The organism is Kineosporia mesophila (assembly GCF_021129235.1).
Lineage (GTDB): Bacteria > Actinomycetota > Actinomycetes > Actinomycetales > Kineosporiaceae > Kineosporia > Kineosporia mesophila.
Genome location: NZ_JAJOMA010000023.1, coordinates 1 through 113,928, shown reverse-complemented (window position 1 = coordinate 113,928; position 113,928 = coordinate 1). Strand labels below are relative to the sequence as shown.

The following is a 113,928-nucleotide window of genomic DNA, read 5'->3' as shown; positions in this document are numbered from 1 at the left end:
CCGGCGGGCCTGCAGGACTATCAAAGTTGTTGTCGCGCCGGCCTGGATCACCTTCACCCAAGCGGCGCAGGTCCGCCGGACCGTGACCGGCCCCACCCGAAAAAGCCCGGCAAGAACAAGAAAAACATTGAAACCGTCTACGTGATCACGTCGGCTGACCACCACGCCGCACCCCCGCATGTCCTCGCCGGATGGCTCCAAAACCATTGGCGCAGCGAAAATCAAGCCCACTGGGTACGTGGTGTCGATTTCGACGAGGCCCGATCCCGCGTCCGTACCGGGGGCGGTCCTCAGACCATGGCCAGTCTCCGCAACACCGCCATCAGCCTCCTCGGGCTGACCGGCACCACCAACATTGCCGCTGGCCTACGCCACCACGCCAACGACCGGCAACGCCCACTCAACCTGGTCCTGACCTCATGAAACCGGACCTTGCCTCACCCCTGACCCGTAGACGGAGCCTGCACCATGGGCGTAGTTGCTCGCTTGGCCGTCAGACCGTCCTGATCGAGGCGGGCAAGGCGACGGGTAATAACGGCGCCCGTCGGCTCGCTTAAGCCGCGCACGAGAGCCTGGACCTGACCGGTCAGCGAACTTGAGCGCGCCGACCGCATTCTTGAGGCGTTGTGGTTAATGGTTGGTCAGGACTGAGCAGGCATACTCCTGTTATCTCAGCGCAAATGACTCCTCTGCCGTGTCCTCCGTGTAAGTCGCATTGGCCTTGATGTACGCATAGACGACATTCGAGAATATACCACTGGTGTCGTAGGTAAATTGGAACCCAGATGCCATGGTGACGGTAATGGTGGCTGTGTAGGGCACATCTGCTACCCCGTATTGGCAGGTTGCAGTGGCAGTAACCGTCTGGTCGTCAGTAAAAGATCCCGACAGGCCGTAATTCATGACGTATTGCTGATTTGTAGACTGTGAGTAAGTCTGGGTGTCAGTCAGCTGCCAGCTAAAGTTCGTGGTCACTTCAGCTATACCAAATATTCCTGCGGTGACCGAAAGGCCGACGCCGTACTGCTGACTGGTTGCCTCGCTCCAGTCCTGTGTCTCAGTGCGGGTAACCGATCCCGAGAAGTCAAAATTTAAGCCTGGTGAATTTTCCTGGTCGTACGTGGCCTGAGCAACGGCGACCGGAGTAATGGGAGCGCTAGGTGTTGTCGGGTAAACAACATCTTGCATGGTGACTGAGATGACATCATCCAGAAATACAAGTGACAGCATGTTGATCGTGTTGGTGCTTTGCCGTCCGGCGACCCCGACGAGGATCCCGGAGTTGACAGGTGCAGAGTAGGCCGTCTGGCCGTTGGTGTTCTTTCCCCAGTCAAGGGTCTGACCCAAATTGGTCTTGAGCTGAATGCGGCCTGTGTATTTTCCGTCACCGTTCCCCCAGAGGGTCAGTGCCGTCACTCTTTCGTTGGGAGCGAAAGTTATTTCCGTATAGTCTTCTTTCACTCCACCGGCCATCGTTTCTGAGCCGTCACTAAAGATAACTTTCATGCCATACAAATAGGTACCCTTGCCACCTCCGTTGTCGGCCCAGAAACCAATGGTTGTTACGACCCGACCGTCCGTCCCGCCACAGGCCAAGAAAGGATTACCATCTTGCCCTCCTACGAAAAACCCCGGTGAGTACGGCCCATCCGGGTACGGAGGAAACGTCGGTGCTGAGGCGTAGGACATATAATTCTCGATTCAGCGCGAAAGGCTATCGGATAGTTGCTGTAGCGGTTTCACGTTAATGGATAGGCATGCCGATCTACCATCGACACGCCCTCGACGGCGCTTCTGAAAAGATGCGAAAATTGTGGAACTCTGCCCGACCCAAACCTTTCGTGAAGACACGATCGTTCCTTACTGGTCAATGGGTCGTATGCCCGTGCTTCGCACTTACTGGATGGAGTGCGCATTTTAGACATGATAAGGCGATGAACATGACGCATTGCCGGTTATTGCATAATGAGAGCTAGCTCAGCACCCTCAGTGGACGCGTGCGCCAGCCACCTATAGGAGCTCATGGGGGCCGAGGCAGCCACGTCCCTATTTGAAGTGCGCGTTCCGAACATGCCGGTTAGTACTGAATGGCCGAGCCGCTGACATTACCCAAGCGCGCGTCCGCTCGCCTGTACGCTAGGTGTATGTCGAATTGGAAGTATTTCATTCAGTCCTGGGACGCCATGTCAATCGAGTTGGGAAGACTCTTGATATGTGCCTCACGAGCCGAAGCGGAATCCGTGTCATTGATCGGTCAGGTGTGCATTGTGTGCTTGCCGGTGAGCGAGGAAATCCCCGCAGTCTCCTCTTCCTTCAAGAGCTCATTTGTCTCGGACCTTTTGGGTAAGGACATCTTCTCCCATCTCGGAAAACTTCAATTTGACAATTCCAGTCAGCGGCTTGACTGTATTCAAAAAATTCTTCCGCTTGCGCCTTCGGAGGCAATTAGCGAGGAACGCAAGAGTGAGATCGTTGATCTTTATACAAAATTTTTGAATTTACAGGGAGAAAGAAACCGGCTCATACATGACCCGTGGGAAGATATTGAGACCGTCCATCGCCGAGGAGGAGAATTCAAACAACTCCGAGATTGGAATTTAGAGGTGAACGTCACCCCAGATTTTGTGCACGATTTGGCTCTTTCATATTACACCGCGACTTTGCCAATTTTCCCTATACTCAATGATCTAATGATTCGCTCTGTGCGTCGTACAATAAAACAAAACTAATGATTTAGAAGTGGGCGGTCGAGTACTAAGCGCCTTTCGCGGCCGACGCCAGCACAGAGAGGTTGCGAACAGGTCCAGAGGGCTGAGCATGTCACCGACGACACGACAACGCTAGGGGTATTGCCACCAAACCGCCCCACCGTGAAGCATAGGCTGGCACAGCACGCGCACCTCAAGATTCAAGTAACCCATCTACTACCGCCCATGCCAGAGGACCTATTGCCGGTGACCAGGTAGAGCCGCGCGTCGCATCTACCCTCTCACCTCATTGCGTCCGGGTCACAGATACTTCCTTGAGGATCAGGGTCCCGGCGGGAAGAGTGACAAGGCCAGGATAGTGTCGCTCTACCGCGGTTGAATTGTAGTTGGAAAATGCACCCTGTGCTTGTTTGTCAATGGCGACAATTTGCAGGGTGAACTTGCTGGCGAAGGGGTCATCTTTGCCTATGTAAACAACTGGGCAGTCGAGGCGTCCATTTTTACGAACAGTGCACAGCTTATCTGATGGGTTATATTTCTTGGACCCAGGGTCGTACACGCTGATGGTGGGCTCAAAACCCTCTGGGATGTTCTTGATGTATGCCTCCAGTCCAGCATATTTATTGCCTTTGATGTTCTCTCCGGCTGTAGGGGTGAGCACGCGTGCTTCGACGGGGCCCCTGTTCAGGGCCTGGTAGATCTGCCGGGCCGACAGGATGGCGATGAGAAGCGACATGAAGGCCACCAGGACCCACATCCGCCGTCCCAGCCGGGTGGATGACGGGCCGCCGGTTGGGGCTGCTGCTGTGAGCCGTCGCTGACGTTCAAGAGCTGGGGGCAGCACCGTGGCCAGGACAGCCCCCACTGCGCTGATAGCCGCCACGAGGACATCGCTGGTGGAGACGGGTCCGAACATGATCTACCTCCGCATGTCGGGAGGTGCCGCCTCACCCGCCCGACTTGTTAACGATTCACCCTCATACCAACCCTCCCAGCTCTCCCAGTTGGCTGGACGGGATAGGGCGCGGACGTGCACCGCGGGTACCGCCGCTCTGGTGGGCGGTGCCTGTGACTGCGGTGTGCAGTTCGCCGCGCAGCTGCAGCCGGGCCATCACGACTTCGTTCTCTTCTCGGATGTTGCGGTGCTGGTGCTGGTTCTCCTCACGGCGGGCTGCGATTGCGGGCGGGGTGCCTGGCTCTGGGTGTTGTGTCGTAGGTGCCCAGTACGGTGCCGCGCATGAGCGGGGACGTTGGCGGTGGGCGGGACAGGGCGTGGCAGCGGGTCTTAGTGCCTGATCTTGAGGGTGCGCCGTTGGTGACGTTAGGTGTGCTGAAGGCGGTGAGCGTCAAGGAGTTGAGGCCAGCTGGTGTTAGGCGGCTGGGGTTTGGGCCGGCTGTTCGGGTTGGTTGATCCAGACTTGGTCGGGCAGGCGGAGGGTTTTGGGCAGGGTCTGGGTGGTGGTGAAGCGTTCGGGGTGCTCGATTCGGGCTGCTTCCAGGACCTGACGGCGTCGTTCGGTGACGGCGTGGTGGCGGCCGTGGTGAACGTCGGCCGGGGTGTGCAGGCCGATGCCGCGGTGGTGGTGGCAGTGGTTGTACCAGTTCACGAAATCGGTCATGAACTGTTGCGCGGCAGCGAGATTGGGGAATTGCTCCGGGAAGAGAGGCGAGTACTTCGCGGTCTTGAACCAGGCCTCGCTGAACGGATTGTCGTTGCTGACCTTCGGGCGTGAATGCGACCGGATGGCGTCCAGGTCGTCCAGGAGCGCAGCAACGTCCTTGGAGGTCATGGAGGTGCCGCGGTCGGCGTGAACGACGTGCGGGATCCAGTGAGCGCCGAAGATCTCCCGCATCATTTCTGCTGCCAGGAAGCCACTCTCGCGGCGGTGAACGTGAACGCCGACGATGTAGCGGGAGTAGATGTCGATCATTACGTAGGCGTCGTAGTAGACGCCCTTGATTGGCCCTTTCAGCTTCGTGATATCCCACGTGTAGACCTGTCCGGGCTCGGTCGCGACCAGCTCAGGCCGCGCCCGCGGCTTGTGACGGGCCTGTCGGCGGCGTTCGCGGACCTGGTCATCGCAGCGCAGGACGCGGTAGAACGTGGAGACCGAGCCAAGGTAGCGGCCTTGTTCCAGGAGCACCGCGAACGCCGCGGCCGGGGCCAGATCGACCAGATCATCGCTGGTCAGGGCCACCCGGATGGCCTGACGCTCAGCCTCGCTCAGGGCGTTGACCGGCGACGGCTGCGCCGGTGCGGGAGTGGGCCGGGCCCGATCGCGGGCCTCGGCTGCGCGGGGCAGCCCGGTCAGTGCGGACGCGGCCCGGGTGCTGGTTCCGGTCGTGGTCAGCTGTCGGTAGGCGTTCATCAGAATCCGCCGCGCCTGCTCGGGCGCCGGAACGCGTCCGGAACCGGTGGCTGCTCGGCTTCGCTCTCGGAGATGGCTTCCAAGAGCTTGTGCGCTTTTCCCATGATCTCCAGCGCTGCCTCGGTCGTGGCGAGCTTGCGGTCTTTCACCGCCAGTTCGCGCTTGAGGCGGGCAATCTCGGCCTGTTCCGGCGTGGGTCGTCCGACTGATTCGCCGGCGTCCTTGCCTTGCAGCAGGCCTCCGTCACGGGCCTTGCGCCACTCGGTGATCAGCGATGAGTACAGGCCCTCGCGCCGCAGGAACGCGCCACCTTCACCGACCGCAGCGGCTTGTTCGTATCCGGCCAGCAACTCCAGCTTCTGGGCCGGGGTGAACGACCGGCGCGGCCTCGGGCCCTGGCCACCCTCGCGGGGCTTCCTGCGACTCATGGAACCATCCTGGGCCACCGGCCCAGCCACGGTCATACTCACGGATTCGTCGTCCAGTTCTCGCCCTGTCAAAGGGAGGGGTTGCTCTGAGCTGCTGGCCTCAACTCATCCTGACCGACAGGGAGGAGATGCTGATGATGCTGGATGCCTGGGAGGTCGATCCGGACGGTTCGATCGAGTTGCCGCCGGTTCTGGCCGGTGGTGCCGGTATCGAGGTAGCGCACCGCCTGCAGGATGTTCTGGGCCCGACACAGCACCAGACCTCGAGCACGTACGGGCGGCCAATGGCATCGGCGGGTGAGCTCTAGACGAACTTGACACTCACGGCTTCACGCGTGAAGACGGCAGGCGCTGGATTGGCTATCGCCGAGGACCGGTCCGCTCCGTGTACACCCGGCAGCAGCACAGGGCCGTCCAGACGCACTGGATCGTGAGCTGCGCGTTGCTTGCCCAGTCACCGATATCTCCTCCACTGAGCGTGTCAGATAGTCGGCTCTGGCGCACAAACGGTGGTCGACTGGGATCAGTTGAGTAGGATCCGTCGTCGCAGCAGGGGAAAGCCTGCGCGTCCGTACATTTGGCGTTTGAGGATTTTGACCTTGGTATTGGCGCCTTCCATGGGGCCGTTGCTGTAGGGCAAGGTCAGTCCGGCAGTGACAGCTTTCAGGTCCAGGCGCAGACCGTTGACGAAGCTGCGGACCGCGGGAAACCCACTGGTGTGCGCTGATTCCATCCATGCTGGTAGGTCCTTGGCGTCTCGTGTGGTGATCATGCGGGCGAAGCCATGGACGAGGTCGGTGAGCCGGAGCAGGTCGGGGCAGAGGTTCTGCAGGTCGTTCAGGCCGGCCTGATCCTCGATGGCGAGGTTTTCGGGGCGGGTCATGATCCAGCCCTTGACCTTTTTTGGCGCTGGTAGTTGCTGATCGAGGTTCAGTCGGCCGTCGTGGATGTAACGGTTCAGGAGATGGGCGCTGCCGAGGTAGCCGCGGTCGCGGATCTCGGCCAGCAGGTGCTTGACAGGGAACTGGGGGTCCTCGATTAGTCTGCGGCGCAGGTAGTCCCGGTGTGGATCCACCGGGTCGCCCGGAAACGTGGTGGCAGCTGAAGCTGGGCGGCGGTCTCGGCGCGAGCGTAGCGTTTGACCGTGTTCAGGGCCCAGCCCAGGCGACGGGAGCATTCCAGCAGTCCGTGCCCCTTGGCCAGGAGATCATGAACGGCCTTGTGCCGGTCAGCTGTTCGCTGGTCGAGAGACCGGTTCGTGCGGGCCGCTGCAGCCGCGGGCGGAACCGGCTTCATAGCGGCGCCGGGCGGTGGTCTCCAGCAGCCGGCGTGAGCGATGACGGTCTTTTCCACGGCGCCGCCGAGGCCGTGCCACAGGTGCCATCGGTCGCTGACCTGGACAGCCTGGGGTGCGCCGTCCCGGATGGCCTCTGCATAGGCGGATGATCCGTCACGGCAGACAATCTCAGCCCCGGGGTGAGTTTTCAGCCAAGCTGCCAGTGTCCCCGAGAGCCGATCAGGAAGGACATCCAGGCGCTGGTGGGTCACCGCGTCCAGGATCATCGTCGCGTAACGCTGGCCCCGGCGGATCGCGACGTCGTCGACGCTGAGAACTTTCGGGATCGGATCCCGGTCCAGATCCAAGGGCAAGCGCTGGCGCATGACCGTGCGCAGGATCGTGTCTCGCGAGACCCTCACACCCGATGCCTGCAGGAGCCGGACCCCAGCGCGGCCAGCGACCTCGATACCGATCGTGACAATCAGCGCGCTCAGCCGATCTGTGCGACGCGCCCCGCGCCTGGTCAGGCCCAGGACCTGCTCCCGGAACCTCTTCCTGTGACAGCCGTTCTCACCACAACACAAACCGCCGCACGTGGAGGACCAGGACGACTTGCCGGCCGCCCATCGCGACGTCCGCCAGCGTCCGGGCGCACCAGGCGTGGACGCGGCCCGACACACTCCCGCACCCCGGACAGGCCGCTTCCTCGACGATCGAACGGCATTCCAAACGCACGAGCGCAGCCTGATCGACGACACTCTCCACGGCGACCGAAGGAACACCAGGAAACAGCAGGCCAGCAAGATCATCAAGACACGAACGCCAAAATCGCATAGAACGCAATTCAGCCCCGATACGAACCTGGCCCACCGTTTGTGCTCCAGAGCCCCAAATGGGACACGCTCTAAGGCAACCAAATTCTCTTCCACCACGGTTTTGGATGATGATCAGTGACTCGAACTCTATAGAGAGGGCTACTGCGCCAAAGTCTACCTTCGAGCGCGCTTTCACACTGGACGTCCATCCAGGAGTCTTCGGGAATATTGACGTCTTCAGAGATGGAGCTAAGAATTTCTTCCTTGCATCTAAAGACAAAGTCGAATCGATGCGAGCCTGGAGAGAGAGATATTTTCACGGGTTGGTTTTGCGAACCAAACATCACGGCAAGCATTTTCTCTCCCTCCGACAATTCGAGACGCAGATAGTCGAGCCTTCCATCCCTGCGGTGGCGCGACAGTCCGCTATACACCCGGATTCCGGGAGGGCTCTTCCTGCGAAACACTCATGACCTCCTATCGGCTGCACTGTCGACTACAATGATATCGACATGCGAGTCCTCCCGCATCGGTACGCAATGCCAACCGCTGGCATCTCCGTCCCTGTCGCTGCCAGTGATTACCAAGGCCGCTGGAGTAACGCCCGCAGCGACCCGTATCCGAGAAAGATCGAGGCCTGTTTCAGCACTGCGCCGAACTGCAACCGCTGTTGGTCGCCAGCAGCACTGCACATTACATGTGATTCAGCTACTGCTGGCAGCTAAAAGGGATTGACTGCAGATTAGCCGAAATCTGAGAAGTCAATGGGTTTCGTCGGACTCCGACAACTTCACTCCTTGGATTCTATTGATTCCATCCAATGCTATCGTGAAGAATCCCCACGCAACAAGGGCAATCATGAGGATGCCCAGGAATCGCGGCGACACGTTTGGCCATGTGAAGAGTGCTGCTATCGAGACGAACCACCGCATGAAGTAGGAGTCCGCAATGCGATACTCAGCCAATTTTTTCATCGATACCCATATTTCCTCTCGACTGCATCACGGCCGGTGATCGTGCCCTGCCGTCGCCACTCCTGACCATATTTCATTGATTTTCGGTATGACTTCCAGGAGCTCTTCAAGCCTCCAGCGCCAAAAACCGACGATGCACATCCGAAACTGGCGCCACCCTTGCATGTTTTCTTGCCCCACGAAAGAAGTTCCTTCGGGTGGCGAAGATTTTTGACAATGCCCTTCTTGAATGGGTCGATGACACTGTAGACACCCCAACCCACCTGAGCGCTTGTCTTGACGTTGACGTAATTCGGATGCCGCTTCATGTCATTGTATCGCCGACAGGCGTTTTTGGCCCAAGACCAGCACATTCCTGTGATGTCGAACTTGTTGACGGGATCGTTTGGGTAGACGTAAGCATTTTCGTTGCCTCCGAGAACAGGGTCGATGCTGAGGAAGCGTGCAGTCCTTGGCACGTAGAGCCGCACGCCCATGAGAACAAAGCCGCCCATGGCATCGACCGACCGAAGTTTCCCACCCAGCCATCCATATCTGGTCGGGCTGCTGGGGTTGTCGACACGGGGTGCACCCAGGGTGCCGTCAAAGTCGGCTGATGCGGGCTTGAACTGGGGTTTTGGACGGCGACACGGCCTGCCCGATAGGTGACGGATGAGACCTGGGTGGCTTTGATGGAGGTTCCTACACCTTGATCCGTCCAAGCCGAGGCCTCACCCGTCGATGTCATCCTCTCGTACCGCGGCTGTTGCTGCTGCCACGACCGTTCCGATTCCTGCCCCTCAGACTTTGATGGAGGTGTTCGCGCAGGTCAGCGACCCGAGAGCGTGTCGTGGAGTTCGGCATTCAGTCGCCGGAGTCCTGGCCGCCGGTCTGTCGGCGACGCTGGCCGGGGCCCGCTCGTTCGACGCGATCGCGCAGTGGTCCGCCGAGACCGATCCCGATCTCCTCGGGCAGCTGGGCCTGAACCGGTCGCCGTCGGAGGCCACGTTCCGCCGGGTCATCACCGCCGCTGACGGCGATGAACTGGATGCGCTACTGGGCGCGTTTTTTCACACGCGTATCGCGGCCTCGGGCGGGCGCCGGGTGATCGCGATCGACGGCAAGACCGTCCGTGGCGCTCGAACCCGCACCAGCACTGGCGCGAGGGCCCCGCATCTGGTCTCCGCGCTCGAGCACCAGGCCGGAGCCGTGCTGGGACAGGTCAGCGTCGAGGCACGCAGCAACGAAATCCCCGCGGCCCGAACACTCCTGAGCACACTCGAGAACGCCGGGATGCTGACCGGAGCAGTCGTCACTCTCGATGCGATGCACACCCAGACCGAGACCGCCGCCCAGATCGTCGCGGGCGGCGCCGACTATGTCCTCACCGTGAAGGCAAACCAGAAGAACCTCTTTCAGGCCTGCAAACGACTGCCCTGGAAACACATTCCCACCCAGGAGCAGGTTCAGACCGGTCACGGTCGACGCGCTCACCGGGCCATCAAGGTCACGACCGTCCCAGCCTGGATCGAGTTCTCCGGCGCGACCCAGATCGCCAAGATCCGTCGCACGACCACCCGACCGAACTCGAAAAGGTCTGGCCGGATGGAGAAGACCGTGGAGATCGTCTACGTGATCACCTCTGCCGGTCACCGCGAAGCACCCGCCGATGTTCTGGCCAGCTGGGTCCAGCATCATTGGTGCATCGAGAACCGTCTTCACTGGGTGAGGGACGTGACTTTCGACGAGGACCGCAGCCAGATCCGCACCGGATCAGCGCCCCGAGTCATGGCCACCCTGCGCTCAGCCGCCATCAGCCTGCACCGACTGCATGACCCCGCCATCAACATCGCCGCAGCCCTACGGCACCACGGCCGTCATCCAGGCAAGGCCATCATGCTCCTGACCAGCGAAAAGGGACTTTGACGGAGCCCTGGACTACGAAACGCTCATACTGCCGGATGACGACCTCGCTCAGCTCCCGCCGAGAGCTGCGGCGATCCGCTCGTACCGTTCCCTCGGGTCGAGCGTGAGCCCGGACTTCACGAACTTCACCCAGTCGTCGGCCAGCACCTCCTGCACAGCCGACTCGATCGCGTCCTCAGCCGAACCCAGCAGATCGGCCGAGGAGATCTTCGGCGCTTCCAAGTGCCTGTGCAGGTGGCACGTACGCGAACCAGCTGAGGCTCTGCCCAGGCGCTGTCACCACCACGAGCGGCGGTCTCTCCTCCTCAGCGCAGCAAGGAGATGACTTTCGCAAAAGCCTCCAAGGCAGCCTCCTGAACCGTGACGTAGGTGATGCCGAACCGTTCGCGACGGGCGAGCACCTGGTCGGCCATCTTTTCGGGACTGCCTATCAGGACGGCGGGCAATTCACCGACCTGGCGCGGGGTAAAGCTGCCGCCCAGGAACGCCGCGTATTCCTCCAACGCAGTTTGCCGGTCGTCGACCACCTGAGTGCGGAGCACTATGACGTTGTACTCCGGACGTTCCCGTTGAGCCGCGGACACGGCCGCGTCGACCAGGGCTACCCGTTCATCGAGCCGCTCCGCGGTCTGGTAGATCATTCCGCGCCCCGCCGGATCGAACCGGGTGCCGGCGAACGACACGATGGCCGCGTGGCCGGCGGCCAGGCGCAGCACCCGATCGCCGTTGCCGCCCACCATGAGCGGACCCACCGGATCCGGCTGCCCGGCCGTTACCGCCGTTGTCCGCGCTCGGTCCAGTTCCTGCAAGGTCATCTCGAGGCGGTCGACGCGACGGTCGGCCGATTCGAAGAGCACTCCGGCCTCGTCAAAATCCCGTTTCTTCCAGCCCGCTCCGAGCCCGGTCTCGAGCCGGCCGCCGGTGAAAGCCTGGGTCGAGACCACGTCCCGGGCGAACAGGGCCGGAGGGTAGAAGGCTGTGTTGCTGACGAAGGTGCCGACCTGCACGTGTGTGGTCACCTCGGCCGTCAGCAGACAGGCCGGGAACGGCGAGGGCATGCCCAGGTGATCGGGCACTGTGATCACGTCATAGCCCAGGTCCTCAGCCCGTCGGCACTTGCCGATCCACGCCAGACGGTCCTCGAGCCTGGTCAGGTTGAGCCCGAACCGCAGATCCGCCAGCATCTCAGGACACCTCGGCCAGGCCGGCCGACAGAGCCCGGATCTCGAATTCAGTGGCCTCCACGCCGTCCAGCCGCTTCCGGTCCCACGTGGGCAGCACCTCCGGCTCGAGGTATCCGCTCAGCACCCGAGCGGCGTCGGGCGGCAGGCCGTCCGCGAAGCGAGCGGCCAGGATCTGGGGCAGACGATTGCGGTAGTGCAGGGCCGCCGCAATGGCCAGCGCCTTCCCCGCTTGCGTGATCAGCCCCTGAGCGGAGAGCCGGGACAGCAGCCAGCGCACGTTCACCAGCGGGATCGTCAGTGCCTCGGAGGTGTCCGGCGCCATCAGCAGGGCCACGTCGGAGTCGGCGTCGATCCGTCCCTTGCGGTATTGCTGAACTACCCAGCCGTGGCCGACCATGCCCAGCGGGTAACACTCGACGGCCCGCAGCGCTCCCATCGAGGAGGCACCGGCCAGGTACGCGCCCCAGTTCAGGTAGGCCCGCACCTCGGCCACCGAGACCGCCATGTCCTGTCCGAAGTGGCCGTCCAGGATCAGCACGCGGTCCTGCCAGCCGGTTGCCATGGGTGCGTGCAGCAGGTCGCCTCGTTTGATGGCCGGCCGGAACCGCAGTTCGACGCCCGACCCGGCGGCTGTGGTGGCCAGGCGCTCGCAGTCTGCTCCGGTGAGTGAGCTTCCGGCATAGACAGTCAGAACCGGGGTCACGACGTGATCCAGTCGCTGCCGCCGTGGTCTCGGGCCGCCACCAGCCGGGCCCCAATGCGCAGCTTGTCGACGTGCGCGAACTCGCTGCCGGGGACGATGACCTTGACCACGGTGAACGGCAGGCCGGCCGGCGCGAGTTCGGTGCGCAGTACCAGCCCGAGCCCGTTCTCGGCGAGGATGTCGAGCAGCAGGGCCAGGTCCTTCGCGTTGTCGCCGCTGCTGCGGTCGGGAATCGCGTCGAACGAGCGCTCCGGGCGGCCGGCGCTCCACTCGTGCAGGTAGTCGCGCAGCTCATCGTAGGAGGAATGCCGCCGGTAGGCCTGCTCATCGAGATCTTCGCGGGCCCCCGCAATCACGGCCAGGCGCGATTGGGCGGCCTCGGTCAGTGCCCGCAGCAGAGCGATCTCGGGATTTAGGTGACAACCGGCGCCACCGTTGAACAGCATGCCGTCGCGGGCGTGCGTGTCCTCCGTGGTGACGAAGAACGCAGGCACCGGCAGTCCCCCGGTGTAGGCATGCACCGTCACCCTGATCGAGGCTCGCTCGAAACGCTCGATCAGCTCCCGGGCCGGGCCCGGCACCGTTTCGGGCCGGATCCGGTAACCGAGGCGCAACTTCTCACCGAACGCGGTGCAGTCGTGCTCGATCACCTCGTAGAGGGCCTGCACCGTGGCATCGACCGGGTCATTACCGGCCGCGAGCCCGATGGTGTTCGACTGCATCAGCCCCGCCTCGCCCGGGAACGGGGTGAAGACGGCGAGGGCCGGGACGGCGACTTCGGCGTCACTGCGCAGGCAGCGCATCGGCCACCAGGAGAGCGGCGTCTGCGGGGTCCAGGTGTTCGTGCGGCGCGGGATCAGCCGACGTGGGTCTAGCGTGAGCATCTCGTTGCGCTGGACCGACAGGGGAACCGGGAGAGCGGTCCGGCCGGCTGGCTCGCAGTGGAAACGCTCGATGGCCTCCATCTTCGCGCCGACCCGAGCACCCTGGGCGGTCACGCCCTTGCCGCTGGTCACGGTGTTGAGCCCGGCCGCGGCCCGTGGCCGGACCGACTGGTAGACCGGGATACCGAGGACGTCCAGGCCGGTGACGTCGCTGACCCGGCTGATACCGGTGCGCTCGAGCAGAGCGTCGGCCAGTGCCTCGACCTCGTCCAGGCTCCGGCTGCGCAGAGCAAGCCCGCTGACCACAGATCGGGTGGTGCTCGCCGTCACGACGCCCGAACCAGCGACCGGAGCAGGTCGGCCGCGTCGAGGTCGGCGTAAAATCGGTTCAGCTCGGTCCGGACCCACTCGGCCTTCTCACTGGCCGGCATCAGGTGATGAGTGGCCGAGGGGCCAAGCCCGGCAACGTACGCGAGCGCGGCGTCCTGGAGCGCGGTCACAAGTTCGCGAGCGCTGGGGACGCGACGGGCGAAGGTGAGGAACAGGCAGTCGTCCGAGCCGATCACCTGAACCGCCCCCGGGCCAGCCGGCACCTTCAGGGCCTGGCCGGGGACGAGTTCGGCGGCCCGGCCGGTCGGCGGCAGGCTCCAGCGCAGATTGCCCGAGCAGACCAGCACCACGGTTTCCCCGTGGTCCGAGGGAAGCACCGGGTCGGCGCCGTTGGCCGTGAGCCAGGCCGTGACCTCCACTCCAGACTCCAGCGCCCGCTGCGCGGCCTGCACCACCGGCCGGATCTCGGGGCGCCAGTCGCTCACGGACGGGAACCGCAGGGTGGCTCCGTCCCGGAGAAGTGCCAGCACGTTACTGCGGTGCACGTAACCGGGCACCGCATGGTTCTGCACCGTGCGGGTGGTGAAGACGGTTTCGTGCTGGAGCGGCCCGTCCAGACCCAGCACCTGCACGTACGGCCAGGCCAGCAGGCCACAGTCGATCGCCGCCTGAAGGTCGCCCGCATTCGGAAGATCCAGCCCGGATGGCACCGCCACAGCGGTGGTCTCCGCCTCGGCGAGCTCGGAGAGCCATGAATCTAAGCTACCCGTAACGTTTTTCATAGTATCCCCCTTCACGATGCATCCCTGGTGCGAGCAGCCTGCAGTGCGTGCTGCAGCAGCGTTTCCGCGTCGGTCCGGCCGGAGTCGCCGAGGTCACCCAGCAATGCCTTGACCGAAGCGAGCGAGGAATGTGGGTCCTGCCCCGCAAGCGCTCGCTCCGGGCCGCCCGAGTCCACCCACTGGGCGACATAGGCGCGCACCAGCATGTCGGGTGCCGGCTCGGCCAGAGTGAAAGTTATGTGCAGAGAAGGGCCGTCCACCGCGGTCGCCGCGTGAGCGTAACCGTGCGGTAGGTACAGCACGTCGCCCGGGCCGCGCAGGACGACCTGTTCCTGCGAGGTGTCGACGTCCAGACCGGCTCGGGCCCCGGCCTGTTCGGGCTCGGCGTAGAGGTGCCACTCCTTGACCCCGGCGAGCTGGATGGCGACCACCCGCGAGCCGTCACGATGCGGCCTCATGCCACGCTTCCCAGCGGGCGTGTAGAAAAGGTAGGCCTTCGACTCGGCCGGAAAGATCGCATTCATCTCGTCGTTCATCGCGCGGATGAGCGGGTGCCAGTCCTCGATCTGATTCAGTTTGATCGTGGCTCCCGAATCCAGCTGCCGACGCACTCCGGCCGGGTCCACGAACCCTTTAATCGTGGTCCCGTCGATGGTCCGGGAGGCCAGCACCTCGCTGTCGGGCGGCCGCACCCCGTCGTGCAGAACCGAGAAGTACGGGCGGCGCAGGAGACTGCCGTCGATCCACTCGAAGACATCGTCGACGGAGGGCAGGCCCCCCACGTCGACCGCGTCCTCCAGCAGGACGGCCTTCGAACCGTAGTAGGCCGAATTGAGGACCCCGCCGGCGGCGACGAGTGGGGACAGCACATTGGAGGTCATTACGGCTCCCGATCCGTTGGAAGGAGGAACGGAGCCGGCGGCAGGCGGACGATCACCTGCCGCCGGCGATGTCATCCGGTCGGACGACTCAGGCCACTCAGGCGAAGTCGATGTTCTCGATCACCATGGGCGCGTCGCCGTCGAAGTCACTCACGTCGTCGATCGCAGCCGCCCGGAGTTCAGCTTCCGACGGACTGAGCAGGGACTCGTTCATGATGTCCTCCAATGGTTTACGGATGGGCATCAACACGTTCGCACGGCCCGGAGGAGTCACGCAAGACAAAATGACACCGATCGCCTCCCACCCGACAGAACGGGTACCTGACCTGCAGCAATCAGAAAAACATTGCAAATAGGGCACATTCATGATTGGTTGTTGGGGGTAATCAATGATCGATCCCTGGGGGAGTCTTGGGTTTGCGTGATCTCGGCTTTTGCGTGGACGCCTTCGCTCACGGGTGGCCCACGGCTCCGCTGACCGGCACCGCATCGCCCACCGTCCTGCAGGTTCTCTCACCCGGCGACGTCGATGAACTCATGGCTACGCGAGGCCTGCGGGTGCCGTCCTTCCGAATGGCCCGCGACGGCGCATTGATCCCGGTGTCCCGTTACACAGTCGCCCCGCAGAAGGATGCTCGCAATCCGCGCAACCAGTTGGTCGACGCCGCAGGCGTTCTCAAAGAGATGGCTGACGGCTCCACGCTCATCCTGCAGGGCCTGCAGCTGTTCCATCCCCCGGCCGGGCAGCTGATGCGCGAGCTGGCGGACTCCCTCGGCACCCGGGTGTTCATCAACGCGTTCCTGACCCCGCCCGGGGCCAAAGGTTTCGGGGATCACTCGGATCCGTACGGCGCTTTCCTGGTCCAGCTGGCCGGCAAAAAAATCTGGAAACTCAGATCTTTCGCCGACGAAGAGCCCACGACCGTCACCCTCGGGCCGCGGGACGTGCTGTGGATCCCTCGCGGATGGCGACACGATGGCCAAGCCGCCCCTGACCGGGCGAGCATTCACTTGACCCTGGCCGTTCGTCCTCTGGAAGCCATCGACATCCTCAACGACATTGCCGGGACGGTCGGCCGGTTACTGGCCGACGAGATGCTTCCGCCGCTGGCCGGAGCCGACCCGGACGACCTTCGGCACCAGGTCGAGACACTGGTCACGAAACTGGCGAAGGCCGTGGGCGAGACGGATGTGGATGCGCTCGTCGCGCACGCCCGGGCCCAGTCCGCCACCGCCCTCCCCGCCCAGGTCACCACCGCACTAGGCGACGACTTCGGAGGACCGTCATGACTACCGCGACCGACCCGGCGACCGGGTTCCCCGCTCTGAAAGCCCTGATGGCACGCATGATCGGCGATGAGAAGCACACGGGCGCCGCCACTTCCACCCTGGAGACGCTGTGGGTTCTCTATGAAAAAGTGCTTCGGGTCGACCCGAGCTGGGTAGAAGAACGGGACCGCTTCTTCCTGTCCAAGGGTCACGGCCCGATGGCCTACTACGCGGTGCTCGCGGCCAAGGGTTTCTTCCCGGCCGACGAACTGGACCGCTTCGGCCGCTTCCGCTCACCCCTGGGACTGCATCCGGACCGTCTGCTCGTGCCTGGTGTGGAGATCTCCAGCGGCTCCCTCGGCCACGGTCTGCCCCTCGCGGTCGGTACGGCGCTGGGCCTGCGCATCCGTGGCCTCAGCGGCCCGGGCGACCCATCGGTGTGGGTCCTCCTCGGCGACGCCGAGCTCGACGAGGGCTCCAACCACGAGGCGATCGCCTTCGCCGGCCGCGCCGGGTTCGGGCAGCTGAACGTCGTGGTCATCGACAACGCCTCCGCCAGTCACGGCTGGCCGGGCGGCATCGAGAAACGATTCGCGGTGGAGGGCTGGGCCACTGCCCGGGCTGACGGCCGCGACCTCGCCGCCCTCGGTGCCGCTTTCACCGAAGATCATCCGGACCGGCCGCGGGTCGTGGTGGCCGAGGTCGAGCAACAGCTGCCCACCCACTGATCCAGCCCACCGATCGGAGGAGGAGAAAGCAGATGCCGGGCCTCATGCGAAAGCGCTTCGTCGACGTCACCGCCGAGCTGATCGATGCTCACCCGCGCCTGGCGGTTCTCACCGCCGATCTCACCGCCAAGGCCTTCGACGGCGTTCGCGCCCGTCACCCCGACCGGGTGGTCAATGTCGGGATCCGCGAGCAGCTCCTGATCAGCATGGCCGGCGGTCTCGCCCTGGCCGGGGTGCGGCCGATCGCCCACAGTTTCGCCCCGTTCCTGGTGGAGCGGCCCTTCGAGCAGATCAAACTGGACCTCAACCATCAGGGTGTCGGAGCCGTCCTGGTCAGCGCCGGAGGCTCGTACGACATCGCCAACAGCGGCCGCAGCCACCAATCCCCCGGCGACGTCGCGCTCCTGGCCACGCTGCCCGACTGGACCATCCAGGTCCCCGGTCACACCGACGAGGCGGAGGCTCAGCTCCGGGCGGCGGCGGTCACCGACGATCTGGTCTACCTGCGGCTGTCGAACCGCTCGAACACCCGCGCCTACGTCGGCGCTGAGGAGGGCTTCACAACGTTACGGACCGGGAAACGCGGCGTCGTGCTGGTGGTCGGCCCGCTGGCCGACAACGTCCTCGCCGCGACCGACGGCCTCGACGTCACCGTTCTCTACGCCACCCGGATCCGCCCTTTCGACAACCGGACGCTGCGGGCCGCGGCGAGCGGACAGGACGACCTGGCGATCGTGCTGGTCGAGCCCTACCTGGCCGGTACGTCGGTGGCCGAGGTCACGACGGCCTTGCGCGGCCTGCGGCATCGGGTGCTCGGGCTGGGCGTGGGCCGGGAGGAACTCCGGCACTACGGGAGCACTCGTCAGCACGACATCGCCCACGGCCTGGACGCGGCCGGACTGCGCCGCAGCATCGCCAACTTCCTCGAAGAGTAGGGAAACGCCATGGTCAGCACTCTGTCCCCCGATGAGCTCCAGCGGTATTCACGGCACATCTCGATCGATTCGGTCGGTGTCGAGGGGCAGAGCCGCCTCAAGTCCGCCCGGGTCCTCGTCGTCGGGGCCGGCGGCCTGGGATCACCCACCCTCATGTACCTGGCGGCCGCCGGGGTCGGGGTCGTCGGGGTGATCGACGACGACGTCGTCGAACGGTCGAACCTCCAGCGTCAGGTCATCCATGGGGAGTCCACGCTCGGCGTGCCCAAAGTGGACTCGGCCCACCGGCGGATGACCGACATCAACCCGCTAATCGAGGTCCGCCCCGTTACCGAGAGGCTGACCGCCGCCAACTGCTTCGACATCCTGCGGGACTACGACGTCGTGATCGATGGTTCCGATAACTTCCCCACACGCTACCTGGTGAACGACGCCTGTCATTTCCTCGGCATACCGTGCGTCTGGGGATCGGTGTTCCAGTTCACCGGTCAGGCCAGCGTCTTCAACGTGGAAGGCGGCCCGTGCTACCGCTGTCTTTACCCCCAGGCGCCGCCGCCGGAACTGGCACCCAGCTGCGCGGAGGGCGGTGTCTTCGGCGCCCTGTGCGCCTCGGTCGCAGCGGTGCAGGCCACGGAGGCGATCAAGCTGATTCTGAGCCACGGGCGCCCGCTGGTGGGGCGGCTCTGGCTTTATGACGGGACCGAGGTCGAGACCCAGGTCCTGAAGGTGAACAAGGACCCGCTGTGCCCACTGTGCGGCCCAGAAGCCACAATCACCGACCTGACCGATCTCAGTTACGTGTGCGCTTCCCCGGCCGCGGCGCCCCCGCCGGTCGCGACCATCTCCCCCGAGACGCTGGCCGATCGCCTGGAGCGGCGCGGCCGGGCCGAGGACGACTTTCTCTTGGTCGACGTACGCGAGCAGTTCGAGTGGGACATCGTCCGCATCGAAGGGGCCCGGCTCGTCCCGCAGGGGCAAATGGCCGCTCAGGCCGCGGCCTTCCCGCCGGACCGGGACATCATCGTCTACTGCAAGAGCGGTGGGAGGTCGGAGAAGGTGGCCCGCGTCCTGAGTACCGACTTCCCGCGGGTTCTCAATCTGGACGGCGGAGTGCTGGCCTGGGCGGCACGCGTCGATCCCTCACTCCCCGTGTACTGACAGGAGAAGGACTCCATGGATACGACCAGCATCGGCCACGACGTCCCCGTCGGCCTGCCCCTTGTCATGCAGCCTGCGGCCGGAGGAAGCAGCACCGTGCAGGTACGGGCCCGAACGGTCGGCGAGGCCGTGGACGCCCTGATCGCCCAGTACCCGGGACTCGGCTCCCTCCTGCTGACTCCGGAGCACGACGTCCGCCGGTTCGTGAACATCTACGTCGACGCCGAGGACGTCCGCTTCCTGAAAGGTCTCGACACGATCATCGCTGCGGGGCAGCGCATCACGCTCCTCAGCGCGGTCGCCGGCGGCTGAGAAGCCTCGGCCCGGTTCGTCCCCGGATTCAGTCGCCGAGGGTCAGTTCCCAGAGCAGACCGTCCCGCCAGGCACCGTTGACGAAGATGTGGTCGTGCGCGATCCCGTACGGGGAGAATCCGACGGCCTTCAGCACTCTTTGCGAGGGGAGATTCTCCAGTTGCGTGCTCGCCTCGGCCCGGTGCAGTCCCAGGTCACCAGCCATCCGTTCGAGGAGCAGGGTGCTGGCCCGTCGGGCGTGACCCCGGTTCTGGTGCGGGCTTCCGATCCAGTAGCCCAGCGACGCCTTCCGGAACGGCCCGGCAATGATCGTCCCCGCGGTGACCTGGCCGATCACCACACCGTCGGCCACGACGACGCCGGGCCACGAGCGACCCTGCCCGTGCTGGTCGAGGAGACGCTCGATCCGAGCGGATTGCCCTGCAACAGTGTAATATTCATCCGGTTGAGCCGGTTCCCAACGGGCGAATGCCGCTCGATCGCGCGCCAGATGGGCGGCCAAAGCCTCGGCATCCGAGAGGTCGACCAACCGGATATCCGTCTTGTCTTCGCCCATAGCGAGCATCATAACGGTCGCGTGACGAGGGGGCCGGCCAGGTTCGGACAGCGCCTGGCCTGGCAGGCAGCCTTCGCCACAACCGGAGATGACCAGGCACTTCTCCTTCAGAACACGTTGAGAGGTCAAGACATCCCGATGGTGCAACAGTGAACTGGGTGCGTGAAGTAATCAGCGATTCGCGCCTACGGCGCCTGGCCGCCATCCAGCTCATCGATGCGGTCGGCAGCGGCATCTTCCTGGCCGGCAGCTCGGTGCTCTACGTGAGGATCTTCGGTTTCTCCGCCGGTCAGGTCGCAACCGGGCTATCACTGGCCGGTTTCGCCGGCCTGATCGCCACGTCGGTGATGGGCCAGGTAGCCGACCGTCTCGGCCACAAGCGCGTGCTGCTGGTTCTGACCGCCCTGCAGTGCGCGAGTTACCTGGCTTTCTTCCTGGTGACCGCGTTCTGGCAGTTCGCGGCCATCGTGGCGGCCATCTCGTTCCTCGATTTCGGCCGGGCCAGCGCTTTCAACGCCGTCATCGCGGAGGCCACCTCCACCGGCGGAAGCATGGTGCGCAACAAGGCCATCCTCAGGTCGATCTTCAATGCCGGGTTCTTCGGCGGTTCATCTCTCGCCGCGGCCACCGTCGGCCTGCGGTCGGGTCATCTACTGGCCATCTTCGTCGGGACCAACGCGTTCTCCTACCTGGCCTGCGTCATCCTGATCGCAACCCTGCCCCGACCGCGCAACGTCGCCCGGGCTCTGGGCAGTCGTCGGTTCGCCGCGCTGCGCAACCCCCGGTTCCTTTACGTGGTGGGGCTCACCACCCTCCTCGGGCTGCACGGCTCGATCATGACGGTGGCGATGCCACTGTGGGTGCTCGGGCACACCGATATCGACCCGTCCATCATCGGCGCGCTGTTCGCGCTGAACACGGTGCTGTCGGTGACCATGCAGGTGTACGCCGCGCGGGGCACCGACCAGGTACGGGGGTCGGCCCGGGCGGCCCGGCAGTCGAGCTGGCTGGTCGCGGTCGGCTGTCTGGGCATCGCCGGGACCGCCGCCCTGAGCCGGCTCGGTGGCGCTCTCTGCCTGGCCGTGGCCGTCCTCGTGCTGACGGCCGGCGAGCTGCGTCAGGCGGCCAGCCGGTGGGGCATGTCGTTCGCGCTCGCCCCCGAGTCGGCCCGAGCCGAATACCTTGGCGCCTTCAATATTTGCGTCGCGGCGGGGAGTATCGTGGGCCCGGCGATGACCGTGTTCCTGACGGTGCACCTCGGGCCGGTGGGCTGGATTGTTCTGGCAGCCATCGTCCTCCTGGCCGGGATCGCCGTCGGTCCCGCCGCCCTGGCCACCGCGACCCGAGGCGTGGACGTCGGCCTGCTCGAGCCTTCCGTCGTCGGGATGCCGACGAAGCCAGCTCACCTCGAACCCGGCCTCGCGAAGGGCATCTTGTGACCTTGAACGCGATGGTCCAGGTCCGAAGGTTTCCGATCTTGGCCGGAGCGTACGCCGTCAGTTCGTTCGGAAGCCAGCTGAACATGGTTGCGCTCAACCTGTTTGCCTATCAATGGACCGGCAGCCCGATCGGGCTGGGAGCCGTCATGGTCCTGCGACTGGCCGCCGGAAGCCTGTCCGGTCCCCTCGCCCCTCGGCTCATCGCCCGCTTCTCGTACAAGAACGTACTCCTGTGGACGAACGCCGCCCAGGCCGCGGCGATGACGCTGCTGGCCAGCACTCCTAGCACGGCGCTGTGGCCTGTGCTCGTCGCCGTAGCCGTGATCGGCGGTTCCGCCAACACCATCTTCCTGGTCGCGCTGCGAAGCGTTGTACCGGACCTGGTCGGGCAGGAGCGCCGCACCTGGGCCAACTCCCTGCTCGTCACCGGCCGCTCGCTGGCCATGGTCGCCGGGTTCGCCTCCGCCAGCATCGTCGTCTCGTTCGCCGGATACAAGACGGCGTTTCTCCTCGATGCGCTGACCTTCGCCCTTTGTCTGCTGGCGGTGGCCTCGCTGCGCTTCCCGGACCGCGACAGCAAACCGGTACGACCGCAGGCTCGGCCGACGGCGAGCGCAAACAGTGGCCGACTGCTCAGCGGGATTCTGCTGTCTATGATCGCGCTGCGCGGAGTGGACGCGTTCGGGTCGGCCTCGCACAACGTGGCTCTTCCGGTTTATTCGACCTCGCTGGACGGGTCCCATCCGGCCGTATTCGTCAGCGCCTTCCTCACTTCCTGGGCAATCGGCAACATCGCCATCCAGCAGGTGATCCGGCGCCTGGACCGGCGAGGCGCAGGAATCGCGGGCCTGAACGCCTTCGCCACCGGTACCGTGCTGATGTCCAGCGCCTTCATTCTCGGTTTCGCCGGGCTCCCGGCTCTTCCGACCATGGCCATTGCTTTCGTGGCCGGATGTGCTGACGGGTTCACCGAAGTGTCGTACACCAGTCATCTTCAGGCACTGCCGAGTCAGGTCCGCGACCGCGCATTCGGATTCTCGGCATCGTTGGAGTACCTCGGGTTCGGCATCGGAATGGCTCTGAGCGCAGTGCTCCTGGAGGCGTTCACTCCCTTCTCAGTTGTCGCCATGTCGCACGGCGTGGCCATTCTTTTCGTCGTGCTTCAGGTCACGGTCATAGCAGTCCGGAGTCGAAAAGTCAGACTTGCCAGCGACAGTGGGGATGCAGACGGAAATGTGGCCCCAGCGCATCGCAATCATCGGGATCGCTCTACGTTTCCCGGGAGCTGACACGCCCGAGGCCCTGTGGGCAGAAACGCGAGCCGGCCGTTCACGCATTCATCACTTCAGCGAAACCGAGCTTGCGGCAGCCGGAATGGATAAGGCAACTTACCGTAAACCCGGTTTCGTGGCCGCCAGCGGCATGTTGTCGGGCATTGACCGGTTCGATGCCGAATTCTTCGGGATGAGCGCCCGCGAGGCGGCGACGACCGATCCGCAGCAACGACTTCTTCTCCAGACGTGTTACCACGCACTGGAAGACGGCGGATATTCCTCGCCCCGCGAGAGTACCGGGTCGGGGTCTACGCCAGCACCGGATACCGCCTCCACTCCCTGCACAGCTACTTGGCGGCCAACCTTGAGCCGGCCGGTTGGGAGCGGGGATGGATGTCCGACAAGCAGGTCCAGGTCGGTAACTACGCCGACTTCGCCGCCACCAGGGTTGCCTTCAAGCTCGGGCTCACCGGCCCGGCGATCAATGTCGCCACCGCATGCTCCAGTTCGCTCGTGAGCCTGCACCTGGCCTGCCAGGCACTTCTCCTCGGTGAGACGGACCTGGCCCTGGTCGCCTCCGCCGCCCTCCATTTCCCCCAGGTCACCGGATTTCCCCAGGTCAAGGGGTCCACCCTTTCCCGCTCCGGCGTCATCCGGCCGTTCGACGCCGCAGCCGACGGCACGGTCGGGGGCAATGGCGTCGCCGCGATCCTGCTGAAACCGCTGGAGCGGGCCCGGGCCGACCACGACCACGTTCATGCCGTCATTCTCGGCTCAGGGATCAGCAACGACGGCGACACGAAGCCGGGTTTCGCAGCGCCCAGCGCCGCCGGTCAGCGCGCCGCTGTGCTCAGCGCTTTCCGTGCAGCGGGTGTCCCGGCCGGATCGGTGGGCTATCTCGAGGCGCACGGGACAGGGACCCTGAAGGGTGACCCGATTGAGTTCGAGGGCCTGACCTCGGCCTTCCGCGATCTCACGGAAGACACTGGGTTTTGCGCCCTGGGAACGCTCAAGTCCCGGATCGGCCATTTGGACAGTGCCTCCGGCCTGGCCGGGGTGATCGGTGCGGTCCTGGCCCTCCGCCACGGCACCGTCCCCCCGCTCGTCGGTTTCCAGCGGCCCAACCCGGCCCTGACGCTGGCCGGCAGCCCGTTCACCCTGTCCGGAAGTGGCCACGCATGGCCGCTTCCGGGACTACGTCGAGCGGGGGTGCATTCGGTCGGCCTCGGGGGCACCAATGCGCACGTGGTCCTGGAACAGGCCGGCGGATCATCGCCGGAGGGCCAGGACCGGGCGCCGGGTGTCCTGCCGCTGTCGGCACGTGACGCCGATGCGCTCACCGCCACCGTCACCGCGTTCCGGGACCGGCTACGCGCCGATCCCTCGATCCCCTTGACCGACCTGATCACGACCTCGGCGCTGGGCCGCGCTCATTTTTCCCATCGGATCGCGGTGACCGGGCGAACCACGCGCGAGATGCTCGCGGCGCTGACCGCCCACCTGTCCGGTTCCCCGTCCGGGCCCGGCCCGGACGAGGAGGCCGAGGCATTGGCCCGGTCCTACCGCGCCGGGGCGGACATTGACTGGCCGTCAGTGCTCGACGGCCGTCGTGGTCATCGGATTTCTTTACCCACATATCCATTTCGTCCCGTCCGGCATTGGATCGGCCCGTCCCCGGTAGTGGTTGAGGCGCAGGATCCCTACGACGATCACGAAGCCCTGGAGGCGGTTATGGCCAAGCCCGCAGTACTGGTCAGGGTTGTCGAGCTGACGGCCCAGCACCTGGGTCTGCGCCCGGAGGAGATCGACCCCGATCGGGCTCTTGTCGATCTGGGTGCTGATTCCCTGCAGTTGGTGGGCATGCTCGTGCAGTTAGAGGGCGAGTTCGGTATCGAGATCAGCATGCAGGAATTACTGGAGAGCGCGGGCACGCCGAACCGGACCGCCCAGTTGATCACCGAGCGCATCCCGGCCGTCCCCGCGCAAGAGGCGATCGAGCCACCGCCGGTTGCCGAGCCGGTTACCGAGCCGGACTTCTCGATGCATGGGCCGATGGTCACGGTGGCGGAGGACTCCGGGATGGCCGTCGATGCGGCCGGCGAAACGCAGCATGCGCATCTGCTGGACCTGACCCGCCGTCTGAACCGACGGACCCAGGGTTCGAAAGAGATCGCCCAGCGTTACCGTCATGTGCTGGCCGACAGCCGGGCCGTGGTGGGTTTCCGCAGCGCCACCAAGGAAATGCGCTACCCCATCGCCAGCCGGGCGGCGCGCGGCGCCCGGCTGGAGGACGTGGACGGCAACCACTACGTGGACATCACCATGGGATTCGGTGCCCTGCTGTTCGGGCATGAGCCCGCCTTCGTCACCGATGCCGTGCAGTCGCACCTCTCACGCGGTCTGCAGTTCGGCGCCCGCACCAGCGACGTCGGCGAGACCGCCACGCTGCTCAGCGAACTCACCGGAGCGCAGCGGGTCGCCTTCGCCAGCTCCGGTACCGAGGCCAATTCCGGGGCCATCCGGCTGGCGCGCGCCGCGACCGGCCGCAGTCTGATCGTCATGTTCCGGGGCTCTTACCACGGCCACATCGACACCGTCCTGGGCCGGCCCAGCGGCCGCCCCGACCTCAGCACGGTTCCGGTCTCCCCCGGCATTCCCGGTAGCGCGGTCGCAGACGTCCTGGTCCTGGAATACGGCGACCCGCGCAGCCTCGAGATCATCGCCGAACGAGCCACTCGCGTCGCAGCCGTGCTCGTCGAACCCGTCCAGTGCCGCAACCCGAGCCTTCGCCCGGCAACGTTCGTCCGTTCGCTGCGCGAGCTGACCAGCCGGCACGGAATCGTCCTGATCTTCGACGAGATGCTCACCGGACTGCGTCCCCACGCCCAGGGTGCCCAGCACCGCTACGGTGTCACCGCCGATCTTGCCACCTACGGAAAGGCTTTGGGCAGTGGCTTCCCTATCGGCGCCATCGCGGGCCGGGCCGACATCCTCGACGGGGTCGACGGCGGGTTCTGGCAGTACGGCGACGACAGTGGTCCCGGCCAGGACACCGTCTTCTTCGGGGGCACCTACATGCAGCACCCCTTGTCGATGGTGGCGGCCCGGGCCGTGCTCACGCACCTGCACCGGGAAGGTCCCGCGCTGCAGGAGACGCTTAACGCCCGCACCGACACCCTGGCCAAGACGCTCAACCAGTTCTTCCTCGATGAGGAATTCCCGCTACGGGTGGACCACTTCGGTTCGATGTTCCGGTTCACGCCCCGTGCCGACGTTGACCTTCTCTACCACCACCTGCTCGCCCGCGACGTGTACGTGTGGGAATGGCGCAGCTTCTATCTGTCCACCGCGCATACCGATGCCGACCTCGAGCACGTGGCCGAGGCCGTCCGCGATTCCCTGCAGGAACTTCGGGGAGCGGGTTACCTGCCGGGTGGCAGACCCCGACCGGTCCCGGTTCCGGCGGTCCCTCGGCCCGCACCCGACTTCAGCGTCTACTTCTTCGGTGACTATCCGGACGGGACTGCGAACGCCTACGAGCAGATCCTCGACACCGCCCGCTTCGCCGATACCCATGATTTCCATGCGGTATGGCTTCCGGAGCGGCACTTCCACTCGTTCGGGGGTTTGTTCCCGAACCCATCGGTGCTCGCGTCCGCGCTCGCGGTCCGGACCGACCGGATCCGCCTGAACGCCGGCTCGGTCGTCCTGCCTCTGCACGACCCCGTGCGGGTGGCCGAGGAGTGGTCGATGGTCGATAATCTGTCCGGTGGCCGGGTGGGTCTCGGCATCGGCATCGGCTGGCACGCCGGCGACTTTGCCCTCCGACCGGACCAGTTCACGCACCGGCGCGACATCGCCATCGACAGCCTGTCCGACGTGCGCCGCCTTTGGCACGGCGAGACGGTACGCCGACGCTCGGGCTCCGGTGAGGACATCGACGTACGCGTGTTTCCGCGCCCGCTCCAGCAGTCGCTGCCGATGTGGCTCGCCACCACCGGGAAGACTGAGTCCTACGAGCAGGCCGGCCGGCTGGATCTGGGCGTGGTCACCAATCTGATGAACCAATCGATCGAGCAACTGGCCGAGAACATCCGCCGCTACCGTCGTTCCCGGAAGGATGCGGGACTGGATCCGGAGACGGGCCGGGTCACGGTACTGCTGCACACCTACCTGGGCGAGGAACACGCCGCGGCCCGCGCCGCAGCGCTGGAGCCCATGGTCCGGTACCTGCGGGCATCTCTGTCCATGCACGCCGCGGCCGCAGCTGGCGGCGTCGCCTCGGACGATCTGGACACCGCCGATCCCGAGCACCTCGAGTTCCTGTTCCGCCGAGCCTACGACCGCTACTGCGACCGGCGGGCCCTGATCGGCACGCCCGAAAGCTGCGTCGAGGTGGTCGAGGCGCTGAGAGCGGCGGGCGTCGACGAGATCGCGGCCCTGGTCGACTTCGGGATGCCCGCCGAGCAGGTCTCGGCCGGCCTGATCCGGCTCGATGCGCTGCGCCGGCGCTATCACCCAGACGCCCAGGACAGCGACGCCGGCCAGGCAGGCACCCACACGCATCCGGCCCCGGCTCACCGGTGCGGGCCGGCCACTGCGGCTCAGCGCCGGGTCTGGCTGGCCACCCAGCTGACCGGGCCCTCCGCCTACAACGAGGTCCAGGCGGTCCGGCTGCACGGACCGCTGGACGAGAGCGCTCTGTGCGCCGCGCTGCGCGCTCTGGTCGACCGTCACCCAGGTCTGCGCACCGTGTTCCACCTCGGTGACGCTGACAATCAGCTCCTCCAGTGTGTGCAGGAGACGGTGAACCTCACCATCCAAGTGACCGACCACCGCGGCCAGGACGCCGCCGACGCCATCCGGGACGCGATGGCCGACCAGAGCCGCCAGCCATTCGAAGTCGCGACCGGGCCGCTCTTGCGGGCCCATCTCCTTAGGCTCGGTACCGATGACCACGCGCTTCTGCTCGGCATTCATCATCTGATCACCGACGGCCCCTCCGCCGCGATCATCGCAGCGGACCTGAGCGAGCTGTACCGGGCCCGGGTCAAGCACGAGGTGGCCCAGTTCTCCGCTCCGGCCGGATCTGCGCTGGACCTCGTGGAGCCGGCCGAAGTGGATGCCGACCTCGACTGGTGGCGAGATCATCTGCGCGAGACGCCGGTGCTGCGACTGCCGACCGACCGGGAACGCGCTGAGACGGTCGTCGGCACCGGGGGTGCGGTGACCGTCTCGCTCGACCGTAATCAGGTGGCCGCGCTGCGGCGATGGAGTGGCGAACAGGGCGTCACTTTGTTCGCTACCTTGGTCACTGCCTGGCGCGTGGTGTTGCGGCGCTTCTCCGGGCAGGACGAGTTCCTGCTCGGCAGCACGTTCGGCTATCGCCCGGCCCAGGCCCCCGACGTGGTAGGCATGTTCGGCTCTTTGCTGCCCCTGCGGGGCATGCTCCGGGACGACCTGACCCTGCGGGAGGCGGTCAGAGCCGCCCGTGACCTTCTCCTGGCCGCCGCCGAACACCGCTCAGCCGACCTGAACGCCCTTCTGGCCGAGGCCAACCCGGATCCGGGCACGGTCCGCCCACTGACACCGGTCACCATCGACCTGGACACCAACCCGCTGTCGGCGATTTCGCTGCCAGGCCTGTGGGCCGAGCCGGTGACAGAGGGAACCCAGTCTTCCCCCCTGGAGATGTCGTTGATGGCCGTCCAGGTCGAGACCGGTCTGATCCTGCGGATCCGTTACGATGCAGGGCTGTTCGACGAAACCACCGCGCGCCGCTATCTCGGCCAGCTGTTCCTGGTCCTGGAGTCGATCGCCTCCGGGCAGGCCAGGCACATCGGTGACCTTCCCGCACTGACCGCCGACGATCGGCGGGAACTGAGGGAGTTCGGTTCGCGGCCGGCTGTTTCGGGCGCTGAACGGACGCTCCCAGCCTCTCCGGTGCGCTCGGCCATCGTCGATGACAGCGGCCGGCACGAGGGGCCGGCCCTGTCGCAACTGTCGGACACCCTGGCCGCCCGGTTGGTCGCAGCCGGGGTGCGCCGGGGTGACGTGGTGGCACTCGGACTACCCCGCGGACATGCTTTCGCCGCAGCCGTTCTGGCGGTCCGGACCCTCGGCGCAGCCTACCTGCCTCTGGATCTCACCCAGCCACGGCCCCGGCTGATCAGCATCATCACGGACGCCGCACCCGCTGCCCTGGTGTGCGAGGCCGCCCTCGATCCGGCGTTCGCGCCCTTCACGGCCAGGGTCCATCCCGACGACGGCGACACCCGCCCCCTCACCGGAATGACGCCGGTCAAGGCGACGGCCGAGGACCTTCTTTGCCTGTTCTACACCTCCGGATCGACGGGCAAACCCCAGGCCGTCGCGATCGAACACAGCAATCTGGCCGCCACGCTCGCGGTCTACTGCGAGCGTCTGGGAATCACCCGAGCCGACCGGATCGGCTGGTACTCGGCCGTCGGTTTCGACGCTGTCCAGCTGGATCTGTGGCCGGCGTTCGCCACCGGAGCCGAGGTGCACGTCGTCCCGGACCATCTGCGGCTGGCCCCCTCGGACCTGGTGACGTGGCTGGCCGATCATCAGATCACCATCGTCATGTTGCCCACTGCCGTGGGCGAGGCGCTGCTGGAGCAGCCCTGGCCCTCGCACACGACGCTGCGCTACCTGTGTGTCGGCGGCGAGAAGTTGAACTCCCGTCCCCGGGCGGAACTGCCGTTCACCTTGATCAACATCTACGGGCCGACCGAATGCACGGTCTTCTGCATGACGACTCCGGTGTCCGCCGACGGTGCGGGCAGCCCTTCGATCGGAACGCCCAATCCCGGAACCTTGCTCGAGATCAGGGACCGCTCCGGTCGTCCTCTGCCGGCCGGATCCATCGGCGACCTACATGTCGGTGGCCTTCAGGTCGCCAAGGGCTACCACAGCGACCCGTCGCTGACGGCTGAGCGCTTCTCGGTCGACGGTGACGGACGTCGCTGGTACCGCACCGGCGACCTCGTGCGGTGGCGTAACGACGGCAGCGGCGAACACCACGGCCGAGTCGATGATCAGGTGCAGATCCGCGGCGTGCGGGTCGAGCCGGAGGAGGTGGGCCGGGCCGTGCGCGGCATGCCCGGCATCGCCGACGCGAGGATCGAATCCACCACCGATGCCGGGACCGGCCGCTCGGTGCTCACCGGTCATGTCCGGCTGGTGGGTGACGGGCAGTCACGCGAGATCGACCTCGACGAGCAGGCCCGGCTCTGGCGAGCTCAGCTGGCTCAGGTGCTTCCGCGGCCCATGGTTCCCGAACGGTGGCAGATCGTGACCGATCTGTCCCTGACCCCGAACGGCAAGTGGGACCGCGGCCGCAGCCCCGACGAGGATGGCCGGGGCGATGACGGTGGCGCTGTGATCGCTGCCGTCAGAGAAGAGTGGGCCGGTGTCCTCGGTCTCAACGGCTTCAGTGACGAAGCGAACTTCTTCGATCTCGGTGGGCACTCGATCATGGCTATCACCTTGCTGAACCGTGTTCGGCAGCGGTTCGGCGTCGCTTATTCGATTGCCGATTTCTTCGGGGAACCGACCGTCCACCGCATGGCCTCGCACGTGGCGACGAAGAGAGAAGGGTGAATGGACGTCACCGAAACCCTGGACGAGGCGCCGGTCTCGCTGCAGCAGAGGACCATGCTGGGGGGCGTCACCCACTCACCAACACCGTGGGTGTTCAACGTGCCGACCCAGATTCGGCTGGCCGGGCCGCTCGACGTGGATGCCCTGCGCTGGGCACTCGATCAGCTGGCCGCGCGGCACGTGGCACTACGCTGCCGATTCGTCATGATCGACGAGGACTGGCGGCAGCAGGAGCTTCCCCCGGGCCCGGTACCGCTGAGCATCGTCGACGTACGCGGCCGGACGGCGGCCGAGCAGGAGCACGCGGTGGACCGGGCCTGCCGGATGCTCGCCCGGACCCCGTTCGACCTTGGCCAGGGCACCTTCCCTCGCTGCCGGCTGCTGAGGCTGGATGCTGAGCAGTGGGTCCTGATGATCGTGCTGCATCACATCAGTGTCGATGCGTGGGCGATACGCACGATGTACCGCGATCTTTCGGAGTTCTACCGTTCAGCCGTGGTCCGCGCGATCCCCCGGTTGCCGGTCCCGGTCCGGCAGTGCACCGACTATGCGCGATGGCAGGTCGCCCACACCGACCGGACCGCGAACAAACGCAAGATTGAGGCCCTGAAAAGGGAAATGCTCGGCAAGAGTGCCCGGGTGGAGCTGCCGACGGACCGCCCGCGCGCAGTCGCGGCGAGCGGCACCGGGGGCACCGTCCGTATTCCGGTCTCCGGGTCCGTCCGGAAGGCAGCCGAGGAACTCGCCCGCCGTCGGCACACCACGCCGTTCAGCGTCATCGCGGCCGCGTTCGCCCGTTGGCTGAGCAGGCAAACCGGACGCACAGAAATCGTTCTTGTGATGGGTTTTTCCGACCGCCCTCGGCTGGAGTTCGAGTCCATGCTCACCTTTGCCGCGAGCGTGCTGGCCGTTCCCCTCGTAGTCAAGGAGGCCGCCTCGTTCACCGACTCGATCAGCACGACCGCGCTGGGCATCCTCAAGGCGCTCGACGACGCAGTACCCCTGAACCAGGTGCTGTCGGACGTCCCGAACGTAACATTCAATTTCATGCACACCTTCGAGGACGCGGTGACTTTCACCGGTGTGGAGACGGTTGCCGTCCACGACTTGGCTCCGCCCGCCTCGCGCCGGGAACTGACCATGGGGATCGTCCAGTTCGAGGACGTCGCCGACGGATACCAGGCGTGGATGGAGTATTCCGGCGATTTGTGGGACAAGGACGCGGCGCTCGCCCTACTGCGCGACTACGTCACGCTCTTGGAAACCTTGTGCGCACAGTCGGCCTGAGCCGGACCGGGAGACTTTCGACACCGTTCACGAAGTTCGAGCTGAGCCACTCCACGGGCCCGTTCAGGGCTACGGACGCCACCTCACCCTGTAACAGCTCCAGGAGCGCCCGAAGCTCCATCGTGGCCAGATACCCGCCCAGACAGTAATGAGATCCGAAACCCAACGCGAGGTGATGGTTCGGCGACCGGTCCAAGATCAGCTGGTCCGGCCGTTCGAAAACCTCCTCATCACGATTGGCGGACGCGTTCCACAGAGTGACGATATCCCCTGCCCGGATGGTCGTTCCGCTGATGGTGACATCTGTGGTTGCCGTCCGGCCGACATGGATCACCGGTGTGGTCCAGCGCAGGATCTCGTCTGCGGCGGTGGAGACCTCCACCTCGCCCCGACTCAGCCGGGCCCATTCCGATTCGTGCTCGATCAGCGCGAGCAGGCCGGAGGCCATCGACAACCGCGTGGTCTCGTTCCCGCCGACAATGAGGTTGTAGCAGTTCGCCACCACCTCCTCGTCGGTCAGCGGACGCCCCTCCACGACACCGTTGGCGAGTAGACTCACGACGTCGGTCCCCGGTGCCCGGCGCCGTTCCATCGCCAATTGGTAGTAGTACATGAGGATCTCGCTCTGGGCCACCCGCGCCTGCATCGACCGCTGGGCCTCGGGTCCAGACCCCATAGCCGAACGCGTAAGATGCAATATCTCAGGGCGGTCCACGGTCGGCACGGCCAGCAGCTCGCAGATGGCGACCAGCGGAACGACCGAGGCGACGTCCTGGACGAAATTGCACTCGCCGCGCTCGAGCGCGACCTGGAGAACATCAGCGGTTGCCTGTCGGACGCAATCACCGATGATGCCGAGAGCGCGGTGGCCGAAACCGCCATGCATGAGTCGCCGCAAGGATGCGTGGTGCCGACCGTCGGTCACTACGAGCATCTGCCCGCCGGCCGGATCACCGCCCCGCAGCAGGGTTTCGAGCATGTTGCCCTGACCGGAGCTGAATCGCCGAAAGTCCCGATAGGTGGCCGCCACGTCACGATGCCTGGTCAGAACCCAGAATCCGGGCCCCTGCGGGCCGGCCGCTTGCCATCGGACCGGCGCTTGACGACGTAGCCGTTGCCACAGCGCAGAGAGGTCGTAATCGCGATGGAGCAATGGATCCAGCAGATCTATCCCGGCCGCATCGATGTCGGGAATCGGGGCACGCCCCGGCCCGCCGGTCATGCGTTGGCACCCCGACGGAAGATGCCGGGTGAGCCCGGCGCGCGCAACTTCAAAATCTTCTCCCTCGACCGTGCCCCCGAGATCATTAGATCACGAATCAGCCCATTTTAGGCGAGAAGACCTGGTAAGAAACCATATTTCGGGATCACTAGCCCGGCTCCCCGGGGATCACGCCGTCCTCCCGCAGCCGGCCGATGACGGCCGCGGCCGCCGCCTCGGCGTCCAGACTGGACATCCTCACCCAGGCCCTGATCACGGTCACCGCCGAGACCGCCCACGAGAGCGATCCTGGCCCTCGGCATAGACATCCAGAACGCCGTACGATGGCAGCACGCCAACGCAGGAGACTGGACGACCTACGCGGCCGAGGTAGCCACCGGCCCGAGAAATGACCGCGGTCCGGCGGAAATCGGTTACTGGATTGGCTCGACCACTGCCGTCCGCGTAGCGAACTGGACTGGTCTCACTGGTCGAGTTCAAGACCACGTTCGGCCTGCGTAGAGCACCAGAATCACCTATTCAGCGGGTGGAGCGACCCTCCAGCGACCTCGTACGAGGCCGAAGGTGAAGACACCGTTCCCGGTCTTCGGGAGCGAAGGTAGGCGATGCTGTCGCCTTCCGCCAAAGTGGGACAGGCGCGCCTGTATTGCGGGGCGACCACGCCGGTGGCGTGAACGTCATTCCTACCGGCGACCGCCGGTCATCCAGGTTGGCTCCCCGACGTGCCTTCCCTCAACCAAGACTCCGGCGTGACGGCCCTGGTGGATCGGCTCGAGAATGATGGACGCACTGCGGCGGTCGGCCTACGGGACAATCAACCGGTCGGCGTGCTGGCCAGGGGCAAAAGACGGGCCGTCCTACGACTGACCCTTGAGGTCGGGATCGCCGACGTCCGTGCAGGGTACGTTCCCCAGAACAAGGTGGCAGCCGTGCGAACCTGAGAGGGACCGTCACTGCCTGCCGGGGTCAACGCGTTCGCCGGCACGGCTGCGGCCGACGAAGATCTGGTTATCCAAGCGGTGAACCTGGATCAAGGACCCGGCCGTGGGCTCGGTACCTTCGGAGTGCACTTCGATCCACAGGTGCTCGCCGGAGCCATTCAGGTCGTTGTCCCAGGCAGCGATGCGCTCGACCAGCCGGGCCACGAGCGCTTCTGCGCCGCCGCCATACCCGCACACACCGATCTCAGCGGCCGGCTCCCCCTCCGGCGCGGGACGGAGCGTCAAATAGGCCAGTGCGTCAGTGCCGCTGGTCGCGCCCATGCTCCCCCAGGAGTACTGCGGGCGGACCAGACCGGCGGCGATGCCACCGGCCATCATGATCACGCGGGCGAAACCTGGCTCCGGTGCCATCCAGAAGTCCAGGTCGGTGAAACTGCCATCCGTGGCGGTCACCCCGGTCCAGGTGATCACGGGCGAGGTGTCGAGTACCTGGGCCAGAGCTGGGCTCAGTGGGTCACCGCCGTCGGTTCGCACCACCACGCAACTCACCGGCCGCGTCGACGTCTGCATCGACCAGCACATTCACCGCGAGGCCGGCCCTACCGCCCGGCGCACTCTCGATCACGTCGAATTTCTGGTCGTCGACGAAGCCGAATGTCTTACCCCCTCGGCCCTGAAACACCTGCGCGACCGGTTCGACCGGCACCACCTCGGCCTGATCCTGATCGGCATGCCCGGCATCGAAAAACGCCTGACCCGCTACCCCCAGCTGTACAGCCGCATCGGATTCGCCCACCACTACCAGGCCCTGACCAGCGACGAACTCACCTTCGTCCTGACCCGACACTGGCGCCGCCTCGGCCTGGAACTCGACCTCACCGACTTCACCGACACCCAGGCCACCGCAGCCGTCGCCCGGATCACCCGCGGCAACTTCCGCCTCATCCAGAGGCTCTTCACCCAGACAGAACGCATCATGAAGATCAACAATCTGACCGTCATCACCACCGACGTCATCGAAACCGCCCGCAGCACCCTCGTCATCGGCGCCACCTGAGCAAAGAGCTCCAGTCAGGGGCAGAACGGCGCCATCTATTGCGGAAGCTCACAGCCACCCGAAAAATTTCCGGACTTGAGCAGCCCGCCCAGCTAGGGTCACCCGAATGTGTTCACAGCCGGTCCTGCTGCCACGGTCGACACCAGCTGCGTCTGGTGTCTCGGCTGGTGCCATCGCCGCGTTGCTGGACCGGCTTCAAGCACAGTCCGTCGAGTGCCACTCCATCATGGTGGTGCGCCACGGCCACGTCGTCGCCGAAGGCTGGTGGGCGCCGTACTCCCCCGAACGTCCGCACCTGCTGTACTCCCTGACCAAGTCGTTCACCTCGATCGCGGTGGGCCTCGCGGTCACCGACGGACTGCTGTCCCTGCAGGACCGGGTGGTGGACGTCCTGCCCGACCACGTTCCGCTCGACGTCTCAGAACAAGGACGGCGGATCACCGTCCACCACCTGCTGTCCATGACCGTCGGTCACGCCACCGACAGCCTCCAGGAGGCGTGGAGGCTCGAACCAGGCGATCTGACCAAAGGCTTCCTGCGGGTGCCGTTCACCGAGACCGAGGGGACGCGGCACGTCTACGACAACGCGACCACCTACGTCCTGGCTCGGATGGTGGAGCAGGCCACCGGCCACAGCCTTCCTGAGTTGCTCGATGAGCGCCTCTTCCAGCCGATGGGCATCGAGCACGCCGAATGGGACCGGGTCGCCAGCGGTGCCGCGTTCGGCTTCCATGGCCTGCATCTGAGGACTGAAGCCATCGCTGCGTTCGGTGAGCTGCTGCTGCGTGAAGGTGCCTGGAAGGACCGGCAGCTCATCCCGGGGGATTGGGTGCGGCTGGCGACCAGCCGGCACGTGGAGACCCGATCAGCGGCCGTTGATGTGCTCGACGCCGACTCCGACGCTGGGTACGGGTACCAGTTCTGGATGTCGCGGGATGGATACCGCGGTGAAGGCTCCTTCGAGCAGCTGTGCATGGTCTACCTCAAGCACGACCTGGTCGTCGCTGTGACCGCCGGCGACGGTCCGCACGGGGCGCTGGTTAGTGCCGTGCGGGACTGCCTGCTGCCCGGCATGGGCAACCCTGGGAGCACTCACGACGACGACGTCCTCGTTGAACGGTTGCGGGGGCTGTCCTTCGCTCCTGTGCAGGGCTCATCAGACCCCTCCCGCTCAGCGACAGCCAGGATCGACGCCTTTTCGGAGACGTCGGCTCTGCCCGAGGCGACCGCGGTGAACGTTGAGCCGACGCAGAGGGGATGGCGACTGCGACTGGGGCCGTCCATCGAGGTCGCCGTCGGTCACGGCGGCTGGCAGGAGAGCTCACCATTAGGCCGTCCGGTCCTGGCCACCGGGGCCTGGCAGAGCGACACGTTCGTCGCTGATCTCTACGTCATCAGGACTCCGCACCGAGTCCGGCTGCTGGTCGACGCTGCTCTGGGGACGGCGACCGCGACGTGGAGCACCGTGCCGTTGACCAGTCCCAGCCTCGAGGTGCATCTGCGGTCGCCATTGATGACCCGCCCCGACGTCGCGTAGGTAGCCACCGGCGTCTCATGACGCCCGCGTCGAGCCTGTCAGGTTCGGTTCCCTCACCAGCCGTCCTACGTCTCGATGCAAAGCGACTCACGGTCATACCGCTGGTCGCGCGCAATCGACCTGCCAGGAACGCCCGTCGGAACCGCGCCATCTACCGCTGAAGATCACGCTGCGTTGCTGCGGGTGGCTCATGTCGACAAGGCATGTCGAAAATCAGGGTTGGCAGATGCCCTGAGCAGCCTAGGATTCGGGGCCGGATCATAATCGTTTCCGGGAGAGCACTGGAATGAGTGGCCTGATATCAGCGGGCACACGCGAGATGCTGGTACGTGCTGCGTACGGCCAGACACTGCGTCGCATCAGCTTCGACGACCTGCAACTGCTGCCGCTACGGCTGCCGGACGTCCTGTTCCTGGAGCGGTGTTCCTTCGTCGGCACCGATCTGCGGCAGGCGACCCTCGATGGTGGGCATTTCAAGATGTGCAACCTGCGGGGCGCTGACCTGAGAGGGGCTTCTCTGCGGAACGCCACCTTCTCAGCGTGTGACCTTCGCGGGGCCGATTTGCGCGGTACCGACCTGACGCGTGTGCGCCTGGGCCGGGTTCTGACGGGCAGCGACAACGGCCACACGCTCGTGTCCGGCGCGGTCACTGATCGCGGCGTCGATCTGACCACGTTCCTCGAGAGCGATCAAAAGTAGCCAGGGACCCAGGGCCACGCGGTCATTGCTTAAAAGGAGGCCGGGGTGCGGCGGAATCACGAGCAGGTTTTTGGCGGGGTCGGCTCTTTGAGGCTTCCTGTTGAGCGTTCCTCTGTCGGACCCTCTGAGCGTTGAGCAGCACGAACAGGAGGAACATCACGACCTGTAGCCAGCGCCAGGACAGCACCTCACCAGACGCAACGATGTCGACCACATCCAACACGGCCATCACCAGGAAGATCCCTACCGCCCACCGCTCCCACGTCTCACGTCGAGTCCGTGTCATACCAGCCCGCGCTCCGTTCCCACCGCAATCCGATTCACGCCGCAATCTCTGTAAGAACTATGAACCGATCCGTGAGGCGCCACCGCTTAGAGCGCCGCCCCACCAGTTGCGACCGCACGGTGGCGATCCTGATCCCGTTGATCATGCTGACACCGATCCCGTTGCTCATACGTCAGTCGTCGGCGAGTACGGCCGCGACGGCGTAGGTGGCGTTGCGGTCGAGGTTGTCGCGGGAGCGGTCGTACAGCCGGGTGGTGCGGGGGTCGGTGTGGCCCATGGAGTCCTGGACGTCGCGCAGTGGGACGCCGGCGTCCAGGGCGGTGGTGGCGTAGGTGTGGCGCATCGAGTGCGGCGAGATGCGTTCGGCACCGGGGATGCCTGCGTTTTTCGCGAGGCGCCGCAGGAGCCGCCAAGCTTCGGAGCGGTCCAGGGCTTTGCCTGTGCTGGTGGCGAAGGCCGGGCCGCTGGTGCGGCCGACGATGGAGGCATTGAGGGAGCGGATCGCGGCGGGGGTCAGGGGGATCTTGGCGCGTTTGCCTCCCTTGCGCCGCACGCGCAGGACCCGGTGTCCGCGGTCGGTGTCCAGGTCCTCGATCCGGGAGGCGACGGCCTCGCTGATGCGTAGCCCGTTCAGGGCCAGGAGGGTGATGAGGGCTTCGGAACGGGGTGAGTCGGTGCGGGCGGCACGGATCAGGGCGCGGACCTCGTCCGGGCTGAGGCCGCTGGTCATGGACTCGTCGTCGGTGGCCGGGCGGAGGGCGCCGGTGAAGGGGGATCCGGTGACGGCAGGCTGGCGGGCGGCGTAGCGGTAGAAGCCGTGGATGGCGGAGGCGCGCCGGCCGATCGAGGAGGGAGCCAGGACCCGGCCGGTGCGGGGATCCCCACCCAAGTGCGGGTCGGCCAGAGCCCGCAGGTAGACGTCGGCGTGGTGGATGCCGGCGGCCAGAACCTCGACCCCAGCGCCATCGCACCACAGCACCCACGATTGAAGATCGGCACGGTAGGCGTCACGGGTGGCGACCGACCGCTTGGAGGCCAGGAACCCGGCCAGCAGTTCGTTCAGCGTGCTGAGGCGCTGCGCCTGCACCGGCACCCGACCCATCAGGTCCCCGGAGGCCGCGACGACCGCGACCTCTCCCCGCTGGCCGGAACCCCAGACACCGCGGATACCGCTGGCACCGCCCCAGCCGATGTTTCCGGTGCCGCTGCTACCGCGAGTCCGGTATCGCCGATGCCATCGACGGCCGCGTTCGATGGCATCTCGTCTTGGAGACCCATAACCCCAACATAACCTCTTTTATGTTGTGGCAAGGGTAATCGGACACCGTTGACCAAGCCAGAGGGAGCGGGTATGGCCGTAAAGCTATTCCCACTCCCCTCTCGTACTTGAGATGCACCGAAATCCGCCACCAGAAACCCATGGATGCCACTAATTCACACAACCACCTGAATGTTTACCGGTAGAACTGGCCCTGGGCGGTATCGCCGCGCCTAGGACCAGCTCAAGATTCCGGTGCTGGTGCACTGCCTGCAGCGCATGGGCACCACTTCTCAGAAGGAGACGGGTCTATGTCAAATTTGTCGCCAGACCTCCAATAAAAAACAGTAGGCCGAGCCCGACTACCGACGTCAACAAGTACTGATTTTCCTTCACCCCCCGTTGCCCTGCTGCCTTATTGCGACTGTTAATAGCCATGGTGGCGGCGATCATCAACAGTAAGCCTGAAAGGGTCAGCGTGATGGAAAAAGTGTTCATCTGTCCAGCTCCTGTTGATGGTCGCGTATTGCTCATACTTCTGAGGGTGATCAGCATCCGAGATACACACCGAATGCGAGAGACCCGCCTACTAGTTCGGCCCCTAGAGCTATCTGCCCTGCGAGAGCAGCCACTGGCGCTCCGATTCCTGTGATGGCAGCAGTGCCAGCGATGCCAGCGAAGACCAGGCCGCTGAACGCAAAGCCCGCAGCAAGACCCTCCAGAGTGTCGCAGGTATCTGCGCCTGTTGGGTCGTTGAAGGTGCTTGGGCACCCCTTCGAGTAGAGATAGGGGTGTTCTTCTTGGCCGGTGGGGTCTTGCTGTGTGAATCGACCATGCGTCGGGTCGTAGTATCGGATCCCGGTTTTGATCAACCCAGTCGAAGAGTCCGTATAGCCGCCACCAAACCGGTACGGCTGGTTCAAGGTGCCGGTGGTGGAGGTGGTGACCCCGTACGCGGAGTACGTGTACGTGGCACTGGGTGTGGTGAGGGTGGGGTCGGCGGTGACCATGGTGCGCACATTGTCCAGGTTATCGGTGAAGGGGTAGTACTCGCTCGCCTGGGTGGGGCTGGTGGTAGCGCCGATGCGGATGGCCAGGAGTTTGCCGTCGGGGTCGCGGACGGTCCAGGTGCTGGTGGTGCCGGTCGTGGACCAGGCCGGGGCCGGTGAGAAGGGTGAGGCCATGAAGCTGGTGGTCCCGGAGGTCAGGCGGTTGGCGTTGCCGGAGGCGGCGTAGGTCTGGGTGGTGGCGGTGCCTCCGGTGGGGGTGAAGCTGGTGGCCTGGTCGCGGTCGCCGTAGGTGGTGGTGCGGCCGGTCGCGGACTTGGCGGTGGTTTCGTTGCCGTTGGCGTCGTAGGTGAATCCGGTGCCGGCCAGGGTGGCTCCGGTGGGGGTGGTCCCGGTCGCTGCGGTGAGCTGGTTGGCGGTGTTGTAGGTGTAGGTGGCGGCCGGGCTGGCGGTGGAGCAGGTGGCGCCGGCGGCGGTGTAGTACTTGGTGCGGTTACCGGCAGCGCTGTAGCAGAACGCCTCGTAGGTGCTGGCGGTCCCGCCGGCGGCGGGGGCGGTGGAGGCCACGGTCAGGCGGTCCTGACCGTCGTGGGTGTAGGTCGTCTTCTTCGCCGTCTGGGCGTCGGTGACGCTGTTGACCAGGCCGGTGTCCTTGCTGGCCTCGGTGTAGGAGTAGGTCAGGTCCAGGCGGGCGACCGGGGTGGAGCCGGTCTTGGCGACGATCTGCTTGATCCGCCCGGAGTTGTCCAGGGTGTTGGTCTGGACGCTGGTGCCGCCGGGGTACTTGGTCCCGGTACGACGCCCGTCGTCATCGACCTGCAGCAGGATGCACCTGCTGGCTGCTGTGCCGGGTGAGGCGTAGGTCAGGCCGGTGCAGGTGCCACCGGGTAGCTGGACGGAGGTGAGCTGGTCGGCGTCGTTGTACCCGTAGGTGACGGTTCCGCCGGCATCGTCGTAGACCTTCAGGTTCGAGGCCTTGTCATAGGTCAGGGACGCGGTGCCCTGGCTGAGCGGGATGTTGGACACAGCGGTCTGGCGGCCCAGGTCGTCGCGGCCGTAGTTGGTGGTCCGGCTCGGGGTGGCGCCGCTGGAGGGGTACTCGGTGGTGGAGCGCAGCCAGCCGTTGTTCTTGCCGGAGTTGTCACCACCGAAGAAGTACGACTCGATCGACCCGTCGGCGTGTTGGACGTAGGTGAGTCGGTCCATGGCGTCGTAGCCGTAGTAGGTCTGCTGGCCCTTGCCGTCGGTCAGGGTCTGCAACCGCGAGAGGCTGTCGTAGGTGTAGGTCTGGTTGGCCAGGCTGCCGCCGGTGGACGGGATCGTGGTGGTCAGTTCACCGTTGGTGTTGTACCGGTAGGCCGTGCGGTGGCCACCGGTTGCGGCCCGTGAGGTGCCCTTGGCGTACTCGGCATCTCGTTTCTCGCACAGCGCACCGGACTTCGTCGCGGCCGGGGTGGTACCGGGACCGCAGTGCACGACATCACCGTAGGCGGGGTCGGTGTCACCTTCGTACAGGCTGACCGTGGTCGAGGTTTCGCTTTTGTCGCTGTTGGTCTTCTTCTCGCTGGTCGGGTTGTGTGCGGTGTTGTACGTGTACTCGGTGGCGTTACCGCGCGCGTCGGTGACCGTCTTCAGGTCGTACGTGCCGGCCCCGGTTCCGTAGCCCAGCGTGGTCGTGGCGCCGGTCGGGATCTTGGTGGATGTCATCCGGTAGGTGTCACCGGCGGTGGCTGCCTCGAACGTGTTAGTGCTGGTTTGCGAGCCGCCACCGGTGGCACCGGTGGTGGAGGCAACGTCGTCGTTGGGCGAGTATGTCTTGGCCTCGCTCTTGCCCAGGGCGTTCTTGGTCGAGGAGACCAGGCCCCGGCCGTTGGCGGTGTATTCGGTGGTGTGACCGTTGGGGTCAGTGACCGTGTTCTTGATGGTGGGCTTGCCGTCGGCGTTGCGGGTGTACGTGCCGTAGGAGAACGTCCAGACCGAGTCCCCGGCCGCAGCCGAGTTCTTGCGCTTGAGCTGGGTGATCCGCCCCGTGGCGTCGTACGTCATCTCGGTGCGCAGGTTCTCCGGCGTCACCACCGCGGTGACCCGGTGCGCGGCGTCGTACTCGTACTTCACCGTGCCACCGGCGATATCGGTGATGGAGTCCAGCTGGTTGCTGGATCCGTTGTAGATGACCTGGCGGTTCGAGGAGTCCGTGATGAACGAGTCGTAGTACCCGTCGTAGTTCGTCACGCTCAACGTCCGACCACGCGTGTCGGTGACCGAACGCAGGATCAGCGTCCCGTCGATCTGCGACCGCGCCGAGGCGTCGTACGTGAAGGTGATCTTGTTCCCGTTCTTGTCGGCCACCGACTCCAGACCATAAATCTGGTCGGTGCTGGTGCCGATGTTCTTGAACCGCTCGACCGTGTTCGACTTGCGGTCGGTCAGCTCGTAGTGCGTGGAGTCCGGAACACTCAGGTCCTTGTCCAGGCCCATCGGCCGGTTCCAGCGCGTGTTCACGGCCTGGTTACGCAGGTAGGTGTACTGCGCGCCGGCGCCGTCGCGGTAGAACATCGTCTGCGCCGCGCCCGTGGTGCCACCGGCGTAGGGCCACAAGCGGGTCCCGGTCAGCGAGGACGTCCACCCATACCCCTGAGCACCCAGACCATCGGTGTCCAGCGACTGCGACGTGTGGGCCACGTTCAGGTCGATCCCCGACCCGGCGATCGACAGTTCCTTCGTGGTCAGCGCCGCATTCCCGGTGGCCGGGTTGATGCTGATGCTGGTGCGGTCGGACAGCTGCTCACTCACGATCGCGGTGTTGCCCTTGCGCACACCGGTACGCGGTTCCCACTCCACATACATCGAGGGCGGGACACTGGCCTGGGCCGAACCGAACCGCAGGAGGTCCCCACCCGTGGTGGAGGCCTGCTTACTCAGGATGAAACCGTTGTACTTCGAGCCACCTTCGGTCCATTCCTGCACCAGACGCGAAACATCCAGATACTGGGAAGTCCCGTTCGGGGTGAGGGTCTTACGCTCGTACACATCGGCCGAACGGTCACCACCGGCCGTACCCCAGGCCGTGGACCCGTTACGGGTGCCCCAGGTCGCCGACGTCGTGAACGCACTGGTCAGAGCCCGCACATCCACCGCGCTGGCCGGGTAGGCCGCATCGTTGACGACGAACAGGTTCAGGCGCGCCGTGGCGATCTGCGCGTCGGCCGGGATCACGTCCAGCAAATTGTCAAAGCGCAGCAGCGCCCGGCGCTCATTACCCGAAGCAGCCGTCCACTGGGTCAGGATCTCCGCACCCGAGCACAACGGGCCCTCGGACTCGGCCCGGTTGGACTGCAGCGTGCAGGTAGCCATCGGCGCCCCGACCCCGATCGTCGGGTCGATCGCCACCGGCCACGCCCGGTCCTTCGCGGCCAGCCACTCCCGATCCGGAGTCAGCGTCAGCGTCCACGCATCGCCCGAGGCATCCTTCTGAACCAGCGTCGTGATCGCCGTGGATGGCTCACCGTGCGCGTCGCTCATCACCGGTCGCGGAATCTCGAACGCGACCTTGCCATCAGCGCCCAGGACGTCAACCGCCCCGAACTCCTTGACCTTCAAGCTCATACCCGCGCCGGTCTTGACCGCGAAACTCAGCGAACCGCCCGGCAGCGCGTCCAGATCGGCCAGCGAAGCCACGTGAGCGGTCTCCTTGACCGCATCCCCGATCGCCTCGTAGGAGAAGTCGACACCCGGCAGCGCCTCGGCGTAAGTCGCCTCGGCCTTCTTCACCGTAGCGGCAACGTCCGAGACCTCGGGAGCATCCAGCACCGGAACCTCAACAGCCGACGCCGCGGCTGCCTTGGCCGACGAGGTGGCCGATGAAGTGGCCGACGGCGTCGCAGTGGCCTTTTCGGCGGTCTTGCGCTGGGCTGGGGTGGCCGTCAGCTCATCCACCGGGGTCTTGTCCGGGGCCAGTTCCAGGGACACGAAGGCATCCTGGTCGCTGCCATCAGCGATCTTCACCGGATCGGTCAGGGACTTGGGCAGTTGCAGGGCGTACTCGTTGGCGCCGTTGGTCCACCCGCCGCCGGCCTTGTCCGCCCTGAGGGTGTTGTCGATCGGAGTCCAGTCACCATCGGCATCCTTGAAGTTCAGCGGCGAGGCCGAAAGCTGCGTCACTCGCGTGCCACTCACCGGATCAGCGAACGTCCGCGACATCCGCGTCCGCTCACCCACCAGCTCCTTCTTACCGGTATCAGGCTTGGCCGCTGCCAGCGCCTTGACCTTCAACGCCTCTTCCTGCGCCTTGGTCATCGGCGTGTACGACGTCGCCGGCTTCACCGGCCGCTCATCCGCGCCCGCAGCCTTCACCGACACAGGCGCCGAAGAATCCGTGGCCGCCATCGCGCTCTGCACCGGCACCAGCGAACACACCACCGCCACACCCACACCAGCCGCCGCGAACGACAACGGCCGCCGACCCCTGCCACCACCCGCCAGCCACCCCGGCAACAAGCTCGCCGACTCACCCGGCAACGCACCCGGCGGTCTCGGCGCCGTCACCTCCGACTCATCACCAGCACGAACACCCAGTAAACGGAAAAAGGCATGACGAGACGATCCGCGCACGCAAAACCCCTTGGAAGAAAGACATTACGAGGCACCAGAACAGGCACCCGGGATGATCACCCACAGTCTGCCCACAGAAACGCCACCAAGGGATGTCATCGCGGAAATCAGATCGTGGCCTATGCCATACAGAAAGTAATGGACATTCCTGTACATCAATGCATAGTTAAGACGCTCCACGCAACACGCCGGTTGGCAGCCAGAAGACCGTCGCTCTCCCCTGGCGCACCCCGCTGCCATCCAGCCGCCACCCAGCAGCCACCAGGGTTTTCAAGGTGCTTCAGACACGAAACGGCACAAGGAAGAGCACCGTTTGTGATCTTGCCTGCTGCCTGCCACAGAAGCGCCGTGCACGCCCGTGTGACCCCGTAAGCCATGCCCGGCCGATCATGCTGCGGTAGAGACACCCAGCCCCGTGTGACCCCGTGGTGACCATGCCCCCGGGCTCCTGGGTACTCAGCCCTGCGGGACGAGCACGCCCTGCTTCATCCCACTCAGGATCCGCGCGGCCGTGCGATCACTGACATGCCAGCCCTGAGCAGCCAGCTCGACCCGCAGATCGCTACCGTTGATCTGCGGATACTCCTGCACCACAGGGACAGCCGCGTCCCAGCGGGCCCGCTGCTGCGCCGCCGGCAGCCGCAGGCCAGCCGGCAGCGTCACACCCGATACAGGACTCCTCCCTAATGCAGGACTACTCGCTGGCCACGACGGTTGCACCGGGTGCTGCGGGGCGATGGGCCAGGCCGAAGGGTTGCCGGTCCATGTCGCCGGCCGGGAGCCCCGCCAGGTTGCTGATCTGCGATCCGCTCACCCCGGTCGGCGCATCCCCCTGAATGTCAGGGATCTCAGTAGCGGCTGGGGACACGACGTCCTCCTCTGCGCGGGCGTCCTGCTTCATCCCAGGTTCCGGCTGCTCAGGGCCCGGGTGCTCAGGGCCCGGCTGCTGATGTCCTAGCAGTTCAGGGCTCAGGACGATCTGCTCGACGGATCGCAGAATCGTCCCGGGACTGAGAGTGTTGTCCTGCCGGGAGCGGCCCAGCCCACGACCGCCAGTACCGCAGTGGGAAGCGGACTGCCCGCACGCAGCTACCGATTGACCACCCGCCGCACCCGCCGGGCATCCCGGCCAGGATCGGTGACGGACGTCGTGGACAACGACCCGACCATCGTCCGCCTCAGCTACTGGAAGTGTTACCGGAACAAGCCATGAGCATCTTTTACGAGATCACTACCGAACTCACCGGCCAGTACCTGATGCCTCCCAAGGGCCCCCCGGGTTCCCAGGACCCGGACCGGTTCGTGTACCGGCTCATGTTCGAGCCCGGCCGGATCGAGAACGTTCCCGCCCTGCAGTACGACGCGCCCGACAACGTCCTGCCCGACTGGCCGGCCGCCGTCAACGGACTGCGCCTGGTCTCACCGCGCTGCCGCCAGATCCTGCAGGACCAGGCCGGGCCCAACGACGACATCCAGTGGCTTCCCGTCACGGTCACCACCCCAGACGGCCAGCAGCACCCCTACTGGGCGCCGCACTTCCCCGTCTGGCACGACATCCTGGACGAGGAACACACCAACATCGGGCCCAGCGGCATCCCGATCCGATGGGTCATCGCCACCCGCAAACTCGAAGGGCACAACATCTTCACCGTGCCCCAAGTGTCCAGAAGCACCCTGATGCGCGCATCCGTCCTGAACGCCATGAAGGAAGCCGGCATCACCGGATACGAAGCCGAACCAGCCCGCCAGGTGTAAACAGCGCCACCACCATCGGCGTTCCTTCTGACCGCCACCACCATCGGCGTTCCTTCTGACCGCCACCGATCAGAAGGAACGCCGACCACCGGCACAGGATCAAACAGACCACGACCGACCGAACCCACAAACAACCAGCGTGAACATGCCCGGGGCACTCATGCCTGCGGGACGAACATGCTCTGCCTGACCTCGCTCAGGACCGCGGCGTGCCCAGGGCCGCGTTGGCCCCGGAGACGACCTCTCAATCGGTGACGGCGTCCAAGACGTTGATGTAGCCGAGGTCCCCTTGCCGGACGGAGAAGGCAGCACCTTCACCAGAAAACTTGATCCTGGCGCTCATGTTGCGCGGGTTGATGCCGTAGCGCAGCTCGATCCCAGACACAGACCGGCCTTCCTTCGACGTGCCGTGGCTCGTCCGCCAGCCGGCTACCGATCATTCAGGTACGGGCGTTTCAGGCACTGTTGACAAGTTTTCGGGCGCTTCAGAGATGCCGTGCTTGATCCAGTAGCTCCAGCACTGGTGCATGCCAGGGTGAAGCAGATCGAGTATTGCAGGAGCAGGCGCTTCGGCAATGAACCCTCGATCGCGGCCGTGACGGCCGGAGCATGAGCGTCGGCGTAGATCGGAAGGTCCTGCTGGTAGACGGGTTCGACATCCGGGAAACCCCAGACGTGGTGGCGGACGAGATCCTGGACCTGGAAGTCACGCTCAGCGAACAGCGCCGCCCAGTATCTCGCTTATGCCGGCTGCGCCGATCGACTGTGCTCGGCCGAGTGCAGTCGATCGGCGCAGTCGATCGGCGCAGCCGGTTCATCTCCCTCGCCAAGGTTGGACCAACTGACCTCGGCTACCTCAGAAGTCCTCCGATCGGGCACCAGACACTGCAACAGCCCTGATGCCCGCCTGATCCGGCCGACCGGAATACGGTCCGCCAAGAGCATCGTCAACCAGTTCGCCTGCCAGCCCGATGTAGTCGCCTGGGCGACACAACCGTTCCAACTCTTCCAGGCTGAATCGCGCCCCGACTGCGGGAACATCGTGCAGCCTCCGGGGCAATGCCCTGCTCCCCCCAGTACTTGATTCGGCGTCGGCGCAGACCCGGGTCAGCAGGTCCCGGGCCTCGCCACGCCCCAGTACGGGTGCCAACACCACCCCCAGGCGTTCCGAGGTGATCTGGGTAGCCGTCAGCTCCAGGTTCATGGCCATCCGCGTGTCGTTCACCCGCAGCCCTTGAGCGAGCTCGACCGCGGTGTGAGCGGCCCCACCGGTCAGCCGTAGGCACTCGCGAAGCAGCGACCATTCGGCGTGCCACACCCCTCCGGAGCGCTCGTCCTCAGTGATCAGGCATTGCGTGAGTGCCCCGGCCAGGGCGGGGAACTGAAGCGCAGCGCTGCGGATCAGGGTAGATAGGACCGGGTTGCGTTTGTGGGGCATAGCCGAGGACGCGCCTCGGCCCGGGCGCCCCGGTTCGCTCACCTCCCCCACTTCGGTTCGGGTCATCGCCAGCACGTCGACCGCGATCTTTGCCAGCGCCCCGGTGGTGAACGCCAGTGCCGAAGCCAGGTCGGCGATCGGGACTCGCAAGGCGTGCCAGGGCAGGACCACCGGGCTCAGCCCGGTCTCCTTCGCGAAGGCATCCACCAGCGTCCGGGCGTAGCCCTCGCCCGGATCACCGCCCTCCAGGCGCGCGTACTCCAGGTATCCGGCCAGAGTGCCAGCCGCACCGCCCAGCGAGACGGGCAGAGGCGGATCAAGCAGCCCGTGCACCCGATGGGATGCCTCCAGCACCAGGTCCGCCATCCGGCCGCCTTGAGTCCGAAGGTGGTGGGCACTGCATGGAGCGCGAGCGTACGTCCGGGCATCGCGATGTCCCGGTGAGCCCGAGGCCGCTGAACTTGAAGCTGTCGGAATCCAAGAAGAGTTTGAGACCGGTCTTGCTCTCCTGCTCGACGGCGTTGACGCCCTCATCACTAGAATGGGGACCTTCCAACTGCCGGCGTAACGAGGCACGGGGCAATCCCGGTCCACCGGATGTACCTATCAGCTGCTGAAACGGATAAATGTTGCGGCTCTCTCCGCAATCATGATGGTCGGGGCCTGTGGGTTACCTCGGGGAACGGTCGGCATGACCGAGGCATCCGCCACATACAATCCCTGCAGGCCGTGGACGGCAAGATCGGGTCTCACCACGGCGTGGGGATCGTCGCCGATGCGGCAGGTCCCGGCGAAGTGCCAGCTCGAGGTAGCGTTCTCACGCACGTATGCGTCCATATCGGAATCGGCGGGCGGCCGGATGGGCTCTCCCACGTGTTCCGCCAAAGTCGTTTCCCGAAACATTTTTTCTCGCAGCCAGTTCAGCCCTTCCGCCAGGGTGCGAAGATCGCGATCATCGCTCAGTATGCCGAGATCGACCCACGGGCGCTCAGCGGGATCGGCCGACCGCAGTTTGACCTGCCCGCGGCTGTGCGGATTCAGCAGCATGGCTACCGCGACAATCACCGACGTTGGCGTCCGCGGCTCACCTCCTGCAGAGACCGGGTAGCTGACAAAGCTGAATTGAACGTCCGGGGCGAGCGCCTCGGCAGCGAGTCGATGCCAGGCCGAGATCTGGAAGTTCGTGCTGAGGGGGCCTCGCCTCAACAATTCGTACTGTCGTTCAGGGGTGACCCCAGGTCCACCGATGGGCAGCGTGGTCGTCCACGCACCGGTGATGAGCGGGTGGTCCTGAAGATTTTGTCCGACGCCAGGCAGATCATGGACGACTCGCACACCGGCCTCACGGAGATGCTCGACCGGACCGACGCCGGAGCGTAGGAGTATTTGGGGACTCCGCAGGGCACCTGCGGTGAGAACCACAGCTCGCTGGGCCTTCAGCACGCCCGTGACGCTGCCGGAGACCTCCACCCCCGTCGCGGTCGTCCCCTCGAACTGAATCTTGTCCACCCGGGCTCCGGTGACAACCGTGAGGTTCTTCCGGCCAAGAGCCGGGTTTAGGTAGCCATCGAGCACACTGTGGCGCGAGCCGTCACGAATATTGGATTGAACCGAACCAAGGCCGTCGTTCACGCCACTGTTGTAATCTGGATTCATCTTCAGACCGGCCGAATCGGCCGCGGCGGCCACCAGCGAGGACCAGGCATCGACATGACGCGGGGTGCTGATGGCCATGGGCCCGCCCACGCCTCGCTCTGGAGAAGTCGTCTCAAAATGCTCTACCCGCTCGAAAACTGTTGCGACATCAGCCCATGACCAATCTTTTGCGCCTGCCGCTGCCCACCCGTCATAATCAGCCGCGTTACCACGGGACCAGAGCATCCCGTTGATGGCGCTACCACCGCCAAGGGCCCGAGCCGCCAGTAGCGGCACGCTGCGTCCTCCCAAGCCGGGCTGTGGAGTGCTCGAATCCCCCCAAAACCAAGGGGAGTCAGGGTTCTGCAAGGTAAGTGCTAGTGCTGGGACGCTGAAAGCCGAACCTTCAAGAGCTGTTCCAGCCTCAAGTAAAAGCACTGATGCCGAGGGATCTTCGCTCAGTCTTGCGGCCAGAACCGATCCGGCAGCCCCCGCTCCGACGACGATGTAGTCGACTGGCTCGGAAACATGCTGTGCGCTCATTGTAAATCCATCCTTACTCACGGCTGATCCGACCAAGCGTAGGGATGGGTGCCTGGGGTCGTCGTGTACCGGAGTGCCAGCCGTTAGGATTCGCGTGCCAAACTGGTAGCCGTCAGCGCAGACACTTCACATCACCCCAGCAGATTGCACAGATGTTCATAGCAAATAGCGGTTCACAGAAACTTCAAGGCGAGGCCGAGTGCACCGTGGAGTCGAGCACTATCCAGCTTCAAGACCTCACGATCACTCGCATGCGGGCCAGGTCAAGGCAACGTTCACGAATGGTCATCACTGGGAAGAACGGTGAGCTGCGCTTGTACGCAGTGCATCACGGATCGTGGGCCCTGGCCGGCGTCAGGGAAGAAACCTCCATCGGGCATCGCCGTTTCCTGCTCCGTCGCTCGATCCCCCTGACCGGCTTCGAGATCGCGCCGGAGACCACGGCCCACGTCATCGGTATGCCTGCGGAAGCCCTCCCTTCCTTGCTGGACGACGCGGAGCTCACCGGCTCTCTGACACTGCCCGAGGCCCGTCTTCTGCTCAGCCATCTTGCGCTCACCCATGAACTACGACCCTCACTCAGCAACAGCGGGGCCCAGGCCGCTCGTGACGCTGTTGTAGAGCTCCTGCACGGATTGCTCCACAAGGTTGCCAACGGTAATGACGCAAATCGGTTACCCAGTCTGGTGCAGCTCGCTCGCCGTCACGCGGACGAACATCTCCAGGATCCCGACCTGTCTCCCGCAGCCATGGCTCGTGAATTACACATCTCAGTCCGTTCCCTACATCGGGCGTTCGCAGCAACCGGAGAATCAGCTATGGCTTATGTACGCCGACGACGCCTGGAAGGAGTGCGCCGAGACCTGGCCCTCGGTAGCGGCAGATCCCTCGCGAAAGTGGCCGTTCGATGGCAATTCACTGACAGCAGCCATCTGAACCGGACGTTCGTCAGACATTACGGGCTTACCCCCGCTCAGTTCACCGGCGCGGCGAAACCCTGCGCGGCAGGGTGTGATGAGACCAGTGGCTTATAGCGAGGCTAGTACTCCAGCGGCACTTCGTAATCGTGCACGCTCGGTAGCAAGATGTCGCCGGATGCGACTTGGTGACTCTTCGAAGTTCACCGGGGTTGAGGCATCCGCGGTTTCTTCGGGTGGTTGCGCAGCGTGTTCGTAGGCGTTGTCGGCAGGAATCGGGGAGCTCTTTGAGAGCCCTGCCTGAATTTGGGCATGAAGGTGAATCAGTGCGCTGGATGCCAGCGCATCATCAGTCCTTGGCGGTCGCGCACCGTGTTGAGCTCATTGGCAGATCCTCCTGAAAGGATGGTCCCCGTACAGACCCGCGCACGTAAGCATTCGTGGCTGCTGCAATCCGCAGCCGCGTGCTCGCGGCGGCCTGCGCTCTCCGGGCTGGTCGATGAACGGGTCAGGATCAAGGACGCCCCCAACAGCGGCGGTGCGAACGCCGGCGCGACGGTCCTCACCATCATCGCGGGGATTATCTGCGGGGCAGATAGTTTCGATGACCTGGCCCGGCTGAGTCACGGCGCGATGGGTAAGGTCTTCACCGGTGGCCGTGCTGTGTCCACGTGCGGGACGTTGCTGCGCTCGTTCACCCACGGACACGTCAAAAACAACCGCATGCGATCCTGCGGCTTGTGCTGGCCGCGTTGGTCACCGGCGCCCGTGATCTGCTCCCGGACGCCGACGTGATCGCTTTCCTGGATATCGATTCCATGCACCGGCAGGTCTACGGATAGCAGAAACAAGGCGCGGTCAACGGCCGTCTGAAAGGCCAGAAGACCCTGCACCCTTTGATCGCGACGATCAGCACGCCTGTGTCGCGTCCGGTCCTGGCCGCGATCCGGATGCGCAAGACCAACGCCGCCGACGTGCGCGCAGCGACATCGCTCGTGGAACAAGCTCTGGCCACCGCGCGGGCGGTCGGCTGCACCGGCGTTCTGGTCCTACACGGCGATGCGAAGTTCTTCACCACCGAGATCTGCGCCGCGGCTCGCCGGGCGAAAACGCTGGTGTCTTTGCCCACCGGGCCAACCCAGCCGTGACCAGCGCGATCGCCGCCTACGACGCCGCGGGCGGGACCTGGACTGCGATCCACCACCCGCGCACGTTCGTCGATGAGGAAACCGGGGAACTCGTCTCCGACGCCGAGGTCGCTCAGATGCCTTTCACCGCGTTCAAAGGCAAACGCAAGGCCCTGCGGGCCGAAGGCCGCCTGATCGTGCGACGCGTCCGCCGCAAGAACCCGCCATCGGCGAAAATCGTTACCGGGGAAAGTGAACAACAAGAACCGTTCAATCTCTGGCGCCATCGCGCAGTGTTCGTGACCGGCGACTTCGAGATGCTCCAGGCCGATGCACACCACCGCCAGCACGCGAACCACGAACAGGTCAACGCCGAGGCCAAGGCTGGCGCCCTGGCCCACCTGCCCTCGGGATCGTTCCAGGCCAACGCCACCTGGGCCACCCCCTGGGCCATCACCTGACCGGCAACCTCTATCCACTCCCCGAAAGGGCCTGACCCGGAAACCACCGGACTCAGCGACTCAAACCGGGGCGGTGGATCCGGCTGAGAGCGCAGCGCTGACACACTGCCGCTTGGAGCTGTCCGGAGGTTCCGCGGCGTGGGCAGCTGTGCCAATATGCGGCCGGGCGCCGATGACCATCACGACGGGATCGCTGGAGCCACACCAGCCACCGGTGAGCAAGCCCCGAGCCGCTGCGCGGTTGCCCGCGGCGAGGCTGACACACCGGCGCCCGGAGCGGCCGGGCGGAGCCTGCCCGATGAGGAGATCCCCCACCAGGGAAGCTGACGTCAGGAGAACACCTTGAGCCCGCGCGGGGATCCCCATCCGGTTGGCGCGTCGTAACCGGTCGCGGCCTGGCAGAGGTAGTCGTCCCCACAGTCGCCGTTCGCGGGGCCGCTGGTGATGTCCCTCAGGAGAGCGTGGTTCCTGGTCACCGAGGCCGGAGTGACCTTCTCGGGATGCCCGGCCAGAGCGATCATTCCGGCGACCAAGGGCGCGGACAGGCTGGTTCCCCCGACCGTGAGCCAGCCGTTTTCTTCGCCCAGGCCGAAGGTGTCGTAGACGGCGAAGTTGTCCGCGAGGGCCGAGAGGTCGGCCGTGGTCCGCATGCCGCAGTGCTTGTCTTTCTGCCAAGCCGGTTTCGCGATCCAGGCCGAGCAGCCGCTCCCGCTGTTCTCCCAGGCCCGCTCCCGCCATTTACCGGCGGCGGTGTGCTTCAGGGTGGTGCCGCCAACGGCGATGCTGGTCCCGAGCACGGCCGGGAACGAGGCGGCCCGGAATCCGGCGTCCCCGGTCGAGACCACCATGGGTATACCGGGGTGCTCGAAGTACGTCCGGCCGAGCTTGCCCATGCTGCCGTTCTCGTCCCGCCCGTAGCTGTTCGAGATCACGTCGGCGCCCAGCCGGGCGGCGGTACGGACCGCCTGGCCCAGGTGTTTCTCGTCGGAGCTCTTGGCCGCCACCAGCAGGATGTTGCAGTTCGGGCAGGCTGCGGAGACGGCCTGCACGTCCAGGTTGATCTCCACGCCCCAGCTCGCGTCCGCCTCGGGCATCTTCGTGCCGCCGGAGCCGTTCACCGTGCGGAAGCAGTGGTTCTTCGTGGTGCAGGGCTTCAGGCCCATGACCTTGCGGTAGACCTTCAGGTTCTTCTCGGCGTGGGGGTTGGTGTAGGCGTCGACAACGGCCACCGTCATCCCCTTGCCCTTGTCGCCCGACGCGGGAAGCTTGTAGGCCGAACGAATGTCGGCGGCGCTGATGCCCTTGGGCCGCTTGACCGCGCTGGCGCCGAACTCCTGCATGCTCTCGCCCGGGGTCCAGGTGGAGAAGCAGCGCATGTGGCCGGCCGGTGCCTCGCCGCAGGTGTCGTGGGACACCGTCGCGCCGGCGACGGGGTTCGCGGTGGCCGGGGGGACGGCGAGGGCAAAGGCCGCGAGGGCGAGGACCAGACCGGAGACTACCGATCGTCGTGACCGCATAATTCTCAGCTCTTTCCGGTGGTGGCGCGGGCTCATCGGGCGGCCCTGATCGCGTAGGCGTTCGTGATGGTCTGGCTCACCGTGCTGCCGGCGCGGTCGCTGCCGGTGAGCTGGATGTCGACGGTGGAGCCGGCCTTGCCGGTGTCCACGACGCCGGTGAAGGTTCCGTCGCCCTGAGAGGCGAGCGCGACCGTCGTCCACCGGGTGCTTCCGGCCGGTCGGATCTTCAGCCCGGCCGTGATGATCGGTGATGCCGGCGCGTTCTGAACCTGGGCCAGGTGCAGGCTGATCGGCGAGTGCCCGATCGGCAGTTCGTTGTGGTCGTCGAGCGGCAGGTCCAGGTGCGCCTGGAGTACCGGAAGCGTCTGACATTCCGACTTTTTGCCGATCAGACAGACGAATCCGGAGGGAATCCGGCCGGTCGTGGCCTTCTTCGAGGCGAACGTGTACACGCTGCGCGAGTGACTCGCGAGCTTGGCGCTTTCCATCGAGCGGTCCACGTCGAATACCGCCCGGTACGTGGCCCGGCCCGGGGAGACCGCGGCCAGCAGGAGCTGCCGGTCCTTCCCTGAGGCAATCAGCTTGCCGTTGCGGTACAGCTGCGAGCTGCCGGGGTTCTGGTAGTTCTCGTTCAGGTTACCGGCCGCGTCCAGGCCCGTATTGAGGACGAGCGCCATGCGTCGTCCGGCTCGGCAGAAGGAGCAGAAGGGGGTGATCCCACTGATGCTCTTCGTCGGATGGTAGTCGGGGATCCCCGGCGTCAGTGGCCCCCGGAACCAGACCTGTTCGGAGGAGGCCCCGGCCGGCAGGGTGTGGTTCTGGGAATCCGCCCAGATTGCCTCGGGTGCCTTGCCGGTCTGCATGGCGGTTTCGAACCATTCGACCTCCCCTCCGTACGCCCCGGCGTACTCCACCTGCCGGGTGCCCTTGGGGGTCGTCGGTTCCAGCGCACCGCCGCCCGAGCGGGACAGCGCGAAGGAGGGCAGGCGAAGCAGCCGCGACTGCTTGGTCCACCGGTCCTGGACGTAGGTGGAGGTGACGGTGTGCAGGTCGGCGTCGGTGAACACGTAAGACGGATCGCGCACGGCGTGGTCCTCCAGAGCGGCCACCGTGTACCGGTAGTTCGGCTGGCCCGCGGGGTTCTTCAGCTGCCAGTTCAGGATGAGCTGCTGCTTGCCGTGGACTGGCGGCTCGGTGGGCCTCCACCGGATGTCGAGGGCGTCGCCGTCCATCAGATTCAGCGGACCGGTCTCCAGCGCCGTGGATCCGCCGTCGGCCAGCACCTGCCAGTTCATGTCTGGTGAGGCCGGAGCCACCGGACGGGGAACGGAGACCGTGGTCCGGCCCGAGGTGGCCCGGCGCAGATCCAGTTTCAGTGTCTGCATTGTTCGGTTGATCGAGTAGTCGCTGACCGTGTCCAGTTGCATCGTGCTCTTCTGGGTGCGGGAGTTGAACTGCGAGTCCCAGATCGCGGCGCTGTAGTTGCCCTTCGGAATGCTGATCCGGGCCACTCCGTCGTCCACCATCGCGGTGATCGTGGTTTTTCGGCCTTTGTCGACGCTGGCGATAGCGACCAGCCCGCTGGGCATGGGCTTGCCCTTGACGTTGGTCACCTTGACCTTCAGCGTCACCATCGGATAACTGGGGGCCAGCTGCGCGCCGGCGGGGGCCGCAGACTCGATCCGCGAGATCCCGGCGAAGAGGGCATCGCCCCGAACGGTCGTCCCCGTCCCGCTGTCGCTCTTCCAGGCGGCGGTAAGGGCCCTGCCGAAGGCGAACGAGGACGTCCGGGTGAGGTATCCGCTCGCGTGACCCGACGCGGCAGACGTCAGCGTCAGTCCCGGGATCGACGGCCTGGCACCGTGATAGGCCAGCCGCACCGGAACCCGGCCGGAAGAGCCCTGTGCCTGGGCCACGTCGAACAGGCTCAGGTCGAGATAGCGCCCTAGGTATGGCAGGGCCGAGGTGGGTACGGCGTAGGTGTCCGGGCCGGAGGTGTAGGTGATGATCTGCGGTGCACCGCCACGGACCGACTTCTCGGCCGCGATCACCGGCTGCCCCGGGGTGCCGCTCACCCGCAGTCGCTCACCAGTGAGCAGGTGCACGGTGAAGGGCTGGACGGCCTCGGTCGTGGCGGGGGTGACGGCCTGAACGGCCCTCGTCGAGGCCCTGGCCGGGGTGATGCCCGAAGCCATCATCCCGGACAGGGACAGTCCGGCGCAGACGGCCAGGGCCGTGCCGGTGATCAGCCGGGGAGTCCGGGCCCGAGCCGATGCCTGGCTGACAATTTTCACGAGAGCCTCTTCTGTGGCAAGAACTGTGGTTGGGCAACGTGAACCAACCTATGAACCTGGCCACGTCCGGTCATCCGATCCGGGTATGATCGCTTGCTGCCGATGTCATACCGCAGTCGCACTCCAAGCCCGCGTCACGGAGCGCCCCCCGGGGCTGGCCAGGCCGATCTCGTGGGCCAGGACCACGGCGTGAACACGTTCGCGCAGAGCGAGTTTGGCCAGGACCCGGCCCAGATGGGTCTTGACCGGGGCCTCGGCAATGACCAGTTCCTCGGCGATCTCGGTGTTGCTCAGGCCCTGACCGACCAGGCGCAGCATCTCCCGCTCGCGCTGGGTCAGATCGGCCAGCCGGTCGTCGATGCGCCTGTCCGGGGCCAGATGCCGGGCGAAACGGTCCAGCAGCAGCCGGGTCACCCGCAGGGCGACTACCCGGATGGACGACAAGAGTTCCTCGGGCGGAACGGTTTTTAGCATGAATTCGCTGGCCCGGCCTGCAGGGCGGCCAAGGCGTCCTCATTGGTGTCGAAAGGTGTTCAGCACCAAGACCTCGGGGGAATCAGCACTTTCGCAAAAGATTCGTTTGGCCGTCACACCGTCCATCCCCGGCATGCGGATGTCCATGACGACCACGTCGGCCCTCACCCGGCTCAGCAACCGCAGGGCCTCGGCCCCGTCGCCGGCCTTGCCGACCACGCTCAGGTTGTCCTGGGCCTGGATCAGCATGGCGAAACCGCCACTGATCAGGGCCTGGTCGTCAACGACGACGACCCTGACGGTCACTGCGCCGCCTTCAGTGCGAGGACGGCGCGGGCCGTCCAGCCCCGCCGGGTCGCGGCCCGACGGCCAGTTCGCCCGCGTGGGTGTTCACTCGTTCCTGCATGCCGAGCAATCCGGATCCGTACCTTTCCAACGAGGTGCCGGCGGTCATCCGGGTGCCGCGGCCTTCGTCCTCGAGCACGGCCCGGCCCTGGGAGAAGCCCAGCCGCACCCAGACCCGGGCCGAGGCGCCGGCGTCCGCAGCGTGTGCGTCAGGCTCTCCTGCACGATCCGGATGATCGTGAGTTCCTCACCGGGCGAGACCTCATGCGGCGACCTCTCGACCGAGATGTCGACCGCCAGGCCCGGGCCCGTTCGGCCATGTCCTCGAGCGAGTCAAGGCTGACGCGACGGTAGCCACTCTCCTGCCACCAGGAGTCCCCCAGCCCATCGGTGTCGCCGCGCAGGACGTCGACAATGTTGTGCATGTCTCCCAGGGCCTCTCGTCCGACACTGGAGATCGTCTTCAGGGCGGCCCGGGCCTGCTCGGCCTGTGCGGGCAAGACGTAACCGGCGCCGTCGGCCTGGATGACCATGACGGCCGAGCTGTGGGCGACCACGTCGTGCAGTTCCCGGGCGATCGCCGAACGCTGGTCGGCCAGGGCGATCCGGTATAGATATTCGCGTTCGCGCTCGGCCTTAACCGCCCGCGCCTTCAGCATCTCGATGATCAGGAATCGTGTCCGCAGCACGTAGGCCATGAGCCAGACCGCGGCCACGCTGCCCGGCCCGGCCAGATCCTTCGGCGCGGCCGGGAGACCGTTGCTGGCGATCTGCACCGTGAGGGTCCAGGCCAGAGTCGCCGTTCCGGACGGATAGACCGCGGACGGGCGGCGATCCAGGACGACGGTCCCCGCCTTGGCCACGATCACCGCCAGGTCGGCGACCCGGAAGGTGCCGCCGGCCAGGAACAGATAGGCCACGGACAGGCCTGGATCGTCCCGATCACCCGGTCGGCGAGAGCGCCGGCCGGCCAGGGTGATCGCCATCAGCAGTCCGGTCAGCAGGTCGCGGACGCCGTGGATCTCGTCGTTCACCACGAACGCCCCGAAGCCGGGGGCGATCACCAGATCCAGGCTCAGCGCCCGCCAGAATCCCACGGCCGCCCACTCGCGTCGCACGGCCGCCGGGAAGGCTGTGACGGGTCAGGGCTTCATGCCGCGCCGGATCCCAGCGCCATCATCGGGCTGAGCCGGATCGCCCGGCGCGCGGGAAGCAGCCCGGCCAGCAGGGTGACCAGGATCAGCAGGAGCGCGACCTGCAGGAGCCGAATCCCGGAGACGCTCAGCCCGGTGCCGAGATTGAGCGTCCGGAAGGCCATCCAGGCGTGGGGCACCCCGATCGCGATGCCCAGCACGGCACCGACCGCTTCGTACAGCGAGGACTCCAGCCCGATCAGGCGCCGCAGCCCCGAGCGTTACAGATCAGGGCCCGCAGTAAGCCGAACTCCCGGGTACGCTCCACGACCGTCAGGGACATCGTGGTGGTGACCCCGACCAGGGAGACGAGTAGGGCGAGCCCGACCAGGCCGAGGGCAGGTGGATCCGAGGCAGAGGTCCCAGTCCCTCGCCATGGCGCGGCTCACCGCAATCTCGCCGGAGTGACTCGGGAACGTGCCAGAGGTGACCAGGTACTCGGCCAGGTCGCCCTGGCCCGCGTCCGAGGCGAGGACGAGCTCGCGGTTGCCGTGGGCGGGCACCCGAGCGTGACCTCGATCCGCCCCACGGCCGATTCCGCCGAGGGCAGGCCCTGGATCGTCGCCAGGGTCTTCGGCTCAAGCACGGTACCCGGTGCGCCGCTGACGACGACGGAGGCCGCGATTGGGACGGAGCTGAAGAAGATCTCCGTGGTGACCCACTGGGCCAAGACGGCGCAGAGGACCATCAGCGAGGCGGCGATGACGGCCAGTCCGGTCAGGGCGATGCGGCTGGGCCGGCGGCGCATCCCGGCGACCTGGGTCCCCAGGACGGTGAGGTTCAGCGCGGCGATGACGCACCTCGCAGGCCCGCCATCGCCGCGACGACGGAGGCTACGGACGGGGCCGGGATGTCGTTCACGACCCGGTTGTCGCTCAGCAGCACCGCCCGGTGGGCGCAGGCCGCGGTGGCGCCGTCGTGTGTGACCATCACCGTGGTCTGGCCCCGATCCATGGTCAGGCTCTGCAGCAGGCTCAGGACTTCGTCACTGGAGCGCGAGTCCAGATTGCCGGTGGGCTCGTCGGCGAAGACAACTGCGGGCCGGGAGATCAGCCCTCGGACGATGGCCACGCGCTGCTGCTGACCGCCGGACAGCTCTGCCGACCCGTGCGACAGACGTCCACCGATCCCCGGGACCCCCACCAGGTGATCCATCAGCCCCGGGCCGTGCGGGCGGCCGGTCAGGGCCAGCGGCAGCGTGATGTTCTTAAGCGCGCTCAGATGGGGAACGAGGTTGAAGGCCTGGAAGATGAACCCAATCCGGTCGCGGCGCGGCCGGGTCAGGTCACGGTCTGACAGAGTGCTCAGTTCGGTCCCGCCCACCCAGATCTGGCCGCTGGTGATCGTGTCCAGTCCGGCCAGGCAGTGCATGAGCGTGGACTTGCCCGAACCCGAGGGGCCCTTGATGGCCGTGAACCGGCCGCTTTCGAAGCCGACCGAGACCTGGCCGAGGGCCCGCACCGAGGTTTCCCCGAAACCGTAGGTCTTGACCACCTGGACCGCGGAAAACACTCTGCCGGTGCTCACTTGGCGCTCACCTGGACGTTGACCGGCATCTTCAGCTCGGTGTCTCATTATGAGTTCGCCCCGTCGACCACGTCGTCGAACTCTTTCTGGGTCAGGGGGAATGTGCCTCCGGCGGCCCTTTTGTAATGAACCTCGACGTCCTGGGCGACCGAGTTCTGGAGGTACCCCTCCTCGAGGGTTTCCCATTCCGCGCCGTACGTCACGTGACAGGCCTCCCGCTCCGCCTTCTTGATGGGCACGTCCTGGGAGTCGTCGATCAGCTTCTGGGCCTTCCGGCAGTCCGCCGCGGACGCCTTGCTCGCGCCGAGCTGGGACTGCCAGAGCACACTCACCCCCAGGAAGACGCCGGCCAGCAGAACCAGGACATCACTGCGATCACGATGTTCCGGGTTGTTTTCCGCGTCGGTTCGGGCTGTACGTAACTCGTCAGGCTGTCCTCGCGAGATCTGGTGGAGGGACTTGCGCCTATCCATCAGCGTGGCCTACCGGCCGGTGCCGACGTGTCCACCCGCGAACCGATCTTTCCCGGGCCGTTGTACGACCCCAGTTGCAGTGGCGAGCCGAAGAAGATGCGATCGGGGGCTGATGTGCCGGGGCCGGTTCACCGACGACGGTAAGAGCACCGCCACCGCCGACCCAAGGATCTTCTGTTGCCAGCCCCGACCGCCCCGTACCCTGCCCGAGCAAGCATTCGCCCGATCCGGCGGGAGAGTTTGCATCGCCCGCACATTCAGGGACTGCGCGGCGTGGCCGTGCTTCTGGTGCTGCTCTATCACACCGGTCTCGGTCCGGATTCCGGATTTATCGGCGTGGACGTCTTTTTCGTCATCTCCGGCTTCCTCATCACGGGTCTGCTGCTGCGTGAGCACGAGCAGACGGGCCGGATCTCGTTGCTGTCGTTCTGGGCCCGGCGAGCCCGGCGGCTACTGCCCGCGGGATCGCTGGTGCTGGTGGCCACCTGCGCACTGACCTGGGCCCTGCTGCCGGCCTCGCAGTGGCGGACGGTCGGTCTGGATGCCGTCGCGGCGGCCGGGTACGTGCTCAACTGGCGGCTGGCCGGGCAGGCGGTCGACTACCTGCACCAGGGCATGGCTCCCGGCCCGTTGCAGCACTTCTGGTCGCTGTCGGTCGAGGAGCAGTTCTATCTGTTCTGGCCACTCCTGCTGCTGGTCCTGCTGAAACTGCGCAGCCGGGCCGCCGTCATCGTGACCGGGATCGCCGTGGTACTGCTCGGATCACTGGCTCTGGCCCTGACCTCGACGGGAAGCCAGTCCTACTTCACCACCCAGCATCGTGTCTGGGAACTGGCAGCCGGCGCGCTGTGCGCAGCCGTGCCCCCCGGGCAGCCACGCAGCGGCCGGGCCTCGGCCGGACTGGGCTGGATCGGACTCGGGCTGCTCTGCCTGACCCTGGTTCTCGTCACGCCCGACACAAAATGGCCGGGGCCGCAGACCATTCTGGTGATCGTGGCGTCCATGCTCCTGGTCAGCTTCGGCGCCTCGGCGTTCATCCTCGCCCGGCGGCCCCTGACCTGGGTGGGAGACATCTCCTACCCGCTGTACCTGTGGCACTGGCCCCTGGTCGTCCTGGCCTCACGTGATGCTCCCCTGAGCACCCGGGACGGCCTGGCCATCGTGCCGATCAGTATTGCCCTGGCGTTCCTCACCTCGTACCTTCTCGAAAACCCGCTGCGCCGGTTGCGAATAGTCTCAACCGCACGGGTGAGCATCGCCCTTGGCCTGAGCCTCATGCTGGTATCCGGTGCAGCCGGTATCGCCCTGACCCAGGCACCGTCCCTCGGCGCCCCGGTCAACCCGGTCGGGGCTGGACGACCGGTCGAGGTACAGAAATCGGCCAGCACCTTGGCCCCCTCACCCGCGAATGCCCTGCAGGACCTGCCCGACCTTTACGCCCGAGACTGCCAGACCGGCCTCACCGAGGCCACGGTGCATCCGTGCGAGTACGACTACCGCGCCGCGAGAAAGGGGCCCTCGGTCGTGGCTGTGGGCGACTCCCGCATGGCCCAGTGGCTTCCTGCTCTGCAGGAAGTGGCCCGCGAACGCCACTGGCACCTGACGTCGATGACCAAGGCCAGCTGTCCCTTCACCGATGCCCGGCGCGCGGTCACGGCCCAGCAGGCCGACAGTTGCCTGGCCTGGAATCAGTCCGTGCTGCGGCGGCTGCTCGACAGCCCGCCGGCCTTGGTGGTGACCAGCGACCTGGACCTCTACGTCACGGCTCGAGACGGCACCCCGCTACACGGAAAAGCCAATCAGAACGAGATGATCCGGGGCGCCGCCAGCCGGTTGACCCAGCTGCGACGGGCGCACATCTCCGTCATCACCCTGCAGGAGACCCCGACGGTGCAGAATAACCCGGCCGACTGCGTCAGTCTGCACCTGGGCCATCTAGCAACCTGCTCCACACCCCGCGACCGCGCCACCCGCAACGCCGGCGTGCTGCAGGCGGCCTCAAAGCTCAGCAAGGTCCCGTCGCTAGACCTCACCGACCACATCTGCACCGCCCGGCAGTGTCCCGCCGTGACCGGCGATGTCTTGATCTACCGCGACGCCTACCACCTCACCGCCACCTACGCGCAAACCCTGGCACCCTTCATCGAATCCGGCCTCCAGCAGCTGTTGACGCCAAAACTCGTCTCCGAGCTTTCTCTTTCGCGTTGATGATGGCGCGGAATCATCTTCGACCTCATCAATCTCAACTGTTCGTTCAGGTTTCACCGCACCCGCCGGGGTGAGCGGACCGGTCTAAACGGTCTGCAGCGCCGGGCCGAACGACAGCGAACAGGCGGAAACAGTCCGGCCTGAGCAGATCAGCAGGCAGTGCTTCAACCCTCTGCGGGTGACGGTCTCCGGGGTTCTTGATCGTCGTGGACTTGGTCCGCACGGATCCGTCGGCGGCGTCGCCGATGCCGGTGTAGGAAGCACCGTTCTTGACATAGGTGCTTTTAATACTACAGTCGCACTTGTGGTGCACTCTTGAGTGTTTCTGTGCTGATCTCGGCTTTTCGTGTGGTGATCATGCGTGGTGGGGGATGATCTGTGCGTGGCGCGGGTGGAGGAGTGGGCCGGGGGTCTGGACGGGCTCGGGGATCTGATCGGGGCGCGTTTTGCCAGGTCGGAGCCTCGGGCTTGTGCTGTGGAGTATGTGCGGGGGCTGCTGTCCTCGACCGAGCGCAAGAACTCCTGGACGCTGTCGGAACAAGCCGGGCATGCCCGGCCGGACGGGATGCAGCGGCTGCTGTCCACCGCGGGCTGGGACCCGGACCTGGTGCGCGATGATGTGCGTGACTACGTGATGGCGAATATTGGTGATCCGGGCGGGGTCCTGGTTCTGGATGAGACCGGGTTCCTGAAGAAGGGCACGCGTTCGGCGGGGGTGTCCCGGCAGTACTCGGGCACGGCCGGGCGGATCGAGAACTGCCAGATCGGGGTGTTCCTGGCGTATGCGGGCCCGGCCGGTCGCACGTTCCTGGACCGTGAGCTGTATGTGCCTGCGGGCTGGTTCGAGGACCGGGATCGTTGTGCCGGGGCGGGAATCGGGCAGGATGTCGAGTTCGCGACCAAGCCCGAGCTGGCCATTGTCATGCTGGAGCGTGCGCACGCCGCCGGGATTCGGGCGGGGGTGAGCGCGGGCTGGGTCACGGCAGATGAGGTCTACGGGCAGCACTACCGGTTGCGGGTGCGCTGCGAAGAACTCGGCTACAGCTATGTTCTGGCGGTCGCGGTGAAACAGCGCGTGATCATCGGGAACGATCCCGGATCCGCGTTCGGGTTCGCGGCCCGCAGCACCCGGATTCGGTGTACTGGCTGCTGGCCCGCCGCAGTATCGAGGACCCCACAGACCTGGCCTACTACCTGTGCTATGCCCCCGAGTCCACCACACGGGAGGAACTGGCCCGGGTCGCCGGGATTCGCTGGGCCATCGAGGAGACCTTCCAGACGGCGAAAGGCCAGACGGGACTGGATCATTACCAGGTCCGCCAGTACAGCGGCTGGTACCGGCACATCACCCTGTCCATGCTCGCTCACGCCTTCCTGACCGTCACCGCCGCCCAGGAACGATCACGCCACCCGACTACCCAGGCCGGCCGGACGAAAAAGAGGACCATGAAAACGGTCCCACCATCCACACCGGCCCCGGCCGTCTGATCCCGCTCACCGTTCCCGAAATCCGACACCTGATCAACCAGCTCGTCTGGAACCAGATATCCGACCCCAGCCACGTCCTGCACCGCTCGTCCTGGCGCCGGGCCCATCAAGCCCGAGCCCGGCGCTGCCACTACCGACGACGTGGCCACCAGCCCCCATAACTGCGACTGTAATACTAGGCTCGGCGGTCACACGCAAGGCAGCCGTCGAAGGAGCCGCCGTCACCATTGAGCTGGTCGTAGTCGTACTCAAGCTGCTCTATGAATTGCTGACGACTGAGGCTCCGAGGGTGTTCTCGTCGTACATCTGCTGAGCGGCCGCAGTCGCATCGTGCTCGATCAAGGCAACCGGCTGGAAGTGCTCAGGCCTCTGGCCGATTGGCCCGCTCTGGTACATGTCGGTGGCCCTGAGCCCTTCGGCCCTCTCATACAGGTCCTCAGACAGGTACCGATGGATCACTTGGAGCTCGGGATGGGCGCGCGGCCAGCTGGCGACAACGCTCGAACCCTGATGCCCCGTTGACCTACCAGTCGTGAACGGTGCCGTCCGCGAGCCGGTTGAACGGTAGATACGCCCGCCGGTAGGGGTACTTCTCCGCCTCGGCCAGGTTCAGGTCGACTCCCAGGCCGGGCTGGTCACCCGGGTGCAGCAGGCCGTCCGTGAACATGAAGGACTGCTCGAAGACCTGGTTCGTCCGCTCTCCGTGCTGCATATACTCCTGGATGCCGAAGTTGTGGATGGCCAGCCCCAGATGCATCTGCGCGGCCAGGCCGACCGGGGAGATGTCGGTCGGGCCGTGCATCCCAGACTTGATCTGGTACTGGCCGGCATAGTCGAGCACCTTCTTCAGGTGGGTGATGCCGCCGGTGTGGGTGACGGCGCCGCGCACGTAGTCGATGAGCTGCTCACGGATGATCAACTGGTAGTCCCACACGCTGTTGAAGATCTCGCCGATCGCCAGCGGGGTCGTGGAGTGCTGGCGGACCAGCCGCAACGCTTCCTGGTTCTCCGCCGGCGTCACGTCCTCCAGCCAGAACAGGTCGTACGGCTCCAGGGACCTACCCAGCTTGGCGGCCTGGATCGGGGTCAGCCGGTGATGCGCGTCGTGTAACAGCGGCAGCTCGGGACCGAACTCCTGACGCACCGCCTCGAACACCGTCGGCACGTGCCGCAGATAGCTGCGCGTGTCCCAGTCCTCCTCGCTGGGCAGATCACCGCGCTGGGCCGGTTCGTGGTCGTAGCGCACTCCGGTGTTGGCCTCGAAGGTGACGTTGGACGCGATCCCGTAGATCGATTTAAGGCCGGGCACCCCGGTCTGCACCCGGATCGCCTTGTAGCCCTGGGCCTGATGCGCGCGGATGCTGTCGAACAGCTCCGGCAGCTCCTTGCCGGAGGCGTGCCCGTAGGTCAGCAGGCCATTCCGGGAGGCCCCGCCGAGCAACTGGTACACCGGCATCCCGGCGGCCTTGCCCTTGATGTCCCACAGGGCCGTATCCACCGCTGCGATCGCCGCCATCGTCACCGGACCGCGCCGCCAGTACGCACTGCGGTAGAGGAACTGCCACGCGTCCTCGATCCGCGAGGCGTCCCGGCCGATCAGCAGCGGGGCGACGTGCTCCCGCAGATAGGCCACCACGGCCAGCTCCCGGCCGTTCAGGGTGCCGTCCCCCACCCCGACCAGGCCCTCGTCCGTCTCCAGCCGGAGGGTGACAAAATTGCGGTCGGGACTGGTGAGAATAACGGCGGCCTTGACGATCTTCATGATGCTCCTTTCTCGCGGGACCGGGTCCGGACGCGTTCCCGGACCGGAGCCTTGGGGTCGAAAATACCTCGCCGTGGCTCGGATCGGGCCACGGTGAGGTGCTGGATGGCATCAGTCCGTCGTTCGCATCAGTGAGAGGGCGTCGACGCAGATTGAGTTCGCCGAGCCGGTGCCTCCGGCCTCGATCCGGATGCTCACCTCACCGCCAGTGAGTTGCAGGCTCTCGAGTCCGTGGTCGGTCCAGGTGGCCGTCGGAGCGTTGAGATCGAGCGTGTAGTCCTCCCCCGGCGCACCGGTGATGTGCGCGCGGGCATGGTCGAGCTGACCGGTAAGGAGTGACTTCAGGGCGAAACGGTAGGTCCCGGCCGGGACGGCAACGGTCTGGCTCAGGGCTCCGGAGAAGGCCGTTGCGCTGCGCAGCTTGCCCGACCATCGGGTTTCATCCGCCCCCGGCAGGCTGTTGGTGACGAAATCCGTGTTCGTGGTGCCCGGATCGGCACTGGCCGCCCAACCGGTGATAGTCGGGACGGAAGCCCGGTCCGCGGCGAAGTCAGGGTTCAGAACGTAGTTGTTGCCCTCCCCCACGGCCCATTTCCCGCTTGTCGCGTTCAGCTTCCACTGGCTGAGGGAGTTGAAGTGTGTGGTTCCGTCCAAGTTGACGGTGATCGGCACCCAGTCGTTGTAGCCGAGGCCGTTCCAGGCGAAGTCGGACCAACGGTCTCCGGCGTAGAGGACGGTGTCTTGTTCGGTGCCCGTGACGTTGATGAAGAAGCCGCTCTGGGTGACGTGGCTGTAGTCCTGCTGAGAACCGTCCAGAACAGCGTCGGCGGAGTAGGGCCCGGTGATGTCAGTTCCCGCCGAGCGGATGATGTGGGTGGTTGAAGCGTTCCAGCCGTGCAGGTCCGAACTGGCGACGTAGTAGTGGCCGTCCGCCTTGAACATCGCGTTGCCCTCGCGCCCGGCCGGGACGTAGCCGATCCGGGTGGCCGGGCCGACGCTCAGCGAGTCCGCGTCCGAGATCTTGGCCACGTAAGCGTTGGCCCGCCCAGAAGGGTTGGAGAACACGAGGTAGTCGCTGCCGTCATCGTCGGTGAAGACCGTCTGGTCCCCGGTGCTCTGGTAACCGGTTCCCTCGAAGCCGGCCTGGATATTGGCATAGCGGAAATCGCCGGTCGGGGAGTCGCTCTGCAGGAAAATGTCCCCACCGGCGGTCGGGCCGCTGCCGAACCTGGTCCCCGTCTGGGAGATGATCGTGTACTTACCGGTGTTCTCGTTGTAGGTCACCCCGAGACGGCCCAGCCACGAGGTGTCGGCGAGAGTGTCCATCCGGGAGAACCAGTCCTCGGTGACATCCTTGCTCGTCGGGATGTGGACGGCAGTCGCGGGGGTGGCGACGTTGTTCTCGAACTTCCAGTGCACCAGGTCCTGGGAGGAGTACACCGTGATGGCCTGAAACGCGGTGTCAGAGTTCGGGTTCGTCGGATTGCTGTAGTATTTGACCGCTCCGGTGTACTGCACGCCGTACCAGTAGTACGTATCACCGAACCGGAAGACACCTCCGCCCTGGGAATATATCGGGTTGCCGTCGGTGTCCTTCCAGAACGTGTTGTTCTGGATCGTCTCGAGACCACCCCGCGAGATCGTCGTCAGGCCACCGGCAGCGTCAAGTAGACCGTTCTTGGCGGCCACGACCGTCTTCTTGCTGGGACCCGCCACCCTCAGCACAGCCCGGGCCTTTTCGAGCGCGATGGCGAACCGCTTCCAGGCCCTGCCCTCGTAGTCACGGCGGTCTCTCGTGGCGAACTCGGCCACATCATCTCGCAGTCCCCGGGTCTCGACGAGCGCGGCGACGGCGGCGTCAAGACCGGCATAGGCCGCCTGACGTTGTTCGGCGCTGAGCTCACCGGCCATCAATTCAGCGGTGGAAGCGTATTCCCGGCTGAACTTTCGCCAGGAAACGGTGGTGTAGTCCCTGGAACGCAGGCCTGTCACGGACGCGTACAACTGGCCGAGGTCATCACGCGGGCCGGCCACAACGCTGGCCAACGGGGCGTCGGCCAGCGCAGAACCTGACGGTGCGAATGACGTGACAACGGCGGCAACTACTGCCAGACCGAGCAGGGCCCGGGCGGATCGTCGGGCATTTCGGGGAGCCATCATGGATCCTCTCTCGTTCGTCGCCCTCGACGAACGCCTTGGGGGTGGCGCCTGGGACGGGTCAGCCACCGGTTACGGCTGCGCCCAGTCGTGATCGCCGGGTGGGAACTCTTCGCCGATCGTCAGGTACAGCCGATCCATCCGGAGACGTGATTTGCGGGCCAGGACCGAGACGGTGTGACGTCCGGCCGGCAGGTTCAGTTCGGTGATCTCGACCCACACCCAAGCCTGAACGACACCGAAGCTGAACATGTCTCCCCCGCTGAACTGTTCGGCCAGCGGCCGGGGGGTGCCATCGACAGCGATGAAGAAGGAATCGTCGCGGTCGGAGTCGAACTTCACCAGAGCCCACAGGCGGTAGGTCCCGGGCCGAGTCACGAGGGTCGCGAAATGCATCCCGGGGGCATCGTGCGCCTTGTCCCATTGCCGATCGAGCTCATCGACATGGAGCGCGAGCCGCCGGCCGTGCGTGGACTCGGCCTGCGTGTGCACCCAGGAGACGGATGGTGTGTCCAGGCTTGGGCTCAGCCAGGCGTCGGGAGTGTTCCGTAGCGCCCGCTGAACCTCGATGGCGATGATTCCGCGGTGCTCCCTGACCGGACCCTTGGGCAGATCCGCGAGGATGTCCTTCCGCCGCCCGCCCACCGAGAACGGATGGGGCGCCGAGCCACCGGACTGGGCCGTGGCCAGGGTGCGGGTAAACGTCGTCTCGCTGTCCCAGTAGTGACGCGGAATATGGATCACGTCGACCGCGGGGAGGGGGTCGGCGCCGAAGACACCGACCTCCCGCCCCGCCTTTTCCACTAGAGCGGGGTCCTGGTCGCCCGGAGCGGGGTCGGGTGCATCTTCGACCGGTAGCCCGTACTGCGGGCTGGGTCGTGGGCCTAAGGCTGTCGGTCGGGGAATGCCGGTATAGATCACGAGACGGCCGACCAGGAAGCCGTCGTCCACCGGTTCCAGCCGAATCCGGTGTTCCCCGGTCTCGAGATACGGCAGACGCACGGCCAGGCGCTCCACCTGTTCGACGACCATCCTGGTCCAGATCCCGCGGTATTCGTCAGTGGTCGGCGTCTCGACGACGACCGGTGGGAGGTCGTCGACCCGGACCCGGACGCGAAGCCGGTGCGTGGCGTCCAAACTGGGATGGCGATGCAATTCCAGATGGTGCGACCCGGCCGTGGTGAGGGCGAACCGGTACTGCGCCGCCCCCTCCTGGCCCGGTGAACCGCTGTGTGCTTCCAGGAGGCTCCCATCGCGGCGCCCTGGCCGGAGGACGGCGGACCAGCCGCCGGGCGGATCCTTCACCAGGCCGCCCCCGGCGGGGACGGACACAATGCCGTCGGTCTCCATGAACGTCCCCGGTTCCACCCCCGCAGGCACGCCGGCAGCCATCATCACCGCGATGTTCAGGGTCACGGAAGTGGCAAGATCCCTGATCGTGATCGTTCCGGATCGTTCCGCGGCGCCGGCCCAGATGTGAGGACGCACGTGGATGCGTTGCTCGGTGGACACCCGGCCCGACCGCACCGCAACCTCGATCCAGTCGTCGGCCAGGATCTGGAAGTCGACGGCCTCGGAGCCGGTGTTGAAAACCTCGATCCATCGGGGCGCCTGGTCGTGCGCGACGAAGGCGATCGTCGGCGAGGCGGAGGGCCGCTCCTCCCCCCACACGACGACACCGAGCCCGGGCTCACCGATCGTCAATGCGGGCCTGGCCGCCGGAAACTGCGCTGTGGCCGGCGGCGGGAAGACATCGGGCGTCATGATGCCGTCCCACTTACCTCCGGAAACGGCCTGGTTGTAGTGGCGGATGAGCTTACGGCGTAACTGGTCGAAATGCCTCGACCAGTCGAGGTACAGGTCGGCGGCCTGCGCTTTGCCCTGCCCGAAGCTGAGGGTGCTGCGGTCGGCGAACATGAACTGGGCGCCGGCCAGGTACGAGGCGTAGACGCGGAACGCCACGAGCTGGAAGAACGCGTCGCGTTCAGCTTCTGGCAGAGCCAGGAGAACCCGGTTGACGGCGTCGAAGCAGTCCCGGAGATCCCGTACCCGTCGACCCGCCTCGTCCCCGTAGGCAGTCTGTGAGAAGGCCTGATGGGTCAGGTGCTCGACCCGGCGAACCTGCGTCGTCTCCGCCCACCGTTCCAGGAGGCCGGCGACCGTGTGCCCGTGACCGCCGCTGAACGACCGATCGACCCACTGTGTGAGGAAATCCGTTGTGTCGGCGGTGGATGTCTCCTTACCGGCCTCCCAGGCGTGACGGAGGAAGAACTCCGCGTCCTGTTCCAGAGGCTTCAAAGCGCCGATGTTGTCGACCCACAGCGTCCTGATCCCGCGGTCCCAGGCCTTGCGCAGTTCGTGCCTCATCTGTGCCAGCGGCATCGAGGAGATCCACAGATAGCTGCGCGAGGACGGTGACCAGTAGGACGAGTGGAAGTACAGCCCATGGCCCCCGCTGCGGCGCCGCTCATCCGCGTCCGGGAACCTGCGGATGTGGCCGAAGCTGTCGTCGGACCAGATGATCGTGACGTCGTCCGGAACGTCCAGGCCGTCGTCGTAAAGATCCAGGACTTCCTTGTACGGCACGAAAGTCTGCATAGGGGCCGGGGTGCCGGAATCAAGGGTGTCCATCAGGATACGCCGCTGGTCCCGGATTACCTGCGACAGCAGGGCCACCCGGGCGCGGTGCTTCTGCTCTTCGGACAGGTCAGGCTCCTCGTCGATCGCTCTCGTGGCGAAGCCCGAGTCGTGGATTCCCCGCATGCCGAGCGTCCAGGTCACGTCGTAGGCGCGGTTCTGCTCGACACTGCCGCTCCAGTAGGACTTCAGCGCATCACGGTTCGCGCCGTCGAGGGAGTAGTCGTACTCCACCCCGTCATCTTCCTGGCTCTCGAGCCAGGGCTGCCACTCGTGCTGGTTGCTGCGCAGCAGCATGTCGCAGTGACTGGTGCCGACCACGATGCCCATTTCGTCCGCCAGACGGCCGTTCTCGGCGGCGGCATTGAACGCGTTGACATGCATCGCTGGCCAGATGTAGTTGGCGCGCAGCCGGAGCAGGAGTTCGAAGATCCGCTCGTAGGTCTGCGGACCGATGGTCCCGTCGCGGGTGTGCGCCCGGGCCCAGGCGTCCAGTTCCTCCTCATCGTTCAGGAACAGACCCCGATAGCGGACAGAGGGATGGTCAGCCACCCGGACCGCGCGCCCGATCGTGATGTGCTCGCGTTCGCGGGTGGGCACATCCGCCCACCACCACCAGGGCGAGACCCCCATCGCCTCGCACAGCGTGTAGATCCCGAAAATGGTTCCGCGCCGGTCTGCTCCGACGATCCAGAGCGTGTCATTGAGCGTGTGAAGGAGATACCCCTCCCAGCGCAACCGGCCGTCGGTGTCAGCGAGCCCGTCAATATCCAGTTCACCACGGGCGATCGCCTCGTCGATCAGCGGACTGGTTCCCACCGTGCCGATGACGACGCGGGCATGGTCTCTCCGGCCGGTGGTCGACACGACAGGAGAACAGACCTTGGTGAGGTCTGCGACCAGATCCCGGACTGCCCGCTGGACGGCTGGGGTCTCAGCCCTCGCCACCGCAATACTGGTGCCGGTTCCCCGGACGGCCAGAGTGACCCCGTCTGCGGCGTCGTCCAGCAAGACCAGACCGTTCACTGGTACCCCTGCGGAGACCACCGCAGTTCCGCGCGAGCTCATCGCACATCCACGCGATAGGAGCCGCCTGAAGTTACCGGCAGGACCAGCGTTCCCGGTCCCTCCGCCGTGCGCACCAGGCTGAAGGAGTTGCCCAGCCCGTCCTCACCGGCCAGGAATGCCTCGTCCACATCCGCCGCAACTGGCACAACGATCTGGCCCGATGTGCCCTCCGGAGCAGTGATGGTCAGGGTGAGACGGACGCCGTCACGTTCCCAGGAGGCATCGATGGGACCGTGCGGTGTGGGCACCCGGCCCTGCGCCCATTTCAGGTCTCCCATCTGCGGTGCGAAGCTCCAGGACCGGAACCCGGCGCTCACCGGGGAGATTCCCAGGACATAAGTCGACAGTGCGGCCGTGGCACCGGCTCCCCAGCCGTGCGCCAGGCTCGTCTTGGCCCCGAACCCGGGGGCTCCGTCCACTCCGATCAGTTCCCAGGCGGTCCCGGTTGCGTGCTCGCCGGAGTCGGCCATGTAACCCCAGATCATGTGCAACAGGTCGAAAGCAGCCTCGGTCTGGCCGGTATGGAACAGCGCCCGCAGGTGCATGTCGGCGACGTAAGGGCTCACAGCGTCCCAGAACCCGGTCTCGGGGGTGAACGGCGATGGCCCGAAGGGCGTTTGCGGAAGTGTCTCACCGAGAGCCGCCAGCACAGCGGGCCCCTCGCCATCAGGGACGACACCGGACAGCACCGCCAGCGCGTTGGCGTCTTGCGCGACGCTGTCGGTAAGCACGTCCGAAAGGACGTACAGGTGTCGATCCTGGTCGTAGAGATGGGCGTTGATGGCCTCCCGCAGCCGGGCCGCCTGCTCACGCAGCTCCGGGCCGGAGGGTGTTGCACCCAGTGCATCAGCCAGGTCGGCCACATGTCTCAGGGCGATGTAAGCCGATACGTTATAGGCGGATACAGCCCCCAGCTTCGGTCCGTCATACCAGTCCCAATCCAGTCCATTGTTCTCGTCGGTGACGATCAGGCCCCGGTGGTCCAGCAGCGAACGGTCGAACTCCAGTTCCCTCAGCACGGCAGACCACTGAGTACGCAGGAACTCGGTATCGGCGGTGTATCGATGATGCAGGGCGATGTTGGTGATCTGGTGCATCGAATAGACCGCCGAATAGGTCTGGCCCGAGCGGGGCGCTCTGGCGGGCGGCATGATGGGCGGGACCCGTGCCGCGGACTGACCCGTGGGTTCCTGGTACCCGTTCAGGAACTCGATGGAACCCCGCACGTAGGGCTCCTGCCCAGAGGTGTGGAAGACGTTGGGAATCTGCACCAGCAGGTCTCCGCTCCAGACCGTGCGGTCCCGCTTGCCTCCGTCCAGGATGACCGGCAGTGGATCCGGATGGCCGAGTGCGGGCCCAGTCCAGGCGCTCAGCGCGTCCTCGGCCGCCAGGCCGTTCGCGTACAGCTCGGCGCCCTCCGGATCGAGGACGACAAGGTTCCGGAACCGGGCATGATCGAGCCAGGCCACCCGCAATCCGACGGTTCCGGCCCCTGGACCAGGCCCGTCGGCGATCCCGGTCTCGTAGGGGCCGGTGCCGTCGATGTGGGTGCGGAGAACAGCGGCGGCGACCTCGGTCCGGATGTGGTGCCAGGGCTCGTCCTCGTCGCCGGCGGGCAGAGACAGCCCGGTTGAGGTCACCGGGTACAGCCTGCGGTCCAGATCCTGGGGACGGTGGTCGATGGAGTCGTCGAAACGGAACAGGCGCAGCACATGCGTCGTTTCCTTGCCGGGTTCGTGCGCCAGGGTAAGCAGGTATCCGCTGCGACCATCGCCATCGGCCCGCACCACCCAGCCGGCTGCCCCGCGCACGATCTGGACATCGAACTCCACGACGACGTCTTCCCACTGCTGGTCCGACAGCACCGCGATGGTGCCCCCGTCCGCGTCGAGGTGGCCGTCCGCGAGGGTCCACGGCCGGGGAAGGGTGTTGGCCGGCAACTGGTTCAGCTGCACCGTGTAGGCGCCCTCGTACCATACCCGGTTCATCTGGTCGGAACTGGACAGGAACCAGCCCTGGTAGTCCTCTGCGGTCGCCCGGAAGGCAGTAAACCGGAAACCCGTCCGCCGCAGGGTGACCGAGCCCGTGGAGGTGAGGGCGATCCGCTGGTAACGCTGCCCGCCCTGGATCCGGCCACTGCTGACCGTCCCGGCACCGGTCAGGGTGAACTCCTCGAAGCGCTCTCGATGGCCACTCTCGTTGTGACTGCCCTCGACGTCGCCCTCGGGAACGGTCCATGCGGCGCTCTCGCTGTAGCTGGCCCGCAGATGGGCGCCGTACGAGGCCGCGTCGATCTGGAAATACGGCACCCCGGAGACGTTGCGACCGTAGTCGAGCACGATTTCCGGTTCCGGGTCACCTGGGCGCCGGCTCAAGGTGATGTCGCCGATGCCGTAACGCCCCACGGTCACCCCGCCGGACGTACGAAGCACGCGCTCGGGTGAAACATCATCGTCGTGCGGCCCGAGGACGTAGGACTGCCATTGGCCACGCTGGGGGCGACGGTCGCTCGTGCCCGCCGTAACCTCGATGATCTGCTGAGGGCTCATGCTCACTCTCTCGTTCTGCGTACGTCCGGCGGCGGTGTGGGCTCAGCTCTGCGTGAAGGCGGCGTCCATCTTCTTCAGCACGTCACCGACGTGCGCCCGGCCACTGAAAAGCGCCTGCACACCGTCGAAGACCTCGGGCTGGATGGTGGTGGTCGGCCAGTCCCGGTCGGGCCAGACGGTGATCCGGTCCTTGTCGACGTACTCCTGCACCAGCGTGCTGACCTGACGTTCCTGCTTGACATCGCCGGGCATCGCCGCGGTATCGCCGAAGGCCTTGGCGTAAGCGACCTGGGTCTCGGGGGTTGCCAGCCAGGAAAGGAACTTCTCTGCCAGGGCCTTCTTCTGTGTCTTGGCATTCATCCCGAAACCGACCGTTGAGGTCGACAGATAGGTCTGCGAGGCGTCATCGGTGGCCGGGAACGCCGCGTAGGTCAGATCAAGGTCAGCGGGACCGGTCAGCTCAATGGCCGCGGTCTCGCTGGCGACACTGACCGTGGCCAGCGTCTTGCCCTTGCGGATCGCGTCCTGCACCTGCGAGTACGGCGTGCCGTTGGGCGAGGAGTTGAAGCAGCCCTGGCCCTTCATCTGCATGTACATGTCCAGCGACGTCTTCCACGCCGACTGACTGAAACTCTTTGTTCCCTTGCTCTGTTCACTGGTAAACTTCGGATCCGGACCGTAGACCAGGGAGGCGGTCAGGGCGTAGGGGATCATCTGCGTCGTCCAGGTGTCGGAAAGGCCCAGACCGTAGGCGACCTTGCCCTTCGCCTTCGCTTCCTGGCAGAACTGCAGAACCTGACTCCAGGTGTTCGGAACCGACAGACCGGCCGCCTGGATGGCGCCCTGGTTGTAGATCCCGCCGATCGACGACAGCGTCATCGGCACCGCTACCAGCTGGCCCTTGGTGTTCGAGAGCTGCTCCTTCGGCGTGGCCGGGACCATCGCGGCCCAGCTCTGGCCCGAAAGGTCGGCGTAGTAGCCCTTGTCACCGGCAACCTTCGCACTGATGTTGTTGCCCCCACCGCCGGTGATCGCCAGGACGTCGGGAGCATTGCCCCCTGCGAGCTGCGTCCCGATGACTTCGCGGAAGTTCTGCGAGTAGTCCTTGACCTGGATCGTGACGCCCGGGTTGGCCTTCTCGAACGTCGCCTTGACCGCGTTCATCGACGCACCTCCGTTGACGCCTACGGTCAGCGTGTCGGAGGACGATGATCCGGCCGAGTCGGTCGAGCAGCCGGCCAATCCGGCTGCCAGCAGGGCAGTTCCGGCGGCAGTCGCTGCCAGGGTGCGTACGGCTGTCTTCTTTGACATGGGGTCTCGCCTTTCGAAGGGGGACGGCGGGTGGATCAGCCCTTGAGTCCGGTCGCGAAGCCGCGCATGATGAACCGCTGCATCAGGAAGTAGGCGACCAGGATCGGGATCACCGAGGTGATCAGCGCGGAGAACACCAGGGGCCAGTTGGCGCTGTACTCGCCGACGAACGTGTACACGGACAACGGTGCGGTCCGGGTACTTCCGCCGGTCAGGTACAGCAGGGGATGCATGAAGTCGTTCCAGATGGCCAGCGAGCTGAGGATGCCGACCGTCCCGGTGACCGGACGCATGAGCGGGAACACGATCGACCGGAACATCCGGAACGGGGTGGCCCCATCCAGCGTCGCCGCCTCCTCGTAGTCCGGCGCGAGGTCCCGGAGGAAGGCGGTATAGAGGAAGATCCCGAACGGCAGGTTTCCCGCGGTGCTGATCAGAATCACCGAAAACGGGTTTCCCACCAGGCCGGCCTTGGTGAAGGCCACGTAGAGGGGCACCAGCGCGAGCTGACCGGGGAAAAGGAACCCGGTCAGGAACAGGTAGAACATCCCCCGGGACCAGCGCTCGGTCCGGCGCGCGATGACGTAGCCGGCGGTGGAGGCGATCCCGATCACCAGGAGCACCGAGATGCCGGTGATCATGATGCTGTTCAGCATCGAGGGGCCCATCTGCGACTGCTTCCACGCCGTAGCCAGGTTGCCGAACTTCAGGGGCCAGGTGAATCCGAGGAAGCCGGGTGAGCCGGCCGGATCGCGCAGCGCGACCGAGACCAGGACGAACAGCGGGATGAGGAAGATGATCGCGGCGGCGATCAGAGCTGCCTCCAGGGCCGCCGTCTTCTTCGTATAGCGCTTCATACCAGAGCCTTCCGCTGGGTCAGCCGGTACTGCACAAACCCGACGCAGCCAACGAAGAGGGTCAGGATCACTCCCTGAGCCAGGGCGGTCGGGTACTGCAGGTACTGGAAGGCGGTCTTGTAGACGATCGTGGCCATCGTGTCGCTGGCCCCGGAGGGACCCCCACCGGTCATCGAGAACACGGTGTCGAACTGCTTGAGATTGCCGAGCACGGTCAGCAGGAGGTTGATCACGATCGATCCGTTGATCAACGGCAGCGTGATGGACCAGGTGCGGCGGCTCGGGCCGGCTCCGTCGATCGCCGCCGCCTCGAGCACGTCCTCAGACACGGACTGCAGGCCGGCCAGGTAGATCACCATCGAGTAGCCGGCGCCCTGCCAGATGATGGCGGCGCAGACGGAGAACAGAACCAGGTCCGGGTTACCGAGCCAGTCCTGACGCAGACCGGGCAGCCCGATGGCGGACAATGCGGAGTTCAGGGAGCCCTCGGGGGTGAGGAGGTACTTCCAGAGATACCCGCAGACGATCGGGGTAAGCACCACGGGAAGGAAGAAGACCAGGCGTAGTGCGTACTTGGTTTTGATATTCGCATTCAGCCCGAGGGCGAGCAGGAGGCCCAGGACGTTCTGGCCGACGGTCACCACCGCGGTGAGGACGAGGGTATTGAGGACGGCCCGCCCGGAGTTGCCGTTGCTGAACAGCGAGGAGAAGTTCTTCAGGCCGACCAGGTCCGCGGCCGGGCTGAACCCGTCCCAGTTCGTGAACGAGTAGGCGAAGCCCTGCAGGTTCGGGGCGATGACGATGACGACGAACAGAAGCAGCGCCGGCAGCGCGAACCAGAACGACGGCCTGGGCCTGGCGCTTTTTCGCGGCCTGGGCGGCCGGACCCGGGGGCGGTCGGCCCCCGCGGCTGCGGGGCGGGCCTCGACCACTGGGGCGGTCACACCACCCGGATCCGGGCCCTGCACGTGTGCGGACATGCCTCTCATCTCCCTTGATGAAGTCGGACCGGGGCCTGACCCCAGAAGGTGATCGATCACTATTCGCGACGGACCTAGTTTTAGTGATCGATCACTTTTATGCAAGAGTAGTTTGCGAACTAACTGACGACGGCAGGGGGAAGGCGCATGGTGAACCTCAGGGCAGAGGCTGCGAACCGGGACGATTCATGAGCACCACCGCTCCCCCACCCCGCCGGGCCACCATCTACCAGGTGGCAGCCCGGGCCGGGGTCTCGCATCAGACGGTGTCCCGGTATCTGCGGTTCGAGGGCAAGGGCCTCAAGACGCTGACCCGGGAGAAGATCGAGTCGGCAATCGCGGAACTGGGCTATCAGCCCAATCTCGCCGCCCGGGCCATGCGGACGCGGCGCACCGGACGCGTCGCCGTGCTGCTTCCGGTCGGTGAGGCCACCAGCGCCATGCGGATATTGCTGGGGGCGAGCGAGGCAGCTCGCCACGAGGGGCGCCAGGCCGAGGCGGTGACCATGGACGGCACGGCAGAGGAACGCGCCGACCGGGCCCGCGAACTCGCCGAATCGGGTCTTTTCGAGGGACTTCTCGTCCTGACCGCGCTTCACCCCGAGAGCATTCCCTTCGCTCCCGGGACGCCGGTGGTGGTCTCCCCGGACTACGACGACGATTTGCATGCCGTCGGGGAACTGGCCGACGCAGCACCCGTCGCGGAACTCGTCCAGGGGCTGGCCGAGCTCGGTCACCGCGACTTCCTTCACCTTGCCGGCGATCGCCTGTACGCCACGGCCCGGGATCGCGAGCGGGTCTATCTGGAGTCGATCGACCGGCTGGGCCTGCATTCCCACGGCATTGCGGGAGGCGACTGGGATCCTGAGTCGGCCCGTCTCGCCGTCCTCGGGCTCCCTTCCGACAGCCCGGTCACGGCCATCGTCGCGGCCAACGACATGCTGGCGGCCGGCGCCGTCCGGGGGGCGATCGAGCGCGGCTGGCCGGTCCCTGAGCGGATCAGCATCGCCGGGTGGGACAACAATCCCCTGGGGGGCTGGCTCTCCCCCACCCTGACCACCGTCGAGGTCGACTACGAGGACCTCGGTAAGCGGGCCATGCGCCGGCTACTGAACGCTCTGCAGGGCCGCGACGGGCCGCTGCCGGAGGGCACGGTGGCCCGAGTGCTGTGGCGCGATTCTACCGGGCCACGAACCGCATTGCGCTGACCCAGATCGGGACGACGGCGATCTCAGCGGGCTCCGGCTTGAACGGGCCAGGGACAGCCCCGTCAAAGTCCTTTCCCGCTGGTCAAGAGCATGACGACTTTGCCTGGATGACGGGCGTGGTGCTGTAGGGCAGCAGCGACGTTGATGGCGGGGTTCTGCAGTCGGTGCAGGCTGATGGCGGCTGAGCGCAGGGCGACCATCACCCAGGGCGCTGATCCCGTGCGGATCTGGCAGCGGTCCTCGTCAAAAGTCACGTCTCTGACCCGTGCGCCATGAGGCGTTGTTGTTTCGAGTGGAGGTGAGAGACCTTCGCCGCTGTCCCTGTCGCAGCAGGGTGGTGGAGCTGAGGGCAGCCTGCTCCGGGAGATGCCGGGGCGGGTGGGAGCAGCCCTGACAAGGCCGGGGTGTGTCAGCACTGCCAGATGGTGCAGGCCCGGTGAGCGTGATGGAGAGGAGTACGAGAGGGACCCTGAGGTTCCCCCGAGACAGTGAACGCCGAGATAGCAAGACCGTAGGTCCTGGTAGGTCTCGTTCCTTACGCAGGTGAGCCACCGTTAGCAGGGTCTGCTAGCCAGGGCTCCGGCGTACCGGTGAGTCGTCCCCGTTGGGGGCGTTGAGTCAGCCCAGGGCGGCCGAGCTGTTCGACAGGCGCGCCGCTGGGTAGTCATGGGGGTGGTTGGAATCCTTCATGACCAAGATCGCCCGTCCTGACGAAAGGTACATATCAGCTCAGTTCTCTTCACCGAACCGGAGCGGACACCGGTGGAGCTAGATCTACCTCAGTAGTGGCACCAGGGCGCTGTCGGCGATGGGCAGCAGCCTCCTAACGTGAATGCATGACCGACACGGCACTCAGGGCGACGAACAGGCGAGGGTTCCTGCCCCCGGCCCGGCCCTGGCGTGGGTTGGCTTACTCCGCCACGACCGGGGTGGCCTCTGGCGTGCTGTGGCTGATGCTGAGCGTTCCGTTGACCCCGGTGTTCTCGGCGGCCGTAGTACTGAGCACTCGGCCTACGGGGGCTTATCTGATCCTGGCCGCCGTGCTGGGACTGGTCGGCATAGGCCTGCTGTCGCTGCTCGGCCCCCGCATCGCCCTCTCCGTAGCCCGAGCTGAACGATGGCGGCTACGGCTGCTCGGTCGCGCCGTGAGGCCCCTTGGACACGGCGGCCACGAGCCTCATGACCTCACCGACGCGGCCCTCTGGCGGGCAGTGGCCTACTTGGTGCTCCTAGGCATCATCGCCCCGATCTGGCTGGGAGCGCTCGCGGCCATCGGTCTGATCGTCGTCTCCACCCCGGTCTCGCTCGAACATTGGCTGTCGGACGCAGACCCGCTGCCCGGCGTCATCGGCAGGGCGGTCGGTGGGCTGTCCCTGATTCCGGTCCTGCTGTACCTGACCGCCTGGTTCGGGGCGGTGCACGGCGAGCTGACCCGGATGCTGCTGGAACCGGAACCTTCCGCGGACCTGGTCGAGGTAGCCCGGTCCCGGGCCCGGCTGGCGCACGCGTTCGACGCCGAGCGAGTGCGGATCGAACGCGATCTGCACGACATCGCCCAGCAGCGCCTGGTCGCCCTGACCGTGCAGATCGGCCTGGCCCGGCTCGACCTACCGGAATCCTCAGCCTCTGCGGCCGCGATGTCCGTGGCTCACGACCAGGCCAGGACGCTGATGACCGAGTTGCGTGATCTGATCCGCGGCATCAGCCCCCGTACCCTACGCGAACTCGGGCTGCTGGCTGCGGTCGAGGAACTGGCCGCGGCCAGCTCCCTCAACGTGCGGGTGGACGTCACTGACGGTCGCTTCCTCCCCGAAGTGGAGACGATCGCCTACGCGGCTATCTCCGAAGCCGTGGCCAACACCACCAAGCATGCGTGCACCACCGAGGTCTGGATCACCACCCAGCGCGAGGGCGACCGGCTGTTGGTGGAGGTCCGCGATGGCGGGAACGGCGGTGCCGACCCGGCTCACGGATCCGGGCTGACCGGGTTGGCCGACCGGGCCGCCGCAGGCGGCGGCCGGCTGCTGCTGTCCAGCCCGGTCGGTGGCCCGACGGTCCTGCGGGTGGAGCTGCCATGCGCGTCGTGATCGCCGAGGACTCGGTGCTTCTCCGGGAGGGACTGAGCGCGATGCTGGCGAGGTTCCAGGTCGAAGTCATCGCGGCCGTCGGGGACGCGTCAGCCCTGATGAGCGCGGTCTCCGAGCACCGCCCGGATCTGGTGATCACCGATGTCCGCATGCCGCCGGGTTTCACCGACGAGGGCCTACGTGCTGCGGTAGCGCTCCGGGTCGTCCAGCCTGAGCTCCCGGTCGTCGCCCTCAGCCAGTACGTCCAGCACAGCTACGCGGGGGAACTGCTGGCCTCCGGCTCCGGCCGCTCCATCGGCTACCTGCTCAAGGACCGGGTCGGCGATGTCGCCGAGTTCGCCGACCAGCTGCGCCGGGTGGCCGGCGGCGGCACAGTCGTGGACCCTGAGGTGGTCCGACAGCTGATGCAACGCCGCCGGGACCCGCTGGGGAAGCTCTCGCCCCGCGAACGCGAGGTTCTCTCCCTGATGGCGCAGGGACATTCCAATGCGGCAGCCGCGCGCATCCTCTCCCTGACCGAAGCCGGCGTCGCCAAACACATCGGCAACGTCCTCACCAAGCTCGACCTGCCGATCAGCGACGACACCAACCGGCGGGTCCTGGCCGTGCTCGCCTACCTGCGTAGTCAATCCGACTAGGAGCCACTGCTTTGATCACCACGCTGGCCCGGCGCCTCGACGCCGGGCTCCTCACCATGGCCGTTTTCCTGGCCGCGACCTACTTCCTCGCCTCATCGCTTCCGGGCCCCGCCCAGAGCTTCCAGCCGGCCTTCGTCATCTACTGGAACTCCGGCGGCCCGGACTTCACCCCCGGCCTCCAGGCCCTGGTCGACCACCAGTACCGATACCACCTGGCGCGGGTGGTGATCACCTTGGTGCTCTTGGCGGTGCTCCTGACGCTGTCCGCCCGGCTTCCGCGATTCCGGATCCTACTGGGAGCGCTCGCCCTCGTCGCCGCGGTACTGCTGATCGCGAACGTCCAGGGGGTGGTATCCCCCTTCGGCACGCTGCTGCCACACCTTGGATCGCCCTCGACCGATCCTCGACTACCCGCGACCCTGGAACAGATCCGCGACCAGCTCGCGGACGGCCTGGCCTCACCGGCCCTGGACATCATGCTCGACCAATACAAGCGCTGGCACGTGGTAAAAGCGGCACTGATCAGCGTTCTTACCGCCGTCCTGCTCGGCCTCTCGGTGCTGGTCTGGCCCCGCAACCGGGTTCTCAGCTTGCTCACGGCGATTTTGGCCGCCTGCGCGCTCGTGGTCGTCGCCGCCAACGTCACCACAGTGGCGAGCCCTGATGCCCCGTTCCTCGAACTCCTCCCGGACAACTGAGGCCCTCACCACACTGAAGGAACCGAAACTCGCCTGGAACCCGGCCCACCAACTCGCCCTCGACGACAACCGGACCTGGCACAAGATACTCAAGACCTACCAAGCCATCGACCCGCTCGCCGTCCTGCCCATCCACACCCGCCTGGTCCTGAACGACCTACTTGAGGCCGACGCCAAGCGTTATCGGGCCGGCGCGTCCGGGCCGAATGCCGCCTGAGGGGCGATGCCGGCGTTGTTGACCAGGATTCAAGCAGGCCTTCGCGCTCAGCGATGGTCTGCAATGCTGCGGCGACCGAGTCATCGTCGGTGACGTCGATCTGCACGAACGATGCGCCCAGGCGCGCGGCCGTCGCTTGACCCCGGCCGCTGTCGCGGGTACCGGTGTACACCGTGTGGCCCAGGGTCGCCAGCTGGCGGGCGGTTTCGTAGCCGATGCCTTCGTTGGCGCCGGTGATGAGGACGATGGAAACGCATGTCCCTTTGTGCGGAGGGTGTCGCCGGGCTCAGACCAGTGACTTGTTGATGAGGCTGCGGGCCGAGTCCACGATGGCCTGTTCGGGAGAGCGCGGGCTCAGACCCAGTATGCGGGTGAGCCGGTCGTTGGATACCTGCTTGACAAATCCGAGGTCGGCTGCCACCGGACGGAATTCGGGCTTGAAGCGTGCGGTGAGCCGGACGATGAAGTCGGGGATACGCCGACTGGGAACCTTTTTCGCTGCCTCGCCGAAGTTGGCTTTGAGGACCTCGCCGATGTGCCGCATCGCCATCGCGGGCTGGCCGGTGGAGACCAGGATGCGCTGTCCAGCCGCCGCGGGAGTGCTCATGGCCGCCACGTGCGCAGCGGCGACGTCGCGGACATCGACGATGGGGACGTACATGTTCGGGTAGCCGGGCATCTCCCCGTTGAGGCTGCGCTGCACGATGTGGTTGGCGCCGGAGACATCCTGTCCCAGAACCGGTCCCATGACGGCCACCGGCAGGATGGTGGTCAGCTCGGTGCCGCCGCCCTCGCGGGTGATGAAGTCCCAGGCGGCGCGCTCGGCGAGAATCTTACTCTTGCCGTAGGCGTCCACCCCGGGTCCGTCGATCACCGACCAGTCGTCCTCGGTGAAGGGCCCGTGGGTATGCGGGTGTCCGAAGCCGACAGAGTGGAACGCCGAGGTCAGCACGACCCGCCTGACTCCCGCGTCACGGGCGGCGCGCAGGACCCGAAGCGTGCCCTCACGGGCCGGCCTGATCACGTCGTTCTCGTCCTTGACGTTCTCGGTGTGCAGCGGAGAAGCCACGTGGAGCACGTAGTCGACGTCCTGGACGGCCTCCGCCCAGCCACGGTCGGCCGTGAGGTCGGCCGCCACGAACTGCAGGTTCTGGGGAGCGAACAGACCCGCCTCCGATAGCGTGCGACGAACCCCTTCCTCCCGCTCAAGGCTGCGCACCGTGGCCCGGACCAGATGCCCCTGTTCGATCAGTTGCAGAATGATGTGGCCGGCGATGAAACCGGATCCGCCGGTGACGAGAACACGACTGCTCATTGGTTTTTCTCCTCTGCATTCGGGCCGCTGGGCCTCCTGGTCCAAGAGTGCGGCCCCGCAGCCAGCGGGGACAGGTTCCTCTTGACACTGGTAGTGACAGGGACATGCTGGTTTCGTTCCGCCTGACTAGCGTTGGGGCACGAGCCTTGACGATTCCAACATTTCGGGCGAATACCTCCGAGCCCGTAGGGAACTAGTGACGACCAAACAGGTGGGGATTCCGGTGGTCGGTGCCAGACGAGTGCCTGGCCTGCGGCGGGAAGAAGTCGCCATGTTGGCGGGGATCAGCGACGAGTATCACGTGCGCCTGGAGCAGGGACGCGATCGCAATCCCTCTGTCCAGGTGCTGGAATCGATTGCGCAGGTCCTGCGGTTGGATGACGATTCGTACTTACTCGGCCTGGGTCCCGGCTTCATCACTGTGCGAGGTGCTCTTCGAGCCAGTCAAGGATGGGTTGCGGGCGCCGCTGGAACTCTAGGTATCCGTCCCAGCGCCTGGTCGTGTTCTCCACCCAGTACAGCGTCTTGTCCTTGGTAGCCAGCGCCTCGAAACCGGTCTCGATGTCTTGGGGTTCGGTCAGCGAATCCTCCCTGACCGCATAGAGGTACGTCGGGACGGTGACGTACCGCGTCCACGAGGTGCTGGGTCGGGCATCGAACGGCACCGAGGTGCCGCGCACCACGCGCTCGTCCAGGTCGGGCAGCCGGTCGCGACCGACGCCCACGATATCGAGGAGCTTGCTCATGATGACCGGGTCCGAGACGGGCTGGCAGGCAACCAGGCCCCGGATGTGCGAGAACGCCTCCGGCTGGTCGCGCATGGCTCCCAGCGTGGAGTTGGCGCCTAGGCAGCGGCTGAACAATGCGGTTCGCATGGTCGCGGTGTCAGGCCGCTGTCTGGCGTAGCGCACGGACCCGATCACGTCGCGGGCCTCCAGGAGCCCGGCCGTGACGGCCCCGCCGTTGGCCGCGCCGCTGAGCCCGAAGTTGCGCAGGTCGTAAGTGAGCACGTTGTATCCGGCGTCGTGCAGGATCTTGTAGTCGAGGATGAAGTTGACATCCATCGTGTTCCCGCTGGGTCCCCAGATTGACTGCCACGGCTCCCTGCTGGTGGGCTGACCGGCGCGGCTGAACCCCATGGGATGGTTCAGGATCACGAGCCGGTCGCTGTCTGCGGGGATGAACCATCCTTCTAAGGGCACCCCGTCGGCGGAGGGGAAGGTGACGTTCTCGAACCCTAGTCCCTCATCGGCCGGCGTCCATAGGATCGGCGAGCGCAGCGGGTTCACGAACGAGGCGGCGATGTGGTCGAGGACGGCTTCAGCTTCTGCACCGGTCACCCTTGGAACTCCTGCCGCAGTTGTCTCGGCGCTCATGACTGCGCCCCTACGGGGGTGAGGTCCATGAGCGCCTTGCCGGTGGCGAAGTCGATCGGCCAGGAGACATGGTCGTGGATCATCAGCCACTGCCCCTCGATGAGCGCGAAGCAGTTGGTCGTGCGCGTCCACGCATCGATCGGGTTGCCGAACATGGTGCCCGACATCCGCACCGCGCACCGGGCAATCGCGAGCTCAGCGCTGGCGTGAATGATCAGGTCGGCGATCTCCAGGCCGATGGGCCCGTCGAAGGAGGTGTAGAACGTCTCCCAGTTGCGCCGCCACATCGGCCCGCCGCTGAATTCGAACGGCGGCATCAGATCGAAGGCGGTGAAGCCCTCGGGTGCGTAAAACGACATGATCGCGTCGACATCTCTGGATACGAACGCGTCCCGCCACGCGAGCATGCGCTCTTGGATCTGCTTTTCCAGCGGCCGGGCCGAGGTGGTCGTCTCAGACATGGTCTTCCTTTCGGGCTCCGGGGAGCTCACAAGATTGTTTGTGGTCCAGCGATCCCGTCCGCTGGCGGGATGTGGGTGGATATTCGGTGAGCGGGGGCGATCTGCCCGCAGGCAGGTGGTGTCGCGCCCGAGCGCCCGGATCGAGCTAGGGGGTGTTCCGGCCTTCAGCAGCGAATCGACAACGCGGCGGACGAGCTGGCCGGTCGCACCGAGGATGGCGATCGTCACGGTGAGTTCCCTTTTGTACGAGAGGACCGCCACGGGCAGGGCGGCCTGTCCTCGACGGTAGGTCGCCCGGGGCAGGGGGGTCCAAGACCTCGCATGCACCGGCTCATGCACCAGATGCATCAGGATGGGAGCGCCGACGACGTGGGCGCTTGACGTTGCTGTTTATGCATCGCGAAGTGCCGTACCAGACTTGGAACCTGGCCCGGTGCGGCCGTTAACGTCGACACAGACCGAGGATGAGAGAAGGGCGGGGCAATGGGACGGGTGCTGGTGACGGGGTCCTCGACCGGATTGGGGCTACTGGTGGGCCCAGGAGCTGGCCGGGCGCGGGCACGAGGTGGTTCTGAACGTTTCTGCGATGGGCACGATTGCGCTTCGAAGGACGTCATTGGTCAGGGGGCGCGCATCGTCGCCGCCGAACGACATCACGCCGCGGTCCAACCGGCTCATCGTTGTCCCGCACGCCACCCTCACCGGCCCGGAGGGGGGAATCCCTCGCCGCCGACCACCTTAGGTGCCTCTGACAGGCCAGTTCCGTGAAGTTCAGGCCGCAATCGGGTTCGGCTACCGCCGAGGGATAAAGTCACGGGATGTTGAACGGCCCGCTCACCGAGATCGATCTCGACCTGCGCCTGGTCCGCTACTTCACCGTCGTGGCCGAGCACGGGCACTTCGGGCGCGCCGCCCAAGCTCTCTACCTCCCGCAATCCTCCCTGAGCCGCCAGATTCAGCGCCTTGAAGAACACCTTGGGGTTCGGCTCATCGACCGCCTCCCCGGCGGCAACCGGCTCACCGAAGCTGGCGAGGTCTTCCTGCACCACGCGAAGCGGATCCTCGACAGCGCCAACCACGCCCTGACCGAAACACGGGTTGCGGGCGGGCGGCAGAGCCTCTTGGTTGGGTTCGGACGACACCTCATCGTCACACCAGCGGCGCAACGAGTTCAGGCCGAACATCCGCGGGCCGAGGTGCACGTGACCTACCTGGAATGGAACGAGGTACATCAGGCGCTGCTGACACGCCGGGTCGACGTCGCGATCGCCCGGTTCCCGTTCCCGACCGACGGCCTCGACATCACCCCTCTCTACGCCGATCAAAGGCTCCTCATCGTCGCGAAGACCCATCCCCTTGCACATCGCAAGCGGGTAGGCCTGGAAGACTTCGCCGATCTGCCACTCGTGCGCTACCCCGACCCCGTCTGGGACGCGTTCTGGCGCATCAACCCCCGCCCGGACGGCTCCCGCGCACCTGACGGCCCGCTCGTGGAAGAGATCGAGGAAAAACTCGAACTCGTCGCCTCCGGCGCCGCAGCTGCCATCGCCCCCGAAGACGGCGCGCTGCGACCCGACGTGGCAGCCATCCCCATCGACGGCGTCGAGCCCAGCCCCGTCGTGCTCGCCACCCGCGAAAACGACCATACCCAGCTCGTTCAAGCCTTCACCACAGCAGCGCTCCAGCTACTCGCCCATCGCGATTTCTAGGACCGACAACTTACTCGCCACCATGGGACTGTCCGGAAAGCGGCTCTGGCACAACAACGGTGGCCTTGCCGCCAGCGATGCTTCAGTTCAGCAGGATGCGTTGCCGCAGTGGCGGAAACCTAGCCCTGCAGTACATCTGTCGTTCCAGGAGCTTGATCTTCGTGTTAGTCCCCTCCGTCGGGCCGTTGCTGTACTCCAGTCTGAGGGCCGCAGTTACGGCTGCCTGGTCTTGTGGCACAGGCCAGTGACGAAGCTGCTCAGAGGAAACTGGTCAAGCGCCTGCGCGGCTTCCGTCCAATCGGTGAGTTTCGCACCGGCCCGGTTCATCATGTGAGCGAACTACTTGATCAGGTTGGCTGATTCGTTCAGGTGGGGAGACCGATCCAGGACTTCGCTCAGACGCAGGGCATCGCGCTGACCGAGGTTCTCGGGCGCAGTCATCATCCAGGAGGTGACTGTTCGGGGACGGGCCGGCGCGTGTTCCAGATCGAGCCGGCCCTGGTTGATGCATCCGCGAACTCCAATATTTGCTCGCGACCTGGCACGGAACCCGCCTGCCATGCCACCAATCTCGTTCCGACCTAGCAGAGCACCACTGATACTCCAGCGATACTTCATGATCGTGCACTCTCGGCAGCGAATTGTCGGCGAACGTGACTGGTACGGACGCTGGCCTGGTGAGTTCGTATCCAGTTCGACCGGCGCAGGGCGTGCATGACGTCGGTAATGCTTGAGTGGTCCCACCAGTCATCACATCGGCGTATGTCCCTACGCCGATGTGATGCCGTAGGCACCGGACGGATGTCATCCCCGCGCTTGATGGCCAGATGGTGGTTCCTGCCTAGGTTCGTTCCACGAGCATCACAGACTCACCGAACCGAAGGGAACACCATGATCGAGGCTCGGGACCTGACCAAGCAATACGGCGATAAGACCGCCGTCCACGACCTGAACTTCACTGTCCGCCCGGGCATAGTGACCGGTTTCCTCGGCCCCAACGGAGCCGGGAAATCGACGACCATGCGGATGATCATTGGCCTGGACGCCCCGACCTCGGGCCGAGTAACCGTGAATGGCAGACAATACCGTGACCATCGCGCGCCGCTGCGCGAAGTCGGGGCGATGCTCGAGGCCCGGGCCATTCATACCGGCCGCTCGGCCCGCAACCACCTGCTGGCGATGGCTGCAACCACCGGGATCGGGCGCCGCCGGGTGGATGAGGTGATCGACTTAGTAGGCCTGCACGAGGTGGCAGACCGAAGGGCCGGGCAGTTCTCCCTGGGGATGGGTCAGCGTCTAGGCATCGCCAGCGCCCTGCTTGGGGACCCTGCCACGGTGATGCTCGACGAGCCGGTGAACGGGCTGGATCCGGAAGGCATTCTCTGGATTCGCAACCTCCTCAAGCAGTTGGCGGCCGAGGGCCGGACGGTCTTCGTTTCCTCGCACCTGATGTCCGAGATGGCGCTCACTGCCGATCATCTGATCGTCGTAGGGCGGGGCACACTAATCCGCGACGTCCCGGTCGCCGAATTCATCGCCTCCGCCTCGAGCAACTCGGTCCGGGTCCGCACGCCTGACCCGAGCAGACTGCGGGCACTGCTTACTGGCGAGGCGGTGAGCGTTTCGAGCAGCACCGAGGGGCAGCTCGACGTCACCGGACTAAGCACCGACGAGATCGGCCTACGGGCCGCGGCCGCGGGGATCGCCCTACTGGAACTGTCGCCAGTGCAAGCGTCGCTGGAGCAGGCGTTCATGGAACTCACCGCTGATGCCGTCGAGTACCGGACCTTGAGCAGCTCCCGGGAAGAGGTCGCAGCATGAGCACCCTGGCCAACGAGACGTACGAGGCCCGGGTGGTGGCTGCATCCGAACCAGGCGTTACCTTCTCCGGCGCGCTCTCCTCAGAATGGATCAAGTTTCGCACCCTGCGCTCGAGCTGGGCTGTCTTGCTGGCCGCGGTGGTCGCGCTGGTCGCGATCGCTGGCCTGATCGGTTATGTCACGGGGTCGAAGTGGGATGGTCAGCTCGACCCGGAGGACCGGGTGGCCTCGGCCCCACTCCAGGGGCTGTTCCTCGCCCAACTGCTGATCGGCGTCCTCGGCGTGCTGTTCGTGTCCGGGGAGTACACGACCGGCATGATCCGCTCGACGCTGGCCGCGGTTCCGCGCCGGCTGCCGGTGCTGTGGGCCAAGGGCGTGGTCTACGGGCTGGTCACACTCTCCACGCTGATCCCGACCACCTTCCTGGCCTACGGGGTAGCCCAGCTCTTCCTCAGTCACTTCGGGCACAGCACCTCTTTGTCCGCGCCGACCGCCTTCCGAGCCGTCCTGGCCACGGGAATCTACCTGGCCCTGGTGGGACTGCTGGGCAGCGCCCTGGGCTGGATCGTACGCAGCACCCCGGGAGGAATCTCGCTCCTGGTCGGGCTTCTGCTCATCGTCCCGGTGCTGCTGGAGGTCGTGCCTGGGCAGTGGGCAAAAGACATCAGCCATTACTTGCCCAGCGCGGCCGGGGCCTCGTTCTACAGTTCCCTTCAGGCCGATGGCGCACTTTCCCCTGGAGCCGGCCTTTTGGTCCTGGTCATCTGGGTGGCCGTGGCCACGACGGTGGCCGCCTTCCTGCTCAAGCGGCGGGACGGCTGATCCCGGGCCTGAGATGAAGTCCGTATCGATGAAGCGGCAGGATGGGTGGATGGACGTCGCGGCGAAGATCCAGGACCTGGCGGTCCACTGGCTCGGGGTCCTGCGCCGCGTCGTCGATCGCCCGTACGTGATGGACATCGCCATGGTCCTGCTCGTTCTCGCCTTCGCGATCAGCGAGTCGGTTCACGATGAGGGCCACCTGACGGCCGTGGCGGGCGGCTTCGCCCTGGCGCTCTCGCTCCCCCTGCTCTGGCGGCGACGCCGGCCGGCCCCGGTCTTCGTGGTGATCGCGAGTATCGCCCTGCTGCAGTGGCTGACCGAGACGCCCCTGGCATCGGACGTCGCTGTGCTCATCGCCCTGCACGCGCTGGGCAGCTACGAGAACCGTCGCCGACTGGTCGTGGGGGCGGCGCTGGTGGCCGAGCTCGGAGTCGTGCTGGCGGTGGTCCGCTGGTCACCGTCAGATGAGAAGATCACCTCGGCCATCCTGCTCACCGGGACGGTGACAGCGGCCCTGGTACTAGGCGTCTACTCACGCACCCGGCGCGCCTACCTGGTTTCAGTACTGGAGCGGGCAACGACCGCCGAGCGGCAGCGTGACCAGCAGGCCCAGCTGGCAGTGGCCGACGAGCGGGCACGAATATCCCGGGAGATGCACGACATCGTGGCGCACAGCCTCTCCGTGATGATCGCACTCAGCGACGGGGCCGCCGCCGCGATCCGCAGCGACCCGGACGCTGCCGTAACCACTATGGGCCAAGCCTCCACCCTGGGCCGACAGGCGCTCGGCGAGGTTCGCCGATTGCTCGGCGACGAGCCCGGCCCCGGGGTACTCGCGGAGCCGCTGGATCTGGCCCCTCAACCGGGGATAGCCCAGCTCGACGATCTCGTCGGGCGGGTCCGGGCGGCCGGGCTGAGCATCGAGTTCCGGGTCTCCGGCCCGGAGCCGGCCCTGGCTCCCGGGATTCAGCTCGCCATCTACCGGATGGTCCAGGAAGCCCTCACGAACGTCCTCAAGCACGCCCCCGCCGCGACCCGCGCGACGGTCTCCCTGCACTACGGTTCGGGAGTGATCGACATTCAGGTCGAGAACGACGACGATCCACCGCCCGGCGGCCCGGTCCCGGAGGCCGAAACCGGGCGAGGTCTGGCTGGGATGCGGGAGAGAGCAGCCGTTTTCGGTGGGTCGATCGAGGTCGGCCGACGCGCCGACGGGGGTTGGCGGGTGGTCTCCCACTTGCCTGTGGATCAGGTGGAGACACGATGACGATTAGTATTCTGCTGGCCGACGACCAGGCGCTGCTACGGCAGGGGTTCCGCATGGTGCTCAATGCCCAAGAGGACCTGACCGTGGTGGGGGAGGCCGGCGACGGGGCCGAGGCGGTGCGGATGACCCGCCTGCTGCGGCCGGACGTGGTGCTGATGGATGTGCGGATGCCGGGCATCGACGGGATCGCCGCGACCCGGCGGATCGTCGCCGAGATCCCGGACTCCCGGGTGATCATCCTGACGACCTACGGGATCGACCGCTACGCGTTCTCCGGCCTGAACGCCGGTGCCAGCGGGTTCCTGCTGAAGGACGTCGTCCCGGCCGACCTGATCGCCGCCATCCGGACTGTGGCCCGCGGGGACGCGGTCATTGCGCCCAGCGTAACCCGCCGCCTGCTCGAGGCTTTCGCGCACCGATTCCCAGACGGCACCGATGAGGAGAATCCGGTCGCGGTGCCCGATGTTCTGGCGCCCCTAACCGACCGGGAGCGCGAGGTCTTCGTTCAGATGGCCGCCGGCCTGACGAACGCCGAGATCGCGGAACAACTGTCGCTCTCCGACGCAACGGTGAAGACGCACGTTGGACGCATCCTGGCCAAACTGGTTCTGCGCGACCGCGTTCAGGCGGTGATCCTGGCCTACGAGAACGGGCTCATCAAGCCCGGCCCCTGAGCGGCAGAACGCGACCACGGTAGGAGGTGACCCTGGGGCTCGCGAGATCGGAGGAAGCCTGGAACACTAGCGCTCCCAACGGTCAGGCGATCTCCCATCCTGAGCATTCGGGAAGGATCGCCTTGACACGCAACATACTGCCGACCGGTTCCCAGCCATCGCGCACGGCCATCCGCCCCGAGCGATGCAGGTCCCCGAGGCGACACCGCGCCTGGGCGGCCAAGTCCACAACCACGGCCTTCGGCCCCATCGCGGCCGGCCAGGCCGGCTTCCAGATAGGGCTGGAGCCCACCAGCGTCCTGCGACGCCCAGGCCGTCGGCGCCCGGAACAGCATCCTGCACTGGCAGGTCATCGATGATGGACGAGGTGGCCGGGGTGCCGTCATGGGTCACGGTCTGCGGGATGACCGAGCGGGCCGGGGCTCTGCGGGGCAAAGTCGAGATCGGCTCCCGGGCCGCAGCAAATCCCGGGTATGAACGACCTGGCGCCCCGGGAGCGGGAGCGCTCAGGCCGGTAGTAGAGGGGCTGGATAACACCGAGATCGCGCGAGAAGTCCATCCCAGCCCGCCAACCGCGACGACCCACGTCGTGCAGATCCTGACCGAACTCGGGGCCCGTCACCGAGTGCGGCTGGTAGTAATGGCCCACCAGGGTGATCTACAGCAGAGATGAACCGCTTTCGGGCTCAGCCCACGCGGAATCGGCCGACACCGGCCGATCGGGACGGTGTGCCAAAGTCTCTCATTCGGGCTCAGCCGGCCACGGCCGTCGCTATGCTCGTCTCGATGGTGGCCGCTGTACTCCTTCTGCCGAGCCAGGCCTTTCACCCAGCCGCTGCGGTCCTGACCGCTCCGTCACCGTCCGCTCTGGACACCAACGCCCTCACGATGGCAGCGCAGGTCCAGCTAGATCAGTTGTTCGGTGCCGGGCACAGCCGCATCGTCGCCAGCGCCAACTACACGGATGCCTCAGTTGGCACGGCGCGCACCTACCACTCCCCCGGTTCAGTCCCGCTGTCCGCGTCGAGTGGGACCGGCCCTGGGTACAGCGCTTCGGGTGTTCAGAACGGGGTCAGTCAGACCGTGACGCAGAGCAGCAGCCCGGGTGGCGTGATCACCCGGCTGAGTGTGGCAGTGGTGGTGGATGCCTCTAAACACCCGAATCTGCGTGCCGTGCGCAAGACCGTCGCGGCCGCCATGGGGGTAACTGCTGCTCGTGGCGATCGTCTTTCTGTTGTCTCTGCTCCTTTTGCTGTACCTGCGGCCGCGGTCGCCGTGCCCCGGTCCTGGACCTCTCAGGCTGCTGCCTATGTGCCCAGCGCGACGGCTCTGATCATGGCGCTGGTGCTCGCGGTCGCCGCGCTGAGTCCACGCCGGGTTCGCAAGGGCTCATCGACGCGCGGCTAACGATCAGGGTCAGGTCCGAGTCCATGATGCGGGTCCTACTCAACCCAAAGCCGGGTCAGGCAACCGTTGGCTCTGACGTGATGGCCTGGCTGACGCTGTGCCCGCAGGATGCCTTCGGTCCCGTCGGGTTGCTCACCCGGCTCGCTCAGGGCACGGTCAACCGACTACGCGTCAAAACCCCCTCGGCCGAGGCGGTAGCCGCCCTGTCACAGCGGTAAACGGCCGGAAATCGATGAAATGGTCCTCGGATCCCGATTGGCCGAGGTCGGCCCGGCCGGACCACCGCAGTCGTGGGGCCAGCCGGTGCGTGGCCGGTCCGGATCCCGATGGCCCGAGGCCCGCCCCGTAGCCGGGGCGTTGGCCAAGGTGGCCCGGCTCGACCCAGGGCTGGTCCGTGGCCTGCAGGAGCATGCCGCCTTCACCGCAGCTCAAGTAGGTGAAATGACCTTGCGACCGGTGCCGCCAACTGGTGGGGGCCCGGCCGGGCCGGAGGGGGAGGGCAGGGATCGTCACTCGGTCTTCGAGGCCCGCTAAACCAGGCATCCTTGATCGAGCGGCCGGGCGATGAGGTCGTGCGGGAACAATGCGTCCGAGTCTTGAACGGTGGTGCGGCCACGGGCCGCCTGCGCCGCCGACGCCAGGAGCAAGTAGCCGGATCCTGGTCGTACCTGACGTGCTCGGATCAGGTCTGGCGCTGCTGTCGGTCAGGAAGTGTTCAGGCAGGCCGCGGAAGAGTTCTGCCTCATGGCGAACGAGGGAGCTACTGCGGAGCTGACCGGCATCACCGGTCTGGGCGCCGATGTGATCGGGGCACTGGGCGAGGTCGGCGTCGGGGCCATGACCCTTTTGGAAACAGTCATACCCCCGGTGCCCAGCGAGGTGATCCTGCCGCTGGCCGGGTTCCTCGCCCAGCAGGGCGAGCTGTCGGTGGTGTGGGTGTTGGTGCTGGCCACCCTGGGGTCGGTGGCGGGGGCCTGGATTTTCTACGGTCTGGGGGCAGTGCTGGGCCTTGACCGGGCCATCTCGCTACTGGACCGGGTTCCCTTGCTGGACGCCGAGGATTTACGGTCCGCCTCGGACTGGTTCCAGCAACACGGCCGGGCTTCGGTCTTTTTTGGACGCCTCGTACCCGGTGTTCGTAGCCTCATTTCACTCCCGGCCGGGGCCCAGAAGATGCCGCTGCTGACCTTCTCCGTCTGGACCGCCCTCGGCAGCGCGATCTGGAACTCGGCCTTGGTCGCCGCCGGCTACGCGGTCGGCTCTCAGTGGGAGACCGTCGGCGGGTATGTCAGCACCATCAGCAACGTGGTCCTGATCGGATTGCTGGTCGTGGGGCTCACCCTTCTCATCCGTCGTTCTTTCCGTCGCAATCGTCTGCGCAGGGAGCATGCTTCGTGACACCGCCGTCTTCCCTACCAGACCGAGCTGGCTTCCCCCAGCGTGTCCGGCGCGCCGCCGGAATGGTACTGGGACGCCGCCGGCCCATGGTCGAGCCGCGGATCGAGCAGTACGCCGAGGCCCAGACCAGCGAGGAAAGCGCTCTGCTGGCTCAGGTCGCGGCCGACACGCGGGACTTCGTGGCTGATGCCTTCATGATGTCCGGATCCACCCAGGGCCAGTTCCTGGCCTGTCTGGTGCATCTCGGGCAACCGCGGAACATCCTCGAGATCGGTACCTTCACCGGGTATTCGGCGCTGGCGATGGCCGAAGCGATGCCCGGCGACGGGCGCATCACCACCTGTGAGATCGACCCTGACACCGCGCGTATCGCCGCTCAGCACTTCGCCTCCTCGCCCCGCGGGCAGCAGATCGATCTGCGCGTAGGCCCAGCTCTGCCGGTCGTGGACGAGCTTCCGGGGCCGTTCGACCTGGTCTTCATCGATGCCGAGAAAAGCGGATACTCGTCCTATTTCGAAGCCGTGGTCCCGAAACTGGCTCCGCACGGCCTCATCGTGGTGGACAACACGCTGCACGGTGGGCTGGATCCGCAGGACGACGAGGACCAGGTGAACATGCTCGCCGTGCACGCTTTCAACGCTACGGTTCGGCGCGACCGTCGCGTGGAGCAGATAGTTCTCACCGTTCGCGACGGCATCAGCCTCATCCGCCTCAAGGCACAACCCTAGCGAGAGCGGCGCCGACCACGGAGAAACCCGTGCTCTCCCCCCGGCTTGGGAAACGGCCTTCGAGTCACGTCGAGGCAGCCCAAAGGGCACATTAGCGGCCGCACTCAGATGCGGAAAGAGAGTGCCTTCCTGCGTGACGTAGCCGATGCGGCGCCAGCCCGGAAACATCCCGCCCGTCCATCTGAGTGACGCCGCGATCGGCTGCCTCGAAACCCGAGATCAGGCGCAGCAGAGTGATTTTTCCACTGCCGGATCTTCCGATCAGCGCGGTGAGGGCGCCTTCGGCCACCTCCAGATCGACACCGGCCAAGACCGTTGCCGGGCCGTAGCTCTTGGTCAGGCCACGCACGCTCAGCCCGGCGCTCACCTCGCACCCGCCTTACGGGCCAGCAACACTGCCGCCGGGGCGGAGAGCATGATCACCAGAACGGCATCAGGTGCTGCGGCGCCGTAGTTGATCGCTGAGGACTCGCTCCAGAACCGGGTCGCGAGCGTCCGGGGGCGATCGGAGCCGGCAGCAGGGTGGAGGTCAGTTCCGTCACCACGGCAAGAAACACCAACGCAGTCCCGGTTCCGGACCCCCAGGTGACCTGAGGCCGCTCACGTCGGACTTCACCCAGGTCCCGTCCTGGTTCGTCAGAGCATTGCCGATCTCGGCGGCACTGTGCAGATTAGCTCTCGCCGGGGAGCCGGCGCCGTGGTCAGGGTGGTTGTTCAGCCCGGATCACCGATGAAACCTCCGGTCGACCCGGTGTGGAGCTTCTCGATGGACGAAGTTGGCCAGCTTGATGGCCTGGCGGCACCCGGCCTTGAATGATCGTTCCATTCCTCTCCACCCGGTCCGTGCGGCGCACGCGGCCCCCACCACCCAAGGAAGACGGCAAAAGCGTGATCGCCGACGACCGGGGTCGTCGGCGATCACGCTCTGCTCAACTGAGGGTCGTGACCAGGGCGCTCAGCGCCGCCGTCTCGGCCTTCGGGTCCGGGTTCGGTGACCGGACCGCGGTGAGCACGTGGTCGATCTCCACGTCGATGAAGGTCCAGGCCGTGCCGTCCAGCGGTTGCAGCTGCGGCTGGTACTGGTCCCAGGTGGTTTCGAGGTCCTTGGCCCGGGTCAGGGCCCCGGCCTGATCGCTGGCCGCCACTTTGGCCTGCAGATCCTGGCCGATCGACTTCAAGGTGGCGATGTCAGCCGACGGGAACTTCGCGGTCGCCTGGGCGGGGGTCAGCTGCACGGTCGAGACGGCCGGTCCTTCGCCCTCGGCCAGGGGCGAGGTGTGCGGCAGGCCAGAGGTGTGGTGCAGCAGAACCGCGGTCGAGACGGCGGCGATCACGTACACGCCCAGGGCCATCCGCTCTCCGCGTGGGTTGGCGGGACGGGGCGGGGCCTCGTGGGTGATGATGTCGGCTCGGGTGCGGGTCAGGTAGATGACGGTGGCGGCGATCGCGGCCAGGAACAGCACACTGGTCAGGGCAGTGCCCAGGCCCAGACCCTGCTCCGCCTTCGGTAGGGCCAGGAAGTCACCGATGTTGGCCCCGAGCGGGCGGGTCAGGATGTACGCGAGCCAGAAGGCCAGGACCGGCTGCGCACCGGCGCGCCAGCAGACCGCGACGATCGCGATCAGACCGGCCGGCAGCAGGACCGACTTGCCCGGGCCCCAGCCGGTCAGTTCCAGGGTCCAGTCGCCCGCGGCGGTACCGAGCGCGAAGGTCACCAGAACAGCGAGCCAGTAGAAAGCTTCCCGGGGCAGGGTGACAATGGTGTGGATGGACAGGGTGCGCTCACGGGCATACCAGATACCGAAGACCACGGCCAGGACGGCGGCGAAGATGCTCGTGCTGACCTTGAGCGGTACGCCCGAGCTGTCGGTGAGGATATCGGTGTAGAGGGTTCCGGTGATGCTGACGACCACGACGGTCAGCCAGTAGACGGCTGGTACGTACCGGGACAGGCGCAGCTGCACCGCCAGGATCACGGCCAGCACGACGGTGAACATCAGCGCGGTGTTGGTCAGGCCGACACCGAGGGTCATGTTGATCCAGTCGGCGAAGCTCTCCCCGACCGTGGTGCAGAGGATCTTGATGATCCAGAACCAGATCGTGATCTCGGGAACCTTGTTCAGCAGCTGGCGCGCGTCGGTGCGCGAGGCCAGGGGCGTCCGGTAGGTCGTCATGGAACTTAAGATCGGGCCGGGACTCTGACAATGACCTGTACGCCAGGGATCCGGTCAGGTTGATGTCAGACACCCCGGGAAACAGTGCCGTGTGCCTCCTTTGCGTCTCTCCCGCGATCGTCTGCCTTTACTGGCTCTCTTGGCCGCCAGCGCCGCGCTGTTCACCTGGCAGCTGAGCAATTCCGGTCTGGCCAACGCCTACTATTCAGCCGCCGTGCAGGCCGGGGCGCAGTCGTGGAAGGCCATGTTCTTCGGCTCACTAGACGCTTCGAATGCCCTGACGGTGGACAAACCGCCGCTGTCACTGTGGCCAATGATCTTGATGACAAAACTCTTCGGACTTTCGCCCTGGAGCGTTCTTTTGCCTCAGGCTCTGGAAGGCGTCATGGCCGTCGCCTTGCTCTACGGCTGCGTTCACCGCACCACCCGAAGGGCCTGGCCAGCTGTCCTGGCCGGCGTATTGTTCGCTCTGACTCCGGTCACGGTTTTGATGTTTCGCTACAACAACCCCGACGCCCTCTTGACCACACTGCTCCTGTTTTCCGCGTACTCCACTCTGCGAGCCTGCGAAAGCAGGCGCCCCACGGCCTGGCTGGTCCTGGCCGGCTCCATGATCGGCCTCGGATTCCTCACCAAGATGCTGGCCGCCCTGCTGGTTCTACCCGCCCTCGCCCTGAGCTACCTGATCTTCGCCCAGGCTCCCCTCATGAAACGCTTCGCTCAGGTATTGGCAGGCGCCCTGGCCACGCTGTTCGCCGGAGGCTGGTGGGTGGCCGTCGTCGAACTCTGGCCGGCTTCCTCCCGACCCTGGATTGGCGGATCCCCGGTCAATTCTGTGCTCCAGCTCGCCCTTGGCTACAACGGAGTCGCAAGGATCACCGGCAGCAACCAGTCCAATCCGGAGAACTCAGGTCTCCGAGCCACCAACATCGCCCGGATCGGGCGGACCAACCTTCTCACCGAGGTCACCTGGTTCGTCCCCGCCGCCCTGATCCTCGCCGGCCTGGCCTGGTACCTGAGCCAGTATCATCCAGCCCGTAGGAACATTCGAGCAGCCCTGCTGCTGTGGTTCATCTGGATCGGCGTAACCGCAACCACTTTCGCAGCCATGGCGGGCATCTTCCACTCCTATTACACCGTTGTTCTTGCTCCTGCCTTCGCTGCCCTGGTAGGAATCGGAGCCTGGCTGGTCGCCGAATACCAGTGGCTCAAGGCGGTTCGCTACACCGGCGGTCTGGCTTTGGCCCTGACGAGCGCCCTGGCCGTCTCGATCCTGCTTCTCACCGGCCGCCACGACTGGGCGGTCGCCGCCCTGGTATGCACTCTCGGCATCGTCGCCCTGGTCATCCTGCACCTCGGCCAAAGGAACCCGGTGGCAGCCTACGCAGCAATCGCCGCTGTCCTAGTTGCCCCTGCGCTCTCCTGCCTGGCCACAATCAGCGCCCCGCACACCGGTGCCAACCCGATGGCCGGAGCCGGCCGAGGTGCCAGGACCTCGCAGATCGAGGTCTGGACCAACGGCTTCCTTCAGGGCGAAACCGGAGGATACCGTCCTGTTTCAAGCACCGTACTGGAACGACTGCGGGTAGCAGACCAACACTACCGCTGGAGTGCCGGAGCTTTGGGCGCTCGATCAGCCTCCGCCTACCAGCTCTCGCTGGGCCGGCCGGTCCTCGCAATCGGCGGCTACAAGGGTGACGATCCGGTGCCCACCCTTGACGAATTCATCCAACTCACCGAGTCCCATCAGCTGCACTGGTTCATACCCGGCGGCACGCTGGGCGCATCTGGACGCCAGATCCAGGATTGGGTGATCAGTAACTTCACCCCGATCGCCGTCGACGGAGTCCGGCTGTACGAGGTGGGCTGACGACCGAACGATCTGCTCTACCGGGTGAGTTCGTCCAGATGGCGGTAACCGGGCAGAAGGGGGTAAGTCATTGCGCTGCTTTTCCGCTGTTGCGGCGAAGCCCTAGGACCGCGAACTGCTCCACGTCCAGAAGGCCAGTAGCGCCCCACCCACCGGAATCTCCAGCCCCACGGTCAGCAGCCGGTACAGCAGAATTCCCGAAGCCACGTCCACGCCCACCACACCGGGCGCAAGCATCAGAACACCGGCCAGGCCGAGCTCCACGAACCCGAGACCGGCCGGAGTCAGGCCGATCATTGTCAGCAAGCGCTCGCCGCAGAACGCCGCGAAGACCAGCGCCAAGGGAATGTGCGCTCCGCCGGCGTGCAGGCAGGCCACCAGCAGGAGCAGCAGGAACAGCGTGTAGAGACCCATGCCCGCACTCAGCCGCGGCCAGGCCTGGATCAGGACACGACGGGCGGCCGAGGCCACCTTCTCGGCCACCGTCAACGGCCTGCGCAACCACAAGACCTTCTCAGAAAGACGGTGCAGCAAGTGTTCACGGGTCAGCAGCACGACGGCCCCGACCGCGACCAGAGCCATCAGGCCGGCCACAACCACCAGAACCCGAGGCGAGCCGAAAGCCTGCGGCAGAAAGCCGCCCACGACGAGAGGCACCAGGGCCAAGGGCAGGAGCAGCTTCATGACGACGTCGCAGACATTGGCGACGACGGTGAAGGCCGCGATGGCGGGCGGGGCGAAACCCCAGCGGCGGCTCATCCGGTAGTTCAGAGCGATCCCGGCCGCACCACCCAGCGGCAGTACGTTCGAAACCGCGCTCCCGGTAAGGCTGAGCATCAGGGCCCGGCGATGGCTGAGCCCCGGCAGGGCTGCGGACAAGGTGATGCTGTGCAGCCCCAGCCCGGCGATCCAGAGCACCAGAAGGCCTACGAGCCAGAGGACGGGGACGTCAGCGAGGGCGGAACCGATGGCCCCCCATTGGGTTCCCATGAACGACGGGAAGAGCCCGGCCACGATGCCGCCGCCCACGGTCACGGCGGTCAGGTGCAGGAGGGTCCGGCGACCCGATCCTCGAAGCTGCTTGGGCGCCTCGCCGGGTGGCCGGAGCATCACGGATTGACTCATACCTGAACCAGCTCCCTCTCCACCGGGCGATCGGTCGCGCCCTGAGCCCGCCGGCGCGGCCGGAAGACCACCACCGCGGCCAGCCGACCGGCGGCGAAAAGGATTGATTCGCCAGGTAAAAAGAACCCGAACAACAGGCCGGTCCCGGCGAAGATCACCGCGACCAGGAGCAGCACGGCCAGCGGGACCAGCTGGGACATCAGCACCGTCAGTGCGAAGGTCATTCTCTCAAGGTAGGTTTCGGCCCCTGAAAACGGCCTGACGGATCAGCAGCCCGGATCAGATGCTGGGCAGGCGCAGGACGAACACCGTGCGCCCGTCCTCGACCCGCGCCGTCACGTCTCCCCCGGCCGCCCGGCAGATCCGGCGGGTGAGCGCGAGACCGAGGCCGGCACCCGGGTGCCCGTCGGCCGCATCCGCGCGAAAACCGGGCTCGAAGACCCGCTCCAGATCCGCCACGCCCAAACGTCCACCATCGTCACTGACCTCGATGAAGGCGTGCCCGTTGGCCGCCGAGACGTCGATCCGCACCTCGTGGGAGGCATAGCGGAAGGCATTCTCCAGCAAAGGATTCAGGGCCCGACGGACGATGTCGCTCTCCACCGCCAGGGTGATGCCGGTATCTCCGGCGACGACGAGTTCGGCCGAACCCGACGCCGGGGCCCGCAAACCCTCCAGAGCATCACTCACCCGGCCCAGTCCGGGCGCCGCGTTGTGATCGATCCGGGCCGGTACCAAAGCAGTTTCGACCAGGCCCTCCAGCCGCCGGATCGAAGTCAGCAGGTTCTCCCTCTCCAGCGTCCCGAGCGGCTCCCCCACCGCCAGCAGGTCGACCTCGGCATGCAGATGGGCCAGAGGAGTGCGCAGTTCATGCGACAACTCAGCCGTGAAATTGCGCTCGTGTCGCAAGGCCGCCGCGATGCGTTCGAGCAGCCCGTTCAGGGTGCCCGACAGCTCTCGGAGCTCACGCGGGCCCGCGCCCGGATCAAACCGTTTATCCAGGTCTTCCTCGCTCCAGGCGGCGGCCCGCGTCCCCATGGCCCTCACCGGGGTCAAAGCACGGACGATCGTGGCCCGGAGGGCGAAAAAGGTGAAAACCAATGTGAGGACGATGAACACGAGTGACGTTGCAGCGATCACCCGTACCGTGTGGTTGCGGATGTCGATGTTGCTGGACACCACGATCGTCCCCACCTGGCCGCCGCGATCGTCCAAGATCGGATACGCCAGGTAGCGCAGTGGGCCGTAGCGCTCGCTGTCCTCGATCACCTCGCTCTTCTGGAGCAGGTCGGACCGCATTTCCGCGGACAACTGGGTGCCTTCGAACAGGGTGGCGCCGAGATAGACCGAGGTGCCGACGTCCAGGGCCTCGTCGCTATTGTTGCCCCCGTTCAGCGCGGTCAGCCTTCCGTCGCTGTAGACCAGCGTGGCCGCGACCGCCTGGGCCCGCGCCCGCAGGGCGTCGTCCACCTGGCTGGCCAGCACACTGGCGAGCAGGATGTTGAAGGCCAGCAGGAGCACCACGGCCCAGGCAGCGATCCAGAACACTCCGCCGAGGGCAAGGCGACCCGAGAGCGTCCTCGGTTGAAATCTGGACCACAGACGCTTCAGGATCATTGGAGGCGGTACCCCACTCCGCGTACGTTCTCCAGGGTCTGCGGGAAGTCCACCTGAGCCAGCTTGCGCCGGGCACGGGTGACGTACTGGTCGAGGGTGTTTTCGCCGACGTGGGCAGCACCGGGCCAGCCCGCAGCGATCAGCTCGGCGCGGCGGACCACTTCTGGGCGGCGGGCGATCAGGCACGAGAGAAAACGGAACTCGGTGGGGGTCAGCGAGACGGTCCTCTCGCCGTAGCGGATCGAGTGCGTCGCCGGGTCGACCTGAAGACGCTCTTCTTCCCCTTCCTTCTCGTTCAGAGCGACCATGAACGGGCGCCGGCGGATCACCCCGGCCACCCGGGCCAGAAGTTCCGCGAACTCGAACGGCTTGCGGATGTAGTCGTCACCCCCGACGGCGAACCCGGACAATACGTCGTCGGTGTGGTGGCGGGCAGTCAGAAACACCACCCCCGCGGCGCAGCCCTGGGCCCGCAACGCCTGACAGACATCCCGGCCATCGGCGTCGGGGAGCCCGATGTCCAGAACCACGGCATCCGGCCCCGACGTTCGCGCCGTCGTCACTGCCGCACCTCCCGTCGACACCGAATCCACCAGATACCCGGCCCGCCGCAACCCCCGCTCAAGCGTGGTACGTAGCAAACCGTCGTCTTCCACCACCAGCACGCGGTGACGTCCGTCGTCCTCCATGGCTCAACTTTCTCCCAGGAAAGCCGCTCCCCGGGAAAACGCGTCAGGCTTCGTTCAGAGTCGTGAACCCAGTCTTTCGCTCATGACCGAGCCACACACGCCGCCGTCAGTACGGGCAAACAACCCCATCCTCAGCAAAGTGCCCGAAGCGACTGCCATGTTCTGGGCAATCAAGATCTGTACCACCGGGATGGGCGAGGCCGCCTCCGACTTCATGGGCACGCGCCCGGTCCTGCTCGCCGCCGCTCTGGTCGCGATCTCCGGCACCGCCCTGATCTGGCTCTTGCTGCTACAGCTGCGGGCCGACCGCTACCTACCCTGGGTCTACTGGGGCACGGTGGCCATGGTCAGTGTGTTCGGCACCGTCGCGGCGGACGGTCTCCGGGTCGTGCTCGGTCTGTCATACCTCACCACCACGATCGCCTTCGCCCTGACCGTCGCCGCGATCCTGACCGCCTGGTACCGGACCGAACGCACACTCTCCATCCACGACATCACCACCCTTCGGCGCGAGCTCTTCTACTGGAGCACGGTGATCGCCACCTTCGCCCTCGGCACCGCGGCCGGCGACCTGACCGCGAACTCCCTGGGCCTCGGCTACCTCGACTCCGGCTTGCTCTTCCTGGCCGCGATCGCCGCGCCGTACCTGCTGCACCGAGGCGCCGCCCTGAACGCCACCACCGCCTTCTGGGCCGCCTACATCGTCACCCGCCCCCTCGGCGCCTCGTTCGCCGACTGGGGCGCCGTCCCCGTGCATGACGGTGGCCTGCACCTGGGCACCGGACCGGTCACCCTCGTCCTCCTGGCCCTGATCGTCGCCCTGGTCCGCCAGGAACGCTCCACCACCGCTGCTCTGCGCACCGTCCCCGGGGCCGCGCTGTGATCGGCTGGGGCCAGGCCATCATCCTGGGCATCGTTCAAGGCCTGACCGAGTTCCTCCCGATCTCCTCCAGCGGCCACGTCCGGATCGTCTCGGCGCTGCTCGGCTGGCAGGACCCGGGCGCCGCCTTCACCGCGGTCACCCAGCTCGGCACCGAAACCGCCGTCCTGGTCTACTTCCGCAAGGACATCTGGGAAATCGTCACCACGTGGCTGGAGTCCCTGCGCCGCCCCGCCCTGCGCCGCGAGCCGGCGGCCCGGATCGGCTGGTACGTCATCCTCGGCACTCTCCCGATCGGCCTGATCGGCCTCGCGCTGCAGAGCACCATCGAAACCACCTTCCGCGACCTGCGGGTCATCGCCCTGACGCTGATCGTCTTCGGCGTGATCCTCGGCATCGCCGACAAGCTCGGCCGCGGCGAGCGCACCATGCAGGATCTCAACCTCCCGCACGCCGTGACCATCGGCCTGGCCCAGTGCCTGGCCCTGATCCCCGGAGTCTCGCGTTCCGGCGGCACGATCAGCGCCGGTCTGCTTCTGGGCTACTCCCGCGAGGCCGCCGCCCGCTACGCCTTCCTGCTGGCAGTCCCCGCCGTGCTCGCCTCCGGACTGCTGGAACTCACCAAGATCGGCGGCAGTAACACCCCGGCCTGGGGTCCCACCATCGCCGCCACCCTGATCGCCTTCGTCATCGGCTACGCCGTGATCGCCTGGCTGCTCCGGTATCTCAGCCACGGCAGCTTCCGCCCGTTCGTGATCTACCGCATCGTCCTCGGACTTGCACTGATCGCCCTGGTCACCGTGGGAGCTCTCCCCGCCCTCCCCTGACCCAGCTCATCTGAACGCCGATGGGCCGCCTGGCCCATCGGCTTGTCTGGGCCTCGTGCAACCTGCCCCGTCCACGGCCACCGACAGGACCCGGCGGCAGTACTCCGGGATCACTGGACGGATCGAGAACTATCAGTTCGCAGTCCATCTGACCTACATAGCCAGCGCCAGGCACGTCCTGATCGGACGCCGCCGGTATCTGCCGGAGTCCTGGGCCGGTGAGCCCGCCCGGATGCGTGCCGCGGGCGTCCCGGATGACATCGGCTTCGTAACCAAGCCCGCTGGCCCGGCAGCTGATCGAGCAAACCCGGGACGTCGGCGTCCCGGCCGGCCCGGTCACCGGGATCGAGGCCTACACAGACGACCCCGGCCTGCGAAAAGCCATTCACAGTGCGGCAATGACCCATATTCTGGTCGTGGCCAAGACCCACTGGATCATCAGCGTCATCGGCACCCGCAAAGCAGTCGAGCTGGCCATACGCCTGAAACCAGAAGTCCGGAGTTGTCTCTCAGCCGGGAAAAGCACCAAGGGCGAACGCTGATACGACGGGGCCACCACCGAACCAGCGCACGCCTCTACCGGTAGCTCAATCCGCCCGAACCACAAAGAAATCCGACGCGCCGGGGCAGCCCGGTCCAGCCAGGCCTTCCCGGTCCCTGCTGCCAGGAACGCCCGTCATTGCTGCTCGTGCGGGAACGACGGTCCCGTCACCCTGGGCGGCTACGTACGGACAACCGGGCGGTCCCGGAGGTGATCTTGTGGGTCGCTCGGACCGGTGTGGGCTCCACCGCCGGCCTGTCCAGCGAACCTTCGCCTGGCTGAAGGATTCAAGCGTCCGCTACGAACGCGGCACCGACATCCATCAGGCCTTCTTTTCCCTTGCCGGCCCATGGATCTGCCTTCGGCATCTCATTCTGAACTGACCTCTCATGGCCCTGGTGACCAGCATCCTGTTCCTGCTGGCGATCAGCGCCACGGTGAGGTATCTGACAATCAGTAAGCGCGACCGTACCGAGGTGGTGTCGGGTTCCGGCGCGGTACTGGATGGGCAGGACCCGTAGGCGCACATCCCCCGGCCGGCCCGGAGCGTCAGACGATTCGGCGCAGATGCGGGCCGCAGCGATACGAACCGGTGAGCTGTTCCTCCCGGAAGTTCGCGGGCTGAAGGGCCCACGATCATGCTCAGCGCTCCGTCGCGTAGAAGAAGTCACGCTGGTCGGACGAGAGACAGCGGGAAGACGAGCAACTCATCGACCTCAGCAGCCGATGGCCGGTGGGGCGGGTCTCCCCGGACTGCAGCGGGTCGAAAGCGCTGAATGCGACGATCGAGGAGTGCCCCTGAGCCGCGAGCTCGCGCACGTGCCGCTGCAGCCGGGGACCGGAACGCCCGGCCGGCACCATCCGGGCCGGGCGGGTCCCGCTCAGCCGCTGGGCGATCGCCGACCCGATCTCGGAGGAGCCCCCCATGAGCAGAATTCCCGTGGACTCGGTCGAGACCGTCCATTCACGCATGAGAAAAGTTTTCATGGCTACTCCACCAGTCCGGTGCGAATTGCCAGGTTCGAGGCGAAGACGCGGCCGGGATCCATCTCGTCCCGCACCCGGCGCCAGCCCGGTAGCCCGGGATACATCGCCGCCACGCCGGGCGCGTCCAGCCAGGAGTCCTGGCCCAGATGTAGGCGTCCACCGGCCTGCATCACCAAAGCGTCCACGTCGGCGAGCGTGGCCGGAAGACCCGCCCGGCCAGAGGGAAAGTTCAGCGCCAGAGCCCATCCTGGGAGAGGGAAAGATAAGGGAGCCGGATTGCCGGCCCCGAGACGTTGCAAGGTCGTCAGCACCGGCCCCACTCGCGCCGCCTTCAGCAACCCGAAGATCCGGGCCAGGGTAGTGTCCGCGCCGAGCGGGATCGCACAGTGATGCCGAACAAGTCCGAACAGGCCCGGGTAGGATTGCCCGAGCTCGGCCGGGTGCAGGGCCTGCCCGAGCCGGGCCAGGCGTCGGCGGGTGTCCCGCCCTACGCCCTCGCGCTGACCCCACCGAGCGCTCCGGGGCAGACGCTGTCCCTGCACCTGATGCTCGGATTCCATCAGCCCTCGCCCACCCCGCTGCGTCCAGACCGTGCTGTTCAGATTCTCACCAGAAAAAGCATTCTCGTTCAGCTGCTGCACCGCCAGGTCCAGGCTGTCCACCCGCACCGTCCGGCGCACCGGGGCCGCAGAACCCACAGTCTGCAGGCGCAGCCCGGCCCGCAGGATGATTCCGGTGAGGCCCATCCCGCCGACGGTCGCCCAGAACCGCTCCGGAGTCGTCTCCGGCGAGAGGCGATGCACCCGGCCGCGTGCGTTCATCAGGTCGATCCAGAGCACCTGGTGACCGAACGACCCGGCGCTCGGGTGGTTGCCGCCGAAGCAGTCCGTGGCGATCGCGCCGCCCACCGTGCCCCTGAGAGAAGGGGGCCGGACCGGGAGCACGCATCCGCCTCGCTCGGCGAGGGTGGCCAGCGCTCCCAACGTCACGCCGGCCTCGACCTCGGCCAGGCCACTGCGACGGTCCAGGAAGAGCACTCCGTTGAGCCCGCGCAGGTCAAGACCAGTGCCCTCGTTCAGCGACCAGGAATCCTGGCCAGCGGTGCCGCATCCCCGCACAACGATCCTTGAAGCATTTTTCCGCAGCAGGGTTTCGGCAATTTCCTCATCCTGCAACGGCCGTAACTCATCCATGTTTCTCATATTGCCAACGGCACCCTGAATTTCGCCTGATCGCCTGGTCGGGAAAACGCCGAAGCCCGCTGGTAGGCGGTGAAACTGCGGGCCACGGTGGCGTTCCAGTCGAGGTCGGGACGGTCCCGGCGACAGGCCTCGGCCATCTGCCGCAGCACGGCCGGCTCAGCCAGCAGATCGGCAGCCCGCCGGGCCATCTCGACGTCGCCCTCCACCAGGTATCCGTGCACTCCGTCGCGGACGAACTCGCCCACCCCACCGCTGCGCATGGCTATCACCGGCAGGCCGCTGCACCGGGCCTCCAGCGCAGCCAGCCCGAAGGCCTCCAACCGGGAAGGAGCCAGGTACAGGTCGGACCGTGAGAGCACCTCCAGCACCTCATCCCTTCCCAGCCGACCGGCAAGAGTCACCCGATCGATCAAACCCTCAGCCTTAACACGTTTTTCCACCGCCCGAGCCTGAGGCCCGTCCCCCACCAGCACCGCCCGCCAGGGCCGGTCGCCCAACTGCCGGCGCATCGAAGCCAGCATCCCGACAAAGGCCAGCGGGCGCTTGCGATGGGCCAGGCGCATCACGCTCACCACCGTAGGCTCCTCCGAAGCTCCGACTGCGGCCGGGCGGCAACCACTCACGTCGATCCCATTGGGAAGGACGGGCACACCGTCCGGGACCATCGACTGGATGGATGCCGCCGCGATTTCGCTGACCGCCGTCCACGCGGCCCCGGCCGGGATCAACCGCGTGGCCAGAGACAGCGCCAGAGAACCCATCCCACCCGGAGCAACGATCGAGTGCATGGTGATCACCACCGGGATCCCCGCAGCGCCGGCCTCCCGCGCCGCCCGCCAGGCCAGCGGCGAGAGAACCGAGCTGTGGCAGTGCACGACGTCGGGACGAACCATTGCGAAGGCCTCCCGCAGCCCTGCGAAGCGGCCGGACAGCCGGACCACCTCGGAGCCCGATGGGCCGGGGGTGGCCGTCAGCACGGTGGCTTCGAGGCCGCGCCGCCGCTGGTTACGGGACAGGTCGTCGACCAAAACCTCAATACCCCCCAGAACGGGCAGAAACGTATCGGTGACATGCAGGATCTTCATGACCGTTTCACCACTCGCATCGACATACCGGAGACATGTACAACCCTGACCCGGCACCCCTGAACAGATCCTGACGGGATGCCCCGTCAGCCAGTTGTTCTGAAGCCCCATCCACGAAAGCGTTCACAGATCAAACAGTCTCGAAGAATCAACTCGACTTACCCAGCGAATGGCCCCAGCACCACGTCGTCCGCGCCTTCGTCCAGCACCCGCACCGCATCGGCCTCGCTCGACCGGGCCGTAACGACCATCATCACCACCTGAGGATGCCGCGACCGCAGGAGCGCACACAGGTCAGACCCGTCGCCATCGGGCCGCCCCAGGTCGAGCAGGACCAGATCGACCGTAGCGCCCTCGATCGCCGAGCGGGCCTGCGCCACGGACTGCACCCAGGCCACTTGATGACCGTTCTCGGCCAGCAGGGCCACCATCCCGCCGCCCAGATGCACGTCACCCTCGATCAGCAGCACGCGCGGCGACACCGGGATGGAGACCATCGTCGCAGCGTCCGCGCCCTCGCCTGAACCAGACCTGACTTCAGCGCCGAAGGAGTCAGGTCACGTTCAGAGTCCGGCCATCAGGCTGGGGCCACGCCCGGCCGGGAGCCCACCCCTCAGGTTCCCGGCCGGGCACCCGCGAGCACCGACGTCTACTAGCACGAGGACCGCTTGATGCCTTCCATACTTACCCCCGAGAACCTCATCTCCACTTTCGGGGTGTTCGGGATCCTGGTCGTGGTGTTCGCCGAGTCCGGCCTGCTGATCGGGTTCTTCCTGCCCGGTGACTCGCTGCTGTTCACCGCAGGCCTGCTGATCGCCGACGGCACGTACCTGCACCAGCCGCTCTGGCTGATGTGCCTACTGATCTCCGTCGCCGCGGTGGCTGGAGACCAGTTCGGCTACCTCTTCGGCCGCAAGGTTGGCCCGGCGTTGTTCCGCCGCCCCAACTCGCGGCTGTTCAAACAGGAGAACCTGATCCGCGCGGAAGAATTCTTCGCCAAGTACGGCCCCCGCTCGATCGTCCTGGCCCGGTTCGTCCCGATCGTGCGCACTTTCACCCCGGTTGTCGCCGGTGCCAGCCAGATGCACTACCGCACCTTCATCACCTACAACCTGATCGGCGGGGTGTTGTGGGGCAGCGGGGTGACGCTCCTGGGTTACTTCCTGGGGCAGGTCGCCTTCGTCAAGGACCACGTCGAGCTGATCCTGCTCGGTATCGTAGTGATCTCGATCGTCCCGGTCGCGATCGAGCTGCTGCGGGCGCGCGGCCGGGGACGCCGCGAGGAGGCCGGGCATTACTGAATCGACCAGGGTGGCGCCGGCCCATCACCGTTCCGGCCCCATCCTTACCCTGATATTCGGCACTGCAGCGGCACTTTTCGTCCTGCTGGCCGTACTGGTCTCCGATCCCGCGGCAACGCTGCCCACTTGCGACCGATGGGTCAGCGACGCCGCCCTCTCCTTCGCCCAGGCCCACCCGGCCTGGGTAACGACCATGAAGGGGGTGACGGTCACGGGCGGGATTGGTCTCCTGGGCCCGACGGTGACCGTCCTGGGGTTGCTGCTGTTCGTCTGGGGCCGTCGTGGCGACGCGCTCTTCGTCTGGGGTGCGATGCTTTTCACGGTCCTGGCCCGGAACGTCGTGGTCGAACTCATCGGCCGGGCGCGGCCGGACGAGCGGCTGATCCAGATCTCCAGCTCCTCGTTCCCCTCCGGCCACACCACGGCCTCCGCATTCGTGGCCGCCCTGCTGATCATGATCGGACGGCCCCTGTTGCAGCGCCGGTGGAGCCGGGCCCTGCTCATCGTCCTGGCGGTGGGATGGGCGCTAGCGGTGGGGACCAGCCGGGTCGCGCTGGTCGTCCACTGGCCCACCGACGTCCTCGGGGGTTGGCTCTTCGTCGTCCTCTGCATGTCGGCCGCGTCATTGGTACGGCAGCAACTCGAACGGCGGACTTCCCCAGCGATCGTCAAGAACGAGGGCTGAACGTCCGAGCCAAGATCCTGTGGGTAGATCTCGGAAGCGGGATTTCGCTGGAACATGGGTGCAACCTCCGCCGGCCCCATCGGCCTGAGCGAGATCAGGGTGGGCCAGTACCGGGCACAGCGGGCCAGTCCGTCACCGAGGACGTCTTCCGCGGCCGGATGGATCGAGAACTGTTACTACAGAAGGCCTTCTGAGGCAGAAATGGCGGCCAGGTACCGGCCCGGTCCAGCGGGCGTAAGGCCCGGGACGGGCCGGCGACGTACCAGCGTCTACCGCGGCCGGCAGTGCGCCAGCGCAGCTCATCGGCCGCACGGATCGCCAGCGGATTCATCACTCCCCGAGCCGGAAACCGCCTTGTACACGACTCTCTCGACTGGCCGATCCGCAAGGCAGCGTCGTCGTAGCTGGAACCGCGGCCCGGGTTATGATCCCGCCCCTACCTTCCAGAACCACCTGCCCAGCAAGCGATTCCACATCTCTGGGGCGGGCAGTCCGGGCCATGACAGTGCGCTCCCGGCCCCCGCCACTGAGTTCCTGCACAACAGTGATCAGGTTACGGAGAGTCTGAACAATTCCTGATGGGAAGGGTCCCTGAACAAAGCCTGACCATCTGGTGGCCTGACCGGGACAAGTGGGCCGGCCTCGTGCCATCGTCGAAATCATGCGGACTCGAACGCTGGTCTCCTTCCATGCCCATCCCGACGACGAGGCGCTGCTCACCGGCGGCACTCTCGCCCGGGTCGCGGCGATGGGACATCGGGTGGTGCTGGCCTTTGCCACCGACGGCGAGGCTGGCCTGGCCTCCACCGCGGCAAGTGGCAGCGACCTGCGGCAAACGCGGGTGAAAGAGCTTGAGCGGGCGGCCGGCGCGCTGGGCTGCGCTCGCGTGGTCCGTTTCGCCCTGCCCGACTCCGGATGGATCCCGGGGCACGTACCAGATGAGGGGACCTTCAGCCGGCTTCCCGTCGAGGATGCCTCCGCGGCCCTGACCCAGGTACTTGAGGAAGAGCAGGCCGATGCCCTCACCATCTACGACCCAGCCGGTGGCTACGGGCACCCGGACCACCAGCAGGTGCACCGGGCCGGGATGCATGCAGCGTTCCTGGCCGGTACTCCCTGCGTCCTCGAGGCAACACTACCCCGGCAGCCCCTGCTCCGCTTCGTCCGGCTGGCCCGGTGGGTGCCGGGGCTGCTCGACTCGGTCGAGGCCCAGCGCTTCGAGACCGCCTTCACCCCTCGTGAGGAGATAACCCACCAGGTGGACGTGCGCCCTTATCTGAAGGCCAAGCGCCGTGCCCTACAAGCCCACGCCAGCCAGGCCAGCTCCGACTCCGGACCGCGCACCTTGCGTCTCCTGCTCAGCCTGCCCACCCCCGTGTTCCAGCGGGTGGCCGGGAAGGAGTACTTCGTCGAGCGCACGCCGCCTTCCAGCATCACCCATGACCTGCTCGGAACCACCGCCTGAAAGGAAGCCACCATGAACGACTCGACCCCAACCCCGGAAGAACCTACTACCGCAGAAACCACCGCTGCGGCATCCGCTCCAGACCCGGCGCCGTCCCGGCGCTTTGGAACTCAGGCAACGGCCTGGTCGTCCCGGCGCCGGATTCCCCTGCTGGTGGGTGGCGCCCTGCTCGTCGGGGTCATTGCTGGCGCCGGAGGCACCGCCATAGCCGCCGAGTTCGGCAATGAGGAGGCGCACGAGCAGGACAGCGAGCACCGCGAAGAGGGCGACGACTGACCACAGATGGCATCGCCGTAGACAATTTCGGCACCGGGTAGCCAGCGGACACCCGATGCGACTACCCGCTCTGTGGATGGTGACGGTTCGTTGATGGGCGAGCCGGAAGGAAGCGCGGCCACCAGAAGCGTGCGAGTGCACATCTGACCCGTTGCGTTGCATGACATCTCGGCCCGCCCCGGGCCACCCCATCCTGGGCGGTACGCCGCGACCCGGCGAGCGCGTTCGTGGAGCAGAACGTACCTGACCACCGTCACCGGGTCGCGCGCGTAGGCTGGGCCGGCCCGTGATCAGGCCTCCCAGATCCAGTTCCGCCGCAGGTAGACGCTCTGAAGACCGGCACGGCGCATGTTGTTCAAAGACGATCCGCTCTCGCCCGTTTCAGCGATCACCCAGGCGCAACCCGCGTCCGCTGCCGCCCGGGCCCGGGCCGCGATCAGGGCCGACTGCGCCCCCCGACCGCGGTACTCGGGCAAGGTGGCGCCGGCGTTCAGCGATGCGGCCGACCCGCGGATCAGCAGGTTGCCCACGGCCACCAGCCGGTCTCCGTCCCAGGCGCCGAAGGAACGGAAGGCCGGGTTGGTCACGATGGCCGCCGTCATGCTGCGGAGACCCTCCAACGGCATGCCGAAGCCGTTCAGCAGAGTGGTGGCCCATTCCCGCGCGTGCTCGGCCCCGACCTCCTCCACCCGCAGGTCGCTCTTTCCGAGCGTCAGGTCCTCGATCCGGCCGGCCAGCTTGTGAATCCCCGAGCCGGCCTTCAGGCCATGGGCCTCAGCAATGCCGTCCCAGTCCGGGGGCAGCACGTCAGGAGCGATCTGGATGCCGGCCCGGACCGTCTGATTGGCCCGGTAGAACGCGACCAGTTCTTCGATCAAGGCACCGGTGACCGGCTCCTCGACCCCGAATCCCAGCGCTTTACTCCAGTAGTGGGTCGGGTCGTGGCGCATCGACAGCGCCACCCCGCCGCTGATCCGGGCGGTGCGGATGCCGAGTTGCTCCTGCGTGGCCTGCGGGCATTCGGCCTGGTACCGGTACATGAACTCGGCCTCGATGCCTTCGAGGACGGCAGGGGTCAGACTCTGAGGGCTCACTGAATCTCCAGACACAGGTGGGGCGGTCTGGTGAGGGATGCGACCCGACCCACCAAAGTTCACCTCCCCGGCACGCGGATTGCCGTGAACCGGGTCACAGGCGCACCGCCGATCGCGGATGGAAGATCCGCAGCCGATCGCTGAGACCGTCCGCGAGCGAATGAACCCACAACGCCGACGGCGGGCAGTGTGTCGGGTCTTCGGGCGGGCTGATCAGGTGCGTTTCCCAGATCACGACGTCCCGGCCGACCACCACGTCAGCCACCTCGAACCTCACACCGTCGCCGACGTCCCGGTACATCGCGAAGGTCGGGTACTCCAGGCCGTGGGTTCGCTTGCCCTTGCCCCAGACCGTCTCGAGCGTGGGCCGGCAGATCGCGGCCATGGCCTCGGTGAACCGGCCGGTCCGACCCGCCTCCAGAGTCTCCTCGGCCTGACGCCGGCGCGCCCGGGTCAGCGCGCGATGATCCTCGTACGCCAGATCGGCACTCGCGCTCAGGGCCTCGCCCAGCCGGGAGCGGGCGTGGCTGAGGCGACTGCGGACGGTCCCGACCGGCACGTCGCAGATGGAGGCGATCTGCTCGTAGGACGTGGCCGTGGTGAAGTACCGCAGCATCGTGACCAGCCGGTGCTCGGGCGAGAGCTGATTCAGGGCCTGCCAGACCCAGTCGCCCACGGCGTGCTTCTCCGCCAGCCGAGCCGGATCCAGCTCTTTCAGCCCAGGTAGCACGGCGTCCAGGTCGCTCATGGGAACGGCCGCCCGCGAGCGCACGTGCTGACGGGCCTGATGGAGGACGATGGTGCGAACCCATCCACCGAAAGCCTGCGGCTCGCGTAGGTGGCCCAGACCCCGGAGAACGCTGATGCAGGAATCCTGCACCACGTCGTCGGCCTCCGGCCGGTACCCCAGCACGCCCACCGCGACCGCCAGCATCCCTGCCCGGTGCCGCTGGAGCAGGGTTCCCAGAGCGCTCGCGTCCCCGCTCTGGGCAGCGAGCACGAGATCGGTGTCCGAGGGGCCGTTCATGTTCCAAGCCTCGCAGGTGGCGAGCGGGCTCCGCGACGGGCCCGGGCACCCGTCACGGAGCGAGATCGGCGAGTCGTCCCGCGATCACCCCCCCCGTGGG

General features: G+C 66.1%; 99 protein-coding genes and 7 pseudogenes. 49 read left to right on the top strand and 57 right to left on the bottom strand.

The annotated features are described in order from the left end of the window. A partial coding sequence (locus tag LR393_RS27080; RefSeq protein ID WP_407937362.1) for a transposase occupies positions 1-423 on the top strand: 423 nt, incomplete at its 5' end. Between the two features lie 243 nt (positions 424-666). Here LR393_RS27080 and LR393_RS27075 read toward each other — a convergent pair. Next, the gene (locus LR393_RS27075) at positions 667-1,689 is read right to left on the bottom strand and encodes a hypothetical protein (RefSeq protein WP_231487703.1); all 1,023 of its coding nucleotides are present in this window, start codon (positions 1,687-1,689) and stop codon (positions 667-669) included. A 455-nt stretch (positions 1,690-2,144) separates the two neighbouring features. Between LR393_RS27075 and LR393_RS27070 the strand changes: the two genes are divergently transcribed. Next, on the top strand, positions 2,145-2,729 hold the full coding sequence (locus LR393_RS27070) for a hypothetical protein (protein ID WP_231487702.1): 585 nt from the start codon (positions 2,145-2,147) through the stop codon (positions 2,727-2,729). 265 nt (positions 2,730-2,994) lie between these two features. Here LR393_RS27070 and LR393_RS27065 read toward each other — a convergent pair whose 3' ends face one another. Together LR393_RS27065 and LR393_RS27060 are read right to left on the bottom strand one after the other, a co-directional pair. Beyond that, the gene (locus tag LR393_RS27065) at positions 2,995-3,624 is read right to left on the bottom strand and encodes a hypothetical protein (RefSeq protein WP_231487700.1); all 630 of its coding nucleotides are present in this window, start codon (positions 3,622-3,624) and stop codon (positions 2,995-2,997) included. 454 nt (positions 3,625-4,078) lie between these two features. Next, positions 4,079-5,562, bottom strand: a protein-coding gene (locus tag LR393_RS27060) for a DDE-type integrase/transposase/recombinase (RefSeq protein ID WP_407937363.1) whose coding sequence is annotated in 2 segments (ribosomal slippage) — positions 4,079-5,169 and positions 5,169-5,562 — 1,485 coding nt in all. Because the reading frame shifts where the segments join, the coding sequence is not laid out codon by codon here. A 77-nt stretch (positions 5,563-5,639) separates the two neighbouring features. On the opposite strand from LR393_RS27060, the gene LR393_RS27055 reads away from it, so the two are divergent. After that, positions 5,640-5,813, top strand: a complete 174-nt coding sequence (locus LR393_RS27055; protein WP_231487698.1) for a hypothetical protein — start codon at positions 5,640-5,642, stop codon at positions 5,811-5,813. A gap of 215 nt (positions 5,814-6,028) precedes the next feature. On the opposite strand, the gene LR393_RS27050 is transcribed toward LR393_RS27055, so the two are convergent. The 4 genes from LR393_RS27050 to LR393_RS27040 form a co-directional block, all read right to left on the bottom strand. Then, on the bottom strand, positions 6,029-6,580 hold the full coding sequence (locus LR393_RS27050; protein ID WP_231487696.1) for a transposase: 552 nt from the start codon (positions 6,578-6,580) through the stop codon (positions 6,029-6,031). After that, positions 6,544-7,203, bottom strand: a complete 660-nt coding sequence (locus tag LR393_RS27045) for a transposase (protein ID WP_231487693.1) — start codon at positions 7,201-7,203, stop codon at positions 6,544-6,546. Before LR393_RS27045 ends, LR393_RS27050 begins: the two co-directional genes overlap by 37 nt. 151 nt (positions 7,204-7,354) lie before the next feature. Then, complete coding sequence (locus LR393_RS37240) at positions 7,355-7,618, bottom strand: transposase family protein (protein ID WP_345718728.1); 264 nt, start codon at positions 7,616-7,618, stop codon at positions 7,355-7,357. 951 nt (positions 7,619-8,569) lie between these two features. Then, a complete protein-coding gene (locus LR393_RS27040) occupies positions 8,570-9,067 on the bottom strand; it encodes an RHS repeat-associated core domain-containing protein (protein WP_231487688.1) in 498 nt (165 codons plus the stop codon). A 295-nt stretch (positions 9,068-9,362) separates the two neighbouring features. Here LR393_RS27040 and LR393_RS27035 point away from each other — a divergent pair, with 295 nt between their 5' ends. Next, the gene (locus tag LR393_RS27035; RefSeq protein WP_269327955.1) at positions 9,363-10,478 is read left to right on the top strand and encodes an ISAs1 family transposase; all 1,116 of its coding nucleotides are present in this window, start codon (positions 9,363-9,365) and stop codon (positions 10,476-10,478) included. A 48-nt stretch (positions 10,479-10,526) separates the two neighbouring features. On the opposite strand, the gene LR393_RS27030 is transcribed toward LR393_RS27035, so the two are convergent. The 6 genes from LR393_RS27030 to LR393_RS27005 all read right to left on the bottom strand — a co-directional run bounded on the left by LR393_RS27030 (position 10,527) and on the right by LR393_RS27005 (position 15,242). Continuing rightward, positions 10,527-10,700, bottom strand: a complete 174-nt coding sequence (locus LR393_RS27030) for a Rossmann-fold NAD(P)-binding domain-containing protein (RefSeq protein WP_231487684.1) — start codon at positions 10,698-10,700, stop codon at positions 10,527-10,529. A gap of 83 nt (positions 10,701-10,783) precedes the next feature. After that, on the bottom strand, positions 10,784-11,662 hold the full coding sequence (locus LR393_RS27025) for a TIGR03621 family F420-dependent LLM class oxidoreductase (RefSeq protein ID WP_231487682.1): 879 nt from the start codon (positions 11,660-11,662) through the stop codon (positions 10,784-10,786). A gap of 1 nt (position 11,663) precedes the next feature. After that, the gene (locus tag LR393_RS27020) at positions 11,664-12,365 is read right to left on the bottom strand and encodes a TfuA-like protein (RefSeq protein WP_231487680.1); all 702 of its coding nucleotides are present in this window, start codon (positions 12,363-12,365) and stop codon (positions 11,664-11,666) included. Beyond that, positions 12,362-13,579: a YcaO-like family protein gene (locus tag LR393_RS27015; protein ID WP_231487678.1), complete on the bottom strand. Its 1,218-nt coding sequence runs from the start codon at positions 13,577-13,579 to the stop codon at positions 12,362-12,364. The genes LR393_RS27020 and LR393_RS27015 overlap by 4 nt, the downstream gene beginning before the upstream one ends. Next, the gene (locus LR393_RS27010) at positions 13,576-14,361 is read right to left on the bottom strand and encodes a hypothetical protein (protein WP_231487674.1); all 786 of its coding nucleotides are present in this window, start codon (positions 14,359-14,361) and stop codon (positions 13,576-13,578) included. The genes LR393_RS27015 and LR393_RS27010 overlap by 4 nt, the downstream gene beginning before the upstream one ends. A gap of 11 nt (positions 14,362-14,372) precedes the next feature. Further along, positions 14,373-15,242 carry a cupin domain-containing protein gene (locus LR393_RS27005; RefSeq protein ID WP_231487672.1) on the bottom strand — a complete coding sequence of 290 codons (870 nt, stop codon included), beginning with the start codon at positions 15,240-15,242 and terminating at the stop codon, positions 14,373-14,375. 600 nt (positions 15,243-15,842) lie between these two features. Here LR393_RS27005 and LR393_RS27000 point away from each other — a divergent pair. From LR393_RS27000 to LR393_RS26980, 5 genes are read left to right on the top strand one after another with little or no spacing between them, the layout of a single operon-like run. Continuing rightward, positions 15,843-16,532 (top strand): cupin domain-containing protein, encoded by a 690-nt coding sequence (locus LR393_RS27000; protein WP_231487670.1) that lies wholly within the window; start codon positions 15,843-15,845, stop codon positions 16,530-16,532. After that, complete coding sequence (locus LR393_RS26995; RefSeq protein ID WP_231487668.1) at positions 16,529-17,239, top strand: thiamine pyrophosphate-dependent enzyme; 711 nt, start codon at positions 16,529-16,531, stop codon at positions 17,237-17,239. Before LR393_RS27000 ends, LR393_RS26995 begins: the two co-directional genes overlap by 4 nt. A 32-nt stretch (positions 17,240-17,271) precedes the next feature. Then, positions 17,272-18,174, top strand: coding sequence for a transketolase family protein (locus tag LR393_RS26990; RefSeq protein ID WP_231487662.1), 903 nt, complete (start codon positions 17,272-17,274; stop codon positions 18,172-18,174). A 9-nt stretch (positions 18,175-18,183) separates the two neighbouring features. Further along, positions 18,184-19,332, top strand: a complete 1,149-nt coding sequence (gene moeB, locus LR393_RS26985) for a molybdopterin-synthase adenylyltransferase MoeB (protein WP_231487657.1) — start codon at positions 18,184-18,186, stop codon at positions 19,330-19,332. Positions 19,333-19,347: 15 nt separating this feature from the next. Further along, positions 19,348-19,644, top strand: a complete 297-nt coding sequence (locus tag LR393_RS26980; protein WP_231487656.1) for a MoaD/ThiS family protein — start codon at positions 19,348-19,350, stop codon at positions 19,642-19,644. Between the two features lie 28 nt (positions 19,645-19,672). Here LR393_RS26980 and LR393_RS26975 read toward each other — a convergent pair whose 3' ends face one another. Next, complete coding sequence (locus tag LR393_RS26975; protein ID WP_231487655.1) at positions 19,673-20,200, bottom strand: GNAT family N-acetyltransferase; 528 nt, start codon at positions 20,198-20,200, stop codon at positions 19,673-19,675. A 158-nt stretch (positions 20,201-20,358) separates the two neighbouring features. Between LR393_RS26975 and LR393_RS26970 the strand changes: the two genes are divergently transcribed. The 5 genes and pseudogenes from LR393_RS26970 (at position 20,359) to LR393_RS26950 (ending at position 31,823) form a co-directional block, all read left to right on the top strand. Beyond that, positions 20,359-21,639: an MFS transporter gene (locus tag LR393_RS26970; RefSeq protein WP_231487654.1), complete on the top strand. Its 1,281-nt coding sequence runs from the start codon at positions 20,359-20,361 to the stop codon at positions 21,637-21,639. Between the two features lie 11 nt (positions 21,640-21,650). Then, positions 21,651-22,928, top strand: a complete 1,278-nt coding sequence (locus LR393_RS26965) for an MFS transporter (protein WP_231487707.1) — start codon at positions 21,651-21,653, stop codon at positions 22,926-22,928. Next, positions 22,861-23,142: pseudogene (locus LR393_RS37235) on the top strand (beta-ketoacyl synthase N-terminal-like domain-containing protein); the annotation flags it as partial. The gene LR393_RS26965 and the pseudogene LR393_RS37235, both read left to right, overlap by 68 nt. Positions 23,143-23,159: 17 nt before the next feature. Next, on the top strand, positions 23,160-30,536 hold the full coding sequence (locus LR393_RS26955) for a MupA/Atu3671 family FMN-dependent luciferase-like monooxygenase (RefSeq protein WP_331282995.1): 7,377 nt from the start codon (positions 23,160-23,162) through the stop codon (positions 30,534-30,536). Then, positions 30,537-31,823 carry a condensation domain-containing protein gene (locus tag LR393_RS26950; RefSeq protein ID WP_231487653.1) on the top strand — a complete coding sequence of 429 codons (1,287 nt, stop codon included), beginning with the start codon at positions 30,537-30,539 and terminating at the stop codon, positions 31,821-31,823. Here LR393_RS26950 and LR393_RS26945 read toward each other — a convergent pair. Together LR393_RS26945 and LR393_RS26940 are read right to left on the bottom strand one after the other, a co-directional pair. Continuing rightward, complete coding sequence (locus tag LR393_RS26945) at positions 31,786-33,045, bottom strand: cytochrome P450 (RefSeq protein ID WP_231487651.1); 1,260 nt, start codon at positions 33,043-33,045, stop codon at positions 31,786-31,788. The genes LR393_RS26950 and LR393_RS26945 overlap by 38 nt on opposite strands. Positions 33,046-33,995: 950 nt before the next feature. Continuing rightward, positions 33,996-34,457: a hypothetical protein gene (locus LR393_RS26940; RefSeq protein ID WP_231487643.1), complete on the bottom strand. Its 462-nt coding sequence runs from the start codon at positions 34,455-34,457 to the stop codon at positions 33,996-33,998. Between LR393_RS26940 and LR393_RS26935 the strand changes: the two genes are divergently transcribed. The 3 genes from LR393_RS26935 to LR393_RS26925 all read left to right on the top strand — a co-directional run bounded on the left by LR393_RS26935 (position 34,429) and on the right by LR393_RS26925 (position 37,280). Then, positions 34,429-35,043 carry an AAA family ATPase gene (locus LR393_RS26935; RefSeq protein WP_231487641.1) on the top strand — a complete coding sequence of 205 codons (615 nt, stop codon included), beginning with the start codon at positions 34,429-34,431 and terminating at the stop codon, positions 35,041-35,043. The genes LR393_RS26940 and LR393_RS26935 overlap by 29 nt on opposite strands. A gap of 181 nt (positions 35,044-35,224) precedes the next feature. After that, positions 35,225-36,580, top strand: a complete 1,356-nt coding sequence (locus LR393_RS26930) for a serine hydrolase domain-containing protein (protein ID WP_231487640.1) — start codon at positions 35,225-35,227, stop codon at positions 36,578-36,580. A gap of 319 nt (positions 36,581-36,899) precedes the next feature. Next, positions 36,900-37,280: a pentapeptide repeat-containing protein gene (locus LR393_RS26925; protein WP_231487638.1), complete on the top strand. Its 381-nt coding sequence runs from the start codon at positions 36,900-36,902 to the stop codon at positions 37,278-37,280. 458 nt (positions 37,281-37,738) lie between these two features. Here the strand turns inward: LR393_RS26925 and LR393_RS26920 are convergent, their stop codons facing one another. The 3 genes from LR393_RS26920 to LR393_RS36700 all read right to left on the bottom strand — a co-directional run bounded on the left by LR393_RS26920 (position 37,739) and on the right by LR393_RS36700 (position 44,154). Beyond that, the gene (locus tag LR393_RS26920) at positions 37,739-38,668 is read right to left on the bottom strand and encodes a tyrosine-type recombinase/integrase (protein WP_231487636.1); all 930 of its coding nucleotides are present in this window, start codon (positions 38,666-38,668) and stop codon (positions 37,739-37,741) included. Positions 38,669-39,133: 465 nt separating this feature from the next. Further along, a complete protein-coding gene (locus tag LR393_RS26915) occupies positions 39,134-39,322 on the bottom strand; it encodes a hypothetical protein (protein WP_231487632.1) in 189 nt (62 codons plus the stop codon). Between the two features lie 50 nt (positions 39,323-39,372). Further along, on the bottom strand, positions 39,373-44,154 hold the full coding sequence (locus LR393_RS36700; protein ID WP_331282994.1) for an RHS repeat-associated core domain-containing protein: 4,782 nt from the start codon (positions 44,152-44,154) through the stop codon (positions 39,373-39,375). Here LR393_RS36700 and LR393_RS26900 point away from each other — a divergent pair. Next, a complete protein-coding gene (locus LR393_RS26900) occupies positions 44,132-44,425 on the top strand; it encodes a hypothetical protein (protein WP_231487631.1) in 294 nt (97 codons plus the stop codon). The genes LR393_RS36700 and LR393_RS26900 overlap by 23 nt on opposite strands. A 473-nt stretch (positions 44,426-44,898) precedes the next feature. On the opposite strand, the gene LR393_RS26895 is transcribed toward LR393_RS26900, so the two are convergent. Continuing rightward, the gene (locus LR393_RS26895; protein WP_231487629.1) at positions 44,899-45,105 is read right to left on the bottom strand and encodes a hypothetical protein; all 207 of its coding nucleotides are present in this window, start codon (positions 45,103-45,105) and stop codon (positions 44,899-44,901) included. Between the two features lie 31 nt (positions 45,106-45,136). Continuing rightward, a complete protein-coding gene (locus LR393_RS26890) occupies positions 45,137-45,310 on the bottom strand; it encodes a hypothetical protein (RefSeq protein WP_231487627.1) in 174 nt (57 codons plus the stop codon). A 341-nt stretch (positions 45,311-45,651) separates the two neighbouring features. On the opposite strand from LR393_RS26890, the gene LR393_RS26885 reads away from it, so the two are divergent. After that, positions 45,652-46,197, top strand: coding sequence for a hypothetical protein (locus LR393_RS26885; RefSeq protein ID WP_231487626.1), 546 nt, complete (start codon positions 45,652-45,654; stop codon positions 46,195-46,197). A gap of 244 nt (positions 46,198-46,441) precedes the next feature. Here LR393_RS26885 and LR393_RS26880 read toward each other — a convergent pair whose 3' ends face one another. The 3 genes and pseudogenes from LR393_RS26880 to LR393_RS26870 form a co-directional block, all read right to left on the bottom strand. Then, positions 46,442-46,582 (bottom strand): hypothetical protein, encoded by a 141-nt coding sequence (locus LR393_RS26880; protein WP_231487624.1) that lies wholly within the window; start codon positions 46,580-46,582, stop codon positions 46,442-46,444. 471 nt (positions 46,583-47,053) lie between these two features. Then, a pseudogene (locus tag LR393_RS26875) lies at positions 47,054-48,081 on the bottom strand (lyase family protein); the annotation flags it as partial. Between the two features lie 160 nt (positions 48,082-48,241). Next, positions 48,242-49,813 carry a GMC family oxidoreductase gene (locus LR393_RS26870; RefSeq protein ID WP_231487621.1) on the bottom strand — a complete coding sequence of 524 codons (1,572 nt, stop codon included), beginning with the start codon at positions 49,811-49,813 and terminating at the stop codon, positions 48,242-48,244. A 281-nt stretch (positions 49,814-50,094) separates the two neighbouring features. On the opposite strand from LR393_RS26870, the gene LR393_RS26865 reads away from it, so the two are divergent. Further along, entirely contained in the window at positions 50,095-50,847 is a 753-nt protein-coding gene (locus LR393_RS26865) for a helix-turn-helix domain-containing protein (RefSeq protein ID WP_231487620.1), read from the top strand. Positions 50,848-51,353: 506 nt separating this feature from the next. On the opposite strand, the gene LR393_RS26860 is transcribed toward LR393_RS26865, so the two are convergent. Further along, a complete protein-coding gene (locus tag LR393_RS26860; protein WP_231487619.1) occupies positions 51,354-51,623 on the bottom strand; it encodes a hypothetical protein in 270 nt (89 codons plus the stop codon). 3 nt (positions 51,624-51,626) lie between these two features. On the opposite strand from LR393_RS26860, the gene LR393_RS26855 reads away from it, so the two are divergent. Both LR393_RS26855 and LR393_RS26850 read left to right on the top strand, forming a co-directional pair. Further along, positions 51,627-51,878, top strand: a complete 252-nt coding sequence (locus LR393_RS26855) for a hypothetical protein (RefSeq protein ID WP_231487618.1) — start codon at positions 51,627-51,629, stop codon at positions 51,876-51,878. Further along, positions 51,875-52,318, top strand: a complete 444-nt coding sequence (locus tag LR393_RS26850; protein ID WP_231487617.1) for a hypothetical protein — start codon at positions 51,875-51,877, stop codon at positions 52,316-52,318. The genes LR393_RS26855 and LR393_RS26850 overlap by 4 nt, the downstream gene beginning before the upstream one ends. Positions 52,319-52,647: 329 nt before the next feature. Here LR393_RS26850 and LR393_RS26845 read toward each other — a convergent pair whose 3' ends face one another. The 8 genes and pseudogenes from LR393_RS26845 to LR393_RS26805 form a co-directional block, all read right to left on the bottom strand. After that, entirely contained in the window at positions 52,648-53,871 is a 1,224-nt protein-coding gene (locus LR393_RS26845; protein WP_231487614.1) for a S53 family peptidase, read from the bottom strand. Continuing rightward, on the bottom strand, positions 53,868-56,129 hold the full coding sequence (locus tag LR393_RS26840) for a hypothetical protein (RefSeq protein WP_231487610.1): 2,262 nt from the start codon (positions 56,127-56,129) through the stop codon (positions 53,868-53,870). Before LR393_RS26840 ends, LR393_RS26845 begins: the two co-directional genes overlap by 4 nt. Positions 56,130-56,234: 105 nt before the next feature. Next, positions 56,235-56,909: pseudogene (locus LR393_RS37230) on the bottom strand (response regulator). A 248-nt stretch (positions 56,910-57,157) separates the two neighbouring features. Then, positions 57,158-58,066, bottom strand: coding sequence for a sensor histidine kinase (locus LR393_RS36695; RefSeq protein WP_231487603.1), 909 nt, complete (start codon positions 58,064-58,066; stop codon positions 57,158-57,160). A gap of 32 nt (positions 58,067-58,098) precedes the next feature. Then, the gene (locus tag LR393_RS26820) at positions 58,099-58,341 is read right to left on the bottom strand and encodes an FtsX-like permease family protein (protein WP_331282996.1); all 243 of its coding nucleotides are present in this window, start codon (positions 58,339-58,341) and stop codon (positions 58,099-58,101) included. A gap of 185 nt (positions 58,342-58,526) precedes the next feature. Next, the gene (locus LR393_RS26815; protein WP_231487595.1) at positions 58,527-58,889 is read right to left on the bottom strand and encodes a hypothetical protein; all 363 of its coding nucleotides are present in this window, start codon (positions 58,887-58,889) and stop codon (positions 58,527-58,529) included. Between the two features lie 32 nt (positions 58,890-58,921). Next, positions 58,922-59,668 carry an ABC transporter ATP-binding protein gene (locus tag LR393_RS26810; RefSeq protein WP_231487594.1) on the bottom strand — a complete coding sequence of 249 codons (747 nt, stop codon included), beginning with the start codon at positions 59,666-59,668 and terminating at the stop codon, positions 58,922-58,924. Between the two features lie 47 nt (positions 59,669-59,715). Beyond that, a complete protein-coding gene (locus LR393_RS26805) occupies positions 59,716-60,141 on the bottom strand; it encodes a hypothetical protein (protein ID WP_231487591.1) in 426 nt (141 codons plus the stop codon). A gap of 177 nt (positions 60,142-60,318) precedes the next feature. On the opposite strand from LR393_RS26805, the gene LR393_RS26800 reads away from it, so the two are divergent. Together LR393_RS26800 and LR393_RS26795 are read left to right on the top strand one after the other, a co-directional pair. Continuing rightward, positions 60,319-62,349 (top strand): acyltransferase family protein, encoded by a 2,031-nt coding sequence (locus LR393_RS26800; protein ID WP_331282993.1) that lies wholly within the window; start codon positions 60,319-60,321, stop codon positions 62,347-62,349. Positions 62,350-62,740: 391 nt separating this feature from the next. Continuing rightward, positions 62,741-63,837: pseudogene (locus tag LR393_RS26795) on the top strand (IS701 family transposase). A 523-nt stretch (positions 63,838-64,360) separates the two neighbouring features. Here the strand turns inward: LR393_RS26795 and manD are convergent. From manD to LR393_RS26760, 7 genes are all read right to left on the bottom strand, one after another. Further along, a complete protein-coding gene (manD, locus tag LR393_RS26790) occupies positions 64,361-65,599 on the bottom strand; it encodes a D-mannonate dehydratase ManD (protein ID WP_231487589.1) in 1,239 nt (412 codons plus the stop codon). A gap of 111 nt (positions 65,600-65,710) precedes the next feature. Further along, complete coding sequence (locus tag LR393_RS26785) at positions 65,711-67,510, bottom strand: family 43 glycosylhydrolase (RefSeq protein WP_231487587.1); 1,800 nt, start codon at positions 67,508-67,510, stop codon at positions 65,711-65,713. Positions 67,511-67,828: 318 nt separating this feature from the next. Then, positions 67,829-71,461, bottom strand: coding sequence for a glycosyl hydrolase 115 family protein (locus LR393_RS26780; protein WP_231487585.1), 3,633 nt, complete (start codon positions 71,459-71,461; stop codon positions 67,829-67,831). Further along, entirely contained in the window at positions 71,458-74,010 is a 2,553-nt protein-coding gene (locus LR393_RS26775) for an alpha-L-rhamnosidase C-terminal domain-containing protein (RefSeq protein ID WP_231487583.1), read from the bottom strand. Before LR393_RS26775 ends, LR393_RS26780 begins: the two co-directional genes overlap by 4 nt. 42 nt (positions 74,011-74,052) lie before the next feature. Then, positions 74,053-75,321, bottom strand: a complete 1,269-nt coding sequence (locus tag LR393_RS26770; RefSeq protein WP_231487582.1) for an ABC transporter substrate-binding protein — start codon at positions 75,319-75,321, stop codon at positions 74,053-74,055. Between the two features lie 35 nt (positions 75,322-75,356). Next, positions 75,357-76,178 (bottom strand): carbohydrate ABC transporter permease, encoded by an 822-nt coding sequence (locus tag LR393_RS26765; RefSeq protein WP_231487578.1) that lies wholly within the window; start codon positions 76,176-76,178, stop codon positions 75,357-75,359. Further along, entirely contained in the window at positions 76,175-77,158 is a 984-nt protein-coding gene (locus tag LR393_RS26760) for a carbohydrate ABC transporter permease (RefSeq protein WP_231487576.1), read from the bottom strand. The genes LR393_RS26765 and LR393_RS26760 overlap by 4 nt, the downstream gene beginning before the upstream one ends. A gap of 188 nt (positions 77,159-77,346) precedes the next feature. On the opposite strand from LR393_RS26760, the gene LR393_RS26755 reads away from it, so the two are divergent. The 5 genes from LR393_RS26755 (at position 77,347) to LR393_RS26735 (ending at position 82,006) form a co-directional block, all read left to right on the top strand. After that, positions 77,347-78,366: a LacI family DNA-binding transcriptional regulator gene (locus LR393_RS26755; RefSeq protein WP_231487574.1), complete on the top strand. Its 1,020-nt coding sequence runs from the start codon at positions 77,347-77,349 to the stop codon at positions 78,364-78,366. 836 nt (positions 78,367-79,202) lie between these two features. After that, the gene (locus tag LR393_RS26750) at positions 79,203-80,453 is read left to right on the top strand and encodes a sensor histidine kinase (RefSeq protein ID WP_231487572.1); all 1,251 of its coding nucleotides are present in this window, start codon (positions 79,203-79,205) and stop codon (positions 80,451-80,453) included. Continuing rightward, positions 80,441-81,091 (top strand): response regulator transcription factor, encoded by a 651-nt coding sequence (locus tag LR393_RS26745; RefSeq protein ID WP_231487570.1) that lies wholly within the window; start codon positions 80,441-80,443, stop codon positions 81,089-81,091. The genes LR393_RS26750 and LR393_RS26745 overlap by 13 nt, the downstream gene beginning before the upstream one ends. An 11-nt stretch (positions 81,092-81,102) precedes the next feature. Beyond that, positions 81,103-81,789: a hypothetical protein gene (locus tag LR393_RS26740; RefSeq protein ID WP_231487569.1), complete on the top strand. Its 687-nt coding sequence runs from the start codon at positions 81,103-81,105 to the stop codon at positions 81,787-81,789. Next, positions 81,755-82,006, top strand: coding sequence for a hypothetical protein (locus tag LR393_RS26735; protein WP_231487567.1), 252 nt, complete (start codon positions 81,755-81,757; stop codon positions 82,004-82,006). The genes LR393_RS26740 and LR393_RS26735 overlap by 35 nt, the downstream gene beginning before the upstream one ends. Positions 82,007-82,100: 94 nt before the next feature. Here LR393_RS26735 and LR393_RS37225 read toward each other — a convergent pair. Together LR393_RS37225 and LR393_RS26730 are read right to left on the bottom strand one after the other, a co-directional pair. Next, positions 82,101-82,199 (bottom strand): annotated as a pseudogene (locus LR393_RS37225) (short-chain dehydrogenase); the annotation flags it as partial. Between the two features lie 93 nt (positions 82,200-82,292). Continuing rightward, a complete protein-coding gene (locus LR393_RS26730) occupies positions 82,293-83,366 on the bottom strand; it encodes an SDR family oxidoreductase (RefSeq protein WP_231487565.1) in 1,074 nt (357 codons plus the stop codon). 115 nt (positions 83,367-83,481) lie between these two features. Between LR393_RS26730 and LR393_RS37220 the strand changes: the two are divergent. Continuing rightward, positions 83,482-83,727, top strand: a pseudogene (locus tag LR393_RS37220) (helix-turn-helix domain-containing protein); the annotation flags it as partial. 10 nt (positions 83,728-83,737) lie between these two features. Here the strand turns inward: LR393_RS37220 and LR393_RS26725 are convergent. Both LR393_RS26725 and LR393_RS36690 read right to left on the bottom strand, forming a co-directional pair. Then, complete coding sequence (locus tag LR393_RS26725) at positions 83,738-84,697, bottom strand: alpha/beta hydrolase (protein ID WP_231487563.1); 960 nt, start codon at positions 84,695-84,697, stop codon at positions 83,738-83,740. Beyond that, a complete protein-coding gene (locus LR393_RS36690) occupies positions 84,694-85,386 on the bottom strand; it encodes a YybH family protein (RefSeq protein ID WP_231487561.1) in 693 nt (230 codons plus the stop codon). The genes LR393_RS26725 and LR393_RS36690 overlap by 4 nt, the downstream gene beginning before the upstream one ends. Positions 85,387-85,976: 590 nt before the next feature. Between LR393_RS36690 and LR393_RS26715 the strand changes: the two genes are divergently transcribed. After that, complete coding sequence (locus tag LR393_RS26715; protein WP_231487559.1) at positions 85,977-86,867, top strand: LysR family transcriptional regulator; 891 nt, start codon at positions 85,977-85,979, stop codon at positions 86,865-86,867. A gap of 82 nt (positions 86,868-86,949) precedes the next feature. On the opposite strand, the gene LR393_RS37215 is transcribed toward LR393_RS26715, so the two are convergent. Next, a complete protein-coding gene (locus LR393_RS37215; RefSeq protein ID WP_407937361.1) occupies positions 86,950-87,105 on the bottom strand; it encodes a transposase in 156 nt (51 codons plus the stop codon). Positions 87,106-87,758: 653 nt separating this feature from the next. On the opposite strand from LR393_RS37215, the gene LR393_RS26710 reads away from it, so the two are divergent. The 8 genes from LR393_RS26710 to LR393_RS26680 all read left to right on the top strand — a co-directional run bounded on the left by LR393_RS26710 (position 87,759) and on the right by LR393_RS26680 (position 94,983). Beyond that, entirely contained in the window at positions 87,759-88,688 is a 930-nt protein-coding gene (locus tag LR393_RS26710; protein ID WP_231487557.1) for an ATP-binding cassette domain-containing protein, read from the top strand. Further along, positions 88,685-89,509, top strand: coding sequence for an ABC transporter permease (locus LR393_RS26705; protein WP_231487552.1), 825 nt, complete (start codon positions 88,685-88,687; stop codon positions 89,507-89,509). Before LR393_RS26710 ends, LR393_RS26705 begins: the two co-directional genes overlap by 4 nt. A gap of 49 nt (positions 89,510-89,558) precedes the next feature. Continuing rightward, positions 89,559-90,776 carry a sensor histidine kinase gene (locus LR393_RS26700; protein WP_231487551.1) on the top strand — a complete coding sequence of 406 codons (1,218 nt, stop codon included), beginning with the start codon at positions 89,559-89,561 and terminating at the stop codon, positions 90,774-90,776. Further along, positions 90,773-91,450: a response regulator gene (locus LR393_RS26695; RefSeq protein WP_231487550.1), complete on the top strand. Its 678-nt coding sequence runs from the start codon at positions 90,773-90,775 to the stop codon at positions 91,448-91,450. Before LR393_RS26700 ends, LR393_RS26695 begins: the two co-directional genes overlap by 4 nt. Positions 91,451-91,634: 184 nt before the next feature. Beyond that, the gene (locus LR393_RS37210) at positions 91,635-92,123 is read left to right on the top strand and encodes a LuxR C-terminal-related transcriptional regulator (RefSeq protein WP_407937360.1); all 489 of its coding nucleotides are present in this window, start codon (positions 91,635-91,637) and stop codon (positions 92,121-92,123) included. A gap of 113 nt (positions 92,124-92,236) precedes the next feature. Further along, the gene (locus LR393_RS26690; RefSeq protein WP_231487549.1) at positions 92,237-92,857 is read left to right on the top strand and encodes a flagellar M-ring protein FliF C-terminal domain-containing protein; all 621 of its coding nucleotides are present in this window, start codon (positions 92,237-92,239) and stop codon (positions 92,855-92,857) included. A gap of 744 nt (positions 92,858-93,601) precedes the next feature. Further along, a complete protein-coding gene (locus LR393_RS26685; RefSeq protein WP_231487548.1) occupies positions 93,602-94,255 on the top strand; it encodes a DedA family protein in 654 nt (217 codons plus the stop codon). 86 nt (positions 94,256-94,341) lie between these two features. Beyond that, on the top strand, positions 94,342-94,983 hold the full coding sequence (locus LR393_RS26680; protein ID WP_231487546.1) for an O-methyltransferase: 642 nt from the start codon (positions 94,342-94,344) through the stop codon (positions 94,981-94,983). A gap of 91 nt (positions 94,984-95,074) precedes the next feature. On the opposite strand, the gene LR393_RS26675 is transcribed toward LR393_RS26680, so the two are convergent. Together LR393_RS26675 and LR393_RS26670 are read right to left on the bottom strand one after the other, a co-directional pair. Continuing rightward, positions 95,075-95,350 (bottom strand): ATP-binding cassette domain-containing protein, encoded by a 276-nt coding sequence (locus tag LR393_RS26675; protein WP_231487544.1) that lies wholly within the window; start codon positions 95,348-95,350, stop codon positions 95,075-95,077. Between the two features lie 562 nt (positions 95,351-95,912). After that, positions 95,913-97,157 (bottom strand): COG4705 family protein, encoded by a 1,245-nt coding sequence (locus LR393_RS26670; protein ID WP_231487536.1) that lies wholly within the window; start codon positions 97,155-97,157, stop codon positions 95,913-95,915. Between the two features lie 139 nt (positions 97,158-97,296). Between LR393_RS26670 and LR393_RS26665 the strand changes: the two genes are divergently transcribed. Beyond that, entirely contained in the window at positions 97,297-99,027 is a 1,731-nt protein-coding gene (locus LR393_RS26665) for an ArnT family glycosyltransferase (RefSeq protein ID WP_231487534.1), read from the top strand. Between the two features lie 102 nt (positions 99,028-99,129). On the opposite strand, the gene LR393_RS26660 is transcribed toward LR393_RS26665, so the two are convergent. From LR393_RS26660 to LR393_RS26645, 4 genes are all read right to left on the bottom strand, one after another. Further along, on the bottom strand, positions 99,130-100,152 hold the full coding sequence (locus LR393_RS26660) for a lysylphosphatidylglycerol synthase transmembrane domain-containing protein (RefSeq protein WP_231487531.1): 1,023 nt from the start codon (positions 100,150-100,152) through the stop codon (positions 99,130-99,132). Further along, positions 100,149-100,376 (bottom strand): hypothetical protein, encoded by a 228-nt coding sequence (locus LR393_RS26655; RefSeq protein ID WP_231487519.1) that lies wholly within the window; start codon positions 100,374-100,376, stop codon positions 100,149-100,151. The genes LR393_RS26660 and LR393_RS26655 overlap by 4 nt, the downstream gene beginning before the upstream one ends. Before the next feature lie 55 nt (positions 100,377-100,431). Then, positions 100,432-101,700, bottom strand: a complete 1,269-nt coding sequence (locus tag LR393_RS36685; protein ID WP_231487517.1) for an ATP-binding protein — start codon at positions 101,698-101,700, stop codon at positions 100,432-100,434. 65 nt (positions 101,701-101,765) lie between these two features. Next, the gene (locus LR393_RS26645; protein ID WP_231487509.1) at positions 101,766-102,458 is read right to left on the bottom strand and encodes a response regulator transcription factor; all 693 of its coding nucleotides are present in this window, start codon (positions 102,456-102,458) and stop codon (positions 101,766-101,768) included. Positions 102,459-102,597: 139 nt separating this feature from the next. Here LR393_RS26645 and LR393_RS26640 point away from each other — a divergent pair, with 139 nt between their 5' ends. The 5 genes and pseudogenes from LR393_RS26640 to LR393_RS35775 all read left to right on the top strand — a co-directional run bounded on the left by LR393_RS26640 (position 102,598) and on the right by LR393_RS35775 (position 105,227). Continuing rightward, positions 102,598-103,341: a COG4705 family protein gene (locus tag LR393_RS26640; protein WP_231487507.1), complete on the top strand. Its 744-nt coding sequence runs from the start codon at positions 102,598-102,600 to the stop codon at positions 103,339-103,341. Beyond that, positions 103,341-104,165, top strand: a complete 825-nt coding sequence (locus tag LR393_RS26635) for an undecaprenyl-diphosphate phosphatase (RefSeq protein ID WP_345718730.1) — start codon at positions 103,341-103,343, stop codon at positions 104,163-104,165. The genes LR393_RS26640 and LR393_RS26635 overlap by 1 nt, the downstream gene beginning before the upstream one ends. 55 nt (positions 104,166-104,220) lie before the next feature. Further along, positions 104,221-104,433 (top strand): annotated as a pseudogene (locus tag LR393_RS37205) (transposase); the annotation flags it as partial. 130 nt (positions 104,434-104,563) lie between these two features. Then, positions 104,564-104,707 carry a hypothetical protein gene (locus LR393_RS26630; protein ID WP_231487498.1) on the top strand — a complete coding sequence of 48 codons (144 nt, stop codon included), beginning with the start codon at positions 104,564-104,566 and terminating at the stop codon, positions 104,705-104,707. 397 nt (positions 104,708-105,104) lie between these two features. Then, positions 105,105-105,227 (top strand): hypothetical protein, encoded by a 123-nt coding sequence (locus LR393_RS35775; protein ID WP_269327949.1) that lies wholly within the window; start codon positions 105,105-105,107, stop codon positions 105,225-105,227. Between the two features lie 121 nt (positions 105,228-105,348). Here the strand turns inward: LR393_RS35775 and LR393_RS26625 are convergent, their stop codons facing one another. From LR393_RS26625 to LR393_RS26610, 4 genes are all read right to left on the bottom strand, one after another. Continuing rightward, positions 105,349-105,678, bottom strand: a complete 330-nt coding sequence (locus LR393_RS26625) for a Rossmann-fold NAD(P)-binding domain-containing protein (RefSeq protein ID WP_231487497.1) — start codon at positions 105,676-105,678, stop codon at positions 105,349-105,351. A 17-nt stretch (positions 105,679-105,695) separates the two neighbouring features. Then, positions 105,696-106,886, bottom strand: a complete 1,191-nt coding sequence (locus tag LR393_RS26620) for an FAD-binding protein (protein WP_231487495.1) — start codon at positions 106,884-106,886, stop codon at positions 105,696-105,698. A 5-nt stretch (positions 106,887-106,891) separates the two neighbouring features. Then, a complete protein-coding gene (locus LR393_RS26615; protein WP_231487493.1) occupies positions 106,892-107,980 on the bottom strand; it encodes a glycosyltransferase family 4 protein in 1,089 nt (362 codons plus the stop codon). 158 nt (positions 107,981-108,138) lie between these two features. Then, positions 108,139-108,477, bottom strand: a complete 339-nt coding sequence (locus tag LR393_RS26610) for a response regulator transcription factor (RefSeq protein WP_231487490.1) — start codon at positions 108,475-108,477, stop codon at positions 108,139-108,141. Between the two features lie 174 nt (positions 108,478-108,651). On the opposite strand from LR393_RS26610, the gene LR393_RS26605 reads away from it, so the two are divergent. From LR393_RS26605 to LR393_RS26590, 4 genes are all read left to right on the top strand, one after another. Then, positions 108,652-109,281 carry a DedA family protein gene (locus tag LR393_RS26605; protein ID WP_231487484.1) on the top strand — a complete coding sequence of 210 codons (630 nt, stop codon included), beginning with the start codon at positions 108,652-108,654 and terminating at the stop codon, positions 109,279-109,281. Positions 109,282-109,483: 202 nt separating this feature from the next. Then, positions 109,484-109,966, top strand: a complete 483-nt coding sequence (locus LR393_RS26600) for a phosphatase PAP2 family protein (RefSeq protein WP_231487482.1) — start codon at positions 109,484-109,486, stop codon at positions 109,964-109,966. 661 nt (positions 109,967-110,627) lie between these two features. Further along, positions 110,628-111,431 carry a PIG-L deacetylase family protein gene (locus tag LR393_RS26595; protein WP_231487481.1) on the top strand — a complete coding sequence of 268 codons (804 nt, stop codon included), beginning with the start codon at positions 110,628-110,630 and terminating at the stop codon, positions 111,429-111,431. A 12-nt stretch (positions 111,432-111,443) separates the two neighbouring features. Next, a complete protein-coding gene (locus LR393_RS26590; protein ID WP_231487471.1) occupies positions 111,444-111,707 on the top strand; it encodes a hypothetical protein in 264 nt (87 codons plus the stop codon). Positions 111,708-111,997: 290 nt separating this feature from the next. On the opposite strand, the gene LR393_RS26585 is transcribed toward LR393_RS26590, so the two are convergent. After that, positions 111,998-112,801, bottom strand: a complete 804-nt coding sequence (locus tag LR393_RS26585) for a GNAT family N-acetyltransferase (RefSeq protein ID WP_231487469.1) — start codon at positions 112,799-112,801, stop codon at positions 111,998-112,000. A 94-nt stretch (positions 112,802-112,895) separates the two neighbouring features. Next, on the bottom strand, positions 112,896-113,828 hold the full coding sequence (locus tag LR393_RS26580; protein ID WP_231487464.1) for an RNA polymerase sigma factor: 933 nt from the start codon (positions 113,826-113,828) through the stop codon (positions 112,896-112,898). Between the last annotated feature and the right edge of the window lie 100 nt (positions 113,829-113,928).

Excerpts from the sequence above, each read along its gene's own strand:
- LR393_RS26625 (WP_231487497.1), bottom strand. The coding sequence starts at position 105,678 with ATGCGTGAATGGACGGTCTCGACCGAGTCCACGGGAATTCTGCTCATG.
- LR393_RS26645 (WP_231487509.1), bottom strand. The coding sequence starts at position 102,458 with ATGGAGGACGACGGACGTCACCGCGTGCTGGTGGTGGAAGACGACGGT.
- LR393_RS26845 (WP_231487614.1), bottom strand. The coding sequence starts at position 53,871 with ATGAGCCCGCGCCACCACCGGAAAGAGCTGAGAATTATGCGGTCACGA.
- LR393_RS26685 (WP_231487548.1), top strand. The coding sequence starts at position 93,602 with ATGGCGAACGAGGGAGCTACTGCGGAGCTGACCGGCATCACCGGTCTG.
- LR393_RS26655 (WP_231487519.1), bottom strand. The coding sequence starts at position 100,376 with ATGACCTTCGCACTGACGGTGCTGATGTCCCAGCTGGTCCCGCTGGCC.
- LR393_RS26915 (WP_231487632.1), bottom strand. The coding sequence starts at position 39,322 with ATGAACACTTTTTCCATCACGCTGACCCTTTCAGGCTTACTGTTGATG.
- LR393_RS26670 (WP_231487536.1), bottom strand. The coding sequence starts at position 97,157 with ATGACGACCTACCGGACGCCCCTGGCCTCGCGCACCGACGCGCGCCAG.
- LR393_RS26920 (WP_231487636.1), bottom strand. The coding sequence starts at position 38,668 with ATGGGTCGGGTGCCGGTGCAGGCGCAGCGCCTCAGCACGCTGAACGAA.
- LR393_RS26615 (WP_231487493.1), bottom strand. The coding sequence starts at position 107,980 with ATGAAGATCCTGCATGTCACCGATACGTTTCTGCCCGTTCTGGGGGGT.
- LR393_RS26770 (WP_231487582.1), bottom strand. The coding sequence starts at position 75,321 with ATGTCAAAGAAGACAGCCGTACGCACCCTGGCAGCGACTGCCGCCGGA.
- LR393_RS26765 (WP_231487578.1), bottom strand. The coding sequence starts at position 76,178 with ATGAAGCGCTATACGAAGAAGACGGCGGCCCTGGAGGCAGCTCTGATC.
- LR393_RS26755 (WP_231487574.1), top strand. The coding sequence starts at position 77,347 with ATGAGCACCACCGCTCCCCCACCCCGCCGGGCCACCATCTACCAGGTG.
- LR393_RS26925 (WP_231487638.1), top strand. The coding sequence starts at position 36,900 with ATGCTGGTACGTGCTGCGTACGGCCAGACACTGCGTCGCATCAGCTTC.
- LR393_RS27040 (WP_231487688.1), bottom strand. The coding sequence starts at position 9,067 with ATGGGCGGCTTTGTTCTCATGGGCGTGCGGCTCTACGTGCCAAGGACT.
- LR393_RS27075 (WP_231487703.1), bottom strand. The coding sequence starts at position 1,689 with ATGTCCTACGCCTCAGCACCGACGTTTCCTCCGTACCCGGATGGGCCG.
- LR393_RS26870 (WP_231487621.1), bottom strand. The coding sequence starts at position 49,813 with ATGAGCGCACAGCATGTTTCCGAGCCAGTCGACTACATCGTCGTCGGA.
- LR393_RS26995 (WP_231487668.1), top strand. The coding sequence starts at position 16,529 with ATGACTACCGCGACCGACCCGGCGACCGGGTTCCCCGCTCTGAAAGCC.
- LR393_RS26695 (WP_231487550.1), top strand. The coding sequence starts at position 90,773 with ATGACGATTAGTATTCTGCTGGCCGACGACCAGGCGCTGCTACGGCAG.
- LR393_RS26745 (WP_231487570.1), top strand. The coding sequence starts at position 80,441 with ATGCGCGTCGTGATCGCCGAGGACTCGGTGCTTCTCCGGGAGGGACTG.
- LR393_RS27035 (WP_269327955.1), top strand. The coding sequence starts at position 9,363 with ATGGAGGTGTTCGCGCAGGTCAGCGACCCGAGAGCGTGTCGTGGAGTT.
- LR393_RS26700 (WP_231487551.1), top strand. The coding sequence starts at position 89,559 with ATGGACGTCGCGGCGAAGATCCAGGACCTGGCGGTCCACTGGCTCGGG.
- LR393_RS26775 (WP_231487583.1), bottom strand. The coding sequence starts at position 74,010 with ATGAGCCCTCAGCAGATCATCGAGGTTACGGCGGGCACGAGCGACCGT.
- moeB (WP_231487657.1), top strand. The coding sequence starts at position 18,184 with ATGGTCAGCACTCTGTCCCCCGATGAGCTCCAGCGGTATTCACGGCAC.
- LR393_RS26595 (WP_231487481.1), top strand. The coding sequence starts at position 110,628 with ATGCGGACTCGAACGCTGGTCTCCTTCCATGCCCATCCCGACGACGAG.
- LR393_RS26610 (WP_231487490.1), bottom strand. The coding sequence starts at position 108,477 with ATGGTCTCCATCCCGGTGTCGCCGCGCGTGCTGCTGATCGAGGGTGAC.
- LR393_RS37210 (WP_407937360.1), top strand. The coding sequence starts at position 91,635 with ATGCAGGTCCCCGAGGCGACACCGCGCCTGGGCGGCCAAGTCCACAAC.
- LR393_RS26735 (WP_231487567.1), top strand. The coding sequence starts at position 81,755 with ATGCCCCGTTCCTCGAACTCCTCCCGGACAACTGAGGCCCTCACCACA.
- LR393_RS27065 (WP_231487700.1), bottom strand. The coding sequence starts at position 3,624 with ATGTTCGGACCCGTCTCCACCAGCGATGTCCTCGTGGCGGCTATCAGC.
- LR393_RS26815 (WP_231487595.1), bottom strand. The coding sequence starts at position 58,889 with ATGCGCCGCCGGCCCAGCCGCATCGCCCTGACCGGACTGGCCGTCATC.
- LR393_RS27070 (WP_231487702.1), top strand. The coding sequence starts at position 2,145 with ATGTCGAATTGGAAGTATTTCATTCAGTCCTGGGACGCCATGTCAATC.
- LR393_RS26605 (WP_231487484.1), top strand. The coding sequence starts at position 108,652 with ATGCCTTCCATACTTACCCCCGAGAACCTCATCTCCACTTTCGGGGTG.
- LR393_RS26590 (WP_231487471.1), top strand. The coding sequence starts at position 111,444 with ATGAACGACTCGACCCCAACCCCGGAAGAACCTACTACCGCAGAAACC.
- LR393_RS27005 (WP_231487672.1), bottom strand. The coding sequence starts at position 15,242 with ATGACCTCCAATGTGCTGTCCCCACTCGTCGCCGCCGGCGGGGTCCTC.
- LR393_RS26680 (WP_231487546.1), top strand. The coding sequence starts at position 94,342 with ATGGTCGAGCCGCGGATCGAGCAGTACGCCGAGGCCCAGACCAGCGAG.
- LR393_RS26660 (WP_231487531.1), bottom strand. The coding sequence starts at position 100,152 with ATGAGTCAATCCGTGATGCTCCGGCCACCCGGCGAGGCGCCCAAGCAG.
- LR393_RS26750 (WP_231487572.1), top strand. The coding sequence starts at position 79,203 with ATGACCGACACGGCACTCAGGGCGACGAACAGGCGAGGGTTCCTGCCC.
- LR393_RS26885 (WP_231487626.1), top strand. The coding sequence starts at position 45,652 with ATGAGCATCTTTTACGAGATCACTACCGAACTCACCGGCCAGTACCTG.
- LR393_RS26980 (WP_231487656.1), top strand. The coding sequence starts at position 19,348 with ATGGATACGACCAGCATCGGCCACGACGTCCCCGTCGGCCTGCCCCTT.
- LR393_RS27055 (WP_231487698.1), top strand. The coding sequence starts at position 5,640 with ATGATGCTGGATGCCTGGGAGGTCGATCCGGACGGTTCGATCGAGTTG.
- LR393_RS27010 (WP_231487674.1), bottom strand. The coding sequence starts at position 14,361 with ATGAAAAACGTTACGGGTAGCTTAGATTCATGGCTCTCCGAGCTCGCC.
- LR393_RS26715 (WP_231487559.1), top strand. The coding sequence starts at position 85,977 with ATGTTGAACGGCCCGCTCACCGAGATCGATCTCGACCTGCGCCTGGTC.
- LR393_RS26620 (WP_231487495.1), bottom strand. The coding sequence starts at position 106,886 with ATGGATGAGTTACGGCCGTTGCAGGATGAGGAAATTGCCGAAACCCTG.
- LR393_RS26630 (WP_231487498.1), top strand. The coding sequence starts at position 104,564 with ATGACCCATATTCTGGTCGTGGCCAAGACCCACTGGATCATCAGCGTC.
- LR393_RS26580 (WP_231487464.1), bottom strand. The coding sequence starts at position 113,828 with ATGAACGGCCCCTCGGACACCGATCTCGTGCTCGCTGCCCAGAGCGGG.
- LR393_RS26990 (WP_231487662.1), top strand. The coding sequence starts at position 17,272 with ATGCCGGGCCTCATGCGAAAGCGCTTCGTCGACGTCACCGCCGAGCTG.
- LR393_RS26865 (WP_231487620.1), top strand. The coding sequence starts at position 50,095 with ATGGTCATCACTGGGAAGAACGGTGAGCTGCGCTTGTACGCAGTGCAT.
- LR393_RS26965 (WP_231487707.1), top strand. The coding sequence starts at position 21,651 with ATGGTCCAGGTCCGAAGGTTTCCGATCTTGGCCGGAGCGTACGCCGTC.
- LR393_RS37240 (WP_345718728.1), bottom strand. The coding sequence starts at position 7,618 with ATGCGATTTTGGCGTTCGTGTCTTGATGATCTTGCTGGCCTGCTGTTT.
- LR393_RS26725 (WP_231487563.1), bottom strand. The coding sequence starts at position 84,697 with ATGAGCGCCGAGACAACTGCGGCAGGAGTTCCAAGGGTGACCGGTGCA.
- LR393_RS26710 (WP_231487557.1), top strand. The coding sequence starts at position 87,759 with ATGATCGAGGCTCGGGACCTGACCAAGCAATACGGCGATAAGACCGCC.
- LR393_RS26975 (WP_231487655.1), bottom strand. The coding sequence starts at position 20,200 with ATGGGCGAAGACAAGACGGATATCCGGTTGGTCGACCTCTCGGATGCC.
- LR393_RS27025 (WP_231487682.1), bottom strand. The coding sequence starts at position 11,662 with ATGCTGGCGGATCTGCGGTTCGGGCTCAACCTGACCAGGCTCGAGGAC.
- LR393_RS26950 (WP_231487653.1), top strand. The coding sequence starts at position 30,537 with ATGGACGTCACCGAAACCCTGGACGAGGCGCCGGTCTCGCTGCAGCAG.
- LR393_RS26945 (WP_231487651.1), bottom strand. The coding sequence starts at position 33,045 with ATGACCGGCGGGCCGGGGCGTGCCCCGATTCCCGACATCGATGCGGCC.
- LR393_RS26690 (WP_231487549.1), top strand. The coding sequence starts at position 92,237 with ATGGTGGCCGCTGTACTCCTTCTGCCGAGCCAGGCCTTTCACCCAGCC.
- LR393_RS26785 (WP_231487587.1), bottom strand. The coding sequence starts at position 67,510 with ATGGCCGGTGAGCTCAGCGCCGAACAACGTCAGGCGGCCTATGCCGGT.
- LR393_RS26705 (WP_231487552.1), top strand. The coding sequence starts at position 88,685 with ATGAGCACCCTGGCCAACGAGACGTACGAGGCCCGGGTGGTGGCTGCA.
- LR393_RS26780 (WP_231487585.1), bottom strand. The coding sequence starts at position 71,461 with ATGAGCTCGCGCGGAACTGCGGTGGTCTCCGCAGGGGTACCAGTGAAC.
- LR393_RS26760 (WP_231487576.1), bottom strand. The coding sequence starts at position 77,158 with ATGTCCGCACACGTGCAGGGCCCGGATCCGGGTGGTGTGACCGCCCCA.
- manD (WP_231487589.1), bottom strand. The coding sequence starts at position 65,599 with ATGAAGATCGTCAAGGCCGCCGTTATTCTCACCAGTCCCGACCGCAAT.
- LR393_RS26805 (WP_231487591.1), bottom strand. The coding sequence starts at position 60,141 with ATGGATAGGCGCAAGTCCCTCCACCAGATCTCGCGAGGACAGCCTGAC.